Source organism: Kitasatospora sp. NPDC017646, assembly GCF_044329365.1.
GTDB lineage: Bacteria > Actinomycetota > Actinomycetes > Streptomycetales > Streptomycetaceae > Kitasatospora.
The window spans coordinates 285,697-399,708 of the sequence record NZ_JBIRJC010000005.1; the positions used below are offsets into that span (position 1 = coordinate 285,697).

102 protein-coding genes and 1 pseudogene (1 of these 103 only partly in view) are annotated in these 114,012 nt (G+C 72.8%); 53 read left to right on the plus strand and 50 right to left on the minus strand.

The window, feature by feature from the left end:
- Window positions 1-615 (minus strand): M23 family metallopeptidase (locus ACH4J0_RS11410; RefSeq protein ID WP_396238659.1); only part of this gene is annotated, 615 nt, incomplete at its 3' end.
- A gap of 11 nt (window positions 616-626) precedes the next feature.
- Entirely contained in the window at window positions 627-1,616 is a 990-nt protein-coding gene (locus tag ACH4J0_RS11415; RefSeq protein ID WP_396238661.1) for an alpha/beta hydrolase, read from the minus strand.
- A gap of 419 nt (window positions 1,617-2,035) precedes the next feature.
- Between ACH4J0_RS11415 and ACH4J0_RS11420 the strand changes: the two genes are divergently transcribed.
- Complete coding sequence (locus ACH4J0_RS11420) at window positions 2,036-3,913, plus strand: endonuclease/exonuclease/phosphatase family protein (RefSeq protein WP_396238663.1); 1,878 nt, start codon at window positions 2,036-2,038, stop codon at window positions 3,911-3,913.
- Window positions 3,914-4,019: 106 nt separating this feature from the next.
- Window positions 4,020-4,526, plus strand: a complete 507-nt coding sequence (locus ACH4J0_RS11425) for a GNAT family N-acetyltransferase (protein ID WP_396238665.1) — start codon at window positions 4,020-4,022, stop codon at window positions 4,524-4,526.
- Here ACH4J0_RS11425 and ACH4J0_RS11430 read toward each other — a convergent pair.
- The 5 genes from ACH4J0_RS11430 to ACH4J0_RS11450 form a co-directional block, all read right to left on the minus strand.
- Window positions 4,523-6,886 (minus strand): ATP-binding cassette domain-containing protein, encoded by a 2,364-nt coding sequence (locus ACH4J0_RS11430; RefSeq protein ID WP_396238667.1) that lies wholly within the window; start codon window positions 6,884-6,886, stop codon window positions 4,523-4,525. The two genes, ACH4J0_RS11425 and ACH4J0_RS11430, sit on opposite strands and share 4 nt — an antisense overlap.
- A 112-nt stretch (window positions 6,887-6,998) precedes the next feature.
- Window positions 6,999-7,412, minus strand: coding sequence for a VOC family protein (locus ACH4J0_RS11435; protein ID WP_396238669.1), 414 nt, complete (start codon window positions 7,410-7,412; stop codon window positions 6,999-7,001).
- Between the two features lie 120 nt (window positions 7,413-7,532).
- Window positions 7,533-7,871 carry a class I SAM-dependent methyltransferase gene (locus ACH4J0_RS11440; RefSeq protein ID WP_396238671.1) on the minus strand — a complete coding sequence of 113 codons (339 nt, stop codon included), beginning with the start codon at window positions 7,869-7,871 and terminating at the stop codon, window positions 7,533-7,535.
- Window positions 7,872-8,000: 129 nt separating this feature from the next.
- Window positions 8,001-8,759 (minus strand): class I SAM-dependent methyltransferase, encoded by a 759-nt coding sequence (locus tag ACH4J0_RS11445; RefSeq protein ID WP_396238673.1) that lies wholly within the window; start codon window positions 8,757-8,759, stop codon window positions 8,001-8,003.
- Window positions 8,752-9,255: an N-acetyltransferase gene (locus tag ACH4J0_RS11450; protein ID WP_396238675.1), complete on the minus strand. Its 504-nt coding sequence runs from the start codon at window positions 9,253-9,255 to the stop codon at window positions 8,752-8,754. The genes ACH4J0_RS11445 and ACH4J0_RS11450 overlap by 8 nt, the downstream gene beginning before the upstream one ends.
- Window positions 9,256-9,414: 159 nt before the next feature.
- On the opposite strand from ACH4J0_RS11450, the gene ACH4J0_RS11455 reads away from it, so the two are divergent.
- From ACH4J0_RS11455 to ACH4J0_RS11505, 11 genes are all read left to right on the plus strand, one after another.
- A complete protein-coding gene (locus tag ACH4J0_RS11455; protein ID WP_396238677.1) occupies window positions 9,415-9,585 on the plus strand; it encodes a hypothetical protein in 171 nt (56 codons plus the stop codon).
- 509 nt (window positions 9,586-10,094) lie between these two features.
- Window positions 10,095-10,694, plus strand: a complete 600-nt coding sequence (locus tag ACH4J0_RS11460; RefSeq protein WP_396238679.1) for a hypothetical protein — start codon at window positions 10,095-10,097, stop codon at window positions 10,692-10,694.
- A 152-nt stretch (window positions 10,695-10,846) separates the two neighbouring features.
- Window positions 10,847-12,082 carry a hypothetical protein gene (locus ACH4J0_RS11465; protein ID WP_396238681.1) on the plus strand — a complete coding sequence of 412 codons (1,236 nt, stop codon included), beginning with the start codon at window positions 10,847-10,849 and terminating at the stop codon, window positions 12,080-12,082.
- A 73-nt stretch (window positions 12,083-12,155) separates the two neighbouring features.
- Window positions 12,156-13,007, plus strand: coding sequence for a TnsA-like heteromeric transposase endonuclease subunit (locus ACH4J0_RS11470; protein WP_396238683.1), 852 nt, complete (start codon window positions 12,156-12,158; stop codon window positions 13,005-13,007).
- Window positions 13,004-15,268 (plus strand): transposase, encoded by a 2,265-nt coding sequence (locus ACH4J0_RS11475; RefSeq protein WP_396238685.1) that lies wholly within the window; start codon window positions 13,004-13,006, stop codon window positions 15,266-15,268. The genes ACH4J0_RS11470 and ACH4J0_RS11475 overlap by 4 nt, the downstream gene beginning before the upstream one ends.
- Window positions 15,265-16,530, plus strand: a complete 1,266-nt coding sequence (locus ACH4J0_RS11480) for an AAA family ATPase (RefSeq protein ID WP_396238687.1) — start codon at window positions 15,265-15,267, stop codon at window positions 16,528-16,530. The genes ACH4J0_RS11475 and ACH4J0_RS11480 overlap by 4 nt, the downstream gene beginning before the upstream one ends.
- A gap of 30 nt (window positions 16,531-16,560) precedes the next feature.
- Entirely contained in the window at window positions 16,561-18,411 is a 1,851-nt protein-coding gene (locus ACH4J0_RS11485) for a TniQ family protein (RefSeq protein ID WP_396238689.1), read from the plus strand.
- Window positions 18,412-18,699: 288 nt separating this feature from the next.
- Complete coding sequence (locus tag ACH4J0_RS11490) at window positions 18,700-20,406, plus strand: acyclic terpene utilization AtuA family protein (protein ID WP_396238691.1); 1,707 nt, start codon at window positions 18,700-18,702, stop codon at window positions 20,404-20,406.
- Window positions 20,403-22,001 (plus strand): acyl-CoA carboxylase subunit beta, encoded by a 1,599-nt coding sequence (locus ACH4J0_RS11495; RefSeq protein ID WP_396238693.1) that lies wholly within the window; start codon window positions 20,403-20,405, stop codon window positions 21,999-22,001. Before ACH4J0_RS11490 ends, ACH4J0_RS11495 begins: the two co-directional genes overlap by 4 nt.
- Window positions 22,002-22,015: 14 nt before the next feature.
- Entirely contained in the window at window positions 22,016-23,959 is a 1,944-nt protein-coding gene (locus ACH4J0_RS11500) for a biotin carboxylase N-terminal domain-containing protein (protein ID WP_396238695.1), read from the plus strand.
- 32 nt (window positions 23,960-23,991) lie between these two features.
- Window positions 23,992-25,164, plus strand: coding sequence for an acyl-CoA dehydrogenase family protein (locus ACH4J0_RS11505; RefSeq protein ID WP_396238697.1), 1,173 nt, complete (start codon window positions 23,992-23,994; stop codon window positions 25,162-25,164).
- Window positions 25,165-25,182: 18 nt separating this feature from the next.
- On the opposite strand, the gene ACH4J0_RS11510 is transcribed toward ACH4J0_RS11505, so the two are convergent.
- Window positions 25,183-25,581, minus strand: a complete 399-nt coding sequence (locus tag ACH4J0_RS11510) for a class F sortase (RefSeq protein WP_396238699.1) — start codon at window positions 25,579-25,581, stop codon at window positions 25,183-25,185.
- A 258-nt stretch (window positions 25,582-25,839) separates the two neighbouring features.
- Between ACH4J0_RS11510 and ACH4J0_RS11515 the strand changes: the two genes are divergently transcribed.
- The 3 genes from ACH4J0_RS11515 (at window position 25,840) to ACH4J0_RS11525 (ending at window position 30,772) form a co-directional block, all read left to right on the plus strand.
- Window positions 25,840-27,441, plus strand: a complete 1,602-nt coding sequence (locus ACH4J0_RS11515; RefSeq protein ID WP_396238701.1) for a 4-coumarate--CoA ligase family protein — start codon at window positions 25,840-25,842, stop codon at window positions 27,439-27,441.
- Window positions 27,442-27,545: 104 nt separating this feature from the next.
- Complete coding sequence (locus ACH4J0_RS11520; protein ID WP_396238703.1) at window positions 27,546-28,166, plus strand: TetR/AcrR family transcriptional regulator; 621 nt, start codon at window positions 27,546-27,548, stop codon at window positions 28,164-28,166.
- 143 nt (window positions 28,167-28,309) lie between these two features.
- The gene (locus ACH4J0_RS11525) at window positions 28,310-30,772 is read left to right on the plus strand and encodes a SpoIIE family protein phosphatase (protein WP_396238705.1); all 2,463 of its coding nucleotides are present in this window, start codon (window positions 28,310-28,312) and stop codon (window positions 30,770-30,772) included.
- A gap of 50 nt (window positions 30,773-30,822) precedes the next feature.
- On the opposite strand, the gene ACH4J0_RS11530 is transcribed toward ACH4J0_RS11525, so the two are convergent.
- The 5 genes from ACH4J0_RS11530 to ACH4J0_RS11550 all read right to left on the minus strand — a co-directional run bounded on the left by ACH4J0_RS11530 (window position 30,823) and on the right by ACH4J0_RS11550 (window position 35,118).
- Window positions 30,823-32,391 carry an MFS transporter gene (locus tag ACH4J0_RS11530; RefSeq protein ID WP_396238707.1) on the minus strand — a complete coding sequence of 523 codons (1,569 nt, stop codon included), beginning with the start codon at window positions 32,389-32,391 and terminating at the stop codon, window positions 30,823-30,825.
- Window positions 32,388-32,987: a TetR/AcrR family transcriptional regulator gene (locus ACH4J0_RS11535; RefSeq protein ID WP_396238709.1), complete on the minus strand. Its 600-nt coding sequence runs from the start codon at window positions 32,985-32,987 to the stop codon at window positions 32,388-32,390. The genes ACH4J0_RS11530 and ACH4J0_RS11535 overlap by 4 nt, the downstream gene beginning before the upstream one ends.
- 158 nt (window positions 32,988-33,145) lie before the next feature.
- Complete coding sequence (locus ACH4J0_RS11540; RefSeq protein ID WP_050366974.1) at window positions 33,146-33,538, minus strand: cell division protein SepF; 393 nt, start codon at window positions 33,536-33,538, stop codon at window positions 33,146-33,148.
- Between the two features lie 272 nt (window positions 33,539-33,810).
- The gene (locus ACH4J0_RS11545) at window positions 33,811-34,326 is read right to left on the minus strand and encodes a DinB family protein (protein WP_396238711.1); all 516 of its coding nucleotides are present in this window, start codon (window positions 34,324-34,326) and stop codon (window positions 33,811-33,813) included.
- A 54-nt stretch (window positions 34,327-34,380) separates the two neighbouring features.
- Window positions 34,381-35,118, minus strand: coding sequence for a TVP38/TMEM64 family protein (locus ACH4J0_RS11550; RefSeq protein ID WP_396238713.1), 738 nt, complete (start codon window positions 35,116-35,118; stop codon window positions 34,381-34,383).
- A gap of 197 nt (window positions 35,119-35,315) precedes the next feature.
- Between ACH4J0_RS11550 and ACH4J0_RS11555 the strand changes: the two genes are divergently transcribed.
- Complete coding sequence (locus tag ACH4J0_RS11555; RefSeq protein WP_396238715.1) at window positions 35,316-36,575, plus strand: sensor histidine kinase; 1,260 nt, start codon at window positions 35,316-35,318, stop codon at window positions 36,573-36,575.
- On the plus strand, window positions 36,560-37,207 hold the full coding sequence (locus tag ACH4J0_RS11560) for a response regulator (protein ID WP_396238717.1): 648 nt from the start codon (window positions 36,560-36,562) through the stop codon (window positions 37,205-37,207). Before ACH4J0_RS11555 ends, ACH4J0_RS11560 begins: the two co-directional genes overlap by 16 nt.
- Window positions 37,208-37,839: 632 nt before the next feature.
- On the opposite strand, the gene ACH4J0_RS11565 is transcribed toward ACH4J0_RS11560, so the two are convergent.
- Complete coding sequence (locus ACH4J0_RS11565) at window positions 37,840-39,072, minus strand: MFS transporter (RefSeq protein WP_396238719.1); 1,233 nt, start codon at window positions 39,070-39,072, stop codon at window positions 37,840-37,842.
- Between the two features lie 189 nt (window positions 39,073-39,261).
- Between ACH4J0_RS11565 and ACH4J0_RS11570 the strand changes: the two genes are divergently transcribed.
- The 7 genes from ACH4J0_RS11570 (at window position 39,262) to ACH4J0_RS11600 (ending at window position 46,652) form a co-directional block, all read left to right on the plus strand.
- Entirely contained in the window at window positions 39,262-40,458 is a 1,197-nt protein-coding gene (locus ACH4J0_RS11570) for an ROK family transcriptional regulator (RefSeq protein WP_396238721.1), read from the plus strand.
- A gap of 113 nt (window positions 40,459-40,571) precedes the next feature.
- Window positions 40,572-40,988 (plus strand): molybdopterin-binding protein, encoded by a 417-nt coding sequence (locus ACH4J0_RS11575; RefSeq protein WP_396238723.1) that lies wholly within the window; start codon window positions 40,572-40,574, stop codon window positions 40,986-40,988.
- Window positions 40,989-41,058: 70 nt separating this feature from the next.
- Window positions 41,059-41,778 carry a glycerophosphodiester phosphodiesterase gene (locus ACH4J0_RS11580; RefSeq protein ID WP_396238725.1) on the plus strand — a complete coding sequence of 240 codons (720 nt, stop codon included), beginning with the start codon at window positions 41,059-41,061 and terminating at the stop codon, window positions 41,776-41,778.
- A 180-nt stretch (window positions 41,779-41,958) separates the two neighbouring features.
- Window positions 41,959-43,041, plus strand: a complete 1,083-nt coding sequence (locus tag ACH4J0_RS11585) for an AI-2E family transporter (protein ID WP_396238727.1) — start codon at window positions 41,959-41,961, stop codon at window positions 43,039-43,041.
- 70 nt (window positions 43,042-43,111) lie between these two features.
- A complete protein-coding gene (locus ACH4J0_RS11590) occupies window positions 43,112-44,011 on the plus strand; it encodes a virginiamycin B lyase (RefSeq protein WP_396238959.1) in 900 nt (299 codons plus the stop codon).
- Window positions 44,012-44,345: 334 nt separating this feature from the next.
- Window positions 44,346-46,013 carry a cytochrome c oxidase subunit I gene (gene ctaD, locus ACH4J0_RS11595; RefSeq protein ID WP_396238961.1) on the plus strand — a complete coding sequence of 556 codons (1,668 nt, stop codon included), beginning with the start codon at window positions 44,346-44,348 and terminating at the stop codon, window positions 46,011-46,013.
- 105 nt (window positions 46,014-46,118) lie between these two features.
- Window positions 46,119-46,652, plus strand: a complete 534-nt coding sequence (locus tag ACH4J0_RS11600; protein ID WP_396238729.1) for a hypothetical protein — start codon at window positions 46,119-46,121, stop codon at window positions 46,650-46,652.
- A 107-nt stretch (window positions 46,653-46,759) separates the two neighbouring features.
- On the opposite strand, the gene ACH4J0_RS11605 is transcribed toward ACH4J0_RS11600, so the two are convergent.
- Window positions 46,760-47,143, minus strand: coding sequence for a peptidoglycan-binding protein (locus tag ACH4J0_RS11605; protein WP_396238731.1), 384 nt, complete (start codon window positions 47,141-47,143; stop codon window positions 46,760-46,762).
- Between the two features lie 219 nt (window positions 47,144-47,362).
- On the opposite strand from ACH4J0_RS11605, the gene ACH4J0_RS11610 reads away from it, so the two are divergent.
- A complete protein-coding gene (locus ACH4J0_RS11610) occupies window positions 47,363-47,611 on the plus strand; it encodes a hypothetical protein (RefSeq protein WP_396238733.1) in 249 nt (82 codons plus the stop codon).
- Window positions 47,596-48,006, plus strand: coding sequence for a hydroxyphenylacetyl-CoA thioesterase PaaI (gene paaI, locus ACH4J0_RS11615; protein ID WP_396238735.1), 411 nt, complete (start codon window positions 47,596-47,598; stop codon window positions 48,004-48,006). The genes ACH4J0_RS11610 and paaI overlap by 16 nt, the downstream gene beginning before the upstream one ends.
- Window positions 48,007-48,022: 16 nt before the next feature.
- Here the strand turns inward: paaI and ACH4J0_RS11620 are convergent, their stop codons facing one another.
- The 10 genes from ACH4J0_RS11620 to ACH4J0_RS11665 form a co-directional block, all read right to left on the minus strand.
- Window positions 48,023-49,282, minus strand: coding sequence for a phenylacetate--CoA ligase family protein (locus ACH4J0_RS11620; protein ID WP_396238737.1), 1,260 nt, complete (start codon window positions 49,280-49,282; stop codon window positions 48,023-48,025).
- Between the two features lie 28 nt (window positions 49,283-49,310).
- A complete protein-coding gene (locus ACH4J0_RS11625; RefSeq protein ID WP_396238739.1) occupies window positions 49,311-50,201 on the minus strand; it encodes an SDR family NAD(P)-dependent oxidoreductase in 891 nt (296 codons plus the stop codon).
- Window positions 50,198-51,493 carry an MFS transporter gene (locus ACH4J0_RS11630; protein ID WP_396238741.1) on the minus strand — a complete coding sequence of 432 codons (1,296 nt, stop codon included), beginning with the start codon at window positions 51,491-51,493 and terminating at the stop codon, window positions 50,198-50,200. The genes ACH4J0_RS11625 and ACH4J0_RS11630 overlap by 4 nt, the downstream gene beginning before the upstream one ends.
- Window positions 51,490-52,722 carry an AMP-binding protein gene (locus tag ACH4J0_RS11635; protein WP_396238743.1) on the minus strand — a complete coding sequence of 411 codons (1,233 nt, stop codon included), beginning with the start codon at window positions 52,720-52,722 and terminating at the stop codon, window positions 51,490-51,492. Before ACH4J0_RS11635 ends, ACH4J0_RS11630 begins: the two co-directional genes overlap by 4 nt.
- Window positions 52,719-53,783: a RimK family alpha-L-glutamate ligase gene (locus tag ACH4J0_RS11640; protein WP_396238745.1), complete on the minus strand. Its 1,065-nt coding sequence runs from the start codon at window positions 53,781-53,783 to the stop codon at window positions 52,719-52,721. Before ACH4J0_RS11640 ends, ACH4J0_RS11635 begins: the two co-directional genes overlap by 4 nt.
- Window positions 53,780-55,162, minus strand: a complete 1,383-nt coding sequence (locus tag ACH4J0_RS11645; RefSeq protein ID WP_396238747.1) for a KamA family radical SAM protein — start codon at window positions 55,160-55,162, stop codon at window positions 53,780-53,782. The genes ACH4J0_RS11640 and ACH4J0_RS11645 overlap by 4 nt, the downstream gene beginning before the upstream one ends.
- A 17-nt stretch (window positions 55,163-55,179) precedes the next feature.
- Entirely contained in the window at window positions 55,180-56,886 is a 1,707-nt protein-coding gene (locus ACH4J0_RS11650; RefSeq protein ID WP_396238749.1) for a class I adenylate-forming enzyme family protein, read from the minus strand.
- A 125-nt stretch (window positions 56,887-57,011) separates the two neighbouring features.
- The gene (locus ACH4J0_RS11655) at window positions 57,012-58,355 is read right to left on the minus strand and encodes a flavin monoamine oxidase family protein (RefSeq protein WP_396238751.1); all 1,344 of its coding nucleotides are present in this window, start codon (window positions 58,353-58,355) and stop codon (window positions 57,012-57,014) included.
- Complete coding sequence (locus ACH4J0_RS11660; RefSeq protein ID WP_396238753.1) at window positions 58,352-58,594, minus strand: phosphopantetheine-binding protein; 243 nt, start codon at window positions 58,592-58,594, stop codon at window positions 58,352-58,354. The genes ACH4J0_RS11655 and ACH4J0_RS11660 overlap by 4 nt, the downstream gene beginning before the upstream one ends.
- Window positions 58,584-60,128, minus strand: coding sequence for an AMP-binding protein (locus tag ACH4J0_RS11665; protein WP_396238755.1), 1,545 nt, complete (start codon window positions 60,126-60,128; stop codon window positions 58,584-58,586). The genes ACH4J0_RS11660 and ACH4J0_RS11665 overlap by 11 nt, the downstream gene beginning before the upstream one ends.
- Window positions 60,129-60,432: 304 nt before the next feature.
- Here ACH4J0_RS11665 and ACH4J0_RS11670 point away from each other — a divergent pair, with 304 nt between their 5' ends.
- Window positions 60,433-61,164: a class I SAM-dependent methyltransferase gene (locus ACH4J0_RS11670; protein ID WP_396238757.1), complete on the plus strand. Its 732-nt coding sequence runs from the start codon at window positions 60,433-60,435 to the stop codon at window positions 61,162-61,164.
- 62 nt (window positions 61,165-61,226) lie between these two features.
- Here ACH4J0_RS11670 and ACH4J0_RS11675 read toward each other — a convergent pair.
- Window positions 61,227-61,946, minus strand: a pseudogene (locus tag ACH4J0_RS11675) (GAF domain-containing protein); the annotation flags it as partial.
- A gap of 374 nt (window positions 61,947-62,320) precedes the next feature.
- Here ACH4J0_RS11675 and ACH4J0_RS11680 point away from each other — a divergent pair.
- Window positions 62,321-63,178 (plus strand): universal stress protein, encoded by an 858-nt coding sequence (locus ACH4J0_RS11680; RefSeq protein ID WP_396238759.1) that lies wholly within the window; start codon window positions 62,321-62,323, stop codon window positions 63,176-63,178.
- Window positions 63,179-63,237: 59 nt separating this feature from the next.
- Here ACH4J0_RS11680 and ACH4J0_RS11685 read toward each other — a convergent pair whose 3' ends face one another.
- From ACH4J0_RS11685 to ACH4J0_RS11705, 5 genes are all read right to left on the minus strand, one after another.
- Window positions 63,238-63,783 (minus strand): copper chaperone PCu(A)C, encoded by a 546-nt coding sequence (locus ACH4J0_RS11685; protein WP_396238761.1) that lies wholly within the window; start codon window positions 63,781-63,783, stop codon window positions 63,238-63,240.
- Window positions 63,780-66,035 carry a heavy metal translocating P-type ATPase gene (locus ACH4J0_RS11690; protein WP_396238763.1) on the minus strand — a complete coding sequence of 752 codons (2,256 nt, stop codon included), beginning with the start codon at window positions 66,033-66,035 and terminating at the stop codon, window positions 63,780-63,782. Before ACH4J0_RS11690 ends, ACH4J0_RS11685 begins: the two co-directional genes overlap by 4 nt.
- 29 nt (window positions 66,036-66,064) lie before the next feature.
- Window positions 66,065-66,226: a hypothetical protein gene (locus ACH4J0_RS11695; RefSeq protein ID WP_396238765.1), complete on the minus strand. Its 162-nt coding sequence runs from the start codon at window positions 66,224-66,226 to the stop codon at window positions 66,065-66,067.
- Window positions 66,227-66,371: 145 nt separating this feature from the next.
- Complete coding sequence (locus ACH4J0_RS11700; protein WP_396238767.1) at window positions 66,372-66,776, minus strand: NTP pyrophosphohydrolase; 405 nt, start codon at window positions 66,774-66,776, stop codon at window positions 66,372-66,374.
- A gap of 213 nt (window positions 66,777-66,989) precedes the next feature.
- Window positions 66,990-67,403, minus strand: coding sequence for a PPOX class F420-dependent oxidoreductase (locus tag ACH4J0_RS11705; RefSeq protein ID WP_396238769.1), 414 nt, complete (start codon window positions 67,401-67,403; stop codon window positions 66,990-66,992).
- Window positions 67,404-67,511: 108 nt separating this feature from the next.
- Between ACH4J0_RS11705 and ctaD (ACH4J0_RS11710) the strand changes: the two genes are divergently transcribed.
- Both ctaD (ACH4J0_RS11710) and ACH4J0_RS11715 read left to right on the plus strand, forming a co-directional pair.
- Window positions 67,512-69,239, plus strand: coding sequence for a cytochrome c oxidase subunit I (gene ctaD, locus ACH4J0_RS11710; RefSeq protein WP_396238771.1), 1,728 nt, complete (start codon window positions 67,512-67,514; stop codon window positions 69,237-69,239).
- An 89-nt stretch (window positions 69,240-69,328) separates the two neighbouring features.
- Window positions 69,329-69,640, plus strand: coding sequence for a hypothetical protein (locus tag ACH4J0_RS11715; RefSeq protein WP_396238773.1), 312 nt, complete (start codon window positions 69,329-69,331; stop codon window positions 69,638-69,640).
- A 30-nt stretch (window positions 69,641-69,670) separates the two neighbouring features.
- On the opposite strand, the gene ACH4J0_RS11720 is transcribed toward ACH4J0_RS11715, so the two are convergent.
- Complete coding sequence (locus ACH4J0_RS11720; protein ID WP_396238775.1) at window positions 69,671-70,984, minus strand: D-alanyl-D-alanine carboxypeptidase family protein; 1,314 nt, start codon at window positions 70,982-70,984, stop codon at window positions 69,671-69,673.
- Between the two features lie 186 nt (window positions 70,985-71,170).
- On the opposite strand from ACH4J0_RS11720, the gene ACH4J0_RS11725 reads away from it, so the two are divergent.
- On the plus strand, window positions 71,171-71,368 hold the full coding sequence (locus tag ACH4J0_RS11725; protein ID WP_396238777.1) for a hypothetical protein: 198 nt from the start codon (window positions 71,171-71,173) through the stop codon (window positions 71,366-71,368).
- 18 nt (window positions 71,369-71,386) lie between these two features.
- Here ACH4J0_RS11725 and ACH4J0_RS11730 read toward each other — a convergent pair whose 3' ends face one another.
- A complete protein-coding gene (locus tag ACH4J0_RS11730) occupies window positions 71,387-72,148 on the minus strand; it encodes a TetR/AcrR family transcriptional regulator (protein ID WP_396238779.1) in 762 nt (253 codons plus the stop codon).
- A 91-nt stretch (window positions 72,149-72,239) separates the two neighbouring features.
- Between ACH4J0_RS11730 and ACH4J0_RS11735 the strand changes: the two genes are divergently transcribed.
- From ACH4J0_RS11735 to ACH4J0_RS11745, 3 genes are all read left to right on the plus strand, one after another.
- Window positions 72,240-73,094 (plus strand): siderophore-interacting protein, encoded by an 855-nt coding sequence (locus ACH4J0_RS11735; RefSeq protein WP_396238781.1) that lies wholly within the window; start codon window positions 72,240-72,242, stop codon window positions 73,092-73,094.
- Window positions 73,095-73,545: 451 nt separating this feature from the next.
- Window positions 73,546-77,037 carry a S8 family serine peptidase gene (locus ACH4J0_RS11740; protein ID WP_396238783.1) on the plus strand — a complete coding sequence of 1,164 codons (3,492 nt, stop codon included), beginning with the start codon at window positions 73,546-73,548 and terminating at the stop codon, window positions 77,035-77,037.
- A gap of 154 nt (window positions 77,038-77,191) precedes the next feature.
- Window positions 77,192-78,160: an alpha/beta fold hydrolase gene (locus tag ACH4J0_RS11745; RefSeq protein ID WP_396238785.1), complete on the plus strand. Its 969-nt coding sequence runs from the start codon at window positions 77,192-77,194 to the stop codon at window positions 78,158-78,160.
- Here the strand turns inward: ACH4J0_RS11745 and ACH4J0_RS11750 are convergent.
- From ACH4J0_RS11750 to ACH4J0_RS11770, 5 genes are all read right to left on the minus strand, one after another.
- Entirely contained in the window at window positions 78,157-78,372 is a 216-nt protein-coding gene (locus tag ACH4J0_RS11750) for a hypothetical protein (RefSeq protein WP_396238787.1), read from the minus strand. The two genes, ACH4J0_RS11745 and ACH4J0_RS11750, sit on opposite strands and share 4 nt — an antisense overlap.
- Complete coding sequence (locus tag ACH4J0_RS11755; protein ID WP_396238789.1) at window positions 78,369-79,577, minus strand: sensor histidine kinase; 1,209 nt, start codon at window positions 79,575-79,577, stop codon at window positions 78,369-78,371. Before ACH4J0_RS11755 ends, ACH4J0_RS11750 begins: the two co-directional genes overlap by 4 nt.
- Before the next feature lie 440 nt (window positions 79,578-80,017).
- A complete protein-coding gene (locus ACH4J0_RS11760; RefSeq protein WP_396238791.1) occupies window positions 80,018-81,460 on the minus strand; it encodes a VWA domain-containing protein in 1,443 nt (480 codons plus the stop codon).
- The gene (locus tag ACH4J0_RS11765) at window positions 81,457-82,347 is read right to left on the minus strand and encodes an AAA family ATPase (RefSeq protein ID WP_396238793.1); all 891 of its coding nucleotides are present in this window, start codon (window positions 82,345-82,347) and stop codon (window positions 81,457-81,459) included. The genes ACH4J0_RS11760 and ACH4J0_RS11765 overlap by 4 nt, the downstream gene beginning before the upstream one ends.
- A gap of 164 nt (window positions 82,348-82,511) precedes the next feature.
- Entirely contained in the window at window positions 82,512-83,183 is a 672-nt protein-coding gene (locus tag ACH4J0_RS11770; RefSeq protein WP_396238795.1) for a Tat pathway signal sequence domain protein, read from the minus strand.
- Between the two features lie 283 nt (window positions 83,184-83,466).
- Between ACH4J0_RS11770 and ACH4J0_RS11775 the strand changes: the two genes are divergently transcribed.
- The 4 genes from ACH4J0_RS11775 (at window position 83,467) to ACH4J0_RS11790 (ending at window position 86,286) form a co-directional block, all read left to right on the plus strand.
- Entirely contained in the window at window positions 83,467-84,219 is a 753-nt protein-coding gene (locus ACH4J0_RS11775; protein ID WP_396238797.1) for a TetR/AcrR family transcriptional regulator, read from the plus strand.
- A gap of 138 nt (window positions 84,220-84,357) precedes the next feature.
- Window positions 84,358-85,011 (plus strand): DUF6230 family protein, encoded by a 654-nt coding sequence (locus ACH4J0_RS11780; protein WP_030278729.1) that lies wholly within the window; start codon window positions 84,358-84,360, stop codon window positions 85,009-85,011.
- Window positions 85,012-85,076: 65 nt separating this feature from the next.
- Window positions 85,077-85,604: a DUF6114 domain-containing protein gene (locus tag ACH4J0_RS11785; RefSeq protein ID WP_396238963.1), complete on the plus strand. Its 528-nt coding sequence runs from the start codon at window positions 85,077-85,079 to the stop codon at window positions 85,602-85,604.
- Between the two features lie 193 nt (window positions 85,605-85,797).
- Entirely contained in the window at window positions 85,798-86,286 is a 489-nt protein-coding gene (locus tag ACH4J0_RS11790) for a hypothetical protein (protein ID WP_396238799.1), read from the plus strand.
- A gap of 55 nt (window positions 86,287-86,341) precedes the next feature.
- Here ACH4J0_RS11790 and ACH4J0_RS11795 read toward each other — a convergent pair whose 3' ends face one another.
- Window positions 86,342-87,730 carry a selenium-binding protein SBP56-related protein gene (locus tag ACH4J0_RS11795; RefSeq protein ID WP_396238801.1) on the minus strand — a complete coding sequence of 463 codons (1,389 nt, stop codon included), beginning with the start codon at window positions 87,728-87,730 and terminating at the stop codon, window positions 86,342-86,344.
- Window positions 87,731-88,044: 314 nt separating this feature from the next.
- Between ACH4J0_RS11795 and ACH4J0_RS11800 the strand changes: the two genes are divergently transcribed.
- Both ACH4J0_RS11800 and ACH4J0_RS11805 read left to right on the plus strand, forming a co-directional pair.
- The gene (locus ACH4J0_RS11800; protein WP_396238803.1) at window positions 88,045-89,016 is read left to right on the plus strand and encodes an alpha/beta hydrolase; all 972 of its coding nucleotides are present in this window, start codon (window positions 88,045-88,047) and stop codon (window positions 89,014-89,016) included.
- A 68-nt stretch (window positions 89,017-89,084) separates the two neighbouring features.
- On the plus strand, window positions 89,085-89,879 hold the full coding sequence (locus tag ACH4J0_RS11805) for a spermidine synthase (RefSeq protein WP_396238965.1): 795 nt from the start codon (window positions 89,085-89,087) through the stop codon (window positions 89,877-89,879).
- Window positions 89,880-90,178: 299 nt separating this feature from the next.
- Here ACH4J0_RS11805 and ACH4J0_RS11810 read toward each other — a convergent pair whose 3' ends face one another.
- The gene (locus ACH4J0_RS11810) at window positions 90,179-91,072 is read right to left on the minus strand and encodes an NADP-dependent oxidoreductase (protein WP_396238805.1); all 894 of its coding nucleotides are present in this window, start codon (window positions 91,070-91,072) and stop codon (window positions 90,179-90,181) included.
- A 70-nt stretch (window positions 91,073-91,142) separates the two neighbouring features.
- Between ACH4J0_RS11810 and ACH4J0_RS11815 the strand changes: the two genes are divergently transcribed.
- The 3 genes from ACH4J0_RS11815 (at window position 91,143) to ACH4J0_RS11825 (ending at window position 93,618) form a co-directional block, all read left to right on the plus strand.
- Window positions 91,143-91,733 (plus strand): TetR/AcrR family transcriptional regulator, encoded by a 591-nt coding sequence (locus tag ACH4J0_RS11815; protein WP_396238807.1) that lies wholly within the window; start codon window positions 91,143-91,145, stop codon window positions 91,731-91,733.
- Window positions 91,734-91,885: 152 nt separating this feature from the next.
- A complete protein-coding gene (locus tag ACH4J0_RS11820) occupies window positions 91,886-92,725 on the plus strand; it encodes a class I SAM-dependent methyltransferase (RefSeq protein WP_396238809.1) in 840 nt (279 codons plus the stop codon).
- A gap of 266 nt (window positions 92,726-92,991) precedes the next feature.
- Entirely contained in the window at window positions 92,992-93,618 is a 627-nt protein-coding gene (locus tag ACH4J0_RS11825; RefSeq protein WP_396238811.1) for a TetR family transcriptional regulator, read from the plus strand.
- Between the two features lie 31 nt (window positions 93,619-93,649).
- Here the strand turns inward: ACH4J0_RS11825 and ACH4J0_RS11830 are convergent, their stop codons facing one another.
- From ACH4J0_RS11830 to ACH4J0_RS11870, 9 genes are all read right to left on the minus strand, one after another.
- A complete protein-coding gene (locus ACH4J0_RS11830; RefSeq protein WP_396238813.1) occupies window positions 93,650-94,837 on the minus strand; it encodes an NAD(P)/FAD-dependent oxidoreductase in 1,188 nt (395 codons plus the stop codon).
- Between the two features lie 34 nt (window positions 94,838-94,871).
- Window positions 94,872-95,066: a ferredoxin gene (locus tag ACH4J0_RS11835; RefSeq protein ID WP_396238815.1), complete on the minus strand. Its 195-nt coding sequence runs from the start codon at window positions 95,064-95,066 to the stop codon at window positions 94,872-94,874.
- A 32-nt stretch (window positions 95,067-95,098) separates the two neighbouring features.
- Complete coding sequence (locus tag ACH4J0_RS11840; protein ID WP_396238817.1) at window positions 95,099-96,334, minus strand: cytochrome P450; 1,236 nt, start codon at window positions 96,332-96,334, stop codon at window positions 95,099-95,101.
- Entirely contained in the window at window positions 96,297-96,773 is a 477-nt protein-coding gene (locus tag ACH4J0_RS11845) for a hypothetical protein (protein ID WP_396238819.1), read from the minus strand. The genes ACH4J0_RS11840 and ACH4J0_RS11845 overlap by 38 nt, the downstream gene beginning before the upstream one ends.
- A gap of 450 nt (window positions 96,774-97,223) precedes the next feature.
- Entirely contained in the window at window positions 97,224-98,129 is a 906-nt protein-coding gene (locus tag ACH4J0_RS11850; protein WP_396238821.1) for an RICIN domain-containing protein, read from the minus strand.
- Window positions 98,130-98,552: 423 nt separating this feature from the next.
- Complete coding sequence (locus ACH4J0_RS11855) at window positions 98,553-99,968, minus strand: sensor histidine kinase (protein ID WP_396238823.1); 1,416 nt, start codon at window positions 99,966-99,968, stop codon at window positions 98,553-98,555.
- Window positions 99,965-100,681 carry a response regulator transcription factor gene (locus tag ACH4J0_RS11860; RefSeq protein WP_396238825.1) on the minus strand — a complete coding sequence of 239 codons (717 nt, stop codon included), beginning with the start codon at window positions 100,679-100,681 and terminating at the stop codon, window positions 99,965-99,967. Before ACH4J0_RS11860 ends, ACH4J0_RS11855 begins: the two co-directional genes overlap by 4 nt.
- A gap of 295 nt (window positions 100,682-100,976) precedes the next feature.
- On the minus strand, window positions 100,977-102,767 hold the full coding sequence (locus ACH4J0_RS11865) for a hypothetical protein (RefSeq protein ID WP_396238827.1): 1,791 nt from the start codon (window positions 102,765-102,767) through the stop codon (window positions 100,977-100,979).
- 583 nt (window positions 102,768-103,350) lie between these two features.
- Window positions 103,351-103,752, minus strand: coding sequence for a hypothetical protein (locus tag ACH4J0_RS11870; protein WP_396238829.1), 402 nt, complete (start codon window positions 103,750-103,752; stop codon window positions 103,351-103,353).
- Between ACH4J0_RS11870 and ACH4J0_RS11875 the strand changes: the two genes are divergently transcribed.
- From ACH4J0_RS11875 to ACH4J0_RS11905, 7 genes are all read left to right on the plus strand, one after another.
- The gene (locus ACH4J0_RS11875) at window positions 103,751-103,876 is read left to right on the plus strand and encodes a hypothetical protein (RefSeq protein ID WP_396238831.1); all 126 of its coding nucleotides are present in this window, start codon (window positions 103,751-103,753) and stop codon (window positions 103,874-103,876) included. The two genes, ACH4J0_RS11870 and ACH4J0_RS11875, sit on opposite strands and share 2 nt — an antisense overlap.
- Before the next feature lie 251 nt (window positions 103,877-104,127).
- Complete coding sequence (locus ACH4J0_RS11880; RefSeq protein ID WP_396238833.1) at window positions 104,128-105,468, plus strand: hypothetical protein; 1,341 nt, start codon at window positions 104,128-104,130, stop codon at window positions 105,466-105,468.
- Entirely contained in the window at window positions 105,465-106,976 is a 1,512-nt protein-coding gene (locus ACH4J0_RS11885; RefSeq protein WP_396238835.1) for an NADH-ubiquinone oxidoreductase-F iron-sulfur binding region domain-containing protein, read from the plus strand. The genes ACH4J0_RS11880 and ACH4J0_RS11885 overlap by 4 nt, the downstream gene beginning before the upstream one ends.
- A gap of 319 nt (window positions 106,977-107,295) precedes the next feature.
- The gene (locus ACH4J0_RS11890; RefSeq protein WP_396238837.1) at window positions 107,296-107,961 is read left to right on the plus strand and encodes a DedA family protein; all 666 of its coding nucleotides are present in this window, start codon (window positions 107,296-107,298) and stop codon (window positions 107,959-107,961) included.
- 89 nt (window positions 107,962-108,050) lie between these two features.
- Entirely contained in the window at window positions 108,051-108,731 is a 681-nt protein-coding gene (locus ACH4J0_RS11895) for an O-methyltransferase (protein WP_396238839.1), read from the plus strand.
- A 41-nt stretch (window positions 108,732-108,772) separates the two neighbouring features.
- Window positions 108,773-109,672, plus strand: a complete 900-nt coding sequence (locus ACH4J0_RS11900; protein WP_396238841.1) for a Gfo/Idh/MocA family protein — start codon at window positions 108,773-108,775, stop codon at window positions 109,670-109,672.
- Entirely contained in the window at window positions 109,669-110,301 is a 633-nt protein-coding gene (locus tag ACH4J0_RS11905; protein WP_396238843.1) for a DUF402 domain-containing protein, read from the plus strand. The genes ACH4J0_RS11900 and ACH4J0_RS11905 overlap by 4 nt, the downstream gene beginning before the upstream one ends.
- 5 nt (window positions 110,302-110,306) lie before the next feature.
- Here the strand turns inward: ACH4J0_RS11905 and ACH4J0_RS11910 are convergent, their stop codons facing one another.
- Window positions 110,307-111,416, minus strand: a complete 1,110-nt coding sequence (locus ACH4J0_RS11910; RefSeq protein WP_396238845.1) for a hypothetical protein — start codon at window positions 111,414-111,416, stop codon at window positions 110,307-110,309.
- 237 nt (window positions 111,417-111,653) lie between these two features.
- On the opposite strand from ACH4J0_RS11910, the gene ACH4J0_RS11915 reads away from it, so the two are divergent.
- Both ACH4J0_RS11915 and ACH4J0_RS11920 read left to right on the plus strand, forming a co-directional pair.
- Window positions 111,654-113,660, plus strand: a complete 2,007-nt coding sequence (locus tag ACH4J0_RS11915) for a transglycosylase domain-containing protein (RefSeq protein ID WP_396238847.1) — start codon at window positions 111,654-111,656, stop codon at window positions 113,658-113,660.
- Window positions 113,661-113,669: 9 nt separating this feature from the next.
- On the plus strand, window positions 113,670-114,012 hold the beginning of the coding sequence (locus ACH4J0_RS11920; protein WP_396238849.1) for a hypothetical protein. The gene runs 662 nt beyond the window's last position; only the first 343 of its 1,005 coding nucleotides appear in the window; its start codon is at window positions 113,670-113,672; the stop codon falls past the right edge of the window.

Consider the following 114,012-nt stretch of genomic DNA (forward strand, 5'->3'; position numbering starts at 1 on the left):
GTTGGCGCCGGCCGCGAACACCTCCAGGCGGCCGTCCGCCGACCGCGTGGACACCACCCGCCCCGACTTCGCCGGATACACCAACGGCGCCGGGCGGGGGCCGGATCCCGGCGTGCAGGGCATGGTGACGCCGCGGTCCGCGAGGTAGGGGATCGGGTCGGTGCGCACGCTCGCGTCGGGGTCGGCCCAGACCCGCAGGTGCAGGTGCGGGCCGCTGGACTCGCCCTCACTGCCCATCAGGGCGATCTGCTGACCGGCCGTCACGTGGTCGCCGACGGCCACGTCCCGCTCGCGCATGTGGCCGTACTCGGTGATGGTCCCGTCGGGGTGCAGGACGCGGATCCACTGGCCGTAGCCCTGTGCCGGTCCGGAGGCCATCACCTGGCCTTCGCCGACAGCGTAGATCGGGGTGCCGTAGTCGTTGGCGATGTCGATGCCGTTGTGCTCCGGGGTGTAGCCCTGGGAGATGTACCCGGCGGCGGGGCAGGAGGCCGCGAACCCGGCGACCGCGGCAGGGGCGGCTTCGGCGGGGACGGTCGGTACGGTGATCGGCAGCAGCAGGGAAGCGGTGGCCAGGACCAGGCGCGAGGCGCGGCGGGAGAGGGAGGGGAACACCGGGGAGCCCCTCACGCCTTGCGCAGGCGGTCGATGATGCCGTCGATGTCCTGCCGCATCAGGTCGGGCCGGATGACGTGGCCGCCGGGCACCTCGTGCGAGTCGTGCGGGATGCCGGCCCGGTCCAGCAGGGAGCGGAACTCCCGCTGCCCGGCCAGGACCTGGGGCTCGTTGACGCTGCTGAACCAGTCGACCGGGTCGGGGCTGGTGCCGGCCACCAGGAAGACCCGCTTGTTGCGGTAGCTCTCGATCCGCTCCACCGGGTTGTCGGCGCTCACCCGCGCCTGGTCCCAGAGCGGCACGCCGTAGATCGTGCCGCCCGCCAGGTCCAGCGCGGCGGAGGAGGCGTTGGCCCAGTGCGCGACCAGGCCGCCGTCCCGGCGCAGGCTGGCCGGGCCGGAGTGGGCGCTGACCGAGGCGAAGTGGCCGTAGTACTTGGCGGCGTACTTCAGCGCGCCGAAACCGCCCATCGAGAAGCCGGACACCGCGCGGCCGTCGTAGTCGGCGAAGGTGCGGAAGTTCGCCTCGACCCACGGCAGCAGCTGGTTGATGTGGAACTCCTCCCAGTTGCGCGGGCCCACGTTGGAGCTGACCGGGTTGGAGTACCAGCCGGCGTGGCCGCCGTCCGGCATCACCACGATGATCGGCTTGCCGGCGGTCCAGTCGCGCACGCCCATCCGGTCGAAGGTGATGAAGTCCTGGTCGGTGCCGCCGCCGTGGAACAGGTACAGCACCGGATAGGTGCGCCCGCTCGTCCGGTAGTCGTCCGGCAGCAGCACGTTCACGCCGGGGTTCCAGCCGATCGCGGAGGTCTGGAAGCGGTAGTACCACATCCGCGGGTCGCTCTCGTTGCGGTCCACGATGGTCAGACCGAAGTCGTTGTCGGCGGCCGCGGCGGGCCTCGCCGACGCCAACTGGCCCGCGGTGCCGAGCGCCAGCGCGGCGCCGAGCCCGCCGACGGACTTGAGGATGCCCCTACGGGTGGGGTGGTGCGCGGTCAACCTGACCTCCTGGGAACGCGTGACGGCGGTCCGTCCCGGACCGCCCGGTGCCGAGCGGTTGGGACAGTAGCCACGCGCCGCGCCGCGCAGAACCCGGAACCATACGGACTGACAGGAACGGAGCGGGCGTACTCGCGCCGCACCCCCGAGCTGTGCGGGTCGTCCGTGGGGCGGATCGGGTGAAGCCGGGCAAAGGCGGGGTCAAGCCGGTGAAAGCTGGAAGCCGACTGGGAATCAGCTGGATCGAGGCCTCATCAAGTCACTTGGCTGGAACCGACAGTTCACTGTCGGGGTCTTGTCGGTGCATTTTCTACGCGCGTATCTTGAGGGCGTCGCGGGGGCGCGATCCGGTCCTCGCTTTCTCTCCTCTTCCTTCCACGCGAGTAGCGTCCGCTGCCCGAGCCAGGAGCCATGCCCCGGTGACCACCGCCCCCGCACCCCGCCCCCGCAGAACCACCCTGCTGCGCGCCGCCGTCATCCCGGCCGCGCTGGCCGTCTCGCTGGTGCTCGTCCCGCTGCCGCTCGCCGGTGCCGCCGGCGCGGCCGCCGCCCCGCCCGCGCCGACCGAGACGGGACCGCTGCGGATCCACGACGTCCAGGGCACCACCCGGATGTCCCCGCAGGCCGGAAAGCCCGTCACCGGCGTGCCCGGCACCGTCACCGGAGTGCGCGCGTACGGCAGCGTCAAGGGCTTCTGGCTGCAGGACCCGAACCCGGACGCAGATCCCGCCACCAGCGAGGGCATCTTCGTCTACACCGGAGGAAACCCGACCGTGAAGGTCGGCGACTCGGTCCTGGTGAGCGGCAAGGTCAGCGAGTACTACCCGAACTACTCCGGTGGCTCGCAGTCCATCACCGAACTCACCGGCCCCGCCGTCACGGTGCTCTCCGCGGGCAACCCGCTGCCCGCGCCCGTGGTCGTGGACACCCGCAACATCCCCGGCGCCTACGCCCCGCCGGCCGGGCCCGACGGCAGCATCGACGCCGGGCGGCTGAACCCGGAGAGGTACGCCCTGGACTTCTACGAGTCGCTGGAGGGCATGCTCGTCCAGGTCAAGGACGTCCGGGTGATCCAGGCGACCGACAAGTACAACGAGCTGTGGGTCGCCGCCGACCGGCAGGACCAGCGCAGCAAGCGCGGCGGCGTGTTGTACGAGTCCTACCGGGAGCCCAACGTCGGCCGCCTGATGGTGCAGCAGCAGGCGCCCGTCTCCCAGCAGCCCTTCCCGGTGGCCAACGTCGGCGACGAGCTGACCGGCACCACCACCGGCCCGCTGGACTACAACCAGTTCGGCGGCTACACCCTGGTCGCCGGGACGATGGGCACCCTCAAGGACAACCACCTCCAGCGCGAGGTCACCGCCAAGGCCACCGACGGCGAACTCACCATCGCCACCTACAACGTGGAGAACCTGGCCGCCACCAACCCGGACGCCAAGTTCGCCGAGCTGGCCCAGGGGATCGTCACCAACCTGCGCTCGCCCGACATCGTCGCCCTGGAGGAGATCCAGGACGACAACGGCGCCAAGAACGACGGCACCGTCGACGCGAGCCGGACCGTGGCGAAGTTCCTCGCCGCGATCGAGGCGGCCGGCGGTCCCGCGTACGACTGGCGCTCGGTCGACCCCCAGGACGGCAAGGACGGCGGCGAGCCCGGCGGCAACATCCGCCAGGTCTTCCTGTTCAACCCCCAGCGGGTCTCCTTCACCGACATCCCCGGCGGCGCCGCCACCACCGCCGTCGGCGTCACCGGCACCGGCGCCGCCGCCGCGCTGACCGCCTCGCCCGGCCGGATCGAGCCGGCCGACGAGGCCTGGACCAACAGCCGCAAGCCGCTGGTCGGACAGTTCTCCTTCCGCGGCCAGAAGGTCTTCGTGATCGCCAACCACTTCAACAGCAAGGGCGGCGACCAGGGCATCGACAGCCGCTTCCAGGCCCCGACCCGCAGCTCCGAGGTGCAGCGGCTCAAGCAGGCCACCGTCGAGCAGGCCTTCGTCGCCCGACTGCTGGCCGCCGACGAGCAGGCCCGGATCGTTTCGCTCGGCGACTACAACGACTACCAGTTCTCGCCCGCGCTGGCCGCGCTCACCAAGGACGGCGTGCTGCGCGACCTGGTGAACGAACTGCCGGAGACCGAGCAGTACTCGTACGTGTACCAGGGCAACTCGCAGGTGCTGGACCACATCCTGGTCAGCCCCGAGGTCGGCCGTGCCAAGTACGACGTGGTGCACATCAACGCCGAGTTCGCCCAGCAGGCCAGCGACCACGACCCGCAGGTGGTCCGGATCAAGCCGTGAGCCCGCGGCCGCGGTGCCCCGGGACCGAGCCCTGGGCCCGCGGCTATAGTGCCTCCGCTGCCGGTGATCACCGGCAGCGGAGGCCTTTTCGCACACGGGGGACGGCATGGAGTACCGGATCGAGCGGATCGGCCGGGAGGACTGGCAGCGGCTGCGCGCCATCCGGCTGGCCCAACTCCTGGACACGCCAATGGCGTTCGGCGAACCCTACGAGTACGCCCGGATCCAGGGCGAGGGCAACTGGCGGGCCCGGACGGACTGGCTGAACGAGCCGGGCCGGATCGGCCTGGTCGCCGTGGACGGGACCGACCAGTGGGTCGCCACCATGCTCTCGACCCCCAGCATCAAGGCCGAGACCGTCGACCTGATCGGCGTCTGGGTCGACCCGGCGCACCGCGGCCGCGGACGCGGCGTCGCCGACGCCCTGCTGGACGCCGTCATCGCCTGGGCCCGGGACGGCGGGGCCAAGTGGATGCTGCTCGGCGTCCACGAGGCCAACCACCGCGCCGCCGCCTTCTACCGGCGGCGCGGCTTCACCTACACCGGCGGCGAGACGCCGTACGTGCTGGACGAGGCCGCCCGGATCCTGGAGATGCGTCTGCCGCTGGACTAGGGCACCACGTAGTCCGCCAGGTGCTCGCCGGTCAGCGTCGAGCGGGCCGCGACCAGCTCGGCCGGGGTGCCCTCGAAGACCACCCGCCCGCCGTCGTGCCCGGCGCCCGGGCCGAGGTCGATGATCCAGTCCGCGTGCGCCATGACCGCCAGGTGGTGCTCGATCACGATCACCGACTTGCCGGAGTCCACCAGCCGGTCCAGCAGGCCGAGCAGCTGCTCGACGTCCGCCAGGTGCAGACCGGTGGTCGGCTCGTCCAGGACGTAGACCCCGCCCTTGTCGCCCATGTGGGTGGCCAGCTTCAGCCGCTGCCGCTCACCGCCGGACAGCGTCGTCAGCGGCTGGCCGAGGCTCAGGTAGCCGAGGCCGACGTCCGCGAGCCGCTCCAGGATCCGGTGCGCGGCCGGCAGCTTCGCCTCCCCGGCGCCGAAGAACTCCTCCGCCTCGGTCACCGACATCGCCAGCACCTCGCTGATGTCCCGGCCGCCCAGCCGGTACTCCAGCACCGAGGCCTGGTAGCGCCTGCCCTCGCAGTCCTCACAGGTGGACGCCACCCCGGCCATCATCGCCAGGTCGGTGTAGACCACGCCCGCGCCGTTGCAGGTGGGGCAGGCGCCCTCCGAATTGGCGCTGAACAGGGCCGGCTTCACGTCGTTCGCCTTGGCGAAGGCCTTGCGGATCGGGTCGAGCAGCCCGGTGTAGGTGGCCGGGTTGCTGCGCCGGGAGCCCTTGATCGAGCCCTGGTCGACGTACACCACGGCCTCGTCGGCGGGGATCGAGCCGTGGATCAGCGAACTCTTCCCCGAGCCCGCGACCCCGGTGACCACGGTGAGCACCCCGAGCGGGACGTCCACGTCCACGTCCCGCAGGTTGTGGGTGTCCGCGCCGCGGATCGCCAGCTTGCCGGTGGGCGTACGGACCGCCGCCCGCAGCGCCGTCCGGTCGGACAGGTGCCGGCCGGTCACGGTGCCGCTCTCGCGCAGCCCGGCCACGCTGCCCTCGAAGCAGACCGAACCGCCCGCCGCACCGGCCCCGGGGCCCAGGTCCACCACGTGGTCGGCGATCGCGATGGTCTGCGGCTTGTGCTCCACCACCAGCACCGTGTTGCCCTTGTCCCGCAGCCGCAGCAGCAGGTCGTTCATCCGGCTGATGTCGTGCGGGTGCAGGCCGGTGGTGGGCTCGTCGAAGACGTACGTGGTGTCGGTGAGCGAGGAGCCCAGGTGGCGGATCATCTTGACCCGCTGCGCCTCGCCGCCGGAGAGGGTGCCGGAGGGGCGGTCCAGGGAGAGGTAGCCGAGGCCGATCTCCACGAAGGAGTCCAGCACCTGCTGGAGCGCGGTGAGCAGCGGCGCCACCGACGGTTCGTCCAGCGCGCGGACCCAGTCGGCGAGGTCGCTGATCTGCATCGCGCAGGCGTCGGCGATGCTGATCTTCCCGATCTTCGAGGAGCGGGCGGCCGCGCTCAGCCGGGTGCCCTCGCACTCCGGGCAGGCGGTGAAGGTGACCGCACGCTCCACGAAGGCCCGGATGTGCGGCTGGAGGGCGTCCTTGTCCTTGGACAGCATGGACTTCTGGAGTTTGGGGACCAGGCCCTCGTAGGTGACGTTGACCCCGTTGACCTTGACCTTGGTCGGCTCGCGGTGCAGGAAGTCCTGGAGCTCCTTCTCGGTGTACTCGCGGATCGGCTTGTCCGGGTCGAGGATGCCCGAGTTGGCGTAGACGCCGACCGTCCACCAGCTGTCCGGCTTCCAGCCCGGGATCAGGATCGCGCCCTCGGCGAGCGACTTGGTGTCGTCGTAGAGCTGGGTGAGGTCGATGTCGGAGACGCTGCCCCGGCCCTCGCAGCGCGGGCACATGCCGCCGGTGATGCTGAAGCTGCGCCGCTCCTTGACCGTCCGGCCGCCGCGTTCGTAGCTGATCGCGCCGGCCCCGCTGACCGAGGGGACGTTGAAGGAGAAGGCCTTGGGGGAGCCGATGTGCGGGGTGCCGAGCCGGCTGAACAGGATGCGCAGCATCGCGTTGGCGTCGGTGGCGGTGCCGACGGTGGAGCGCGGGTCGGCGCCCATCCGCTGCTGGTCGACGATGATCGCGGTGGTCAGCCCCTCCAGGACGTCCACCTCGGGGCGGGCCAGGGTGGGCATGAAGCCCTGGACGAAGGCGCTGTAGGTCTCGTTGATCAGCCGCTGCGACTCGGCGGCGACGGTGTCGAAGACCAGTGAGCTCTTGCCGGAGCCGGACACCCCGGTGAACACCGTCAGCCGGCGCTTGGGGATGTCGACGCTGACGTCCTTGAGGTTGTTCTCGCGGGCGCCGTGCACCCGGATCAGGTCGTGGCTGTCGGCGACGTGCGGCTCGGGCATCGTTTCTCTTCGCTCCCTGGCGGACGGGCGGGTTCTCCGGACGGGCGGGTTCTCCGGGCGGACGGGTCGGGGGCCGCCCCGGCCCGTGGCGGTCGGGGCGGACCCGGGCGACTCAGCGCACTTCGTTGAAGCGGACCATGTTGCCCGCCGGGTCGCGGAAGGCGCAGTCGCGGATTCCGTACGGCTGCAGGGTCGGCTCCTGGACGAGCTCCGCGCCGCCGGACTTCAGCCGGTCGAACACCCCGTCCAGGTCGGCAGTGGCGAGCACCAGCCGGGCGTACGTCCCCTTGGCCATCATCTCGGTGATGGTACGCCGCTCGTCCTCGGTGATGCCCGGGTCCGCGAACGGCGGCTCCAGCACCAGCGAGACGCCGGGCTGGTTCTCGGGGCCGACGGTGATCCACCGCATCGGGCCGCCGCCGACGTCCTGGCGGACCTCGAAGCCGAGCAGGTCGCGGTAGAAGGCCAGGGAGGCCTCGGGGTCGGTGTGGGGGAGGAAGGTCCAGTGAATGGTGATGTCGTTCATGACCGCAACGCTAGGCGCGGCGCCCGGGCGGGCGCTTCTCGAATCCTGATCGGTCTGCGCCCGGGGCGCCGCCCGCCACGCCCCGGCTCGGCGTCCGGAGCGGGCGCCCCGGCCCGCCGTTCAGGCGCGGCAGCGGAGCAGCTCCAGCGGCGGGTGGGCGAGCGCGTCCGCCCAGAAGTCCTCGCCGTACTCACGCAGGCCCTCCTCGGAGATCCGCAGCGGCACCCACTCCCCGGCGATCATTTCGCTGGAGATGTCGATCCCGAGCACCTCCGCGGCCCCGCGCCGCCGGAGCTTCCGGCTGTAGAAACCGGTGCCGCACGCCAGGTCGAGGACGGTCTTGCCGCGCCCGTCCCCGACCAGCGCCAGGACGCTCGGCACCTCCCCGTAGCGCACCAACGGCAGGGCCTTGAAACCCTCGAACGCCTCGCCGATCCGGTCGTACTGCTGCACACTCATCGCGCCGTCCTCCCCTGTGGTCGGCCCTGTTCGGCCGTCTGCCGCGGCCACGGCCCAGGACGCGCCGTGGCCTCCGCCGGGAAGTCTTCCGCAGCCCGGCGGGGCCGGCGCACTGGCAGAAGCCACGAATCAGCGGCGGCGGGCGAGGTGCGCCGTGATGTCGGCGTCCAGTTCGGCGCGCTCCGGCAGCACCGCCAGGATCCGGCGGAACACCTCCTCCCGCGCGGCCTCCGGCAGCACGAGGTAGGCCGAGACGGTCGACAGCAGGCCGACGTACTCCTGCGCGCTCTTCGTCAGACGCTGCTCGAACACGGTCTGTCGGACGTCGGCGAAGAACGCTCGGAGCCGCAGTTCGGTGCCGGGCCACCGGAGTTCCCGCTCCGGCGGCGTCCCGTCCGGGGCGGGGAGTTCGTCGCTCTCCAGGAACGGCGCCCGCGCCGTCCGGACGGCCTCCTCGACGGCCGGGTCGGCGGGCCGGACCGGCCCGCCGAAGCAGGCGAACACCCCGCCCGGCTCCAGCAGCCCGGCGATCCGCTCCCAGCGGCCCTCCGGCCGCGTCCAGTGAAGCGAGGCCGCCGCGTAGACCAGGTCGTACCGCTCGCCCGGCGCCAGCTCCTCGAACGCCGAGCGCACCGTCCGGACGCCCGCCGGCGCGTTCCGGCGCAGTTCGGCGAGCATGGCGGCGTCGGGCTCGGTCGCGGTGACGGCGACGCCGCGCCCGGCGAACAGCCGGGTGGCCTTGCCCGTCCCCGCGCCGATCTCCAGGGCCGTCCGCACCGGCCGGCCCGCGTACTCCGCGACCAGCGAGAAGAGCTCCGCGGGATACCCGGGCCGGTACCGCTCGTAGGCTTCCGCCACCGTTCCGAAACTCAGCGCACGCTCAGGCATCCCGGTCTCCCGGCAACGCCAGCCACTCCTGCCAGGTGATGTCGCGCCCCGGGAAGCGCGGCCGCCGGAAAGGCCAGTCGGCGGCGATCCACTGCGGCACCAGGGCGTCCAGCGCCCGCTCGACCTCGCTGCCGACCAGCTCGTCCACCACCCACCAGGAGATCTCGCCGTCGGCACCGGCCCGCCCCGGGGGATCGATGTACACGCAGCCGCGCACCGCCGTCTCGGCCCGGTCCAACAGCACGTAGTTGAACGACTCGTGCGCGGCGATCTCCCTCTCGTGCCGCGCCAGGTCCACCCGGTTCGCCTCCGGCGTCATCGTCTCCGACGGCCATCCCCAGGCCGGCCCGAAGATCTCGAACAGCCGCTCGCGCGACCCCATCACGGCCGGGTAGTCCATCGGCGCGTCCGCCTCCCGGATCGGCCGCAGGTGGTGGGCGCCGCCGGGCAGCGGGACGTGGACGGGGTGGACGAAGTCAGCAGGCAGCCAGGTCATGGCGCCGAGGCTATCCAGCGGCGAGCCGTGGGCGCGCGGAATATCGCTCCCTGTCCTTGCGCCGGACGGAACGGCCTGCTGCGACCGAAGACACGAACTCCCGCCGGCGCTATGTTGAGTCGGTCTCACGGCGACCGGCGCAGGAGAGGGGCGGGACACGTGGCAGAGCATCGACCGGACGGCAACAAGCCACCGAGGGGCGACCGGATCGTGCTCGTGATCCTGACGCTCCTGCTGGTGCCCTTCATCCTGTTCTTCCTGTGGGTCTGGATATCCGGCACGGGACCCTGGGGAAGCGCCGACACCCCTCCCGGCCCCGGCCACATCTGAGGCCACGGCCTCGCCACCCACCGTTGGTCGCCGTTCACCGCTGTGACTGCCGCCGATAGTTGGCCACTGTCGGCGACAGTTGGCCACTCCGCTGGTCGATCGCTCTGAGTGACCGTGTGACTCAGCAAGCTAACTGTCGTGTCAGCAGGGAATCTGTCGTCCAGGGTCAGTGTCGATCTCGCCGATTGTGACTGAGCGTTTCAGGTGGCCGACGAGCATTTGATCTGGCCGCCTGAGCGTTCGGCTCGCGGGCAGTGCCTTCTTCGGTCAGATCGCAGCTTGGAACGACGGGTGGAGCTGTGGGTGAGATCGGGGTCTTCATCCGCTGCCAGGTCCCCGGTGACCACTGGGCGGCAGCCCTTCCGTTCGAAGCTGATCTCCTCGGCGACGAGCCGATGTTCATACCCGTTGCCCACTGCGACCGGACGAAGCCGGCCACCCAGAAATCAACTGGGCGACCGATTCCAATCATGCAAGGATGCCTGTTCAGGACAGGGAGGCGGGGTGCTATGGGGCTGGACTACAGCTACGAGATCTTCATGCCCCCTCGGAACGTTGCGAGGGCGCTGACCCGGCTGGCCGAGCTCGCCCCCCAAGGCCGCGACACGCCGCCGCTTCCGGTGACCCTGCCGAGCGGAGAGCGGTTGATCGTGCCGTTCACCTCGAAGTTCAAAAGCGAACCGGTCGACTGTTCAGCAGGCGGCTCGCTCGAACTGGACACCTCGATCGTCATCGGCGTTGACGACGCGGTGCGCGAGTTTTTCCTCCGCGATTCCGACAGGATCGACGAGCAGGGACGAGTGTCGGTCGGGTACGTCTACTTGACGGTCAGGTTCTCGCCCGCATGGCACCCGAACTTTGCGTCACTGCAGTTCACAGCCGCTACCTCAAGCATGAGTCGGATGTTCGTGCAGTCCGCGAGCGTCAGGAAGGTGTTCACCGACCTCACCGCCACCAGCGGTGGTGTGTGCTGCCTCCTTGACACCGAGACCGAGATCTTCGACATCTGCTGGCTCAACGGTGAGACGTTCAGCGGCGAGACTGTTCCTGGCGCCCGTTTCTCGCACTTCCACGATCTCGTCGCCGCCTGGCGCGAGCCGATGGAGTAGAACGGGGAACTGCCCCCGCACGGCACACCCTGCCCGGTCAACGCTCAACTGACCAACTGACCAACTGACCAACTGAAGCACTCAGTCACAGACCGCAGCGGGCTCGGCGATTGACCTGACCGCGCCCTTGCCGTACGGCAGGATGCAGAGTCGTGATCAGCACTTCGCGCATACCTATGCCGGGCCAAGTCTGGAGCCTGGCAGCACACGACTCCTCGGGCCCTCTTTATGTAACGAGCTACGGGTCGGAGATCCTCGAAACAGCTCTGTCTGCGATCGACCAGGCCGGCGCGACGTTGTGGCAACGGACCTTTCCCGGAACCGGACATCCACGGTCCCGCATGTCACCGCAAGGCGTGCTCTGGCTGGCGCGTCCCGGAGAAGAAGGCCCTTCACTGGAGCTGGTCGATCCCGATGGTGCCACGATCAATGTGCTCGTCCCTGAGTGCCTGCCGGGCGAGGAGATCGGCGAGTTTGTGGTGCTGGACGACGGCTTCTGCATCTCATGGGTTGCCGCACATCCTGTGCTCCGAGGCGGGGCTCCGTATCGCGAGCCGCGCGTGGCTCGGTACAGCAGTGATGCCAACTGCCTTTGGTCAACGCCGATCAGCCTTGGATCAGTCTCCTATGCAGGCGTGCTGGAGATGGGCGTCGAGACCAACTGGGAGACTCGCCCCAAGCGGTCGTGGGTGCCGGAGGTAGTCGACGTCGCCCATTGGGAACCGCTGTTGGTGTCCGGCGATCGAGTGGCTGCCAGCTTTGAGGATCCCCGCGGAGGAATCGGCGCGACCTCCATCCTGGACCTGGCGACCGGCACCGTAGTCAGCTCGACGATGCCCCTGCCAACGGGCCGGAAGGCGATCGCTGGACCTGGGGAGTTCCTCATTGGCGCCCAGGGATACGGCGAGTTCAGTACCGCTCGCTATGACCGCGACGGCGATCAGGTCGCCCGCTGGAGCAGTCACGGTGCCATGGTCGTAGGCCCATCCGGGGAGATCCGTGGTCCCGAACTTGAGAACCGTCTGCCGTCGCGTTCGAGGTTCCGCGAACTGACTGGAACAGGCGACCTGGCCGACGGCCCCACTTTGACGGGCTACTACACCTCCTACCCCGCCATCGACTCTGCGGGGACCGCTGTGTTCTGGCGGGACGGCAAGCTGCTGGCCATCAACTCACGTATGGAAGAAAAGGAGTACTTCGCAGGCTCGGACTCCCGGAATGTCCTGAGCCGTACGCTGCTTCTCGACGCCGGAACCGTCGCCGTCGCACTGCACAGCGAGTTGTGGTTGTTCCGCACTCCACTCGGCCCCCTCGCGTCCAGCGCCTGGCCCTGCGGCGATGGGAATCTCCACGGAAACCCAGTCTTCCGCCTTCACTCGATTGGGTGATAATCCCCAGGTCGGCGGGGGAAGTTCGTAGTTCCTGCTCCTGCATGCCCCGCGAAGATGGTGTCGTATTCGCGTGAGTACGCAAACCGGGTCCTGGGCTCGTTCAGATGTCTGTGGCCTGGAAGCGCTGATCCGAGTCCATGCTGGCGATGCAGAACTCCGTGATCAGCTTGCTCTCGGGGCGGGCTGGCTGCGTCAGTGGACGACCACGTGGCTGTTCGACGGCGACCAGGTGGTCTGTCCGGTCCGGGACCTGGATTCGGTGCCGGCTCTGTCGTCGCAGCCAGTGCGGCGCTTCACGTGGCGGGCTCGGCAACGGCACCGCCCCGGGCTTGAGTTCATGGTCTCGACCGGGCGTCATCATGGCTTCGAGTCTCTGGAGGAACGGGATCTGCTTCGCGCGCTGGACTTCGTGCGGGTGGTGGAGGTGCTGCCGCAGCCGTTCCGACTGGCCTTCACCCACACTGGCGGCCACGCGGCACACATTCCGGACTTCCTTGCGGTGATGCCGGATGGCGGGCGGTGGCTGTTCGATGTCCGGCCCGCCGGACTGATCAAGGACGACGACGCGTTGAGGTTCGCCGCTACTCGGGAGGTGGCAGCTGCGGCCGGATGGCACTACAGCGTGGTGGCGGGCTGGCAGCCGCACGTTGTCAGCGTGCTGGACACATTGGTGTCCCGACGCCGGCCGCGCAAGGACCCTCTGGGCTTGCAGAGGGCGCTGTTGGACGTCGCGGCCGAGGGTCCCTTGCCCTTCGCGGACTTGGTGGAGTCCACCCCGTGGCCGGCGCTGGCGCGAACGGAAGCAATCCATTTGCTTTGGCATCGTCGACTCGGCCTGAACCTGGGCGAGCCGTTGAGAGACCGCTCTGTGATCTGGCTGGCCGCTCAGCGAACGATTCCCCGTCAGGGGAAACAGCCGTGAACCGCGGGCTACTGATCCTGACCCCCGGAGTCCAACTGGAGCTGAACAGTGGCACCTGGACCGTCGAGGAAATCGAGCCTCACCTCGGCCGGGTCGTCCTGGTAGCTGGAGACGGCGAGCGCCAGCGGCGACCGTTGCGCTGGTTGATGAACCACCCGGGCCTCCGCGCCCTCCCGTCAGCCGATGCCCCAAGCCGCTCCAGCAGCAGCCGGCGGAGCGCGGTGCTGTCCGACCTCACTGATGATCAGTTGAAGAGAGCCCGGATCCGGGCCGAGCATGTGCTGGAGGCGGAGACCGGATACCGGGGCGGTCACTTCTCCAGGACTCTGCCTCACGAGCCGCGGCCAGCCTACGATCCGGCGACCACCACGCTGAGCGAGCGGCGGCGGGCCAAGTCTGAGGAACTGCAGGGCCTGGTCGCCAGCGAGGCGGAGGCACTCGGGCTTCGCTTCATGAGCGAGCGCACGCTGCGGCGCCTGTCCCGATACTCAGGTGAGGATCTGGTGCTGGCCTGCGCGGACGGCCGCTGGCTGCGGGCGGGCGGCGGCCACCCGAGCATTACCGAGGAAATCCGCGAGGCGATCTTCGCAGTCCGGGAGGAGTTTCTTCGGCGTTCGCGAATGAGCATGCTGGCACGGCATCGCCTGATGCATCAGTACGTCCACGAGGTGTTTCCAGAATTTCCGCTGGAAGACGTGCCCGGCCGAACGGCGTTCACGGCCGTCTGGCGGGAGTGGTTCGGCCCTGACGGGTCACGGCAGAGATACGTTCGCACTGCTCAAGTCGCAGAAGCCGGTCGCCGGATGGTGGTTCACCGTCCGGGACAGGTAGTCGCACTGGACAGCACGCCGCTACCGGTGAAGGTACGTGAATCGGTGTTCGGCGAGCCGGTATCGGTGGTGCTCTCGCTGGCGCTGGATCTCTACACGCACTCGATCGTCGCTTTCCGATTGACGCTGGTGTCGGACACGTCGGTCGACATCGCGATGCTGCTACGAGATGTGATGATGCCGCTGCCGATGCGCGAAGGCTGGGACCAGGACATGGAGTGGCCCTATCCGGGCGTCCCGGCGACGCTGGTGGCGGAGTTCGCGGGGCATCGGGTTGCCGCACTGCCGTTCTTCGCGCCGGAGACGGTCACCACAGATCACGGCGGCCCCTACCGGAACCATCACATCGTCGCTGCCGAGCGGGCTCTGGGCTGCAGCATCCTGCCGGCTCGGACGCTTCGGGCCCACGACAAGTTCGCTGTGGAGCGGGCGTTCTCCTCGATCAAGACGCTCCTGTTGGAACACCTGCTCGGCTTCACCGGCACGGATGTCGCCGATCGCGGCGCCGACCCGGAAGCGGATGCGGTGTTGACGATGATCCAGATGGAGCACGTGATCGCGACCTGGATCGTCAAGATCTGGCAGAACCGGGTGCTGGGCGAGTACGCACCGTCCTGGGGACCGGGCGAGAAACACAGCCCGAACTCGCTGTTCGCGGCAGCCATTCAGCAGAGTGGCCTCGACCTTGAGATTCCCGATCCCAAGCTCTACTACAAGATTCTCCCGGCCCACCACGTGAAGATCCATCAAGGCCGGGGAGTGAAGATCCTCGGGCTTTGGTATTACGACGCGGTCTTGGGCGAGGACCGGTTCAAAGGCCCGTCGATGCGCGGTGGCCGGCACAAGGGGAAGTGGGTTGTCCGCTCGGACCGACGGGACCGCCGCACAGTATTCTTCCAAGACCCTGACGATCCCGAGCGGTGGCATCCCCTGCGCTGGACCGGGCTGCCTCCCGAAGGCGAGGTTCCGGCATTCTCGGACGCCAACGTTCAAACCCTGCTCGGCGAGGTCCGGCGTCGTCGGCTTGCGCCGCGATCGGACGCTGAGCTTCTGCCGGTTCTGCTCGACATCCTCGGCTCAGCGATCCCGGTCAGCCAGTGGCCGTCACAGATGAGCAAGCGAGAGAAGACCTCCCGTTCTCGCCGGGCAGCTCAGGCTGCACAAGCTGCTGTCGACCGGCCCAAGCAGCCAAGAGCGGAACCGGCCACGGACACCCGGCCTGACACCGAGGCGACGATCGTCGCCTGGCCCCTCCAGGCGAGCAGTGTCGAGGAGGCAGTCGACGCCGACCGGCGTCGTCGTCGTGAGGCCGTTGTCCAAGACCGGCAGGCGCCGCCGCCGCGACTTGGTGAGGCCCTTCGACAGCGGAATCTGTTCCTGCTGCCGGACGACGACCAACCCGAGATTGAGCTGACCGGGGAGAACGTGTGACCGATCCCAACTCGCCAGGAGCTCTCGCCGAGCTGCTAACGCGAAAACCGCCCCGGCGAGACACTTTCGAAGGCTGGCAGCACTACCGCACGACGCGCGGGACATTCGTGCCGGCACCGGAGCTGACGATCGACCAGTGGAGAGCGATGAGCCCACGTCGGCGGGCGGTCCACGATCTGCACCGCACTGCGACCCACGTGAACCTGCCACTGCAGGAGACGCCGATGTCGCTGAAGGTCTCCCGGCTCTTGAACCGGCGAATCAGCAACAACGCGCTGAAGTGGAACTCCTCCACGCATTCGGGCGTGATGATCAATGGCTTCGGCTATCAGGGCAAAACCGAGACGACCTGCGAAGTCGCCGCTGGGTTCGAGGATCGCTGGCTGGCGCTGAACGACTTCCTCAACCCGGGCGCGAAGCCCGGCACCCGGGCCCTGCATTCGCCCGTCGCATACGTCCAGACTCCGGTCACCGCGAAGCCCAAGAGCACCTGCGAAGCGATCCTGAGCTTCTTCGGCGCCGCCACCAAGGGGCTGACGCTTCCGCAGCTGGTTCAGCAGGTTGCAGCGTCGCTGGACGATCACGGCGTTCGCGCGCTCATCCTTGACGACATCACTCGGCTCCGCATGCACCGGGCCGATGACCAGGACGTCCTGGACCTCATCCGGGCATTCATGAGCATGAACGTCACCCTTGTCCTGGTCGGCGTCGACATTCCGGGCTCCGGCCTGCTGCGGGAGGCCATTTGGGACCCGAGGCAGCGGCAGTGGGTGATGCCGCCGTCCAAGCATGCCCGAGTCCATGGCCTGGAAGCCACCCAGACCGAACGCCGCTTCGACCTCGTCGAGCTGGACCCCTTCCGCTACACCACCCCAGTCGGCATCCAGGCCTTCCACCGCCACCTCGTCGGCCTGGAACAGAGCCTTCGCCTGTTCAACGCCGGTCCTGGCATGCTCACCGAGGCTGGGATGCCCGAGTACCTGATGCGCCGGACCGGCGGAGTGGTCGGGCTTTTGACGCGGTTGATCGAGGATGGCGCCCAGGAAGCCATCGACAGCGGGCGGGAACTTCTGGACGAGGCTCTCCTCGACGAGATCATCATTAGCCTCGACGACCCAGGCCGGGATCCCGATGCCGGAGAGATCCCCGTCATCGACGGCCTCAGCAACGGCCCTGGCACTGGGCCGGTGCCAGCGGGCGGCAAGCGCTCTCGCAACACCGTGTTCGACGATGGCGGTCCGCTGAGCGCCGCCGGGAGCTGACCTGTGGCATCTACGACTACCAACCCCAGGGTGCTGCCCCGAAGCCTTGACCCCTTGCCCGGCGAGAGCCTGTCTGGCTTCATTTTGCGGCTTGCATACCATCTCGACTTGTCTCCACGGGTTCTCATGCAGCGAACTGGCCTGGCCGTGCCAGGGGAAATGAACCCGTCCTCCCAGGCGCGACACCTGCTGATGCTGGAGCCGACTATCCTGGAGTCTTTCGCACGCTGCACACGTCTGACCGATTCGGAGGCAGAAGCTCTCACTCTTCGGCGCTTTGTAGGCCGATATCCGGACGTCACCGAGGCAGTAGTCCGGCCAGGCGGCGCCCTGCATCCGAGCGGCAAAGCACGAAAATGGCTATTCCTTACTTCTACCCGCTACTGTCCGCATTGCCTGGCCGGTGACGGGAGCGATATCCAGCGCCGATACGGTGGCGCCTGGAAACTTGAATGGCATCTGGGCATGGTCTTTGCCTGCCTCGAACATAACACGCTACTCGAAGAGCTCTGCCCATCGTGTCAGCAACCCGCCCACAGCCGGGGCGACTGGAACGCTACTCGAACATTGCTGCCAGCCCAATGGCTCCCAAACCTTCATCCTGCACAATGTCGCACGGGAAATCGAAATCCCAAAGAATATGTGCCCTGCGGACAGCGGCTCGATCTCCCAGGAAGACGTAAGAAGCGCCCGCTTGAGCCTCAATTTGCCGCAGTCCAGCGCAATATCCTCGATTTTCTGGCACCTGGCCACGATCCGATGACGGCCTCAGCCGCGTTGTTTGATTTGAAGGTCATGGCTGCAGTCGTCTGCGCAACCTGGCCACAGGCCGCCACTCTCGCGGCTTTCAAGCTCCCGCGCTATTTGAACGCTTACCTTGCTCAACCCAACTCGACATCGAAAAGTCCGACACGATGGGAAACGGTACCCCTCAATAGCGCGTTCACCGCAGCCGTACTTTCCCTTGCCGATACGATCCTCAGTCAGCCACGGTCGGTGCTTCAACAGACCCTCAGCGTCTTACTTGAGGGCACCGAATCCGCGAAGATCGCAAAGTTGAATAGGACCCGGGGCACTCTCGCCTCGGGATGCTCACCTCAAACCCGCCTCGCTATCGAACACGCCATGGCCCTGCGCTCCCCGAGGCCTTCAATGAAGCCTGGCCCGGATGCAGAACCCATCATCCCAGTCCTTCAGCGGCCGTTCCTGGGTGAGCATATCCCTCAGCGAATCCCGACCGACTGGTACAGGGTTCTCACCAGCAGTGGCGTCAGGGTTCACGCGCGAGGCGATGACCGATTTCGCCGGACGGCTTCCATTCATCTCGTCCAGGCAACAACGGGCATGTCATTTTTCGCCGCTGCCCAATTTCTCGGGATCCCGACTTCCTGGCTTAGCGGTCAAGGGAAGAAGGTCTCTGACCTCACCGCCAATGAGAAACGCTTCGCCACCAATCAAGGCCTCGCAGCAGCGTTCGAGAGGCTTGCTGAGCGCATCGCCAAGCTACCTCTCATTGACTACAGTCATCGTCGGCAGCAGCTTAGCTTCTGGCATCTCAGCCACGACGAATGGCACGCTATCGCCGACCGGCTCCCGCTACTTGTAAGCGGCGAGCGAAAGATTCATGAGGCCAGCCATACTCGTGAATGCGCTTCCGCCTATATCTGGTCCAAAGCGACTGGCAGCGAATGGGCTCTGGCGCCATGCTTTCATCCTCCGTTCACCACCCGCGCCCGCCACATCTTCCCAAACGTTGTCGAATTCCGATTCCTCGACCGTATCCACTACGCAGAGCAAGCGCCGGAATTCTTTCAAGCCCTGCGACGAGCTCTCGACGCTTACGTCAGCCAGCTGACGCTGCGGATCTCAGCATCTGCATAGCGGGCCGCCCTCCCACTATTGCTACTCTCCGTGATCGAGCGGCGAGACGACGGCCAACTATCTCCGACCGGAGTGGCCAACCATCGCCGACAACTTGGCTCACCACCTGCGCAAGCCTCCAGCTCGCTGGCCAACTATCGGCGGCAGTCACACCCGCCGAGCGGCACACGGGGAGTGACGCGGCCGAAAAACAAGCAGGCATGATTGCTTTTTTCTCCGACCGGTGCCACGCTGCTGCCCGGCGGCACGCGTGCGGCGTGCCGCCAACCCGCCGGCAGGGGAGGCGTTTTGGCGCGCACGAGCTCGGTACTGCGGATCGGCAACGCCTCGGGGTTCTACGGGGACCGTTTCGCGGCGGTGCGGGAAATGCTCACGGGCGGGCCGCTGGACGTGCTCACCGGGGACTACCTCGCCGAGCTGACCATGCTGATCCTGGCGCGGGACCGGCTGAGGGATCCGTCGCTCGGGTACGCGCGGACGTTCCTGCGGCAGATGGAGGAGTGCCTCGGGCCGGCCCGGGAGCGGGGCGTGCGGATCGTGGTGAACGCGGGCGGCCTCAACCCGGCCCGACTCGCCGAGCGGTTGGGGGAGTTGGCGCGGCACCTGGGGATTCCGACCGCCGTCGCCCACGTGGAGGGGGACGACCTGCTGCCGCGCCAGGAGGAACTGGGGCTGCCGGAGGGGGCGTTGGCCGCCAACGCCTACCTCGGCGGGTTCGGGATCGCCGCCTGCCTGAGTGCGGGAGCGGATGTGGTGGTCACCGGACGGGTGACCGACGCCGCGCTGGTCGCCGGGCCGGCGATCGCCCACTTCGGCTGGTCCGCCACCGACCTCGACGCCCTCGCCGGGGCGGTGGTGGCCGGGCACGTCCTGGAGTGCGGCGCCCAGGCCACCGGCGGCAACTACGCCTTCTTCCGCGAGCACGACGTGGACCGCCCCGGCTTCCCGCTGGCCGAGCTGCACCCGGACGGCTCCAGCGTGATCACCAAGCACCCCGGCACCGGCGGAGCCGTCACCCTCGGCACCGTCACCGCCCAACTCCTCTACGAGACCGGCGGACCGCACTACCTCGGCCCCGACGTCACCGCCCGGCTGGACACCGTGAGACTCACCGAGGAGGGCCCGGACCGGGTGCGGATCGACGGCGTGCGCGGCGAGGCCCCGCCGCCCACCCTGAAGGTCGGCTGCAACCGGCTGGGCGGCCACCGCAACGAGGTGGTGTTCGTCCTCACCGGCCTGGACATCGAGGCCAAGGCCGCCGTGGTGCAACGCCAGTTCACCGCCGCCCTGCCGCCGGAGGCCCGCCCGGCCGAGCTGCGCTGGACCCTCGCCCGCACCGACCACCCGGACGCCGACACCGAGGAGGCCGCCTCGGCCCTGCTCCGGTTGACCGCCCGCGACCGGGACCCGGCCCGGGTGGGCCGCGAACTCGGCAAGGCGGCCGTTGAGTTGGGCCTCGCCGGATACCCCGGCTTCCACCTCACCGCGCCGCCCGGCCCGGGCGCGCCGTACGGGGTGTTCAGCGCGGCGTACGTCGACGCCAAGCTGGTCGAGCACACCGCCGTCCTGCCGGACGGCCGCCGGATCGTCGTCCCGCCCGCCCCGGTCACGGGCCAACCCGTCGACGTGGCGCAGGAGTTGCCTGATCCGCTGCCGCCGGGCCCGACCCGCCGCGCCCCGCTCGGCCTGGTGCTCGGCGCCCGCAGCGGCGACAAGGGCGGCGACGCCAACCTGGGCGTCTGGGCCCGGTCCGAGGACGGCTGGCGCTGGCTCGCGCATACCCTCACCGTCGACCGGCTGCGCCAACTTCTGCCCGAGACCGCCGACTTGGCCGTCACCCGGCACCTGCTGCCGAACCTCAGGGCGGTCAACTTCACCCTCACCGGCCTGCTCGGCGAGGGCGTCGCCGCCCAGCACCGCTTCGACCCCCAGGCCAAGGCCCTGGGGGAGTGGCTGCGCTCGCGCCACGTGGACATCCCGGAGGCTCTCCTTTGACCGCCCTGCCCACCCGTGTCGACCCGGCCGGGCCCGAGTACGCCGAGCACCGGGCCGCGATGATCGCCAAGCTGGCCGCGCTGGACGGCGAGCACGCCAAGGCGCTGGCCGGTGGCGGCCCCACGTACGTGGAGCGCCACCGCGAGCGCGGCAAGCTCCTGGCCCGCGAGCGGATCGAGCTGCTGGTCGACCAGGACTCGCCGTTCCTGGAGCTGTCCCCGCTGGCGGCCTGGGGCAGCGACTACCCGGTGGGCGCGGCGCTGGTCACCGGCATCGGCGTGATCGAGGGCGTCGAATGCGTGATCACCGCCAACGATCCGACGGTGCGCGGCGGCGCCAGCAATCCGTGGACCCTGCGAAAGGCCCTGCGGGCCAACGAGATCGCGCTGGACAACCGCCTCCCGCTGGTCAACCTGGTCGAGTCCGGCGGCGCCGACCTGCCCAGCCAGAAGGAGATCTTCATCCCCGGCGGCGCCCTGTTCCGCGACCTCACCCGGCTGTCCGCCGCCGGAATCCCCACGGTGGCCGTGGTGTTCGGCAACTCGACGGCCGGTGGCGCCTACGTGCCGGGGATGTCCGACCACACCGTGCTGGTCAAGGAGCGCGCCAAGGTCTTCCTCGGCGGCCCGCCGCTGGTCAGGATGGCCACCGGCGAGGAGGCCGACGACGAGTCGCTGGGCGGCGCCGAGATGCACGCCCGCACCTCCGGCCTGGCCGACCACTTCGCGGTGGACGAGGCGGACGCGCTGCGGATCGCCCGCCGGATCGTCGCCCGGCTCGACCACCGCAAGCCGGGCCCCGACCCGGACCGGTTCGCCGAGCCGCCGAAGTACGACGAGGAGGAACTGCTCGGCATCGTCCCCGGCGACCTCAAGGTGCCCTTCGACCCGCGGGAGGTGATCGCCCGGATCGTCGACGGCTCCGACTTCGACGAGTTCAAGCCGCTCTACGGCACCAGCCTGGCCACCGGCTGGGCCCGGTTGCACGGCTACCCGGTCGGCATCCTGGCCAACGCCCAGGGCGTGCTGTTCAGCGCGGAGTCCCAGAAGGCCGCCCAGTTCATCCAGTTGGCGAACCAGCGCAAGACCCCGCTGCTGTTCCTGCACAACACCACCGGCTACATGGTCGGCAAGGACTACGAGCAGGGCGGCATCATCAAGCACGGTGCGATGATGATCAACGCCGTCGCCAACTCCACCGTCCCGCACCTGTCCGTGCTGATGGGCGCCTCCTACGGGGCCGGCCACTACGGCATGTGCGGCCGGGCGTACGAGCCGCGCTTCCTGTTCTCCTGGCCGAGTGCCAAGTCCGCGGTGATGGGCCCGCAGCAGCTCGCGGGGGTGCTGTCGATCGTCGCCCGCCAGTCGGCCGCGGCCAAGGGCCGGCCGTACGACGAGGACGCCGACGCCGCGATCCGGGCGATGGTCGAGCAGCAGATCGAGGCGGAGTCGCTGCCGGTCTTCCTGTCCGGCCGGCTCTACGACGACGGCGTGATCGACCCGCGCGACACCCGTACGGTGCTCGGGCTGTGCCTGTCCGCGATCCACAACGCGCCGGTCGAGGGCGCGCGCGGCTACGGCGTCTTCCGTCTCTGAGAGGGCTACCGACGATGACCACCAAGACGCTGATCACCAACCTGCTGGTCGCCAACCGGGGCGAGATCGCCCGCCGGGTGTTCCGCACCTGCCGGGAGCTCGGCATCGCGACCACCGCCGTGCACTCCGACCCGGACGCCGGCGCCCCGCACGTGCGGGAGGCCGACGCCGCGGTCCGGTTGCCCGGTGCCGCGCCCGCCGACACCTACCTGCGCGGCGAGCTGATCGTGCGGGCCGCGCTGGCGGCCGGGGCCGACGCCGTCCACCCGGGGTACGGATTCCTGTCCGAGAGCGCCGAGTTCGCCCGGGCCGTGCTGGACGCGGGCCTGGTGTGGGTCGGCCCGCCACCGGCCGCGATCGCCGCGATGGGCTCCAAGGCCGCCGCCAAGCGGCTGATGGCCGCGGCCGGGGTGCCCGTCCTGGGCGCGCTCACCGAGCCCGCCGAGGCGGACCTGCCGGTGCTGGTCAAAGCCGCGGCCGGCGGCGGCGGGCGCGGCATGCGCGTCGTCCGGAGCCTCGCGGACCTGCCCGCCGAGATCGAGGCCGCCCGGGCCGAGGCGGCCAAGGCCTTCGGCTCCGACGAGGTGTTCTGCGAGCGCTACCTGCCCACCGGCCGGCACGTCGAGGTCCAGCTGCTGGCCGACGCCCACGGCACGGTCTGGGCGGTCGGCGACCGCGACTGCTCGCTCCAGCGGCGGCACCAGAAGGTGATCGAGGAGGCCCCCGCACCCGGCCTGCCGGAGGCCGTACGGGCCGAGCTGCACGCGGCGGCGGTGAACGCCGCCCGGGCGATCGGCTACGTCGGCGCCGGTACCGCGGAGTTCCTGCTCGCCGAGGACGGCCGGTTCTTCTTCCTGGAGATGAACACCCGCCTCCAGGTCGAGCACCCGGTCACCGAGGCGGTCACCGGCCTGGACCTGGTGGCCCTCCAACTGGCCGTCGCCGAAGGGGAGGAACTGCCCTCGGCCACCCCGCCGCCGACCGCCGGCCACGCGATCGAGGCCCGGCTGTACACGGAGGACCCGTCCAGGGACTGGCAGCCCGCCACCGGCACCCTGTACCGGCTCGAACTCGCATCTGGTCACAGCGAGTTCACCGACGGCGCGGTGCGGCTGGACTCCGGTGTCGAGTCCGGCAGCGAGATCACCCCGCACTACGACGCGATGCTCGCCAAGGTCATCGTCCGGGCGCCGAACCGCGCCGCCGCCGCCCGCCGCCTGGCCGACGTGCTCGCCCGCGCCCGGATCCACGGCCCGGCCACCAACCGGGACTTGCTGGTCCGCGCGCTGCGGCACCCGGCCTTCCTCGCCGAACGCCTGCACACCGGCTTCCTCGCCGAGCACGCGGCCGAGCTCACCGCCCCCGACGCCGAGGGCGCCGGGCGCGCCGCCCTGGCCGCCGCACTCGCCGACGCCGCCGCCCGTCGCACCGCCCTGCCGTCCGGCTGGCGCAACCTGCCCTCCCAGCCCCAGTCCAAGCGCTACCGGGCCGCGGACGGAGCGGAGTCGGAGGTCCGCTACCGCCGGACCAGGGCGGGACTGGAGGCCGATGACCACCCGGACGTCGAACTCGTCAGCGCCACGGCGGACTCGGTCGTCCTGCGCGAGGGTGCGGTCCAACGCCCGTACGCCGTCGCCCGCTACGGCGACCGGGTGTACGTCGACACCCCGACCGGCAGCACTGCGTTCACCGTGCTGCCGCGCTACCCCGACCCCACCGCCGGGACGGACCCGGGCGCCCTGCTCGCCCCGATGCCCGGCACCGTCGTGCGCACCACCGCCGCCGTGGGCGACACCGTCTGCGCCGGGCAGCCGCTGCTCGTGCTGGAGGCGATGAAGATGGAACACCGCGTCACCGCCCCCGCCGACGGCATCCTGGCCGAACTCCGCGTCACCCCCGGGGAGCAGGTCGACCTCGGCACTCTGCTCGCCGTCGTCAAGTCCCCCGAAGCGGCCTGAAACTCCCCCCTACGGTCTGAGGAAGGACCCGCATGTCCGGCATCGGCAGTCAGCTCCTCGAAACCCCCGAACGCACCGCCCTGCGCCAGGCCGTCGGCGACCTCGGCCGCCGCTACGGCTCCGCCTACTACCTGGCCAAGGCCCGGGCCGGTGAGCCAGCCGACGAACTGTGGGCGGAGGCCGGCAAGGCCGGCTACCTGGGCGTCAACCTGCCCTCCGAGTACGGCGGCGGAGGCGGCGGCATCAGCGACCTCGCCATCGTCCTGGAGGAACTCGGCACCGCCGGGTGCCCGTTGCTGCTGCTGATCGTCTCCCCGGCGATCTGCGGCACGGTGATCGCCCGCTACGGCACCGAGGAGCAGAAGCGGCGCTGGCTGCCGGGACTGGCCGACGGCAGCCGCCGGATGGCCTTCGGCATCACCGAGCCGGACGCCGGCAGCAACTCGCACCGGATCTCGACCGTCGCCCGCCGGGACGGCGACGACTGGCTGCTGACCGGCCGCAAGGTGTTCGTCTCCGGCATCGACCACTCGGACGCCGTGCTGTTCGTCGCCCGCACCGAGGACGAACGCACCGGCAGGCTCAAGCCCTGCCTGTTCGTCGTCCCGCGTGACACCCCCGGCTTCGAGTACCGGGCGATCCCGATGGAACTCGTCGCCCCCGAGAAGCAGTTCCAGGTCTTCCTGGACGACGTCCGGCTGCCCGCCGACGCCCTGGTCGGCGACGAGAACGCCGGCCTGCTCCAGCTGTTCGCCGGCCTCAACCCGGAGCGCATCCTCACCGCCGCCTTCTCGCTCGGCCTGGCCCGCCAGGCGCTCGGCAAGGCGGTGGAGTACGCGAGGACCCGCACCGTCTGGTCCACCCCGATCGGCGCCCACCAGGGCCTGGCGCACCCGCTGGCCCAGTGCGCGGTGGAGATCGAGCTGGCCCGGTTGATGACCCAGAAGGCCGGGCTGCTCTACGACGGGGGCGAGGACGTCGCCGCCGGGGAGGCCGCCAACATGGCCAAGTACGCGGCGGGGGAGGCCGCCGCCCGTACGGTCGACCAGGCGGTGCAGACCCTGGGCGGCAACGGCCTCACCCAGGAGTACGGCCTGGGCGCCCTGCTGGCCGCCACCCGGGTCGGCAGGGTCGCCCCGGTCAGCCGGGAGATGGTGCTCAACTACGTCGCCCAGCACACCCTCGGCCTGCCCAAGTCGTACTGACGCCCTGCCGGGCGGAGGTCACCGCGCGCCCGACAGGTGGGCGAAAACCACGGTGTTGGACCCGTACCCGGTCTTCCGGTCGAACTTCCCGCCGCAGGTGATCAGCCGCAGCTCGGCCCGCTCGGTGGCGCCGTACACCAGGGCGTCGGGGAAGTCCCGCTTCGGGAAGACCCGGACCGGGTCCACGGTGAACACCGCGGCGCGCCGGTCCTTGCGGGTCACCTCGACGGTGTCGCCCACGCGCAGCAGTCCGAGCCGGTAGAACACGGCCGGTCCGCTGCGGGTGTCCGCGTGGCCGATCACGACGGCGTTCCCGGCGGCGCCGGGCGCGGTGCCGTCCCGGTACCAGCCGGTCAGGTTGCGCTGGTCCACCGGCGGGGTGTCCAGCCGGCGCGGCCAGCGCGACGGGTGCCGCACCGAGGGCGAGTGCGGCCGCGGCGGTGGCGGCGGCGAGCAGACGGCGGGAGGAGGGCAGAGGGGCGCGGGGGGCTCTCACGGGCGGGCGGCCGTGCTGCCTCACCGTCCGGGCGGGCGCCCTCCGGAGCAACCGCGCCACGCGTGCTCCGCCCCGGGTTCCCCACAATGGCCGAGCCTGCCCCCTGGCTGTCCGTATGCTCCTGAACGCACCCTCGACCCACTTAGTTGCCGCGTCAACTTCCTTACTGGAGGCATGCCTTGGTCTTCCGCAGCGAGTTCCCGGACGTCCCCGACGTCGACCTGCCGATCCATGAGGCGGTGCTCTCGTCAGCCGCCCGGTACGGCGCCCGGACGGCCCTGATCGACGGCCTCACCGGAGAGCGGGTGAGTTACGCCCGACTCGCCGCCTCGGTCGAGAGGTTCGCCGCCGGGCTGGCCGCGGCGGGGGTGCGCAAGGGCGACGTGGTGGCGCTGTTCAGCCCCAACTCGATCGTCTACCCCACGGCCTACTACGGCGCCACCCGGGCCGGCGCCACCGTGACCACGGCGTCCTCGCTCAGCACCCCCGGCGAACTGGCCGGCCAACTGGGCGACAGCGACGCCCGCTGGCTGATCACCGTCTCCCCGTTCCTGCCGACCGCCCGGGCGGCCGCCGACCTGCTCGCGGCCGCCGGCCGCCCGCTGACCGGGACGATCGTCCTGGACGGCGCCGAGGGCCACCCCTCGCTCGCCGACCTGCTGGCAGCCACGGGCCCCGCCCCCGAGCCGGCCATCGACCCGGGCGAGGACATCGCCGTCCTGCCCTACTCCAGCGGCACCACCGGCCTGCCCAAGGGCGTGATGCTCACCCACCGCTCGATCGCCACCAACCTCGCCCAGACCGACGCCCTCTACCGCCCCGCCGTGGGCGAGCGGGTGCTCGCCGTGCTGCCCTTCTTCCACATCTACGGCCTGACGGCGCTGCTCAACCAGCCGCTGCGGTGCGGAGCGACCGTGGTCGTGCTGCCCCGCTTCGACCTGGAGCAGTTCTGCCGCGCGATCGAGCGGCACCGGGTGCAGGGCCTGGTGGTCGCGCCGCCGATCGTCCTCGCACTGGCCAAGCACCCGCTCGTGGACAGCTTCGACCTCTCCTCCGTCGAGTACCTGCTGTGCGCGGCCGCCCCGCTGGACCAGGAGCTCGCCGAGGCCTGCGCCCGCCGGCTGGGCCTGCCGCACCTGCTCCAGGGCTACGGGATGACCGAGCTGTCACCCGTCACCCACGTGGTCTCCCCGACCGAGCCCGACCCCGCGCCCGGCTCGGTCGGCCGGATGGTCCCCTCCACCGAACTGCGGGTCACCGCCCTGGACGGCTCCGGCGACGACCTCGGCCCGGGAGAGCAGGGCGAGCTGCTGATCCGCGGCCCCCAGGTGATGAAGGGCTACTTCGGCCGGCCCTCCGACACCGCCGCCGTGGTCGACGCCGAGGGCTGGCTGCACACCGGCGACATCGGCCACGTGGACGAGCGCGGCTACCTCTTCGTCGTCGACCGGGTCAAGGAACTGATCAAGTACAAGGGCTACCAGGTCGCCCCCGCCGAACTGGAGGCCGTGCTGCTCGGCCACCCCCAGATCACCGACGCCGCCGTGATCGGCGTCACCGACGCGGACGGCACCGAATGCCCCAAGGCCTTCGTGGTCCGCGCGCCGGGCAGCGGCCTGACCGCGGAAGAGGTCGCCGGCTACGTCGCCGGGCAGGTCGCCCCGTACAAGAAGGTGCGCGCGGTGGAGTTCGTGGACGCCGTCCCCAAGTCCGCAGCAGGCAAGATCCTGCGCCGCGAACTGCGCGCCCGCGAGGCCGCCCGGGCCGGGGCCGCCTCCTGAGGACCGGGGGCCCCGGCGGACGAGGGCCGCGGCCCGTCTGTGAGGATCGATCCGCCGCGACCCCGCCGGAACAGACCCCATCGATACAGGAACTGCCACCCGCCATGACCAGCCACCCCGCCGTCCGCACCCCCCAGCAGGAACGCAGCCGCGCGACCCGGGCCCGGCTGCTCGCGGCCGCCGTGGACTGCCTGGCCGAGCTCGGCTGGCAGGGCTCCACCGTCACCGTGGTCGCCGAACGGGCCGGCGTCTCCCGGGGCGCCGCCCAGCACCACTTCCCGACCCGCGAGGACCTCTTCACCGCGGCGGTCGAGCACGTCACCGCCGAGCGGCTGGCAGCCGTCCGCGCCCACGCGGACGAACTGCCGGCCGCCGGCCCCGACCGCACCCGGGCCGTGGTCGACATGATCGTCCGCCTCTACACCGGCCCGCTGTTCCGCGCGGCCCTGCACCTGTGGACCGCCGCCGCCACCGAGGAGGGCCTGCGCGAGCGGATCATCGCCCTGGAGGGCCACGTCGGGCGGGAGGCCCACCGGGCCGCCGTGGAGTTCCTGGACGCGGACGAGAGCCGTCCCGGCGTGCGCGAATCGGTGCAGGCGACCCTCGACCTCGCCCGCGGACTCGGCCTGGCCAACCTGCTCACCGACGACGGCGTTCGACGTTCCGGGGTGATCCGGCAGTGGGCGGGCGTTCTGGAGAGTACGCTGCGGCCGGTACGCCCATGACGCCCGTACAACCGAGCGACCGGACGCCCCTGACCAAGGGGTCGCCGGGCGGCCGATGTCCGTGCAGTCTGGAGAAGAAACCCGGCCGGCACGGACCGCGAGTCCCATCCGGCCGGGCACGAGCGAACCGGGGTGCTGCCTGAATGCACGGACACGAGTGGGACGCGACCGCCGCCGGCCCCGCGCCGGACGGCGATCCCGTACGCCCGGAAGGTCACCGCCTCGTCCCGCTCGCCACGGCCCTGCTCCAGGCCGACGGACTGATCCTGCACTGGAGCGAGGACGCCGAGGCCCTGCTCGGCTACTCCGCCGAGGAGGCCGTCGGCAGCTACGCCGCCCAGCTGCTCACCGACAAGACCGACCGCCCCGCCGTGCTCGACCTTTTCCAGCGGATCATGGCCGGCAGCGGCTCCTCCTTCGTCTTCCCGGTCCGCCACCGCGACGGCCACCGGGTCGAGCTGGAGTTCCGTACCTACCCGATCGCCGGACCGGCGGGCACCCTGCTGCTGCTCGCCACCGCCTCCGACACCCGGGCCATCCACGCGATCGAGGCCGACCTCGCCGTGCTGGACGGCGTCTTCGGCCGCTCCCCGATCGGCATGGCCGTCTACGACACCGAGCTGCGCTTCGTCCGGATCAACGAGGCACTGGCCCGGATGAACGGCGTCCCGGTCGCCGCCCACCTCGGCCGACGGATATCCGCCGTCCTGCCCGGCATCAACACCGCCGAGATCGAACAGATCATGAGACAGGTGCTCAGGAGCGGCAAGCCCGTGGTCGACGCCCGCTCGCACGGCCGCGTCCCCGGCGACCCCCGACGGGACCACGCCTGGTCCGCCTCCTACTTCCGGCTGGAGGACTCCACCGGAAAGGTCTTCGGCGTCTGTTCCTCGATCATCGACGTCACCGAGCGCTTCCAGGCCGAGGCCCGCGCCGCCCGCGCCCAGGAGCGGCTCGCCACCATCGCCGAGGCCACCGCCCGGATCGGCACCACCCTCGACCTCCAGCGCACCGCCGAGGAGCTGATCGAGGCGGTCGTCCCCCGGTTCGCCGACTTCGCCACCGTCGACCTGCTGGAACCGGTGCTGCGCGGCGCCGAGCCCACCCCGATCCCCTCCGACCGGACCGTCACCCTGCGCGCCGTCGCCGTCGGGGAGAACTACGAGACCGGCCTCGCGCACGCCGTGGACGTCGTCGGCGAGACCTCCGAGTACGCCCCCGACCGCAGCTACACCCAGTGCCTGCGCAGCGGGCGACCGCTGCTGCGCGCCCACGTGGACGAGGAGGTGCTGCGCGGCCTGGTGTCCAGCGAGGACCGGGTCGCCCCCGGCATGGCCGCCGGCATCCACTCGTACCTGATGGTCCCGATCACCGCCCGGGGCATGGTCCTCGGCGGATCCGAGTTCATCCGGATGCGCAATCCCGAGCCCTTCAACGAGGCCGACGTCGCACTCGCCGAGGAACTCGTCGCCCGCACAGCCCTGGCCCTCGACAACGCCCGGCTCTACCGCCGTGAGCGGGAGACCGCCCTCACCCTCCAGCGCAGCCTGCTGCCACAGGAGATCCACCGCACCCTCGGCCTGGAGATCGCCTACCGCTACCTGCCCAGCAGCGTGGTCAGCGAGGTCGGAGGCGACTGGTTCGACGTGGTGCCGCTGTCCTGCGGCCGGGTCGCCCTGGTGGTCGGCGACGTGATGGGCCACGGCATCCGGGCCGCCGCCACCATGGGACAGCTGCGCACCGTCGCCCGGACCCTCGCCACCCTGGACATGCCGCCCGAGCAGGTCCTCACCCGACTGGACGAGACCGCCTCGGGGATCGGCGAGGGCCAGTTCGCCACCTGCATCTGCGCGGTCTACGACCCGCTGGAGCGCACCGTCCAGGTCGCCTCGGCCGGGCACCTGCCGCCGGTCTGGGTCGGCACCGACGGCGTCGCCCGAAGGGTCGAGGTGCCGCCGGGCGTACCGTTGGGCGTCGGCGGGGTCGCCTTCGAGTCGATCGGGTTCACCCTCCCCGAGGGCGGCGTGCTCGCCCTCTACACCGACGGCCTGGTCGAGCGGCGCGGCCAGGACCTGGACCACGGCATCGACCTGCTCGCGGGCACGCTGGCCGGGCCCGGCCGGACCCTGGAGGAGACCTGCGACGCCGTGATCAGTGCGCTGGTCACCGACGGCACCGAGGACGACATCGCGATGATCATGGCCCGGGCGCTGCCGGTGCCCGCCGACCGGATCGCCACCCTCCCGCTCACCGGCGGCGGCAAGGTCCCCGGCAAGGCCCGCCGCTTCACCCGCGCCACCCTGGAGGCCTGGGGCCTGAACGCGCTCTCCGACTACGCCGAACTGTTGGTCAGCGAGCTGGTCACGAACGCCCTGCTGCACGCCGAGGCGCCGCGCCGGCTGCGGCTGTTCCGCGACCGGGTGCTCACCGTCGAGGTCTCCGACGCCGGCGGCGCGACCCCGCAGCTGCGCCCCTTCGCCGAGCAGGACGAGGGCGGGCGCGGGATGTTCCTGGTCAGCGAGCTGGCCCAGCGCTGGGGCAGCCGGCTGACCAGGGACGGCAAGGTGGTCTGGGCCGAGCTGGAACTGCCCTTCGGGGCCTCGTAGCCGACGCCCTCGACGCCCCGGAGCCGGGAAGGGACGTTCCCACCTCCTGGCTACGCGTGCACCTGCTGCGGCCGCTCCGTCCGGGCGGTCTCGACCGGCTCGGCCGGCGTCGGCGCGGACCACCGCCCGCGCAGCAGCCACCAGGCCAGGACGGCCGCGCCCACCAGCAGCACCCCGGCCAGCAGCCCGGCGCTGTTCATGCCGTGCACGAAGGAGTCCTTCGCGCTCGCCAGCAGCGGCTGCGCCACCTCCGGCGGCAGCTCCTGCGCCGTCTCCACGGCCGCGCCCAGCGACTCGCCGGCCCGGGCGGCGACCTCCGGGGAGGCCCCGGCCGGGACGGACAGCCCGTTCGCGTAGATCGAGCCGACCACCGAGCCGACCAGCGCGATGCCGAGCGCGGTGCCCAGCTCGTACGCCGTCTCCGAGACCGCCGAGGCGGCCCCGGCCTTGTCGGCGGGCGCGGCGGTCAGCACCAGGTCGGCGCCGAGCGTGTAGACCACGCCCTCGGCCGTGCCGGTCACCAGGAAGGAGACGGCCAGCAGCAGGTAGCTGGTGTCCTGCTCCAGCCAGCCCAGCGCGCCCGCGGCCAGACCCATCGCCAGCAGGCTGACGGCCAGCGCCCGGCGCGCGCCGAAGCGCCGGGCGATCCGGGCGGTCAGCAGCCCGCCGGCCACCGAGCCGGCGAAGGCCGGCAGCTCCGCCAGGCCCGCCTGGAGCGGCTCGTAGCCGCGCACCAGCTGGAGGTACTGGGAGACCACGAAGATCACGCCGGACAGGCCGACCAGCGAGATCAGCGAGGCCGTGACGGCGGCGGTGAACCGCCGGTCCCGGAACAGCCGGACGTCCAGCAGCGGGGTCGCCAGCCGCAGCTGGCGGCGGACGAAGAGGGTCAGCGCGGCGGCGCCCGGCAGGAAGGTGACCGGGACGTCCCAGCGGGCGGGTCCGTGAGCGGCGCCCTCCTTGACCGCGTACACCACGCCGATCACCCCGGCCATCGACAGCGCGACGCTCAGCACGTCCCAGTGCCCCGGCTCAGGGTCCCGGGACTCCGGCAGCAGCCAGGCGCCGGACACCAGCAGCAGGACGAGCACCGGGATGTTCAGCAGGAACACCGAACCCCACCAGAAGTGCTCCAGCAGCAGTCCGCCGACCACCGGCCCGAGCGCGGCACCGGCGGTGGCGGCCGCGCCCCAGATGCCGATCGCGGTGGCCCGCTCCCGGTCGTCCGGGAAGAGGGCGCGGATCAGCGAGAGGGTGGAGGGCATGATCGTCGCCCCGGCGACGCCGAGCAGCGCCCGGGCCAGGATCAGCCAGCCCGGGCCCGGCGCGTACGCGGCCAGCAGCGAGGCTGCGCCGAAGGCGGTGGCGCCGGTCAGCAGCAGCTTCTTGCGGCCGATCCGGTCGCTCAGGGCGCCCATGCTGACCAGCAGGCCGGCCAGCACGAAGGAGTAGGAGTCGCCGATCCAGAGCAGCTGGGTGCCGCTGGGGCGCAGCGTCTCGCTGATGGAGGGCAGGGCGAGGGAGAGCACGGTCGCGTCCAGGGCGACCACGGTGACGGCCAGCACCAGGACGGCGAGGCCGGTCCAGCGCTGGCGGGCGGTCAGGGCGGGGGTACTCATGGGGTATCGGTTTCCGGTTTCCGGTCCGAGGTGCTGTGGGTCGGGGGAACGGGGTCCCGGCGCAGTGCGCCGCCGAGGAACAGCTCGGCGAGCGAGAAGGCGGCGTCCCGGGGGGCGAGCCGGCCGTCCTGGATGGCCCAGCCGAGGCCGGCCACCAGGTCGAAGAAGGCCTCGCTCAGCCAGGCGGCGCTCAGCTCGATGCGGAAGACGCCCTCGCGCTGCCCGCGCAGGAAGAGCGCGTGCAGCCGGTCGATCTGGACCTCCCAGAGGTCGTTGATCTCGCCGTCGTCGTAGAGCTGGTTCTCGCCCGCCAGGAAGGCGCAGAGCATGGCGTCCGGCACGGCGGCGTCCACCAGCCGGCGCAGCGCCGCCTCGGCGTCGCCCTCCTCGACTGCGGCGGCGTCCAGGGCGGCGGCGAAGCGCTGGAGACCGAGCCGGCCGACGTCGCGGATCAGGGCGTCGCGGCCCGGGAACAGCCGGTGCAGGGTGGCCCGGCTGATGCCCGCGGCGCGGGCGATCTCGTCCAGGTGGGCGGTGGGGCGGCGGGACAGCACGCCGACGGCGGCTTCCAGGACGGTGTCGCGATCGGTGGCCATGAGTCGAGTGTAGGACAAGTGAGACATGGATGTCTCATAATTGTTTCTCGAGTCTCGCCTGCGTCACCGGCGAATCGGGCTCGGGTAGCAAAAACCGGGGACGGCTGGTGCGCCGTCCCCGGTGGGGTGCTGCGGGCCGTGCGGCCCCGCCGCTCCGGTCAGCTCTGGTTGTAGAACCCGGTCTCGTCGAGCGGGCGGTCGATCACCATCACCTCGACGTCCGCCGGGGTGAGCAGGAAGACCCGGCGGGCGATCCGCTCGATGCCGCCCCGGGTCCCGAAGATCAGCCCGGAGGCGAAGTCGACCATGCGCTTGGCCTCCGCCTCGTCCATCTCGGTGAGGTCCATGACCACCGGGGTGCTTGCCCGGATGTGCTCACCGACCGTGCGGGCCGCTTCGAAGCCCGTCGGCCGCAGGGAGACGATCTTCGCGGGCGCGGGGACGGCCGGCACCGTCTCCTGATCCACCCACTCGTCGTCGTACACCGCGGCCGGGTAGTTCCCGGAGGGCATCAGCCACCCGTTGTGGTGCTCGTCGCGAAGTGCTCCCATGCCGCGCCTCCCTGCCTCGTCCCGTCTGGTCCCCCCGGGGGGTGCGTGCCCTTCTTGACACGTCATCCACTCGTCGGAACTGTCCGAGTATCGCACTGTTCACCGGTCCGGTGCCCGCTCGCGGCCTCCGTACGAGTCGCGCCGCACCGGAAACCCGGGCGGACCCGGGCACAGAGAAGCGACGCGGCGCAGCTCGGTACGGTTGCGCGCGTAGACCATATCGGTCGTTGCCGCAGCACAATTGACCTTTTGTCAATAATGCGCAAAAGATTTCATTCGCCGGTCGAACCGTCCACCAGTTCGCGCAACAAATCGGCGTGCCCGTTGTGCCGCGCGTACTCCTCGATCATGTGGACGAGGATCCAGCGGAGCGTCACCTCCTGGTCCTGGCGCAGCCGCTTGCCGACCGTCTCCAGCGGCAGACCGGCCGACGCCCGGCGGGCGGCGTCGATCTCCGCGCGCCAGGTCGCGAAGTCGGCGGCGACGTCCGCGGTGTCCACGTGGTCGAAGTCGCCGTCCGGGTCGGCCTCGGTCCAGTAGTGGCCGGTGGCGACCTCCTCGCCGAGCAGGATGCCCTGGAACCAGTGCCGTTCGACCTCGGCCATGTGCCGGACCAGGCCGAGCAGGGAGAGCGTGGACGGCGGGACGGAGCGCAGCCGCAACTGGTCGTCGGTCAGGCCCTCGCACTTCAGCGCGAGGGTGCTGCGGTGGTAGTCGAGCCAGGAGGTGAGCATGGCGGCCTCGTCGGCGGCCATCGGCGGGTCCACCCGCGGGGTGAGTTCGGTCATGCCGGCCATCGTGACCCCGCCGGCGCGGCGACGCCAGCGAATTGCGAGGGCCTGTCAGCCGGCCCGCTCCCGGCGGCGGGACGCGGCCGCCCGCCAGAGCCCGACCAGGCTGCCCAGCACCAGCAGGGCGATCACCCCCGCCGAGACCAGGAACGCGGCCGAACCCGGCTGGTCCGCGCTGGCCGCCGCGACGACGTACACGGCGGTGGTCGGCACCACGCCGATCGCGGTCGCGAACAGGAAGGGCAGGAAGCGGACCCCGGAGAACGCCGCGCCGTAGTTGCCCGCCTGGAACGGCAGGCCGGGCAGCAGCCGCAGCACCAGGACGCTGCGGAAGCCCTGGTCGGTGAAGCGCCGGTCGAGGGCGCCGAGCACCTTGCCGCGCAGGTACGGCCGCAGCGCCTCCCGGCCCAGTCCGCGGCCGAGCGCGAAGGCCATGGCCGCGCCCAGGGTGGTGCCGAGCACCGCGAGCAGGACCCCCTGCTGGATGCCCAGCAGCAGCCCGGCGACGGCGTTCAGCGCCGGGCGCGGCACGAAGGCGAGCGTGCCGACCGCGTAGACGAGGGCGAACAGCGGGGCGAACCAGTAGCCGGGCATCCGGTCCGCCAGTCCGCCCGAGAGCAGGTCCGTCGGGCTCCACAGCAGCAGCGAGCCGGCACAGGCTCCCAGCAGCACCACCAGCAGGCCGAACCGCCACCAGGCCGACCGGGCCGGGGCCTGCCGGTCGTGGGCGGCGGGCTCGGCGGGCTCTTCGGTGGTCGGCGCGGCGGAGGTCGTCGGGGCTGCGGGCACGGCCAGAGCCTAACCGGTCCCCGGCGCGGTCCGACCAGGGGTGGAGGTCGACGCCGGTGACCGTGATCGGCATGATGGCAGGGTGTCCGGCTGGACCCACAATCGGGTGGGGCCGGCCACACTCCCGGCCCGGACCGGGGCGGACGGGGGTTCCGCGCGGTGCACAGTGGTGCACCGACGGAAGGCGAGGAAGGTTCATGGGGACGCTGGGCGGGTGGGCGGCGGGGGCCGCGACGGGGTTCCTGCGGGCGTGCACGGTCGCGGCCGTGACCCTGCTGGTCCCGGCCGTGTGGGTGGGCGCGGCTGCGCTGGGGTGGTCCTGGGGGCCGGCCAACCCGTGGTCGTGGCTGTTGCCGCTGGTGCTGGTGTGCGTGGGCACCCTCGGACTGAGTCGCCCGGTGTGCCGGGCCGTGCGCGCCCTGGTCGCGCGCTGGGGCGGCACCGTCCTGCCCGCCGGGTACCGCCAGGCCCCGCCGGTGACCCGGATGTCCACCGGGTTCTGGTGGAACGGCTTCACGTACGAGAAGACCCGCCGCGACGCCCTGATGGACCAGCACTGGCGGGTCCGCTGGCGCGACCCGGCCAACCTGCGGGACCTGCGGTTCGTCGCCGTCGCGGCGTTCACCGCGGGTCCGGTCGCCGCGCTGCCGCCGGCCGCTGTGGCCGCGGCCGTGCTGGGGCTGGCGTCCCCGGAGGCAGCCGCCCGGCTGCTCGGGGCGCTCGCGGTGCTCGCGGCCGTCGGCGGCGCGCCGTACGCCTGGCGGGTGGCGTCACCGGTGGCCGAGCGCTTCCTGCGGCCCTCGCGGGCGATGGCGCTGGCCGAGCGGGTGGCCGAGCTGACCGCCCAGCGGGCGGACGCCACCGTCGCCCAGGCCGCCGAGATCCGCCGGATCGAGCGGGACCTGCACGACGGGGCGCAGGCCCGGCTGGTCGCCCTCGGGCTCTCGCTGGCCACCGCCCAGCTGCTGGTGGAGCGCGACCCGGAACGGGCCAGGGCGCTCATGCGGGAGGCCCAGGACGGGGCGAAGGCCTCGCTGGCCGAACTGCGCGACCTGGTCCACGGCATCAGCCCGCCGGTGCTGACCGAACGCGGACTGGTGGACGCGGTCCGCGCGCTCGCCCTGGACCTGCGGCTGAAGGTGGCCGTCGAGGCTACGGGCCCGGTCCGGGTGGACGCGCCGATCGAGTCCGCCGTGTACTTCGGCGTCGCCGAACTGCTCACCAACGCCGTCAGGCACGGCGGCGCGACCCGGGCCGGCGTCACCTTCCGCCAGGACGAACACGGGCTCGTCGTCGAGGCCGAGGACGACGGCTCGGGCGGCGTCCGGGAACGGCCCGGCGGGGGGCTCGCCGGTCTGCGCCGCCGCCTCGACGCCTTCGACGGCTCCCTCGAGATCACCAGTCCGCCCGGCGGACCGACCCACGTCAGGATGACGGTGCCATGCGAATCCTCGTAGCCGAAGACCTCTACCTGTTGCGCGACGGGATGGTCCACCTGATCGAGGCCTGCGGGCACGAGGTCGTGGCCACCGCCTCCACCGGGCCCCAGACGCTCGACGCGCTGCTGGCACACCGCCCGGACGTCTCCGTGATCGACGTCCGGATGCCGCCGACCCAGTCGGACGAGGGACTGCGGGCGGCGCTCGCGGCCCGGCGCGAGCTGCCCGGGCTGCCGGTCCTGATCCTCTCCCAGCACGTCGAGCAGCTGTACGCCCGGGAGCTGCTGGCGGACGGCTCCGGCGGGGTCGGCTACCTGCTGAAGGAGAGCGTGTTCGACGCCGACCAGTTCATCGGCTCGCTGGAGCGGGTCGCGGCGGGCGGGACGGCGATGGACCCGGCGGTGATCGCCAAGCTGCTCTCCGCCAGCCCGCCGGAGCGGGGGCTCAGCCAGCTCACCGGGCGCGAGTACGAGGTGCTCGGGCTGATGGCCGAGGGGCTGTCCAACCAGGCCATCGGCCGGCGGCTGTTCCTCAGCGACAGCGCGATCGGCAAGTACACCACCTCGATGTTCGGCAAGCTCGGCATCGACGATGACGAGGACACCAACCGCCGGGTCCGGGCCGTCCTCACCTACCTCAACCAGCTCTGACGCTCCGTTCGGCCTGCGGGGCGGCGCGGCCTTCGGACCGCACCGCCCTGCCGGGCGAAGGGTCCTCGGGGCTCAGCCGGCCTCGTCGAGGAAGGCCGGCAGCCGGTCCCGGGTGTCCCGGGCGGCGTCCGCGTGGTCGACGGCGGCGGGGCGGCGGCGCGCAGTCGTTCCAGGGCGGCGGTGAGGTCGGCGTCCGGCGTCTCGGGGGTGAGTGCGAGGAGGTGGAGGAGCAGGTTCGGGAGTTCGCCGAATTCCGGCGGGCGGTTTTCCGGGGCGGCCCCGGCGGTGCGGCCGCTGGGCCGAGGACGAGCGCCGGGTGCCCCAGTTCGGCGAGTCGGGCGGCGGTGTGCCGGTAGGACGCGCAGAGGCCCTTGTTGTCCGGCAGGACGAGCACGCCGACGCCCGTGGCCGGTTCGGGGCGGGCCGGGAAGACGGCGAATTCGGCGCTGTCCGCCGAGGTGGGGATCAAGTCGGCGGCCTCGGCCGACGTGCGGGGCCGAAGGCGGGCGGTGTGGCATCCGGCTCGTAGCACATTCGGCGGGAATTCCCCTCACCAGTGGTGGAAACCGCCGGGCACTGGAGTGCGCCCGGCGGTCGGCGATGTCAGCGGGAATTCCCGGGCGAATTGTCGATCATATCGAGGAGAGATCTTTTCCGGAAGCGTTTTTCGGTGGCATTGCGGTCACATCGTCGTCGGTGGCATTCGATTCGGCCCGGCGCAGTGCCCCGGCGCTCAGCAGCAGGGCGAAGGCGAGCAGGGTGACCAGTCCGAAGGAGACGGTGAGCGAGGTGGCCTGGGCGAGGGCGCCGATCACGGCGGGGGCGATCAGACCGGAGGTGTAGGTGACGGTGGCGACGCCCGCGATGGCCTGGCTGGGGTTGCTGCCGATCCGTCCCGCGGCGGCGAAGGCGAGCGGCACGATCACCGCGATGCCGACGCCGATCAGGGCGAAGCCGGGGATGGCCAGCGCCGGGTGGTCGGCGGCGACCACCAGGACGCCGCCGAGGGTGGCGACCGCCCCGCCCAGCCGGGTGGCGCGGACGGCGCCGAGGCGGCGGATCACCGCGTCTCCGGCCAGGCGGCTGACCGCCATGGTGAGCGAGAAGGCGGTGTACGAGGCGGCCGCGAGGGTGGCGGAGGCGCCGGTGATGTCCTTGAGGTAGACGCCGCTCCAGTCCATCGAGGCGCCCTCGGCGAACACCGCGCAGAAGCCGACCAGCCCGATCACCAGCGAGCTGCGCGGCGGCAGGGCGAAGCGCGGCGGCTCCTCCGCCGCCTCGGGCGCCCGCAGGTCCGGCAGGGCCCGGCAGACCGGCTGGGCGAGGGCGGACAACGCCAGTGCCGTGACGGCCAGCTGGAGGCGGGCGTCGAGGTCCAGGTGGGCGGCCAGGATGCCGAAGCCGGAGGCCAGCAGGCCGCCCGCGCTCCACATCCCGTGCAGCCCGGACATGATGGAGCGGCCGAGGCGCTGCTCGATCTCCACGCCCTGGGCGTTCATCGCGACGTCCGCCATGCCCGCCGTGGCGCCGTACACCAGCAGGGCCGCGCACAGCACCGGCAGTGAGGGGGCGAGCGCGGGTAGGGCGAGGGCCAGGCACCAGAGCGAGATCAGCCCGCGCACCGCGGCCCGGCCGCCGTAGCGGTGGACGAAGCGCCCGGCGAGCGGCATCGCGAGGGAGGAGCCGATGGCGGGCATCACGAGGGCCAGGCCGAGCTGGCCGGGGGAGAGGTCCAGCCGGTCCTGGATCCACGGGATGCGGGTGACGAAGGTGCCGCTGACGGCGCCGTGCACGCAGAAGACCAGCGCGACGCCCAGTCGGGAGCGGCGTGGGTCGGTGAGTGGGTCGGGGGTCGTGACTGTCATGCGGCGTTCCCTCCCGGTCGCGCGTGGCGGGGCGCGACGGTGCCCTGGGGGTGGTCTACGTGCAGGCGGACGGCTCCGCACGGCGGAGTCGTCCGTCCGGTGGTTCGTGCGATCGCCGGTTCGTGCGATCGGTTCGATAAATTATCAGGAAGGGACCCTGATAGAAACACTCTGGAAGGATGATCGGCCATGACCACCGCGCGTACGGCCACGCCGAGCACCGCCCGGGCGATCAACGACCGGCTGGCGCTCAACCTCCTGCTCGAACAGGGCCCGCTCACCGCGACCGAGCTGCGCGACCTCACCGGCCTGTCCCGGCCGACCGTCGCCGACCTGCTCGACCGCCTCCAACGCACCGGCCTGGTAGCCGTCGTCGGCGAACGCGGCGAACAGCGGCGCGGTCCCAACGCCCGGCTCTACGCGCTGGTCGCCTCCCGCGCCCACATCGCCGCCTTCGACGTCCGCGAGGGCGGCGTCAGCCTGGTCGTCGCGGACCTCGCCGGGCGCAGCCTCGCCACCGCCGAGGTGCCGGTCGAGGCGTCGGGCGGGAGCGCGGCCGACGAGGGCACCGCCGCGATGATCGTCCGCACCCTGCTGGAGACCGCGCGCGGCGCCGGCGTCGAGCAGCTGCACACGATCGCGGTCGGCGCCCCCGGCCTGGTCGACCCCGCCACCGGCCGACTCCACAGCACCGGCAAGCTCCCCGGCTGGCACGCCGAACTCCTGGCCGCGCTGCGGGAGCTGCCCGGAACCGACGTCATCCTGGAGAACGAGGTCAACCTGGCCGGCCGGGCCGAGTACCGGGTCGGCGCCGCGCGCGACCGCGACACCTTCGTGCTGATGTGGCTCGGCCACAGCGTCGGCGCCGCCGTCATCCTGGACGGGCGGCTGCGCCGCGGCTTCTCCGGCGGCACCGGTGAGATCTGCTTCCTGCCTGTCCCCGGCACGGTCGGGCTGCCCAGTGCCGACAGCTGCGAGGGCGGCTTCCACGGCCTGGTCGGCAGCGCCGCCATCTGCGCCCTCGCCCGCACCCACGGGCTGCCCGCCGACCCGGCCGGGGACGCGACCGCCGCGGAGGCCGCCGTGCGCGCGGCGCTGACCGAGGGGGCGGCGGGCGAAGCGTTCCTGGCCGAGCTGGCCGAGCGGATCGCGCTCGGCGCGGCCGCGCTCTGCGTGGTGCTCGACCCGGGCTGCGTGGTGCTCGGCGGCGAGGTCGGCCGGGCCGGCGGGGCCGAGCTGGCCGGCCGGGTCGAACGGCGGCTGGCCGGGTTCACCCCGCTGCGCACCGAGGTGCGGGCCGGTACGGCGGGCGGCGGGGCGGTGCTCGCCGGGGCGGTGCTCACCGCCGGGGACGCGGTACGGCGGGACCTGTTCGGCGAGCCGTAGGACGCCCGTCCGCGGACTGGTCCCGGGCCGTTTCCCGTCGGCGTGCCCGGTACGGCAGGATGGCGGACGGGGGGCGCGTACCCCGTACCTCGAACCACCGTCAGGAGTCGCACATGGGCCAGCCCGAGGTGCCGGTCAACCCGTACCGCATCGGTGAGGCGGCGGCGCTGCTCGGCGTCAGCGCGGACACCATGCGGCGCTGGGTGGACGCCGGGCGGCTCGCCGCCGTGCGGGACGAGCACGGGCACCGGATCATCCCCGGCGCCGAGCTCGCCGCCTTCGCCCGCGAGCTGGCCCGGCCGGAGAACGCCGAGGCCGAGGGCCGGCCGTCCTCGGCGCGCAACCGCTTCCCCGGGATCATCACCCACGTGGTGCTCGGCGACGTGGCCGCGCAGGTGGAGGTGCAGGCCGGACCGTTCCGGGTGGTGTCGCTGATCAGCCGGGAGTCGGCGGAGGAGCTGAACCTGGTGCCGGGCGCGCCCGCCACGGCGGTCATCAAGTCGACCAACGTGATGATCGAACGGCGCTAGCGTCTCCCGCCGACCGTTCCACCGACGACGAGTCACGACCTCACCCCCCCCGGCTGTCCGGAAGGATCCGATGAGCCCCGCCACCCCCGCCGACCGCCGCCCGGTGCTCGCCGTCGCCCACCGCGGTGACCCGTACCGCCACCGGGAGAACACCCTCCCCTCCGTCGAGTCCGCGCTCGCCGCCGGGGCCGACGCCGTCGAGGTGGACGTCCAGCTCACCCGCGACCGGGTGCCGGTGCTGCTGCACGACCCCACCCTGGAGCGGCTCTGGGGCGACCCGCGCTCGATCGGCCGGGTCACCACCGAGCAGTTGGACGAGCTGCGCCAGGGCGCACTGGCCGTCCCCACCCTGGCCGAGGCGATCAAGGCCGTGGCGGACGCGAACGGTCCGCGCCTGCTCATCGACCTGGACGACCCCGGCCCGGCCGCCGCCACCTGGTCCGTCGTCACCGGCCTCGGCGCCGAGGAGCTGGTCGCCTTCTGCGGCCACACCACCGCCATGCTCGCCGTGCGCGAACTCAGCCCGGACGCCGAGATCGCGCTCACCTGGAAGCAGCCCCGGATGCCCGCGCCCGCCCTGCTGCGCGACCTGCGCCCGCGCTTCCTCAATCCGCCGTTCGGCCTGGTCACCCCCCGGTTCGTCGAGGAAGCGGCGGACCAGGGCCTCGCCGTCTCCACCTGGACGGCCGACCTGCGCCGCACCATGCGCCGACTGTGCGACACCGGGGCCGCGTCCATCACGACCAACCGGATCTCCGTGCTGCGCTCCGTCGTGGACGGCCGCCGGTGACGGTGGCCGGCACCCCTCGCGGCTGGAGGGCTCCGTCCCGGAACGGCTCACCGCCTTCGCGGGCGGGGGCGTGACGGTGCGGCTCGGGGCGGTCACCCGGTCCTAGAACGGGCGGACCGTCGGATTCTCTGCTGAGATGGGTCGGTTCGGACTCAACGACGACCCCCGTCGGAGGCTGCCGTGTCCGTGGAGCGCCCGCCCGGTGGGCAGCCCGATCACCGCAAGCCGTACCTGATGCTGCCGCCCGCCGTGCGGTGGGCGGCGGCCTGGTCGGTGGCGGTGATCCTGCTGATCACCGTCGGCTCCCTGGTGGTCTTCGCGCTGGTCGAGCTGCGGGCCGCCACCGTGCCGTTCATCCTGGCGCTGCTCGGGGCCTCGCTGCTCCATCCGGTGGTGCCCTGGCTGGTCCGGCGGGGCGTGAGCCGGAGCCTGGCGGCCGGGCTGACCTGCCTGGTGCTGGTGGTCGCGGTGGTCGGGGTGATCGCGCTGCTGGTCAACTCCCTGGTGCACAGCGCCCCGCAGATCGCCGCCTCGCTCCCGGCCGCCGGTCGACGGCTGGCCCAGTGGCTCGGTCCCTTCGGGGTGAAGATCCAGCACGCGCTGGAGAACGCCAAGGGCGAGACCAACTCGCTGGTCTCGGCCCTGACCAATGGCGTGCTCTCGGGGCTCGGCCTGCTCACCCAGCTGGTCACCGGCGCGGTGCTGGCGCTGGCCCTGGTCTTCTTCTTCCTGCGCGACGGCCACCGCACCGGCGACGCCATCCGCGCCACCCTGCCGGGGCGCGGTGCCGACACCGTGGTCGCCTGCGCCGACCGTGCCTTCGAGGCCATGGCCGGCTTCATGCGGGGCACCACCCTGATCGCCCTGATCGACGCGGTCTTCATCACCGTCGGTCTGCTCGCACTCGGCGTCCCCGGCGCCCCCGGCCTGGGCGCGCTGGTCTTCATGGGCGCGTACATCCCGTTCGTCGGCGCGTTCCTGTCCGGCACGGTGGCGGTGCTGGTCGCCCTGGCCGACGGCGGGCTCGGAACGGCGCTGTGGGCGCTGGGCGTGGTGCTGACGGTCCAGATGATCGAGGGCAACGTCCTCCAGCCCGTCATCCAGAGCCGCACGGTGGAGCTGCACCCGGCGACCGTGATGGTCGCCGTCGTGGCCGGCTCCGGCATCGCGGGCATCATCGGAGCCCTCCTGGCGGTGCCGGTGTGCGCGGCGGGCCTGGGGGTGATCGCCGTCCTCCGGGGGCGGTCGGGCGATCGGCAGTAAGTCGGTTGCCCCGGGCGGGTGGGTGTGCGAGCATCCATAATGCGACTTGAGTCGCGATAGAGGCGAAGGGGTGCGGGTGGAGCTGATCGAGGTTGCCGGGGCGGGGGACGGGCCGTACGGATTGGCGGTGGGGCCGGACGGGGGCGTCTGGTTCACCCTGGTGCACGCCGGGGAGGTCGGGCGGCTGGGCGCCGACGGGGCGGTGGAGCGGTTCGGGCTGGGCGCGCCGGGGTGCGGGCCGTCGGTGATCACCGTGGGGCCGGACGGGGCGCTGTGGTTCAGCCGGATGCGGGACCACCGGATCGGGCGGATCACAGTGGACGGGGAGGTCTCCTCCTTCGGGCTGCCGACCGCGAGTGCCGGACCGTACGGGATCGCCGCCGGACCGGACGGGGCGCTGTGGTTCACCGAGATGAACGCCGACCGGGTCGGGCGGATCACCGTCGACGGGGAGGTGACCGAGTACCCCCTGCCGTCGGCCGGGGCCTTCCCCTCGCTGATCACCGCCGGTCCGGACGGCGCGCTGTGGTGCACCCTCAACCAGGCCGACGCGATCGCCCGGGTGAGCGTCCGGGGCGAGGTGACCGTCCACCGGCTGCCCACCCGGGGCACCGCGCCGGTCGGGATCACCGCCGGGGCGGACGGGGCGCTCTGGTACGTCGGGATCGGCGGCGGGCTGGTCGGTCGGATCACCGTGGACGGGCAGGTGACCGAGTACCCGCTCGCCGACCGCGCCTCCAAGCCGCACGCGATCGCCGCCGACCCCGCCGGCTGGCTGTGGTTCACCGAGTGGGGCGCCGGCCGGATCGGCGTGCTCACCCCGGACGGGCGGGTGGACGGCCACCCGGTCCCGGGCCCCGGCGCCGAACCGCACGGGATCGCCGTCGGCCCGGACGGAGCGGTGTACGCGGCGCTGGAGCGCGGGCAGATCGCCCGAACCGGCGGGCTGAAGGGCGGCGCGGTGGACTGACGGGACGTCAAGGTGCTCGTCGGCGGCGGGCGGCAGGGCTCGCCGTCGCCGGTCCCGGTCGGGAGGTCCCGGGCGCGGGCCGGTAACTCGGGCCCAGCGGCCCCGGGCGGGCGGGCCCAAGGGCCCTGGGGTGGGCGGGGCGTGCGTTCGGATCATGGATTCGTCATCCATTCGCACGACGTTCCGAAGGAGTGCGTCCTTGAGCGCCACCCAGGCACAGGGCGACCCCACCTCACCGCCAACGGCCCTGCCACCGCGCCCGGTTCGGGCCGGGCGGCCGGGGGCGGCCCTGGTCAGACTGCTGACCACCACAGACCACAAGACGATCGGCACCATGTACCTGGTGTCCTCGTTCGCGTTCTTCCTGATCGGCGGCATCCTCGCGCTGGTCATGCGCGCCGAACTCGCCCGGCCCGGAACGCAGATCCTCTCCAACGAGCAGTTCAACCAGGCCTTCACCATGCACGGCTCGGTGATGCTGCTGCTCTTCGCGATGCCGCTGTTCACCGGTTTCGCGAACTGGATCATGCCGCTGCAGATCGGCGCGCCCGACGTGGCGTTCCCGCGCCTGAACATGCTGTCCTACTGGCTGTTCATGTTCGGCTCGCTGATCGCCGCCGCCGGCTTCGCGACCCCGCAGGGCGCCGCCGACTTCGGCTGGTTCCTCTACGCGCCGCTGTCCGACGCCGTCCACTCGCCGGGCGTCGGCTCCGACATGTGGATCATGGGCGTCACGCTGTCCGGCTTCGGCAGCATCTTCGGCGCGGTCAACTTCATCACCACCGTCATCTGCATGCGCGCCCCCGGGCTGACCATGTTCCGGATGTCCATCTTCTGCTGGAACGTGCTGCTCACCTCGGTGCTGGTGCTGCTGGTCTTCCCGGTGCTGGCCGCCGCGCTGCTCGCGCTCGAGTGCGACCGCAAGTTCGGCTCGCACGTCTTCGACCCGGCCAACGGCGGGGCGATGCTCTGGCAGCACCTGTTCTGGTTCTTCGGGCATCCGGAGGTGTACATCCTGGCGCTGCCGTTCTTCGGCATCGTCTCGGAGGTCATCCCGGTGTTCAGCCGCAAGCCGATGTTCGGCTACGCGGGCCTGATCGCCGCCACGGTGGCCATCGCCGGGCTCTCGGTGACGGTGTGGGCGCACCACATGTACGTCACCGGACAGGTGCTGCTGCCGTTCTTCTCCTTCATGACCTTCCTGATCGCAGTGCCCACCGGCGTCAAGTTCTTCAACTGGGTCGGCACCATGTGGAAGGGCTCGCTGAGCTTCGAGACGCCGATGCTCTGGACGGTCGGCTTCCTGGTCACCTTCCTTTTCGGCGGTCTGACGGGCGTGCTGCTCGCCGCCCCGCCGATCGACTTCCACGTCTCCGACTCGTACTTCGTCGTCGCCCACTTCCACTACACGCTGTTCGGCACGGTGGTGTACGCGATGTTCGCCGGTTTCCACTTCTGGTGGCCCAAGATGACCGGCAAGAAGCTCGACGAGCGGCTCGGCCGGATCACCTTCTGGACGCTCACCGTCGGCTTCCACACGACGTTCCTGGTGCAGCACTGGCTGGGCGCCGAGGGCATGCCCCGCCGGTACGCCGACTACCTCGCCTCGGACGGCTTCACCACGCTCAACACCGTGTCCACCATCGGGTCCTTCCTGCTCGGCCTGTCGATCCTGCCGTTCCTCTACAACGTCTGGAAGACCGCCAAGTACGGCGAACGCGTGACCGGGGACGACCCCTGGGGCTGGGGCCGCTCCCTGGAATGGGCCACCTCCTGCCCGCCGCCCCGGCACAACTTCGTCAAGCTGCCCCGGATCCGCTCCGAATCCCCGGCCTTCGACCTCCACCACCCGGACATCGCGGCCCGGGACGTGCTGGAGAACACCGGGAAGCCGGCCGCGCACCTGGGCGGGGTGGAACCGGTGAAGTACGACCGGCCGCTGACCCGGGCGCAGCGGGCCCGGGCGTCGTCCTCGTCCGTGTCCCCGTCCGCTGACGGCTGAGGCCGGCGCCCCGAACGGTCGTCCCCGCCGGTGCAGTTGCCCCCGGGCGGGCGGGGACGGCCCCCGCCACTCCCCGTGATCCGTGCGCCCCAGGAAGGCCGGCCCATGACCCACACCGTGCTCGCCATCGGCACCGCCGCGCTCACCGCGAGCGGCTGCGTCTGGTACCTGCCCGCCATCGCCGACCTCCAGGCCGGTGCCGACCGGCCCCGCTCCACCCGTACGGCCGCGGCGGCCTGCGTGCTCTGGTGGGCGGCGCTCGCACTGGCCGGCGGACTGCTGCTCGCCGTGCCCGACTGGCACCCGGCCGCCCAGGTGGCCCTCACCGGGCTGGTCGGCGGCACGGCCCTGCGGCTGCGGGCGGCGTGGGAGCGGCGCGGCGAGCAGCGCGAGAGCGCGGCGCGCTGGGCCGCGCTGGAGGCCGGCCCGGTGCCGCGGAACGGCCGCCCGGCGGCCGTCGCGCTGGCCGGCTGGCTGGTGGTGGGCGCCGCCGTGGCCTTGCTGGGGGCGGTGGCGATCCTGCTGTCCGACGGGGGCGGCCCGGCGGCGAAGCTGGTGCTCGCGGCGGTGAGCGGGACGGGGGTCACGCTCGCGTTCCTGCTGGTGGGGCTGGGCAACCTCCGGCGGCAGGGGCGCTGAGGGGTGTTCACCGGGTGTCCGGGCCGCCGGTAACGGCGTCCGGCCCGCGCCGGCGGGGGGACGGCGCGGGCCGGACGCCGTTGGGCGGGGGCCGAGGGGCGGAGGGATCAGAAGTAGGTCGGGATGTAGGCGTAGCAGGGCTGGGAGTGGCTGTAGACCATGACGTTGCCGGTGTTCTTCCCGACGATGCCGTCCGGGACGATGCTGGGGTTGGTCTGGCTCTGGACCTGCTGGAAGTACGTCACCAGGCCCTTGGTCTGGGGGCCCCAGAGGCCGTCCTCCGCCACCCGGGCGCCGGAGTTGCCCGCGACGTTGGTGACCCAGTCGTTGAGGAGGGTCTGCACGCAGTGGACGGAGTTGTAGCTGTTCGGGTAGCCGTCGCCGATGTACGAGGCGGTGGTCGACGCCTGGGCGGGGGCGGCCAGGGCGAGGGTGGCAGCCGCGGTGGCGAGGGCGAGGGTGGTCTTCAGGGCGAGCTTGGTGCGCTTCACGGAGGTCCTTCGGTCGGTCCGGTGGGTCGGGCCACCAGCCAAACAGTGCGCGGGCCGTCCCACGAGGCCCGCACGTCCCGGGACGGGGGAAGGGACGGTCGAGCCGTGCCGGAGCGTCCCGCGATGGGGCCGTTGGGCCCTGGGCCGGTACCGCCTCGCGGGGATGATGCGGTGGGCCCCGCTGTTCGTGTGCGGGGGTGACGAGGGCGGAGCCGCGTGATGGCGACCATGGCGGAGGGTGCCGGGGCTTCGGCGCCGGTCCGGGTGTTCCTGCTGGACGACCACGAGGTGGTGCGCCGCGGTGTGCACGACCTGCTGGACGGCGAGTCGGACCTGGTGGTGGTGGTCGGGGAGGCCGCGACGGCGGAACAGGCACCGCATCGGCCGGTGACCGGAACGGCGGCGTCCCCTACGCTGGGCCCGGGCACCGCCGACGGAGGGACCGTGACACCGTGTTCGACCCCGTGATCGCCGCGCTGTACGAGCGGGACGAGACCAGCCGGACGCTGGGGATCGCCCTGGAGGAGGTGTCCGCCGGGCGCGCGGTGATGCGGATGACGGTGGCCGCGACGATGGTGAACGGGCACGGCACGGCGCACGGCGGGTTCCTGTTCCTGCTGGCCGACGCCGCGTTCGCGTACGCCTGCAACAGCCACGGCCCGGTGACCGTCGCCCAGGCGGCGCAGGTGGCCTTCCTGGCCCCGGCGGCCGTCGGGGACGAGCTGGTCGCCGAGGCGGTGGAGCGCTCGCGGGCCGGGCGCAGCGGGATCTACGACGTGACGGTGCGTCGGACGGGCGGCAGGGTGATCGCCGAGTTCCGCGGGCAGAGCGTGGTCATCGGGGGCCGGCCGCAGCACGACTGAGCCGGCCCCCGTGCGGTCAATCCCGGGGGCGCTCGTCCAGGACCTGTTGGAGTTTGCCGGTCCGGGGGTTGGTGACCAGTTCCGAGCGCGGCACCCACTCCACCGTGAGGTGGTGGATGCTGCCGACGGCGACCTCCGACGGGTAGAGCGGCAGGGCCGCGTAGACGGCGTCGACGAGCCGGCCGGCGAGGTCGGCGGGCGGCGGCTGGCCGATGTGGCCGAGCCGCAGGACGACCCCGTCCCGGCCGTTCCAGCGCCGTTGCACCAGCTGCATCCCGGCGATGTGCTGCTTCGGGTCGGCGGCGAGCAGGACGGTCCGGATCTCCTCGGTGGGCAGGGTGACGGTGCCGACCCGGGCGCCCTCGGCGGAGCGGCCGAGCAGGCGGAAGCGGCGGCACTCGCCGTCGACCCATTCGGCGCGGTCGCCGGTGGGGTAGCGCAGGATCGGCATCAGGGTGCGGAACAGGTTGGTGACCACCACCCGGCCGGGTGTGCCGGCGGTGGTGACGGGCTCGCCGGTGACCTCGTCGAGCAGTTCCACCACCGTGCGGTCGGCGAAGGCCTCGTGGACCCGGACGTCCTCGCCGGGGACGGGCGCGCCGACCAGCCCGGCGTCGTTGGAGGCGTAGCCGACCGAGGCGACGGCCGCCCGGGGGAAGGCGCGGGAGAGCAGCGGGCGCAGGTCGGCGAAGAGCAGGTCGCCGCCGAACAGCAGCAGTTCGACGCCGTCGGCGCGTTGCCCGCGGGCGACCAGGCACTCGGCGACGGCGCTGAGCTTCATCGGCTCGCCGGCCAGGACGTGCACGCCGAAGCCGGTGATCAGGTCGGCGACGTAGTCGTCCGGGGCGGCTCCGCCGACGCCGAGGCGGACGTTGTCCACCGGGGCGTGGTGCAGGGCGTTCTCGATGTAGAGGAAGCCGCCGTAGAGTTCGCCGGCGACGAACAGGTTGGCCACCCGGTGGCCGGGCCGCAGGCCGGCCCGGACGAGGCCGGCGCCGAAGGCCGTGACCGAGTCCGCGTGTTCGGCGCGGGTCCACGGGGAGAACTTCGGGACGCCGGTGGTGCCGCCGGTCCTGTAGACGCCGGCGTCGGTGAGCGGGCCGGTGAGCACCCGGTTGTCGGGCCAGGTGTTGGCGGCCCAGAACGCGGTCTGGTCGATCACCGGGAGCCGGTCGAGCCGGTCGACGTCCGGCGGGAGGTCGCGGTAGAGCTCGGCGTAGAACGGCGAGTTGGCGCGGGCGAAGCGGACCAGCTCGGCGAGGGGCTTGGCGGGCATGGCGGGACTCCGTGGGTCAGGTCGTGGATCAGGACGCGGGCGGGGGATGCCCGAGCCAGGTGCGGGCGAGGGCCTGGACGGCGGAGCCGTCGGGGTCGGCGAGTTTGGCGGCCAGGTAGTCGGCGGCCCAGGCGTTGGTGGGCACCCGGAACGGCGGGTGCCGTTCGCCGAGGGTCCGGACGACGACCTCGGCGACCTCCCGGGCCGGCTGGCCGGCCGACTCCCAGCCCTGGCCGCCGATCCAGGCGAGGTAGCCGGCGAAGGTGGGTGCGTACGGTCCGGAGGCGGCCTGGAGGGTGGCCCGGTTGACGTCGGGGAAGACGCCGAAGCCGGTGTCCGGGACGAAGCCCGGCACCACCAGCGAGACCCGGACGCCGTGCGCCGCCGCGACCGGGGCGAGCGCCTCCATGAAGCCCTCGACGGCGAACTTGGCGGCGCAGTAGGCCTCGTTGAACGGCTGGCCGACCACACCGTGCACGCTGCCGACGGTGACCAGCCGGCCGCCGGTGGCGCGCAGCAGCGGCATCGCGGCCCGGCTGACCGTGGCGACGCCGAAGAAGTTGACGTCCAGGTTGGCGCGCAGCGCCGCGTCGGTGGACATCTCCAGGGTGGGGTCGGAGTTGGAGACGCCCGCGTTGTTGACGACGGCGTCGAGCCGTCCGTACGTCCGCCGCACGGAGTCCAGGCAGTCGGTGACCGACCCGGGGTCGGTGACGTCCAGCCGGCGGACGTCCACGGTGGCCCCGGCGGCCCCGGCGGCGCGGTGCAGGGCCGTCGCCCGGGCGGGCTCGCGCACGGTGGCGACGGTGGTGTACCCGGCCCGGGCCGCGGCGAGGGCGGTGGCCAGGCCGATGCCGGAGGAGGTGCCGGTGATCAGCAGGACCCTTCCCGCCGGGTCCGCCGGGTGCGGATCGCTCATGCGCCCGCCCCCGCCGGCGGCTGGTCGGCCCCCTCGCGGCCGGCGGCGTCCAGGAGCGGCTGGAGACCGAGGGCGGGGACGAAGGAGCAGGCGGCGAGCAGGGTGCCACCGGCCATCACCGCCCGGGTGGCGTCCAGGATGCCGAGCGGTCCGGTGAGCAGGGTGACGGCGAGCCCGCCGACCAGGGCGGCGAGCGGGATCACCCCCCAGGTCACGGTCCGGAAGGCGGCGTGCATGACGCCCTGGTTGCGTGCGGACATCCGGGACTGGCGGGCGGGGGCGCTGCACACGTTGATGCAGGACATGAAGAAGCCGTAGCAGCCCATGGTCACGGCGATCACCGGGCCGGGCGGCAGCGCGGGCGCGGCGAGCACGCCGAGGCCGACCAGGCAGTGCAGCAGCAGCGACCACGCCATGGTCCGCCCCAGGCCGAACCGCCGGGAGAGCCGGGGCGCGACCACGGCCCCGAGCAGCGCGCCGAGCGCCGCGACGGACATGGCCGCGCCGAAGACGCCGACCCGCACGCCCAGGCCGCGGTAGGCGAGGACGGGCAGCACGGTGACGAACACGGGGCCGCCGGAGTTGAGGGTGACGGCCGCCAGCACCACCCGGCGCAGCACCGGGTCGGCCCAGTTGAGCCGGAAGCCGAGGGTCAGCCGCTCTCGGATCGAGCCCTCCTCGACCGTCCGCTCGCCCCAGGGCCGCATGTACCGGAAGCAGACCGCCGAGACCAGGTAGCTGGCCGCGTCGACCAGCAGGGCGGCCACCCCGAGCGCGCCGTAGAGGGCGGCGGCGACGGACGGCCCGGCGACCTCGGCGACCGAACCGCTGCCCTCCAGCCGGGAGTAGGCGCGGACCATCCCGTCCTCGGGCACCACGGCGGGGACGGCGACCAGGTAGCCGACGTTGAAGAAGATGGTCGCGCCGCTGATGACGGCCACGCAGCCGAAGAGCAGCGGGGTGGAGAGCGCGTCGAGCGCGTACGCGAGCGGGATCGCCGCGACGGCGCCCAGCCGGACCAGGTCGCAGGCGAGCATCGTGCGGCGCTTGTCCCAGCGGTCCACCAGCACACCCGCGACCGGCCCGAGCAGCGGGATGCCGAGGTACTGGGCCATCGCGACCACGCCGACCTGGAGGGCGGAGGCGTGCAGCACGAAGATCATCAGGGTCGGGACGACGAAGACGGTGACCTTGTCGCCGACCAGGCTGACGGTCTGCCCGGCCCAGAACAGCGAGAAGCCGCGGCCGAGGGGTGACTCCTCGGGCCGGGCCCGGGCTGCTTCCGCGGTCACGACTGCTCCCGGACGACCAGGGCGGCGGTCTTGCCGGTGCGGCCGTTGCTGACCAGCTCGTCCACCGGACGCACCCGGAAGGACCCGGGGTCGTGCTGGAAGGCGGTGCTCAGGGTGGAGGTGTCGCCGAACAGCTCCTTGCGCAGCCGCTCGACGTCCGGGGCCGCGCCCTGGCCGGCGGCCAGCACCAGCACCTCCACGCCGGTGGCCCGGCCACCCTGTTCGGTGAGCACCACCTGGGCCCGGGCGACCGCCGGTTCTCGCTCGGCCCGGGCGATCAGCTCGTCCACGTCCAGCCCGAGTCCACGCACCTGGACGACGCTGTCGCGCCGGCCCAGGACGCGCATCGCCGGCTCCGGGCGGCCGCACGGGCAGGTGGTCAACTCGCCCGCGTCGCCGGTGCGGTAGCGCAGCACCGGGTTGAGCACCTCCGGGTCGAGGGCGGTGAAGTCCAGCAGCCCGCCGGCGTCGGCGTCGACGTGCACCAGCTGCTCCGGCAGCGGATGGAAGACGTCCGCCGGGCAGTGCGGGGTGTTGGTGCCCACCACCCAGGTCTCGGTGCTGCCGAACATGCCCCAGCGCCGGGCCAGCGGGGCCACCGCGGCCAGGTCCGCGTCCAGCTGCGGCTGCCAGGCCTCGCCGAGCCACAACACCTTGCGCAGCGAGGGGAGTTCGAGCCCGGTGGCGCGGGCGTGCGCGAACCAGAGCCGTAGCACGCTGGGAGTGCCGCCGATGGCCGTCACCCGGCGGGCGGCCAGGAACTCCAGCCAGGCGCCGTACTCCTCCCGGGCGACCGAGCCGAGCGCGATGATCCTGCAGCCGGAGAGGTCGGCCAGCGCGGCGGCGAGGAAGTGGGCGCCCCACATCCGGCCGGCGCCCCAGGCGTTGACGAAGACGTCGGTGCGGTCGAGCGGCTGCCAGTGGGCGTGCACACCGGCCATGTAGAAGCCGGTGGGGGCATAGCCGACCTTCGGGGCGCCGGTGCTGCCGCCGCTCTGGAACAGCCAGGTGGCGGACCGTTCGGCGGCCGGCTCCAGGTGGGCGAGGGCGGTGTTGAGGTCGTCCTTGGCCAGCGGCGGGAGTTCGGCCAGCCGCTCCAGCGAGCCGGCGTCGAGGTGCCCGGGGTAGCGCCCGGCCAGGGCGGGGACGCTCCGCAGCCGCTCCAGGGTGCGCCGGGCCACCCGGAGTCGGGGCGCGGCGGCCTCCGGGGTGAGGGAGAAGGCGGTCATCGGGCATCCGTCCGGTGTCGGGAGGAGAGGCGGTCGAGGGTGCTGCCGGGGGAGAGGGTGAGCGGGCGGGCGCCGTCGGCGAGCCACTCGGCGTGGCCGTCCCGGTAGGCGGCGAACCGGGCCCGGGTGACGTCCCGTTGCAGGGCGCGGTCCGGGTCGGTGAAGTCCGGGGCGATCACGCCGTCGGGCTCCAGCTCGGAGAACCAGTACCGCTCGCCGTCGTGCAGGAAGTCCACGCAGAAGAACGGGATCGGCAGCCGTTCGGCGAACCAGGCGGTGGCGGCGGCGAGTTCGGGCGGCACCGGGGGGAACTCCATGGCGCCGCCGCGGCTGGCGTTGGCGACCGGGGAGCCGGGTTCGGGGGTGCGCTTCATCACCGCGTACGGCCGTCCGTCGACCACGTAGACCCGGTAGTCGATCGTCCCGTCGCCCAGGTACGGCTGGATCACCAGGGTGGTGTCGCCGCCCTGGGCGAGGCTGGCCAGGCCCCGGACGTCCTCGGGGCCGCGGGCCAGGTTGATCCCTCCGCCGCCGCACCAGCCGGAGGGTTTGACGATGGCCGGGTAGGTCATGTTCCCGAGTGCGACCTCGTAGCCGTACTTGGCGGTGTCCCGGCCGGTCCCGATCCGCACGGTGGGGATGGTCGGCACCGGGGAGCCCGCCAGGAACAGCAGGGTGGCCAGTTTGTCGTTGCCGATCAGCGACACCTGCGGCGGGAACGGCAGGTAGAAGCCGGCCTGTTCGAGCACCGCGTACAGGGCGTACTGGTTGAAGACGTCCATCGACTGGTACGGCAGTGAGTAGAGCGCCGTGATGAACAGCGTGTCCTCGGGGGCCACGGGCTCGTCGTCCACGTACACCCGGGGCCGGCCGGGGGCGGTGGCGTCGACGGTGACGGCGTCCGGGGCGTGCCGGCTCCAGCGCAGCCCGAGGTCGGCGGCGCTCTCGGCGTAGAGGTCCCAGAAGAAGTCGTGCCACAGCGCGGTCATCCGGGAGGACTCCCGGTCGGGGAAGATCCAGCACATCCGGCGCAGTCCGCCGGCCGGGTCGGGGGTGCTCATCGGTCTCCTCGGGCTGCGGGCGCGGCGGAGGACTCGGCCCACCAGCGGCGGCCGGCCTCGGGCAGGGTGTCCACCGGGTCGTAGTAGGGGTGGCGCCGGTCGAGCGCGGGTTCGTCGGCCGGGTCGCTGTCCAGGCTGGTGCGGTAGTTCTTGGTCCAGTACGAGACGCCGCGCTCGCGGTCGTACGCCACGGCCTGGTGCACCCAGCGCTTGCCGACCCGGGGGACGTCGCAGACCAGGCGCGGCGTGGCGTAGCCGGGCAGGTAACCCATGATCGCCTCCTGGAGGTGCTGCGCCCGGTGCAGCGGGGTGCGCCAGTGCTCGGCGCCCGGGACGAGGTCGCAGAGGTAGAAGTAGTACGGCAGGACGCCGGCCTCGCCCTGGAGGGCGAAGCAGAGGTCCAGCAGGGCCTGCGGGGTGTCGTTGATCCCGCGCATCAGCACGCCCTGGTTGCGCACGTCCCGTACGCCCGCGTCCAGCAGGGCCCGGGCCGCCTCGGCGACCAGCGGGGTGACGGACCGGACGTGGTTGGCGTGGGTGTGCACGGCCAGGTTGACGGCCCGGCGGGCGGCGACGGCGGCGACCCTCGCCACGCCCGCCAGGACCGGCGGTTGCAGCCAGTGCTGCGGCAGGCCCACCACGGCCTTGCTGGCCAGCCGGATGTCCCGCACCGTGCCGAGGTCCAGCAGCCGCAGCAGGAAGGACTCCAGGCGCGGCCAGGGCACGTTGGCGAGGTCGCCGCCGGACACCACCACGTCGCGCACCGAGGGGGTGCGCTTGAGGTAGTCGAGCATCTGCTCCTGCCGGTCGGCGGGGCGCAGCAGCAGCCGGGTCTTGGCCACCTGCGGGGTGGAGGTGCCGACCAGGTCCATCCGAGTGCACTGGCCGCAGTACTGGGGGCAGGTGGCGGTCAGCTCGGCGAGCACCTTGGTGGGGTAGCGGTGGGTCAGGCCCTCCACCGCCCACATGTCGGCCTCGTGCAGCGAGTCGCGTTCGGCCAGCGGGTGGCTGGGCCAGTGCGGGTGGCGGTCCGAGCGCACCGGCAGCATGTAGCGGCGCACCGGGTCGGCCAGGAAGGCCTCGGTGAAGGCCCGTGGGTCGGTCGGGGCGTCGGTCGCCATGGTGTTCAGCACCTGCGGCGGCAGCAGCATCGGCATGGTGGCGAACTCCGCCTGGTCGGCGGCGAGTTCACGGTAGAAGTGGTCGGTGAGCAGCTCTCCGACGACGGCCCGCAGCTGGCGGGCGTTCCGGACGGAGTGGGCGCGCTGCCACTGGGCGTCGCGCCACTGCGCCTCGGTGACGCGGCGCCAGCCCGGCAGCCGGCGCCAGTCCGGTTCGACCAGCGCCGTCCGCGCGTACTGGTACGGCTGGCGGATCACGGGGCGGTCCACGGCGCCTACTGGCCGGTGAGGAGGTCGGCGTGGCGGGTGCGCAGTTCGCGCTTGAGGACCTTGCCGGTGGGCCCGAGCGGGAAGTCCTCCGGCGTACGGGCGATCCGGACGGCGGCGAGGGCGGCCAGTCCCGCGTCGGCCAGCGCCCGGTTGGCCGCGGCCCGTACGTCCTCGGCTCCTTCGCCCTGCGCCTCGGTCTGCAACTGCACGACTGCGATCGGCAGTTGACCTGCTCCATGGTCCGCCGGGACGCCGACCACGGCGCAGTCCCGGACCAGGTCGGCGCAGTCGGCGAGCAGCACCTCCTCGATCGGCAGGCTGTAGACCGGGCCGTCGGTGGTGTCGATGACGTCGACCGTGCGGTCGAGGTGGTGGAAGCGGCCGTCGGCGTCGCGGCGGGCGACGTCGCCGGTGAGCCAGTAGCCGGCCAGCTCGAAGCTGGCGGTCAGCCGCTCGTCGTTCCAGTAGCCCGGGGTCAGCGAGGGGGCGTCCACGGCGAGCAACCCGACGGTCCCGTCCGGGAGTTCGGTGCCGTCGTGGTCCAGCACGGCGGCCCGGCGGACGACCTCCAGCGGCTTGCCGACGCAGCGGTCGTCGCGCGCGCTCTCCGGCGTTGTGACCTGCCCGAACAGCGCCATGCCCATCTCCGAGGAGCCCAGGCCGTCGATGAACTGCGAACCGGGCAGGGCGGGTTCCTCGGCCCGCTGCCGCGGCAGCAGCCAGGGGCGGATCAGCCCGGCCGGCCGCTCGCCGAGGGTCACCAGCCGGCGGACGTGCCCGTGGTGGGCGCTGTCGCCGGTGTTGAACCAGGAGTGCACCCGGGCCGCGCCGCGCACCGGCAGCTCGCCGGTGGCCAGTTCGACGAAGGTGCGCGGGAAGGAGGCCACCATGGTCGGCTGGAAGGCCTCCATCACCGGCTCCACCACGGCGCGGCGCCAGTCCGACATCACCACGGTCGGCAGCCCGAGCAGGACGGCTGTGAGGAAGTAGCTCAGACCGCCGGCGTGGGTGTGCGGCATCAGCGACATCAGCCGGTCGTACGGCTCGGCTGGGAAGCGCACCATGCGGGGCTGCTTGCCGTCCCAGAACCCGCGGTGCGCCAGCATGGTCGACTTGGGGATGCCGGTGGTGCCGGAGGAGTGGATCAGCGCCACCACGTCGTCGTCGGAGTGCCGGTACGGGTGGCCGGCGGGCAGGGCGACGGCGGCGGCGTCGAAGGCCCGTACCTCGGCGGCGAGGGCGAGGAAGCGCGGGCGCCGCTGCGGGTCCGTCCGGTAGGCGGCGGCCAGCCTGGTGGTGTCGTCGGCGACCACGCCGACCACGCCGACGTGGTCCAGGTAGCGGACCAGCACGTCGTGCCGCATCGCGTCGTTGACCAGCGCGGGGACGGCGCCGAGCGCGGTGAGCGCGAGGAAGTGCAGCAGCGGCTCCAGGCCCTCGCCGACCACGACGGCGACCGGCTCGCCGGGGCGCACCCCGTTGGCGTGGTACCAGGCGGCGTAGCGGTCGCGCAGGGCGACCAGGTCGAGCAGGCTGTGGCCGCGCAGCACCACCTCGCCGCGGTGGTCGGTGCGGTGGGTGAAGACGAACGGGACGGACCGGCGGGGGTTCGCCGCGAGCGCGTGGTCGAGGAAGTTGCCGGCTCCGAGGGTGGGTTCGGTCATCAGCCGCTCTCTGGCGGCGAGGGGTGCGATGGGACTCTGATCGCTCATGGCGCTTCTCCGGACGTGGGGTGCCGGGCGCGGATCCTCGTGGGACCGGCGCTCGGGGTGTGGTGAGGGGCCCCGCGGTTGCCGACGCGGGCGGGTCGGAGGGGAGGTGGGGCGGGCCGGCGGGATCAGCCGCGGGCGAGGATCTCGGCGACCACCCGGTGGCCGGAGCGGACCGCGCCCTCCATCAGGCCGAAGTACGCGGTGCTGGTCTCGGTGCCGGCCCAGTGCACCCGCCCGTGCGGCTCGGTGAGCGTCGGCCCGATCCGCGTCCAGTCGCCGGGCCCCAGCAGGGCGGCGTAACATCCCTCGCTGAAGGGGTCGTTGAGCCAGTCGGTGACGTGGAAGCCGATCGGCTCGGGGAGCATCGGGAACAGCCGGTCGGCCTGGTCGAGGGCTTCGGCGCGCTGCCGCCCGGGGGTGAGCGCGCCGAAGCGGTGGGCCTCGCGGCCGGTGACGAAGCCGGTCAGCACGCCGATCCCGCCCTCTGGGGAGTCGTCCACGGTGGAGAGCAGCGGCCCCCGGGCGTTGACCGACCAGCCGGAGAGGCCGTGGTCGCGCCAGAGCGGGGCCGGGTAGACCAGGTGGACCTTGACCGCGCAGCCGCGTGCGGTGCGCTCTTCGGCGCGCGGTGTCGGCAGGGCGGGCCGGTAGGCGATCGCGTCGGCGAGCAGCGGGGGCAGCGCCAGTACCGCGACGTCCGCCCGGTAGGCGCCCCGGCCGGTGTGCACGGTCACCGCCCGGTCGTCCTGGTGGACGGCTCGGACCGGCTCGCCCAGCCGCACCCGGGTGCCCAGCCGTTCGGCCATCCGCTCGCACAGCTGGTGGGCGCCGCCGTCGATCCGGTCCTGCTGGGCGCCGCCGGCGAAGGCGTTGAGGTAGCGCAGGCCGCCGCCGGAGCGCAGGTAGAAGGCGAGGTGGAGGACGGAGATGTCGGCCGGGTCGGCGGCGCACATCTCGCCGAGGAAGAGCGGGAAGAAGAGCGCGGCGTCCGGGTGGGTGAGGTGCTGCTCGGCCCACTCGGCGGCGGTGAGGTTGTCCAGCTCCTCGGCGTCCGGGGTGAGCCAGGGCGCCTCCGGCCGTACCGCGTCGGTGAGTTCGGCCAGTCGCTCGAACAGGTCGCCGAGGGCGACGGCGTTGAGCGGGGGGAACCGGCCGTCCCGGGTGACCGGCCCTTCGGATCCGGGGTGGAGGGCGAAGCGGCTGGCGCCGAGCATCGTGGTGGGGGCGGTCTTGAGACCCGAATCCGCGAGCAGTGCGGCGAGTTCGGTGTGCCTTTCGCCGAGGTAGGCGGCGCCGGCGTCGACCCGGACGCCGGGGGCGGCCTCGATGCCGTGGGTGCGTCCGCCGACCCGGTCCCGGGCCTCCAGCACGGTGACGGCGAAGCCGTGGGCCGCCAGTCCGGTCGCGGCGGTGAGCCCGGCCAGTCCGGCGCCGACCACGACCGCGGTGCGTCTGTGGTCCTCGTTCATGCGGCGGCCGCGATGCGTCGTGCCAGGCCGGCCGGGGTGGGGGCGAGCAGGAAGTCGTCGAAGGTCAGCTCGACGCCGTGGGTGCGGGAGACGGCGCTCAGCACCCGGGTGGCGAGCAGCGAGTCGCCGCCCAGGTCGAAGAAGTCGGAGTCGGCGGTGACGTCCTCGTGCTCCAGGACGCGCCGGAAGACTGCCACCAGGGCCGCCGCGGTGACGGGGGTGGTGAGGTCAGTGCTCAAGGGAGGTCTCCTTGGATCTGTCGGGGGAGCCCGCGTAGCGCAGGTGGCAGCCGGCCCGGTCGACCTTGCCGCTCGGGGTGTGCACCAGCCGGGGCACGAGGGTGATCCGGCCCGGCACCAGGTGGCCGGGGAGCCGGGCGCGCAGGTAGGACAGCAGCTCGCGGTCCAGCTGCCCGGCCGGGGCGTGCCGGCGCGCCACCACGTACGCGACCAGGATGGTGCGGCCGGCCGCGGTGGTGCCGGTGACGGCGGCCGCGCTGACGGCCGGGTGGCCGGTGAGGTGCGCCTCGACCTCGGCCGGGTCGACCCGGATGCCGCGGATCTTCAACTCGCCGTCCAGGCGACCCTGGTGGGTGAGCAGACCGTCCGGGTCGCGGCTCATCCGGTCGCCGGTGCGGAAGAACCGCTCGCCGTCCAGGGTGATGAACCGCGCCGCGGTCGCCTCGGGCAGTCCGAGGTAGCCGAGCGCGAGGGCCGGTCCGCCGATCAGCAACTCGCCCAGATCGTCGATGAGTTCGACGACGTGCGGCAGGGCGCGGCCGATCGGCGCGCGTGTGGTGCCGCTCCGGGCCGGACCCGCTGCCAGTGGGCCGGCCAGGTCCACGGCGTGGGTGATCTGGGTGGTCTCGGTGCAGCCGTAGGTGTTCAACAGCCGGACCGCGCCGGTGGGCAGCCGGGCCCAGTCGGCCAGCCGGGCGGGCCCGGCCGCCTCCCCGCCGATCACCAACAGGCGCAGGCAGGAGGGGAGTCGGTCGCCGGAGTCGACCAGGTGGTGGACCAGCTCGTGCCAGAAGGCGGTGGGCAGGTCCAGTACGGTGATCCGCTCGCGTTCGACCAGCCGCAGGAACCGGGGGAAGGAGCCGCTGTGCGCGTCCCGGTCCATGACGAGGGTCGCGCCCGTGGTGAGGGTCGGGAGGATCTCCTCGAAGCAGGTGTCCCAGTTGAGCGAGGCGAACTGGAGCACCCGGTCCTCGGGGGTGAGCCGGAACAGCCCGCCCAGCGCCCGGGCGGTGGCCGCGACGGCTCGGCGGGGTGTCACGACGGGTTTCGGCTGCCCGGTCGAACCCGACGTGAAGAGAATGTAGGCCGGTTGTTCCGGGCCCGTCCGGGGCGGGTGCCCCGGGGGGTCTCCCGGGATTTCCCCGGGTTTCGGTAACTCCACTAATCGGGTGTCGAGTCGGAGGAGGTCTCCGGAGCTTCCGGACACCGCGGTACGGCACTGCGCGGCCGCCGCCATCGCCTGTCGGCGGAGCGCCGGGAATACCGGATCGACGGGGCAATAGGTGCCCCCGGCAGTCAGCACGCCGAGAAGTGCGACCACCGTTTCCGGTGCGTGGACGGCCGGCACGGCGACCGTGCCGGGATCCGGACCCAGGCGTCTGGCCAGGGCGTTCGCCGACTCCAGGAGTCGGTGGTAACTCAGGGCGCGTCCGTTGTGGACGATCGCCGGACGACGGGGATTTCGACGTGCGATATCACTGAACACGTCAAGTAGGTCGGGGGCGACCTGGAGGGAACCGCGAATAATTGACATGCCCGCCCCAAATGCGCTGAGAACTGCTCATCCGTGCTCGGCGAACGGCGACTCTACCTTCGAACATGCGTGGCGACAATGGATGTTGAGGGTGTTCTTCCGAGGATCGGTGGTGGAAGTGTGAACCACCCGCCGTCGATCCGTTCGTTCGGGTAAGCACGGTGAGCCCGGGCTCTTCTGACGTGACGTCAACCCGTGCCCGGACGGATGTGCGCGGACCACTTGCCCGCCCTCCGTCGAACCGCTTGACTACCCGTCCGAGCGCGTCCGAACGCGTTCGAACGCGTCTGAACGGGGAGACCGGATGCTCGACTACGACGCCGAGGCGCTGCACTACGACACCACCCGCGGTGGCGAACCCCGCGCGGAAGCCGCCGCCCGGGCCGTCGACCGGCTGCTGCCCCCCGACGGGAGGACGGTGCTGGACGTCGCCTGCGGCACCGGCATCGTCACCGCGCGCCTGCTCCGCCCGGGCCGGACCGTCCTCGGGGTCGACCGCTCGCCCGCGATGCTGCGCCTCGCGGCACGGCGCCTGCCCGGTGCCGTCCTCCGTGCGGACGCCACCGGGCTCCCGCTCCGTACCGGAGCCGTGGACGCCGTGGCGATGGTCTGGCTGCTCCACCTGCTGCCGGACGCCGCGCCGGTCCTCGCGGAGGCCCGCCGGGTGCTGCGCCCGGGAGGGGTGCTGATCACCACCGTGGACAAGGACGACGCGTACTTCACCGCCCCGAGCGACCTCGCCGACGCCACGGCCGTCCTGCGCCGCCGGCACGCCCCGCGGGCGACGGACGGCACCGACCGGCTGAGGGCCCAGGCCGCCGCCCTCGGCCTGGACCCGGTGGCCGGGGCGGAGTTCCCCGGCCTCGGCCAGGGCCGCAGCCCGCGCGCCTGGCGGGAGGCCGTCACCAAGGGCCGCATCCCCTGGTGCCGGGCCGCCGCCGACGCGGCCACCGTCGAACGGGCGCTCGCCGCGCTGCCCGACCAGGACGCCCCGCGCCCCGACCCGCGCTACCGGCTGCTGGCCTTCCGGGCCTGAGGGGCGGCGGCCGTCCGGGACGGGGGTCCCGCCCACGGCGGCGCCTGCCGGGTCAGGGCCCGAGGGGTGCCTCCCGCAGCGGCCGGGTCCAGCTCGGCGCCGGCGATCTCCCGGGACCGGCGGGCGATCAGCTGGACCACCTCCAGGCGCGGCGCGCCGGACAGCAGGCTGCGGGTGATCTCGGTGCTCGCCCGCAGCCAGCGCTGGCGCAGCTGCGCCTCCTCGTACAGTCGGGCGTTGTCGATCGCGACCCCGGCCGCGACGGCCAGGGTCGCGATCACCGCCTCGTCGTCCTCGTCGAAGTCCAGGCCGCCGCGCTTGTCGGTCAGGTAGAGGTTGCCGAACACCTCGCCGTGCACCCGCACCGGCACCCCCAGGAAGGTGTGCATCGGCGGGTGGTCGGGCGGGAAGCCGACCGAGGCGGGGTGGTCGGACAACACCGGGCAGCGCAGCGGCTGCGGGTGGCGGATCAGCTCGCCGAGGATGCCCCGGCCGGCGGGCGGCGCGCCGATCCCGGCCGTCTCCTCGTCGGACAGACCGACCGTCAGGAACTGCGACAGGGTGTGCCCGTCCGGGCCGATCACGCCCAGCGCGCCGTAGCGGGCGTCGACCAGGTCGACGGCGGCCTCCACGATCCGGTGCAGCGCCTGCGCGAGGTCCAGCTCGCGGCCGACCGCGAGCACCGCCTCCAGCAGGTTGTGCACCCGGTTCTGCGTGCCGCGCGCCGCGTCGATCCGCCACTGGAGCTCCTCCAGCAGCTCGTCCAGGCGCAGCCGGGGCATCCGCGCGCCGCCACCCGCCGCGCTGCCGTCCGCTCCGCCCACCGCCGTCCTCCTCGTCCTCGGCCCGACCCGTCGTGGCTCGGGCTCGTTGGTCGCCCGGGCTCGTTCCCGCCCCGACCGTGCACGCCGACCGGCCGGCCCGGCCCGGGCGCCGTCCGACCAGCCGGAATGTCGTGTCCACACGGTAGTGCCCGGGTGTCGTCGGGGAGGAGGCCGGGGTCGCCCGTAGTGTTCCGGCCGTCGGGTCCTTCGTCCCGCTGGCAAGGGGCTTGCGGCCTCTGGTGGCGGGCCGTCGGCGGGGGACAGGGTGGGACCAGAGCGGACGGGGCGTCAGTGCGCGCCGTTCCCGGCACCGAGACAGTGGAGGAACTCTGATGACGTCAACCGTGGTGGCCGGGGTCGACGGCTCGTCGGCGAGCACCGCCGCCGCCCAGTGGGCCGCCGAGGAGGCGCGGCGCCGAGGGGCGGCGCTGCGGCTGGTGCACGCCTGGCCGTGGCTGACCGACGGGGTGTCCTCCTTCGCCGAGCCCGACGACCTGCCGGCCGCCGCCCAGCGCATCCTGGCGGAGGCCGCCGACGCGGTCCGCGCACCGCACCCGGAGCTGACCGTCCACGTCGACGCCGTGCTGGACGCCCCGGTGGACGGGCTGGTGGCCGCCGCCGCCGAGGCGGACCTGCTGGTGCTCGGATCGCGCGGGCGCGGCGGCTTCACAGGGCTGCTGCTCGGCTCGGTCAGCATGGCGGTGGCCGGGCGCAGTGACACGCCCGTGGTCGTGGTCCGGGACGCCGGGCAGGGGCACGAGGCCTCCGGCGAGGTGGTGGTCGGCGTCGACGCCCACGCCCCCGAGGAGGCGGTGCTCGCCTTCGCCTTCCGCGAGGCCGCCCTGCGCGGTGCCCGGGTACGGGCGGTGCACGGCTGGGACCTGCCGCCGCTGTTCGGCTACGCGGGCGGGGCCGTACCGGCGGGGGAGGTCGAGCAGCTGAAGACGCTGGAGGAGAAGCTGCTGACGCTCGCCCTGGCCGGGCAGCGCGAGCGGCACCCGGCGGTCGAGGTGGTCGAGGACGTCCGGCTGGACGCCGCGCGCGGGCTGGTGGAGGCCTCCGCCGGGGCCGCCCTGGTGGTGGTCGGCAGGCGTCAGCGCCCGATCGAGCTGGGCTCCCGGCTCGGCCGGGTCGCGCACGCGGCGCTGCACCACGCCGAGGCACCGGTCGCGGTCGTCCCGCACGAGTAGACGTGGACGGCCCGGTGGGGAGGGAGGCGTTCACGTCCCTCACCCACCGGGTCGTCGGCTCAGCGCGGGCGCCCGCCCGGCGGCAGGACCGTGGCGGTCAGCCGCAGCGGCGGGCTGTGCCGGAAGGCGAGGGTGAAGGTCACCCGCCGGCCGGGCTTCAGCGGGGGCGGGGCGGCGATCATCAGGTCGGCGTCCTCGGGGGACATCGCCAGTTCGCCCCGGCCGGGGACGGGCAGGGCGGAGACCGGCTCCCAGCGGCCCGCCGCGCCTTGGTGCAGATGCCGCTTCAGGGTGATCGGTCCACCGAACTCCCATTCGGCGCTGGTCAGTTCGTCGGGGACGTCGCCCGGATTGCGGATCGTGAAGAAGGCCGCGGTGGCCGAGGCCGCGCCCGCCGTCGGCAGCAGCATCCAGCCGTCGCCGGCCTGCACCGGGCGGGGACCGCCGGCCCCGCCGACGGCCGTCCAGCCGGTGAGCAGGGCCAGCGCGAGTACCGCGGCGCCGACCGGCGGGCCGGCCACCCCGAACCGTTCCGACGCCGGAACACCGAACCGCTTGGCGACCTCGAACCGCTTCGCGACCTCGGACCGCTCCCGTGCCCTCACCGCCGGGCCCCCTTCCGCTGCTGACCGCGCCCCGGCTCCCAGGTGCGCAGTCGCAGGCTGTTGCCCACCACCAGCAGGGAGCTGAGCGACATCGCGACCGCCGCCAGCACCGGGTTCAGCAGCCCGACGGCGGCCAGCGGGATCAGCACCAGGTTGTAGCCGAAGGCCCAGAGCAGGTTGGCCCGGATGGTGGCGAGGGTCTGCCGGGCGAGGCGCACGGCGTCCACCACCGCCTCGATCTCGCCGCGCACCAGGGTCAGTCCGGCCGCGCCGATCGCGGCGTCGCTGCCGGAGGCCAGCGCCACCCCGAGGTCGGCCGAGGCCAGGGCGACCGCGTCGTTGACGCCGTCGCCGACCACTGCCACCGTCCGTCCGGCAGCCCGCAGTTCGGCCACCACCTCGGCCTTGCGCTCGGGCGAGGCCGAGGCGTGCACCCGCTCGATGCCCAGTTCGGCGGCGACGGCCCGCGCGGCGCCCGGACCGTCGCCGGTCAGCAGAACGGTCTCCAGGCCCATCCCGCGCAGCCGGTGGAGGGCTCGCCAGCTGCCCGAGCGCAGCGTGTCGCCGACCTCCAGCACGGCCGCGGCCCGGCCGTCCAGCTCCACGAGTACGGCGGTGCGGCCCGCCTCCCCCGCCTCCGTGACGGCCCGGGCGAGCTCCGGCGGCAGGGCGCCACCGTCCGGCCGGACGGCCCGGACCGACCGGCCCCCGACCGTGCCGGACACCCCGAGGCCGGTCGTGGCCGCGAAGCCGTCCACCGGCGGCAGGGGCCCGCAGCGCTCCCGGGCGGCCGCGGCGACGGCCCGTCCGATCGGGTGCTCCGAGTGGTGTTCGACCGCCCCCGCCAGCCGCAGCACCTCCTGCTCGGTGAGCTCGGTGAGCTCGGTGAGCTCGGTGAGCTGGGTAAGGCCGCCGGCGACCGTCACGGCCGCCAGCTCCATCCGGCCGGTGGTCAGCGTGCCGGTCTTGTCCACCACCACGGTGTCCACCCGGCGCAGGCTCTCCAGCACCTCCGGGCCGCGCACCAGCACACCCAGTTCGGCGCCGCGGCCGGTCGCGGCGAGCAGCGCCGTCGGGGTGGCCAGGCCCAGCGCGCACGGGCAGGCCACCACCAGCACGGCGACCGCCGCCGTCACCGCCGCCTGCGGGGCCGCGCCGGCCCCCAGCCAGAAGCCCAGCACGGACACCGCGACAGTCAGCACGCAGGGCACGAACACCCCGGCGACCGCGTCCGCCAGCCGCTGCGCCCGGGCCTTGCCGGCCTGGGCGTCGGCCACCAGCGCGGTGATCCGGGCCAGTTGGGTGTCCGCGCCGACGGCCGTGGCCCGCACCACCAGCGCCCCGCCGACGTTCACCGTCGCCCCGGCCACCCGGTCCCCGGGGCCGACCTCGACCGGCACGCTCTCCCCGGTCAGCAGGCTGAGGTCGAGCGCCGAACCGCCTTCGACCACCACCCCGTCGGTGGCCACCCGTTCGCCCGGCCGTACAACGAACTCCCGTCCGGGCAGGAGGAGTTCGATGGGTATCAGGTGCTCCTCGCCGTCCTCCGCCCGGACGCACACCTGCTTGGCGCCCAGTTCGGCGAGCGCCCGCAGCGCGGAGCCGCTGCGGCGCCGCACCCGGCCCTCCAGCAGCCGGCCGGCCAGTACGAACAGCGGTACGCCGACCGCCGCCTCCAGGTACACGTGCGCCGCGCCGCCGCCGTCGGCGGTCAGCGAGAACGGCATCCGCATGCCCAACTGACCGGCCCCGCCGAGGAACAGCGCGTACGCCGACCAGCCGAAGGAGGCGACGACGCCCAGGCTGACCAGGGTGTCCATGGTCGCGGCGGCGTGCCGCAGCCCCTGCGCGGCCCGTCGGTGGAAACCCGCCGAGCCCCAGGTCACCACCGGGACGGCCAGCGCGAAGCAGACCCACTGCCAGGCGGTGAACTGCAGCGCGGGCACCATCGACAGGACCAGCACCGGGACGGCCAGCAGGGCGGTGACCAGCAGTCGCCAGCGCTCGTCCGGCTCCTCCTCCGCCAATCCGCCGGGCACCCCGGCCGAGGCCAACTCCGCGGTGTAACCGGCCCGTTCGACCGCCGCGACCAGCTCCTCGACGGACACCCCGGCCGGGTGCAGCACCCGGGCCCGCCCGGTCGCCAGGTTCACCCCGGCCGTCACCCCGTCGATCCGGCCCAGCCGCTTCTCGACCCGGCCCACGCACGCGGCGCAGGTCATCCCGCCGACCGCCAGATCGGTGGACAGCATCGCCCCGGGGTCCGCCCCCGCGAGCGGGCTCACCGCATCCCGCCCATGTCGTGCCCACCCGTCCCCGGCGACGCCCCGCCACCCCGGCCCGGCGTCAGCCCCGGAGCCACCGGGCCGGCCTGCCGCCCCACGCCGTACGCCACCACGAACACCACCACCAGCAGCAGGGCGAACCCCGCCAGCACACTCAACGGCCGGACACCCGGCGATTTCGCACTCACCCCCCACCAGTCGGACGACCGGAGCGGCTGGTTCCCGCACCTTCCGGATTCCCGGGAACCCTGTTCCGGGCGTTACCCGGCAGCCGGGCGGGACGGGTTCCACAACCGGTCGGCATCACTGACTCCGCACGCTCCGGGGGCCGGTGACGTTCGCGCCCAGGTCGGTGACCCGGGCGCGCAGTTCGCGGTCGGCGGTGACCACCAGGCAGGCCCGCGCCGGACGTCCGGCGCGGGCCTCGCGGACCAGTTCCACGATCCGGTCGTCCCCGCTGCCGTCCGCCGGCACCACCCGGACCTCGGGCAGGCCGGCGATGCCCCGGGCCGCGCCCTCGACCACCAGCACCACCTCCAGCGGGCCGGGCCGCTCCGACAGGCCCCGCTCGGCGACGGCGACCAGGGAGTCCCGCAGGCGTTCCGCGGCGCCGCGCCGGTCGCGCCACCAGCCGTCCGGAACCGAACCGACCACGTTGGCGCCGTCCACCACCAGCAGGAGCGGCGGCGCGACCTCGTACTGTTCCATGGCCGCCAAGCCTGCCACGACGGTCGGCGGGCGGCCGTCACTCCGGCCGGTCGGAGCCGGGTTCCGGGTCCTGGCGGTGGCCTCGTCAGGTGGGATCGGGGAAGCGGACGTGTCCGAGGGCGTCCTTGAGCGGTCGGGGTGTTCCGGCGGCCCGGGCGTGGCCGGCCGAGGAGCCGGCGCCCGGCGTGCTGGTGCACCCGCACCGGGGGGCGGTCAGTCCGCCAGGGTGATCCGGATGCCGACGGTGCCGCGCTCGCCGCGGCGCAGTCGGCTGCCGAGCAGGGTGAGCACGCCGAGCAGGCCGTACTTCTGCCGCAGCAGGGTGCGGTAGGCGGCGGTGCGCTCGGGGCCGAGGATCTCGGCGGTGGCGGGGTACTGCCCGCCGGTCGGCCTGCCCTTGACGTCGCAGGGGCCGACCAGGACGTCGGCGCGGTTGCGGATCCGCTTGACCTTCCAGGAGTCCGCCACGGTCCAGATCCCGAGGGCCTCCCCGTCGCGGACCACCCACACCGGGGTCGGCACCTGAGTGCCGTCCTTCTTGTAGGTGGTGACGAGGAGATAGCTGCCGGCGGAGAGGCTGACGATCCGGGCGAGCCGGTCCGGGGCGGCGGGGTCGGGCGTGGTCATGCCGAGAGTCTAAGGGCCGCTCCGTCCGGCCCGCCTTTCGATTACGAAACGTGAAGGCTCGACTACGCTGGGAAGCGCTCGTGTCCGAACCAGGAACGGAGTACCCCCATGACCACCCTGACCGAGCCCGGCAGCCCTCCTGCGTCCGAACCCGCAACCCGGCCCGGGCGGCTGAACCGCGGGAAGATGATCGTGGTCTGGCTGACGACGACGGATCACAAGAAGATCGGCACCCTGTACCTGGTGACCTCCTTCGCGTTCTTCCTGCTCGGTGGCATCCTCGCCCTGGTCATGCGGGCCGAGCTGGCTCGGCCCGGGATCCAGATCCTGACGAACGAGCAGTTCAACCAGGCGTTCACGATGCACGGCACGATCATGCTGCTGATGTTCGCGACGCCGCTGTTCGCCGGGTTCACGAACTGGATCATGCCGCTGCAGATCGGCTCCCCGGACGTGGCCTTCCCGCGGCTGAACATGTTCGCGTACTGGCTGTACCTCTTCGGCTCCCTCATCGCGGTCTGCGGCTTCCTGACCCCGAACGGCGCCGCCGACTTCGGCTGGTTCGCCTACTCCCCGCTGTCGGACGCGGTGCACTCACCCGGCGTCGGCGGCGACATGTGGATCATGGGTCTGGCCTTCTCCGGCTTCGGCACGATCCTCGGTGCGGTCAACTTCATCACCACGATCATCTGCATGCGCGCCCCGGGCATGACGATGTTCCGGATGTCGATCTTCGTCTGGAACGTCCTGCTGACCTCGGTGCTGGTCCTGCTGGCCTTCCCGGTGCTGGCCGCCGCGCTGTTCGCCCTGGAGGCGGACCGCAAGTTCGGGGCACACGTCTTCGATCCCGCCAACGGCGGCCCGCTCCTGTGGCAGCACCTGTTCTGGTTCTTCGGCCACCCCGAGGTCTACATCATCGCGCTGCCGTTCTTCGGCATCATCTCCGAGGTCCTTCCGGTCTTCGCCCGCAAACCGATGTTCGGCTACTCCGGCCTCATCGCCGCCACCATCGCCATCGCCGGCCTGTCGATCACCGTGTGGGCCCATCACATGTTCGTCACCGGACAGGTGCTGCTGCCGTTCTTCTCCTTCATGACCTTCCTGATCGCGGTCCCGACCGGTGTGAAGTTCTTCAACTGGATCGGCACCATGTGGAAGGGCTCGCTGAGCTTCGAGACCCCGATGCTCTGGGCGATCGGCTTCCTGGTCACCTTCCTCTTCGGCGGTCTGACCGGTGTCCTGCTGGCCTCGCCGCCGATCGACTTCCACGTCTCGGACTCGTACTTCGTCGTCGCCCACTTCCACTACGTGGTCTTCGGCACCGTCGTGTTCGCGATGTTCGCCGGTTTCCACTTCTGGTGGCCCAAGTGGACCGGCAAGATGCTGGACGAGCGCCTCGGCCGCATGTGTTTCTGGACCTTGTTCCTCGGCTTCCACGCGACCTTCCTGGTGCAGCACTGGCTCGGCGCGGAGGGCATGCCCCGCCGTTACGCCGACTACCTGGCCTCGGACGGCTTCACCACCCTGAACACCGTCTCGAGCATCGGCTCCTTCGTGCTCGGCCTGTCGATGCTGCCGTTCCTCTACAACGTCTGGAAGACCGCCAAGTACGGCGAGCGCGTCGTCGAGGACGACCCGTGGGGCTACGGCCGCTCGCTGGAGTGGGCCACCTCCTGCCCGCCGCCCCGGCACAACTTCGTGACCATGCCCCGCATCCGCTCCGAATCCCCCGCCTTCAACCTCCACCACCCGGAGATCCCCGACGAACTCCAGGACGCCGGCCGCCAGTCCGGCACCCGTACCGCGATCACCACCCGGGACCGGGACGGCGCGTGAACGCGCCCCGTCCCGGTCGGCCCCACCCGACCCGCTGCCTGCCTCCCGTACGGACCGTTCTCGCGGCCGGAGACGAAGCCGGTCGCGCCGTGCAGGAGCTCGAGGGCTACCTGTACTGGCAGGCCGAAACCGAACACGCCCGGCGAGCGGCGCGCGACCTCGCCGACCGGCTGCCCTGGCTCACCAGCGCACAGCGCCAGGACCTCGAACACCACTACACCCGTACGCACCTGCGCGTGTCCCGTGACCAGCTGGTCCGGCTGCGCCGGCGCCGCGACGAACTGCGCGCCGAATACGAGACCCGCTACCGGCACCTTCGCGCCCGGTGCGCACTCACCGCACTCCTCGTCGCCACCACGGCCGCGTTCTGTGCCGTCCTGTTCACCACCCCGCACCGCTGAGCCACGGTGAGGGCCGCGCCGTCGACGAGGTCAGCCGTGCCGGCGGCGGGGGCGGAGCAGGGCGCGGATGCGGCGGGCCGGCCGCCAACGGCCGCGCCCGCTGACGCCGCTGGAGCCGATGGCCACGGCTCCGGCGCCGGTGGGACCGCCGACCAGCGTGTGGCCGGCGGCCGCCGCGCCCGAGGCGCGGCGGCGGACGGCCGTGCGGGCGGCGACCCAGACGGCGAGCGCGGTGGCGAGCGCGGCGCCGGACCACAGGGCGGGTGCCCAGCCGGAGCCGCCGTGGAAGACGGGCGGGCGCGACCACGGCGGCAGCGAGGCGTCACCGCCGGCCGCGGTGCCGCCCGCCCCGCCCGAGGCGTTCGGGGTGAGGTCCTCGACCAGTTGCCCGACCGGCCGGACCTTGCCCGCGGCCGCGAAGCCCCAGTCGAGCAGGCTGGCGGCCTCGTCGTACACCCTGCCCTGGGCCTCGGGGTGCATCACCGTCACCAGAAGGGTGCGGCCGCCCCGTTCGGCGGCGCCGGTGAAGGTGGCGCCCGCGTTGGTGGTGTAGCCGTTCTTGACGCCGATCAGGCCCGGGTACTTGCCGAGCAGCCGGTCGGTGTTGGATATGTCGAAGGCGGTGCGCTGGCCGGTGTTCTTGTCCAGGCCGCCGGGGAAGCGCGCGGTGCGGGTGGAGCAGTAGGAGCGGAAGTCGGCGTTGCGCAGCCCGGCGCGGGCGAACAGCGTGAGGTCGTAGGCGGAGGAGACCTGGCCGTCCATGTCGTAGCCGTCGGGCGAGACCACCTTGGTGTCGCGGGCCTGGAGCGACTGGGCGCGGGCCTGCATCTCGCTGACGGTCTGCTGGATGCCGCCGTTCATGTTCGCCAGGACGTGCACGGCGTCGTTGCCGGAGCTGAGGAAGACGCCCCGCCAGAGGTCCTCGACCCGGTACGGGAGGTTCTCCTTCACGCCGACCAGACTGCTGCCGACACCGAGGTTGCTGAGTTCTGCCGGGGTGACCTGGTGCTCCAGCGTGCGGTCGAACTTGGGCAGCACGGTGTCCGCGAACAGCATCTTGAGGGTGCTGGCCGGGGGCATCGGCTGGTGGACGTTGCGGGCGGCGAGCACCTCGCCGGTGCCGGCGTCGGCGACCAGCCAGGACCGGCCGGTCAGTTCGGCGGGCAGGGCGGGGGCTCCGGCCAGCGGAGCGACCTGGACGTCCGGACGGCCCAGCCGCTCCCCGCCGACGGGGGAGGTGGCGGCGTCCTGGGCGAGGGTCGTCGCGGCACCGGCGGCGAGCACCAGGGCGGAGGTGGCGGAGGCGGCCACGATCCTGGCGACGGACGGTGGCTTCTGCTGCACTCGCTTTGGCTGCACAGGGCGAACGTACCGGCGCCGCCGCCGGACCGCCGGGCCTGCTGCTCCGTCCGGAGCCACCGGTCGCTTCAGGGGCCCGCGCACCCGTTGCCGCGCGGCCGCGACTTCGGTGGTCGGCGGCCGCGCCGAAAGTCGGTTGGGCGGGCGGTCGCGGGTTCCTACGCTCGGGGTATGAAGAACCTGCTCGGCTACCTCGGTTTCGTGCTGATCCTGGGCGGCGGTTCCGGCCTGCCGTCCGACCGGCTCGGGGGTTTCCGGCTGTTCGGATTCGTCCGCTTCCCGGTGCCGGGCGGCCACGAGACCGCCGGGTACGCGGTGCTGCTGGTGCTCGGCGTCCCGCTGGCGATCCCGGCCGCCCGCAACGGCTGACCCGGCCCGCCCGAGGGCTCAGTGCCCGGGCCCCGAGGCCACCCCGTCGAGCAGCACCGCGAGTCCGGCGCGGAAGGCCTCCCGGCCGCCGTCCTCGGGTGCTCCGCCGCCGGCGCTCTGCAGAGCGGTGAGCAGCGGGAAGCGCTGCGGGAAGTCCGGTGCCAGTTCGGCGAGTCGGGCCGATCGGGCGTTCCACCAGTCCTCGTCGGCGACGCCGGTGGCGGCCGCCGCGCCGCGCGCGTCCGCGGTGGTGGCGGCCGTGCCGCGGACGAACTGCCAGAGCGCGGCGACCGCCCCGCGCAGTCGGTCCGGGGCCAGTGCGGCCGGTCGGAGGGCAGCCAGCAGGCTCTCCATGGCGGCGAGTTCGGCCGGTCCCAGGACGGGGCGGGCCTGCGAGACCTGGAGCACCCAGGGGTGGCGCAGGTAGCACGCGTGGAGTTCCTCGGCCCAGGCGGTGACGGCGGCCCGCCAGCCCTCCGACAGCGGGAGTTCGCCGGGGACTTCGGCGAGCACGCGGTCGTGCATCAGGTCGAGCAGTTCGGCCTTGCCGGGCACGTAGGTGTAGAGCGCCATCGCGGTGCAGCCGAGCCGTTCGCCCACGGCGCGCATCGACAGGGCGGCCATCCCCTCGGCGTCGGCCACCGCGATTCCGGCGGACACGATCGCGTCCGTACTCAGGCCCGGTTTCGGGCCGCTGCGCCCGGTGCGCGGTTCCTCGGCCCGGCCCCAGAGCAGGGCGAGCGAGCGATCGGCGTCTCCCTGCCCGGCGTAGACGGTCATCCAGGCGTCTCCTTATGGCGTAAAGTAACCACGCGGCGGTAACTCTTTATGCCGTAAGGTTATCAGGATTCCGAACCGAAGGGGTTTCGCGATGACACTGCCCGTCACCTTGGTCGAGGTCGTGACGGTCGACCGGATCACGCCGCGCACCGCCCGGGTCACCTTCGAGGCCGAGGCCCTGGCCGACACCGTGGGCACGACACCCGACCAGCAGCTCAAGCTCTGCTTCCCGCGCGCCGGGCAGCGCCGGCCGGTGCTGCCCGCCCAGCAGGACGACCCGATGGGCTGGTACCAGGCCTACCTGGCGATCCCCGAGGACGAGCGCCCGCTGCTGCGCAGCTTCACCCTGCGCCGCCGGCACCCCGGCACCCGCCGGATCGAGGTCGACTTCGTGCTCCACGGCGACACCGGACCGGCCGCAGCCTGGGCGCTGCGGGCCGCGCCGGGGGACCGGCTCGGACTGGTCGGCCCGTCCGCGCTGTACGCCCCGCCGGTCCCGTTCGCCGAGGCCGCGGCGGAGGCCGACTGGGTGCTGCTGGCCGGGGACGAGACGGCGCTGCCGGCCATGGCGACGCTGCTGGAGGCGCTACCCGAGGGGGCGCGGGCGTACGCCTGGATCGAGGTCGCGGACCGGGCGGAACGTCAGGAGTTGGGCAGCCGCGCCGAGCTGGAGGTGCAGTGGCTGTACCGCGACGGTGCGGCCCCGGGCAGCGTGCTGACCGAGGCGTTCCGGGACTGCGTGCTGCCCGGCGGTCAGCCCTTCGTCTGGCTGGCGGGGGAGGCGGGCGCGGTACGGGCGGTGCGCCGGTGCCTGGTCGAGGAGCAGGGGGTGCCGAAGGAGGACATCGACTTCACCGGGTACTGGCGCCACCGGCTGACCCAGGACGACGCACCGACGGCCGAGGACCTGGCGGACGCCCAGGAGCGGCTGGCCGCCTCCGCCTGACGGGCAGGGCCGGAAACGCCGGGCGGCCGGGGTGTGTGGACGAACTCCCCGGCCGCCCGCCCGGCGCTGCCGAAGCCCGTTGTTTCGACCGCGGTCGACGGGGAAGGAAGGGTCGAAGTGTCGACAAGTAGGCAGCCGGTGGCGATGTTCCGCCTGTGGCCAGAGTTCGCCATCGACACTTTTTGCTGGTGGATCGGTCAGTTCTCACCGTTCTCTGACCGGCCCTGATCGGTGAAAAAGGGGCGGAGACGGCCGGATTCATACTGTGTATTTTACTTTCTGATGGTCATTTTTACTTTCTGATGGGGATTTACCCCCTTGTCGTGGTCGTGCCGGATGCGCTGGAATGCGTCCGCTGTCGGGACGCGCGGTCCGGAGCACACGCGTCCGACCAGGATCCGGGTACGCTCAGCCGTGCAACCTGACGTCTCATCAGACGAAAGGATGTCCATTGATCGGCTGGCGCAAGACCCAGCTAGCAGCCGCCGTCACCGTCACCGCCGCGTCCATGGTCCTGAGCCTCGGGACCATCGCGAGCGCAGCTCCGGCCCAGGATCCGCAGAACGCCCAGGCGGCGTCCTCGGACGGGGCGCCGGCGCCGGTGATCGTGATCCTGAAGGACCAGATAGCGGACGCCCCGGCCGACCACGGCCACCTGGGCGCCCGCCAGCAGAAGACCGCCAGCTCGCAGGCGCCGCTGCTGGACAAGGTCAAGGCCAACGGCGGCACCAACGTCAAGAGCTTCGTGGTCGGCAACGCCTTCTCGGCGACGGTCAGCCCGGCCCTGCGCGCCTCGCTGCAGGCCGACCCCGCGGTCGCCGCCGTCGTCGCGGACACCCAGGTCCAGGTCGCCCCGGTCGCCGGGGCCAAGGCGAAGAAGGACGCGGACACCGCGGCCGCGCCGTCGGGCAAGTCCGGCGACGCTTCGCAGGCCGTTACGGGCAGCAACGGCCAGGCCTCCCAGGAGAACGCCACCAACACGGTGTGTCCCTCGGACCCGTCCAAGCCGCTGCTGGAGCCCGAGGGCCTCTACTCGGTGCACGCCTACACCGGCAACGGCAACCCCGGCGTGGAGAACCTGGCCACCGGCAAGGGCGTCAAGGTCGCCTACATCGCCGACGCGCTCGACCCGAACAACCCGGACTTCGTCCGGGCCGACGGTTCGCACGCCGTGGTCGACTACCAGGACTTCTCGGGTGAGGGCTGGAACGCGCCGAGCGGTGGCGCCGAGGCCTTCGGTGACGCCTCGGCGGTCATCGCCCAGGGCCGTCAGACCTACGACGTCTCGCAGTGGGTCAACGCCTCGCACCCGCTGCCGGCCGGCTGCAACATCCACATCCGCGGCCTCGCCCCGGACGCCGACCTGGTCGCCCTGAAGGCCGGCGGCGAGATGATGTCCAACTCGTCGATCCTGCAGTCCATCGACTACGCGGTGCGGGTCGCCCACGTGGACGTGCTGAACGAGTCCTTCGGCGGCAACGTCACCCCGGACAGCGGCGCCCACGACACCATCGCGCTCTTCAACGAGCAGGCCGTCAAGGCCGGTGTCACCGTCGCCGTCTCCACCGGTGACGCGGGCCTCAGCGGCACCATCGGCACCCCGGCCACCGACCCGTACGTGATCTCGGTCGGCGCCTCGACGGACAACCAGAACTACCAGCAGACCGGTTACGCGGCCTCCAAGTTCTCCAACGGGACCTGGAGCAACAGCCGGATCTCCGCGCTGTCCTCGGGCGGCTTCACCCAGGCCGGCCGGACCCTCGACCTGGTCGCTCCGGGCGAGTCGGACTGGGCGCTGTGCACCGCCGACACCTCGAAGTTCGCGGACTGCACCAACTTCAACGGCAAGGCCACGAACATCCAGTCGTTCGGTGGCACCAGCCAGGCGGCCCCGTTCGTCACCGGTGCCGCGGCCCTGGTCATCCAGGCCTACCGCGACACCCACGGCGGCGACTCGCCGTCCCCGGCGCTGGTGAAGAAGTTCATCACCGGCACCGCCTCCGACCTCGGCGTCCCGGCCGAGGAGCAGGGCGCAGGTCTGCTGAACGTCCGGGCCGCGGTCGAGGCCGCCCGCGGCTACGACGACGGCGACGGCACCGACGGCGCCCGCACCGTCGTGGTGAACACCGGCCAGGTGAACATCTCCGGCACCCCGGGCTCGACCCACACCGCCGACGTCTCCGTCACCAACACCAGTGACGAGACCCAGTCGGTGAGCGCCACCACCCGCAGCTTCGCGCCGCAGGCCGCCAACCAGCAGACCGTCAAGCTGGACTCGGCCGCGACCGACACCTTCAAGTACGCCACCAACGGCGTCGACTGGGTGCAGAAGCAGGTCAAGTTCACCGTTCCGGCCGGTGCCGACCGCCTCGCGGCGTCGATCGCCTGGCACGGCGGCCCGAACCCGGTCACCAACGGCCCCGTGGTCCGCATGACGCTGCTCGACCCGTCGGGCCGCTTCGAGACCAACACCCGTCCGCAGGGCGGCGCCACCCCGGCCAACTACGGCCTGGTCGACGTCCCGCGCCCGGTCGCCGGCGAGTGGACCGCGGTCCTCTACACCCCCGCGGGCAAGGCCGGTTACACCGGCGACGTCCAGTTCGGCACCTCCACCCAGCGCGCGGTCCCGGCCGGCGCGGTGAGCCCGAACACCACCGACCTGAAGCCGGGTGAGACCAAGACCCTCAAGGTCCAGCTCACCACCCCGGCGACCAGCGGCGACAGCAGCGAGGCCGTCGTGGTCTCCAGCTCGAACGGCAACACCACCAGCGTTCCGGTCGTGCTGCGCAGCCTCGTCCCGGTCAAGGACGGCAAGGGCACCTTCACCGGCACCATCACCGGTGGCAACGGCCGCGGCTCCTCGCCGACGCAGATGTTCGCCTACGGCTTCGACGTCCCGAAGGGCCAGAAGGACCTGCGGGTCGGCGTCACCGTCGCCAAGGACGCGAACCTGCTCATGCAGGGCGCGCTGATCAGCCCGAACGGCACCCCGATCGACATCGAGGGCAACGCGCTGTTCGACGCCCAGGGCAACGTGACCGGCACCACCAACGGCGTCTCGGCCACCACGGTCAACCCGGCCGAGGGCCACTGGCGCTTCGTCCTGAACGTGCTCGGCCCGGTCAGCGGCCAGGAGCTCTCGCAGGACTTCGCCGGCACCGTCGCGTTCAACCAGAACCAGGCCACCGCGGCCGGTCTGCCGAACGACGCCAAGACCAAGCTGGCGGCCGGCAAGCCGGTCACCGTCAACGTGAACTACACCAACAACACGGTCGCCACCCAGTCGATCGCGGCCGACGGCCGCCTCGACAAGCGCGTCGACCTGCCGCTGGTGCCGCAGGGTGCCTCGGCCAGCCTCAACCTGCCGCTGAGCCTCAGCTCCTCGGTGCCGAGCTTCCTGGTGCCGCCGGGCACCGACCAGCTCAAGGCCGTGGCGGCGTCCTCGACGCCGGCGCAGATCGAGCTGAGCGCCACCACCGCCTCGCCGGACCTCTTCGGTGACCTGAAGAAGGCCCAGGACGGCTCGACCATCTCGGTCGTCACCTCCAAGGGCACCGCCGAGCAGCCGGTCGTCCCGGGTGCCTGGGGCACCTTCGTCCAGCAGATCGGCCCGTTCGGCCCCGCCGGCGCGCCGAAGGGCACCTCCACCATCAGCGCCACCGCGCACACCCTGGCGTTCGACCCGGCGCTGAGCTCCAGCACCGGTGACCCGTACGCCTCCGGTGTCAACGCCTCGGCCCCGGCCGCCGCCCCGGTGACCGTCGCCCCCGGCGCCACCGGCTCGCTGCAGGTGACCCTCACCCCGACCGGCCCGAAGGGCAGCACGGTCAAGGGTGTGCTCTACCTGGTGTCCGGCCCGACCTTCGTGCCGACCGCCAACAACAGCCTCGGCACCACCGGTTCGGTGCTCGCGGCGATCCCCTACAGCTACACGGTGAACTGACGCTCAATCAGTTCAGCACTGACAGGCTGAGGCCGAGGCCGTCCCGGAACTCCGGGGCGGCCTCGGCCGCTTCGGCGTCCCGGGGGTTCCGGACCCGCGGCACTGGGCAGGTTCGGAACGAAGTGACCTTGTCGGGCCGAACCGGGAGCGGGAGTTGAACGAGGCGATCGAGCACAGCCACGTCGAGGTGAACGGCGTACGGCTGCACCTCGCGGAACAGGGTGAGGGGCCGCTGGTCCTGCTGCTGCACGGCTTCCCGGAGAGCTGGTACTCCTGGCGGCACCAGTTCGCGCCGCTCGCCGCGGCCGGGTACCGGGTGGTCGCCCCCGACCAGCGCGGCTACGCCCGCAGCTCGCAGCCGGAGGACGCGGACAAGTACACCCTGCTGCACCTGGTCGGCGACGTGACCTCGCTGATCGGCGCGCTCGGCGCGGAGCGGGCCGTGGTCGTCGGGCACGACTGGGGCGCGCCGGTCGCCTGGGCCACCGCGGCGCTGCGGCCGGACCTGGTGCGCGGCGTCGCCGGGCTGAGCGTGCCGCCGCTGCCGGCCGGGCCGGGCACGCTGGAGGCCGCGCGGGAGAACTTCGGCGAGGGTTTCTACCAGATCTACTTCCAGGAACCGGGCCGCGCCGACGCCGAGTTGGCCGCCGACGTGAAGTCCAGCCTGCGCCGCATCCTGTGCGGCACCCAGCCCGGCCGCGAGCCGCGGCCCTGGGTCGTCCCGGAGGGCGCCAAGCTGCTGGACACCGTCCCGGAGCCGGAGCGGCTGCCGGACTGGCTCACCGACGCGGACCTCGACGCGTTCGCGGCCGACTACGCCCTGCACGGTGCGCGGGCCTTCACCGGGGGGCTCAACTGGTACCGCAACATCGACCGGAACAACGAGCTGATGACGGCGTTCACCGGTCAGCGGATCGACGTCCCAGCGCTGTACGTGACCGGTGAGCAGGACCTGGTGAACGCGATGATCGCGCCCGAGGTGGTGGCACACCTGTTGAAGGAGCTGACCCCCAGGCTGCACCGGCACGTCCGGCTGCCGGAGACCGGGCACTGGACCCAGCAGGAGCGCCCGGCCGAGGTGACCGAGGCGCTGCTGGACTTCCTCGGGAGCCTGGATCGCTAGCCGTTCGGTCCGGCCTGGCCACCGGTCCCCGCGCGGGCGGTGACCAGGCCGGATTCGTAGGCCGCGACGACCGCCTGGGCGCGGTCCCGGACGTCGGGCTCGCCGAGGACGCCGGTGATGTGGTCCATCACCGTGGACTGGCCGAGCACCTCGATGGCGGGGCCGGCGCCGGCCCCGCCGGTGCGGACGGCAGGCTGGGTGGTGTCGCTCACCGGACCGCCTGCCCGTGCTGGACGGCCGCCTCGGCCGACTCGTCGTAGCCCAGTGGGAGTTCGGCCCGCACGGCGAAGCCGCCGTCCGGCCGGGGGCCGGTCGTCAGGGTGCCGCCGTGCAGGGCGACGCGCTCGCGCATGCCGATCAGGCCGTAACCGGCCGGGCCCGCGCCCGGTGCGGCCTCCGGTGAGGGAGCGCCGCCGCCGTCGTCCCGGACCTCGACGGTGACCCGGTCCGGGTGGTACTCCAGGCGGACGGAGGCCCGGGCGGGGCCGGCGTACTTGCGGGCGTTGGTCAGGCCCTCCTGGACGATCCGGAACACGGTCAGGCCGACGGTCGGCGGCAGCGGGCGCCGGGGCCCGTCGACGACGAGCTCGGTCGGCAGCCCGGCCACGCAGGACTCGTCCACCAGCCGCACCACTTCCTCCGCCCCGGGCTGGGGCAGGGGCGGGGCGGAGTCCGGTTCGTCTCCGGCCCGCAGGACGTTCAGCAGCTGGCGCATCTCGCGCAGCGCCAGCCGTCCGGAGGACTCCAGGGTGACCAGGGCGTCCCGGACCACCTCGGGTTGGCCGAGGTTGGCGCGGGCGCCGCCCGCCATCAGCTGCATCGTGGTGATGTGGTGGGCCACGATGTCGTGCAGCTCCCGTGCGATCCGGCGGCGTTCCTCGGCCACCGCGCGGTCGGCCAGCAGCCGGCGGTTGGCGTCCACCTCGCGCTGCCAGCGCGCGACCGCGAGGCCGGCGCAGCCCACCAGGACGGCGGAGACCGGGGCGGCGACGAGCTCCTGCCAGAGCGGGGCGTGGAACCGGCCCTGGCTCAGCGTGGTGGACACGGCCGTCACCGCGACGGCGGCCACAGTGACCGGGACGCCGCGACTGCGGCCGACCGAGAACAGGGCGACGATCAGGACGGCGCCGAAGTGCGGGCCGATCGGGGCGACCAGGTCGTCCGCCGCCTGGAGCACCAGGACGGCGGCGAGCACCGCCACCGGACGGCGGCGCCGGGCGAGCAGCGGCAGACCCGACAGGACGACGAGGGCGAAGCCCGGCACGGTCATGCCGCGGGCGCCGGACACCTGGCCGATGAACAGGTAGCCGAGCAGGTCGAGCGCACCTGCACCGATGGTCACCAGGGCGTCGGTGCGGCTCCACGGCAGGCCGGCGACGGAGCCCTCCGTTCGGCTGTCGGGCTGGTGCCCGTTCATCTGGTCCTCCTGGCTGATCAGCGCTGACCCGCCCATTCTGGCACCGGCCCACGGGCCAGGACGTGGTCCCCGAGGCCGAGCCCGGAGGGGCGGGGCCAGGACCACGGTCCCGGTTCCGCCGCAGGCGGGAGGAGTGGCGGCCCGGGTGCGGATCGTCCGCTGCTCGGACGCCCCGGCGCCCCTCCGCCTGGTGGTCTTGAGCCGGGCCGGGAACTCCCGGTACCGGGGCCGACGTTCGCGGCGGCCCTCCTCGGCCGCTCCCTCTGGTGGCCGCTGCTCCCCGTCCCGAGCGCCGCCCCCACCCCGGCTCCCCACTCCGTCCCCGCGCCGGGCCCGGCCCCGGCCCGGGACCACATCGGCGTCCGCTGACCGCCTCGGCCCCTATCCGGCCCGGTCCCGCAACGGGGCCGGGCTCCGGACGTGCCCCCGACACGCCGTAGCTAGACGGGCAGCAGGCGGGCGATCAGTTCGCCGAGGCGGCGGGCGTTGCGGCAGGAGTGCATCTCCACGACGCCCGCGTACGCCGGGGCGGCGGAGTCGCCGGTCGACCAGAGCGCGGGTTGTTCGGGGTTGAGCCAGAGGACCCGCCGGGCCCGGCCGGCGATCCGGCGCAGGGCGTCCGGGTTGGGGTCGCGGTGGTTGTTGCGGGCGTCGCCGAGGACGAGCACGCAGGTGCGCGGGCCGACGGCGTCGAGGTGGTGGTCGGCGAACTCCCCGAGGGCGGAGCCGTAGTCGCTGTTGCCGTGGTGGCCCATCACCTTGGCCTCGGCGAGGATGCGCGCGGCCAGGCCGGCCGGGTCGCCCTGGCCGCGCCGCAGCAGGTCGGTGACCTCGGCGGTGCGGTTGACGAAGGCGAACACCCGGACTTTGCTGAACTGTTCGCCCATCGCCTGGACCAGCAACATGGTGAAGTCGGCGAAGCCCGCCACCGAGCCGGACACGTCACAGAGCAGCACCAGCTCCGGCCGGGCCGGGCGGCGCAGCCGGTACGCCGGGCGCAGCGGGACCCCGCCGGTGGTGAGCGAGCGGCGCAGGGTGCGGCGCAGGTCGATCTGCCCGCGGGCGGCGCGGCGGCGCCGGGCGGCCAGCCGGGTGGCGAGTTTGCGGGCCAGCGGGTGGACGGTGCGGCGCAGTTCGGCGAGCTGCTCGCGGCCGGCGTACAGGAAGTCGATCCGGTCGGCGGTGGGGGCGACGGCGCGCTCGGCGATCCGTTCGGCGCCGCGCAGTTCGGCGACCCGGCGGCGGGCCTCGCCGGTGACCTGGGTGCGGAAGTCCCGGATGCGGCGGCGGATCTCGTCGGCGAGGACGCGGTCGGAGAGGTCCCGGTCCGAGAGGTCTTCCCGTCCGGGGCTCTCCCGCAGGGCGGAGAGGATCCGGGCGAGCAGGGTCTCCGGGGAGAGGCGGCCGAGCGCCTGGTGGGCGGACCAGCCGTCCGAGCCGGGGGTGCTGCCGGTGCCGTACCGGCCGAAGGCCTCGACCACCTCGCCGGCCAGCCGGGCCTGGGCGGCCCGGTCGTCGGCGGCGAGGGCGGCGGCGAGGCGTTCGCGCAGCTGCTCGCGCAGCGGGTCGGGGCGGCCGAAGCGGGGCGGCTCGGGGTCGTCCGGTACGGGCGGCGGGTCGGCGCGCAGGGCTTCGGGGGTGCCGACGCCGAGCGGGAAGAACAGGTCGAAGGTGGCGTCGAAGACCGTGCGCCGGCCGTCCGAGCGCAGCAGGGCGGCGGCCAGGCCGGCCCGCATCTGCTCGCGGTCGGCGAAGCCGAGCACGTCGAGCACGGCGGCGGCGTCCACCGTCTCGGCCGGGCCGATCCGCAGGCCGTGCCCGCGCAGGGCGCGGACCAGGCCGGTCAGCCGGGCGGCGGTGTCGGCGGGGCCTGCCGCGGTCACGCGAGGGTGAGCTTCTGGGCGGCCTTGCGGACGTCGTCCCGGTGCTTGAGGATCACGCCGAGGGTGTCCCGGACGACGGCCTCGTCCAGGGTGGCGGCGCCGAGCGCGAGCAGGGTGCGGGCCCAGTCGATGGTCTCGGCGACGGACGGCGCCTTGCGCAGTTCCATGGCGCGCAGCGCGCCGACCACCCGGACCAGCGAGGCGGCCAGGGTGTCGTCCAGGCCGGGCACCTTGAGCCGGACGATCCGTCGCTCCAATTCGGCGTCCGGGTAGTCGAGGTGGAGGAAGAGGCAGCGGCGGCGCAGCGCCTCGGACAGCTCGCGGGTCGCGTTGGAGGTGAGCAGCACGAAGGGGCGCTGGCTGGCGGTGATGGTGCCGAGCTCGGGGACGGTCACCTGGAAGTCGCTGAGCACCTCCAGCAGCAGCGCCTCGACCTCGACGTCGGCCTTGTCCATCTCGTCGATCAGCAGCACCGTGGGCTCCTCGCCGCGGATGGCGGTGAGCAGCGGGCGGGTGAGCAGGAACTCCTCGCCGAAGATGTCGCCGCGGGCCTGGTCCCAGCCCTCGTCGCGGCCGGCGGTGATCCGCAGCAGCTGCTTGGCGTGGTTCCACTCGTAGAGGGCGCGGGCCTCGTCGATGCCCTCGTAGCACTGGAGCCGGACGAGCCGGGCCCGGCCCAGTTCGGCGACGGCCTTGGCGAGTTCGGTCTTGCCGACCCCGGCGGGGCCCTCGACCAGCAGGGGCTTGCCGAGCCGGTCGGCGAGGAAGACGGTGGTGGCCACGGCGGTGGAGGCGAGGTAGCCGGTCCCGGCGAGCCGCTCGGCGGTGTCCGCCACCGAGGCGAAGAAGCCGGTGCCGTCGCCGTTCCCGCTGCTGCCGCTGGTCATCTGACGCGCCCCGTTCCGGTTCGCCGGGCCCGTCCGTCGGGCCCGCGCGGCGCCACCCTACCGGCCGGTCACTTGCTTGTCGCGGGCCCTCGCGCGGTGGAGCGGCGTACGACGGGACTGCTGCCCGCCGTACGCCGCTCCGGTGGATCCGCCGGTCCGGGGCGTCAGTTGACGTACAGGACCGGGTTGCCGGAGGCCGAGCTGTCGGTGACCGGGCCGTAGGTCGCGCTGAAGTAGCCGGTCGAGAAGCACAGGCCGGGGCCGGAGACCAGGGTGGCGGCCTGGTCGGCGAAGCCGATGGAGTTGCCGCTGTTCGAGGTGGAGCCGGTGATGCCGCTGGGGCTCTGGTAGACGCAGCTGACGGTGCCCAGCAGGGTGTTGAGCACCACGGTGATGCCCACCGGGCCGGCGCTGGTGCCGCTGAGGGACACGTTGTTGCCGGAGCCGGAGGTGACCGTGTTGGTGTACGGCAGGCTGGTGGCGGTGACGCTCTGCACGCTCATGACGCCGAAGACGCTGGAGGTGCAGGAGTCGAAGGACTGGCTGTTGAGCTGCTCGGTGGCGCTGCCGGGAGCGGACGGGTTGGACGTCACGGTGGCGGAGAACGACGAGGTGGCACAGCTGACGCCGTTGGTGCTGCCGGGGCCGTCGGTGAAGGTGGCGGCGGTGCCGGAGGCCAGGTTGGCGACCAGGGTGTCGCCGACGGCGATGGCCGGGCCGCTTGCGCTGCCCTGGGTCAGGACGGCGGCGGCGTTGGCCTGGGCGGGCGCCACGGCGGCGCCGGTGAGGGCGATGGCGGCGAGGGATGCGGCTGCGAGCGTGCGACGGATGCGCATGAGGGTGCCTCTCTCCGTCCCGGGGGACGGGTGGGGGAAACCCCGCGTGCGGGTGTGGTGGCATGCACGGCGGGGGAGGTGCATGGCGTACCGGAGCTCCGGCGGACCGCGAGTACGGGCGGGCCCGGCGCCACGGGCCCGCTCGTGCGGTACGGCGGTGTTGGGTGCAGTGCAGCGGTGTGGGAGTCGGCCGGTGGTGGCCTGCGCACCGACCGGTTGGAAACCTGGCAGTGTTGTAAACCGGGCGTTGCGTCAATGTCAATACAGGACACAGGAGTTGGTGATGGATCCCAAGTACCTCCGGAGTTCCGACGTGCTCCTCCTGCCGGGTGCCCGGACCGGCCGCGATCCGGCCAGGTCGATCAAGCCGGGCCCGCGCCGGCAGCCCGCCGGAGTGGTCGCCGCGACCCAGCGCGAACGGCTGCTGGACGGGCTGGTCCGGACGGTGGCCGAACGCGGCTACCAGCACGCGACGGTGAGTGACATCTGCCGGGCGGCGGGGGTGACCAGGCCGGTCTTCTACGAGCTGTTCAGCGGAAAGGAGGATGCCTTCCTGGCCGCGCACCGGTTCGGCACCGGGGTGGTGATCCGGCGGATGGCGGCGGCCTTCGCGGCCGAGTCCGACTGGTGCACCGGGATCCGCGAGGCGCTCGGGGTGATGCTCCAACTCCTCGCCGGGACACCGTCCTTCGCGACCATGGCGGTGATCGAGATCGAAGCGGTCGGGCCCGCCGGTCGGCGCGAGCGCGATCAACTCCTCACCCGCTTCCGGGCTTTCTTCGCCGAGGTGCCCCAACTGCCGGGCGGCGTCGGGATGCAGGAGATGGTGGACGCGGTGGTCGGCGGTGTGTACAGCGCGGTCTACCGGCGGATCGCCTCCGGCCGTACCGATCAACTGCCTGAAATCCTACCGGTGTTGAGCATGTTCTGCCTCGCGCCCTTCCTCGGCCCGGTCGAGGCGGACCGGCGGCTCGGGTCGAGGATTGGTGAAGATCCTTCGTGCACCCGTATTGACCCGGCCACTACCGGGCAGTAGCTTCCCAGTTACTCATCGCGCCCCGACCGGACCCACCTCGCCGCCGAGCGGCGCCGGCCCGGCCGGGACGCGCAACGCTGTCCGCGCCAGGGCAACGTGCCAGTGCCTGCACACCCATTCCATCCACAGGGAGCACACATGGCCATGTCCGAGGACGCCGCCGTCGCGGCGGAGACCCCGACACCGACCGGGACCAGAAGAGGCCGGGTACGGATCAAGCGCACCGCCCTGATGGCCGTACCGGCGGTCGCGGTCGGGGGCATCCTGATGACCCTCACCGCCCAGGGCGTGCTCGCCGCGCAGTTCTCCATCTCCGGCATGCCGTTCACCATCACCGCCGACAAGCTCGACGGCGACGGCTTCGCCCAGTTCGGCTCGCTGGACCACATGATCCCCGGCAGCCCCAACCAGGGGCACACCGGTGGTCAGGTGCTGGTCGCGGTGTCGGCGATCAAGACCGCCGAGATCACCAACCTGTGCCAGAGCGTCGACCTCGGTGGCGTCAACCTGGTGATCCACGCGGGCGACCAGGGCACCCCCGTGTCCGCCTCCGACCTCACCACCGACTCCGATCTCCTGTCCGGCGACGCGGAGTTCAAGAACATCGAGATCGGCGGCGACGCCAGCACCTACACCAAGGCCGGCGACGTCGGCAAGGGCGGCAAGGGCGTCTTCGGTCAGCAGGCCGATCACGTCCAGCTGACCCACCTCAACCAGCACAACTACGCGAGCACCGCCGTCGGGTTCAAGCTGCCCAACCTGCGGCTGAGCTTCAGCTCCAAGGGCTGCTGAGCATGACGGAGTCCGTACCGGAGCCGGCCGCGACCGGCGAGGGCGACGTGGCGCGGACCGAGGCGGTGACGGCCCAGGGGACGGCCGCCACCCCCGCCGCGGCCACCGCCTCCGCCGCGGGCCCCGCCGCAGCTCCCGCTGCGTCCGAAGCGTCCGCTCCGACCGCTGCGCCCGCGAGCCCCGCGGGCCCGGTCAAGCGTGACTGGCGGGGCGGACGACCGTTCTGGGGCGGGCTGCTGGTGACGCTCGGCGGGGCCGAGGTCCTGTTCACGCTGTGGGCCCCGCTGCCCCTCCTGCTGCACATCTCGCTGGTGGGCCTGGCGGGGTACCTGGTGCCCTCGGTGATGCTGCTGTGCGGCCTGCTGATCCTGTTCAACCCGACGCAGCGGCTGTTCTACTCCATCCTCGCGGTGCTCGCCTCGCTGGCCAGCTGGGTGACCTCCAACCTGGGCGGCTTCCTGATCGGGATGCTGCTCGGGGTGGTCGGCGCCTGCCTGACCTTCGGGTGGCTGCCCGACCAGCCGCTGCGCCGTGGGCGGCAGCGGCGGGAGGACCGGCGTGCCGCGCGCCGGGCGGCGGGGGCAGGGGTCTGACGGCCGCCGGGTCCGGCAGCCGTCGGGCGTCATCGGCGGCGCCCCGCTCGACCGGTGGTGGGAGAGCACCGGTCGGGCGGGGCGTCGCCTTCGGCTGCCCGCCTCGCGGGCCGGGAACCGGCCGGGATCCGCTCCGCCGGTTCCCGGAGGGTCGATGGTCCCGGGTCCGTCGGGGGCCATCGGCCCTTCCCGTGTGCGGCGGACGGCAGTTGACTGGGCCGGCCATGGACAACAGCAGCAAGGCCGCGCCGCCACCGCCGAGTACGACGGCCTGATCGCCCGCCACCACGCGATGCGACTGCGGAGCCAACTCCTCACTCCCGCAGCACCCTTGGATGACGGGCCCGGCGCCTACACCGGTTCCGGCGGCCGAGAGGGCTACGACGGCGCCGGGGACCAGCACCTGATCCGGCGCGACCTCGACCTGGTCGCCCCGATCGCGGAGCCCGACCTCTACGACTGGCAGGCGCTCTCCGAACTCGGCCTGCACAAGCCCTGGTTGTCGCTCACACCGGTGACGGCCGGCCGCCTCGCCGACATCGTCGCCGCCGCCGGGGACTGGCGCGAGCACTTGGCCTGCGTCAGCGGCCCGGCCGGGATGGTCGCCTCGGCGCGGTCCGAACTTCTGGCGGTGGGGCTGCCGTTGGCGCGGGTGCGGTTCGACCAGGTGCTCACGCGGTAGCCCCCGTTCGGCGACGACCCCGCTCGGCGATGACCCCGTTCGGCGATGACCCCGCCTACCGGAAGCAGTAGGAGTCCGAGGAGGCGTCCCCGCCCGCCAGGTGCGTCTGGTGGACTCGCAGCCCCCGGAAGTCGGCGCCGTGCGGGAAGAAGCGCTCGTCGATGCTCAGCCCGCCGGCGACCGGGTCGGCGTCCAGCTTGACCAGCCAGGGTTCGATGCCGTCCGGGTAGAACTGGTCGTCCCAGGCGCCGTAGAGGGAGTTGGTGAGGTAGAGCCGCTTCCCGTCCCGGCTGATCTCCACCATCTGCGGTGCCCCGCTCAGCGGCCGCGCCGGCTCGGCCGGGTGCGGCGTCCGGGCGGCGACCCCGCCCAGTCGCACCGAGGAGGCCAGCCGGGGGTTGAACGGGTCCGAGACGTCGTACTGGAACAACTCGCCGGTGCCCCAGGCCGAGACGTACAGCCAGCGGTCGTCCACTGACAGGTTGATGTCGGTCACCAGCGGCGGCACCGCCCCGAACGGCCGCAGCGCGGGCGGCAGTTCATCGGCCGAAGCGGGCTCAGCGGGGATCTCGATCACCTTGCGCGCGGTGAACGCCGGGCCCTCCCGGTACCAGAGCCACACCGAGGAGGAGAGGTCCTCGACGTTCACCACCACACCGGCGAACCCCCACTCCGCCTGCGGGTCGTGCGCCGGACGCAGCTCCAGCACCATCTGGTACTGGTCCCCGAGGTCGACCCGCTGGAGGTGCCGCCCGGTGCCCAGCTCCCAGAAGTGCAGCGCGTGGCCGTACTTGCGGGCGAGCAGCTGCTCGGGCAGCACCCCGTCCTCGACCATCCACGGGGTACCCCACTCGCTGGTCACCCCGACGTCGGTCCCGAGGTGCCACCAGACGTCGTAGGCGAAGTGCTGCGGGCCGCGCTCCGTCTCCCAGGGGCGCAGCACGTCGAAGGTGGTGTGGTCCAGCAGCGCCACCCCGCCGGGTCCGTCGCCGCCGTCCCCGGCCCCGAGGCAGGACAGGAAGACGCCGTCCGGACCGCAGTGCAGGGTGTGCGGCCGCGAGTAACCCGCCTTCGCCGCAAGCTCCTCGGCCTCCACCGTCCTGACCAGTCGGGGCCGGACCGGGTCGGGACGGGTGTCCATCACGTGCAGCCGGGAGGACCGCAGCCCCGGCAGCAGCAGGAACCGCCGCTCCGGGTTCTCGTGGCAGGCGTGCGCCAGGGCGCTCGAGCAGGCGTTCCAGCCGAAGTGGTGCAACTCGTCGCCGAGCGTCGGCAGTTCGGCGAAGTTGAGCACCTTCCCGTAGCTCGCCGACGCGGGATCGGTGTCGACGGTGAGCAAGGCGTCCGGCCGCGCCCCGGACCGGTCGAACCCGGCCACGTACGCCAAGGTCTCCGGCGGCGCCGCGATCGCCTCGGTGGCCGACCGGTAGAGCGACGAATCCATCTCTTCTCCCAACTCGCCGTGTCCGTCCGGGCAGCGTTCCACACGGCCACCGGCGCACAGCAGGCGCACGAGAAGCGGCCGGGAGGCGCGCACGACTACCCTGGTCAGGGGCACGACAGACGGTCGGACCGTCGACCACCGAGCCGTCGACCACCGAGCCGGCGACCACCGGGCCGTGGCCACCCGGGCCGTCGGGGGCGGCTCCGCGCGGACGCTGCCGCGCGCCCCGGACCTACCGGCCGGTATGGTCGGGGGCGGAACGGGTGGTCACCGCCGTGGCGGCGGGCGGAGCGGAGGAACGGGTGCGGCGGCAGATGGAGTTTCGGGAAGACATCCTGGGTGCCCCCTACGAGGCGGCGGAGCTCGAGCTGCGTCCGGACGGCGAGGGCGCGGTGTGCGCGACCCTGGTGCGACGGCTGGTGCCGGGGGCCGAGCGGGCCGTGCTGTACATCCACGGGTACAACGACTACTTCTTCCAGACCAACCTGGCCGACCACTACGCCGCGCTGGGGTTCTCCTTCTACGCCCTGGACCTGCGCAAGTACGGGCGCTCGCTGCGGCCGCACCAGTCGCCGAACTTCGTCCGGGACCTCGCCGAGTACGACGAGGAGATCGACGAGGCGGTCCGGATCATCCGGGAGGTCGACGGCCACCGGCGGCTGCTGCTGAACGGGCACTCCACCGGCGGCCTGGTCGGCGCCCTGTGGGCGGGGCGCCGGGCCGGGCGGGGCGTGGTGGACGGGCTGTTCCTGAACAGTCCGTTCCTGTCGATGCCCGCCGGGGCGGTCGTGCGGACCGCCGGCGGCCCGGTGGTGACGGCGATCGGGCGGCTGAAGCCGACCCGGATCCTGCCCTCCTCGCTCAACCCGCACTACACCCACAGCCTGCACCGGGACCACAAGGGCGAGTGGGACTTCGACCTGAGGCTCAAGCCCGCCGAGGGCTTCCCGCTGTACGCGGGCTGGCTGTCCGCGATCCACCAGGGCCACCGGCAGCTGCGGCGCGGACTGGGCATCGACGTACCGGTGCTGCTGATGGCCTCGACGAAGTCCATCTCCACCACCACCTGGCACCACGGCCTGCACCAGGCCGACGCCGTGCTGCGGGCCGACGACATCTCCGCCCAGGGGCCGAAGCTGGGGCGGCACGTCACTGTCGTCCGGATCGAGGGCGGCATGCACGACCTGGTGCTCTCCGGGGAGGCGGCCCGTACCGAGGTGTTCGCCGAACTGGACCACTGGCTCGCCGCGTACCTGGACGTCCGGCCGGTCGGGGAGAACGCGTGACGGACGAGCCGGCGACGGACGACCCGTTGCCGGTCGGCCGGAACACCGACCTCGGCTTCGCCAAGCTGATGCCGGACATCGACCGGGACGGCGGCTGGCTGCTCACCCTGGACGGCACCCCGCAGTCGTACGTCGACCTGGCCGATCCGACCCACCTCGAGTTCGAGTACACCCGGCGGATCGGCCACCTCGCCGACGCCCTCGCCCCCGCCGGCCGTCCGCTGGACGTGCTGCACCTGGGCGGCGGCGCCCTCACCATGCCGCGCTACCTGGCCGCCACCCGTCCCGGCTCTCGCCAGCGGGTGGTGGACGTGGACGGGCCGCTGCTCGACCTGGTCGCCGAGCACCTGCCCTGGCAGGGCCCCGGCACGGACATCACCGCGACGGTCGGCGACGCCCGGGAGGCGCTGGCCGCCACCCCGGCCGGTTCGCAGGACCTGGTCGTCGCGGACGTCTTCCACGGCTCCCGCACCCCGGCCCACCTCACCTCGGTGGAGTTCCTGCGGCTGGCCGCGACCGCCCTGCGCCCCGGCGGCTGCTACGCCGCCAACCTGGCTGACGGTCCGCCGCTGGCCTTCGCCAAGGCCCAGGCGGCGACGGTCCGGGCGGTGTTCCCGTACGTCTTCCTGGTCGCGGAGGCGCCGGTGCTGCGCGGGCGCCGGTACGGCAACATCCTGCTGGCCGGTTCGACGGCGCCGCTGCCGACGGCGGAACTGACCCGCCTGCTCGCGGGCGACATCTTCCCGGCCCGGCTCACCGAGGGCGAGGAGCTGTCCGCCCTGGTCGGCCGGGCCGCCCCGGTCACGGACGCGGAAGCCACCGACTCCCCGCCCCCGCCGGACGGCGCCTTCAGCGTCGGCTGAGGGGGTCGCGCTCCGCCGTCCCAATCCGGCCCGGCGTTCCGAAGCGGGGTCACCGCCGGCTGGCAGGTCGTCCCGTCTCGCGGGCCGGGCCCACGGTGCCGGTGGGTACGGGTCGGGTTCGGCACGGGAGGCCGGTGTGGCCGACTTCTCGTGCGGTCAGTCCGGTGGCCCGGTGGGCCGTCCAGGCATGCGGTCACCGGGACGGGTGTCTCCCGGCCAAGGGCCTCGGTCATCGCCGAGGCCCTTGGCCTCCCCGAACCGGTCGCGACCCGAGTTCGGGGGTTCGGGGTCATTCGGGATCAGGGGACGATGACCCGGCGGCCACGGCTGTGGCCGGCTTGGCTGTCGATGTGCGCCGCCGCGGCCTCGGCGAGCGGGTAGGACTTCTCGACCGGGATGTGCAGCTTGCCGCGCGAGATGAGGTCGGTGGTCACGGCGAGCGCGGCCGGTACGCTCCCGGCCACGCCGGAGAAGCGGACGCCGAGCTCCGGTGCGCCGAGGTCGGCGATGGTGATCACCTTCTGCGGGTCCCCGGTCAGGTCGACGAGCGCGCGGATCACGCCCGAGCCGGCCAGGTCGAGGGCCGCGTCGACCTGGCCGAGCCGCCGCACCCGCTCGACCCAGCCCTCGCCGTACGTCGTGGCGAGGGCGCCCAGGCTGCGCAGGTAGTCCTGGTTCGCGGCCCCGGCCGTGCCGATCACCGTGATGCCGCGGTCGCGGGCGATCTGGAGGACCGCTGAGCCGACGCCGCCGGACGCGCCGCTGACCAGCAGCGTCTGCCCGGGCCGCACACCGACCTCGCGGATGATGCGCAGCGCGGTCTCCATCACGGAGGGGTATCCGGCCGCCTCTTCGAAGGTCAGGCCTTCGGGCATCCGGGCCCAGGCCGACAGCACGGCGAACTCGGCGTAGGTGCTGGAGCCTTCGCCGAACACGTGGTCACCGACCTCGACTCCTTCGACACCCTCGCCGACCCGGTCCACCACCCCGGCGGCGTCCAGACCGACTCCCGAGGGCAACTCGGTCGGATGGGCCCCCAGCTTCTGGCCCTCACGGATCCTCCAGTCGACGGGGTTCACGCCCGCCGCCCGTACGGCGATGCGTATCAGGCCGGGCCCCGGGTGGGGCTCCTCGGCGTCCACGAGGCGCAGAACGTCCGGACCGCCGAACTCGGCGAAGTTCACTTTCTTCATGCGGTGGACCGTAGCACTAACGGTTAGTGTTTTGAAACTGTTCCTGTTTCCTACCTGCTAGTGTCAGCTCATGACCGAACCGCCCGGACGTCGGGAGCGCAAGAAGGCCGCGACCCGCCAGAAGATCGCCGACACCGCCCTCCGGCTCTTTCTGGAACGGGGGTACGAGGCGGTGGGAATCCGTGACGTGGCCGCCGAGGCCGACGTGGCCGTCACCACGCTCTTCTCCCACTTCGCCTCGAAAGAGGCCCTGGTGTTCGAGCAGGACGGCGACTTCGAGCAGCGCCTCACCCGGGCCGTCACCGGCCGGGAGCCGAACGAGCCGCTCATCCCCGCGCTTCGCCGCGAGGTCCGGGCCCTGGTCCGGCACTGCACGGCGGACGGCGCCGCCCCGATCTGGCGCATGATCGAGGAGTCGCCCGCCCTGCGGGAGTACGAGGAGTCGATGAGGCTGCGCCACGCCGAGTCGCTGGCAGCGGCCATCGCCGCCGATCCCGGCCTGTCCCGGACCACGACGGCGAGCCGGACGATCGCGAGGTTCGTGATCGACGCCTACTCGCTGGCCCGCGAGGCGCCCGATCCGGACGCCGCCCTTGACGAGGTCTTCCGGATGATCGAGGCGGCCTGGGCCGTCACCTCCTCCTCCGGGAACCTCACCTGAAACCTCACCGGGAATCCCACCGGGACCCCTGCCGGGAACTTCACCGGCACGACCGGCCCGTAGTCGGGTCCGGCGCGTCGGGGGGAAGGGCGGCGGGAGGCGGGTGTCAGAATCGGCGGGTTCGGGCCGGGGTTGTCCACGGAGGAGTCGATATGAGCGGCGGCGGGGAACGGCCGGAGTTGGGGCAGGTGCCGGAGACGGCGCTGTGGACGCTGTGGCACCGGGCGCTGGAGGCGCGCCGGCCGGACGCCGTGCTCCACGACCCCAAGGCCGTCGAGCTGGTCGACCGGCTCGACTACCCCTTCTCGGAGCGGTTCGGTACCAGTGGCGTCCAGGCCCAGCTCCAGGCGCTGCGCGTGGCCTGCTTCGACCGCGAGGTGGCGGACTTCCTGGCACGGGAGCCGTGCGGCACCGTGGTCTGCCTGGGGGACGGCCTGGAGACCCAGTACTGGCGGATCGACAACGGGCGCGCCCGCTGGCTGAGCGTGGACCTGCCCGACTCGGTGGCGCTGCGCGAGGAGTTGCTGCCGCCCGGCCCGCGTCAGCGTTACCTGGCCGCCGACGCCACCGACCTGGGGTGGGCCGACGAGGTGGACCGCGGCCGTGAGGTGCTGGTCAGCGCGCAGGGTCTGCTGATGTACCTTCCGCCGTCCCGGGTGAGGTCCCTGATCGCGGGTTGCGCGGAGCGCTTCCCGGGGGGCTCGCTCGTGCTGGACTCCGTGCCGCGCTGGTTCAGCCGACTCACCCTGGCGGGGAAGACGCGTGGCCACGGGTACCGGGTGCCGCCGATGCCGTGGGCGATGGACGCGGATGAGCGGGGCAAGCTCCGCACCGCCGGTCCGGCGGTGGTGGCGGCGCGGGACGTCAGGCCGACCGGCGGACGCGGGCTCCTCGGCGCCCTGCTGCCACTGGCGATGACCATCCCGCCCCTGGCCACTCGCCGTCTCTCCGTCACAGTCCTGGACTTCGCCGGGCAGTTCGAGCGGTCGTAGACGGAGGACGGCGGCCGACGCGCGGGAGGTCCACCGGGAGCAGCGGCACTCGCTGACGCTCTTGCCGAGAAGGTTGGCCTCCGCCTCGACCCCGAGCGTCGCAACCGCCGGTGCCGCGGCTGTCAGCCGTTCCGCGCCCCCGTCGTGACCGGAGAACGCAGCGGGGCGCCCGAAGCAGCCACACACTGATCAGCCGTTGCGACGTGCGGCTTCGGACGTACGTGCCCGCTGACCGGCGTAGCGGTCGTCTCGCGTACTGTTCTGGCATGGCTCGATCCGATGGCACCCCTTCCGCTGGGCTGCGGGAACGCAAGAAGGCCGAGACCCGGGAGGCGCTGCGTGCCGCGGCCGCGCGGCTGTTCGCCGAGCGCGGGTTCGCCGAGACGACGGTCGCGGAGATCGTCGAGGCGGCCGGGGTGTCGCCGCGGACGTTCTTCCGCTACTTCGACAGCAAGGAGGACCTGCTGCTGCCGGATCTCGCGGAGTCGTTCGACCGGATGGTGCGCGAGCTGGCCAGCCGCCCGCACGGGGAACCCGCGTTGGTCGCGTTGCGCGAGGCGGTGCTGGCGGCGGTGGCCAGTGCCCCGCAGACCACGCTGGTCGCGCTGGCCCATCCGATCGAGGGCGCGGAGGCATTGGTGACGGACCGGCTGGTGTACGCCTTCGTGCAGTTGGAGAGCCGGCTCACCAAGCTGCTCATGGAGCGGTTGCCGCCAGGCCCTGACGTGGATCTGCGAGCTGCCGTGGTGGCGATGACGGCGATGTCGGCGGTGCGTGCGGTGGTTCGTACGGTGCGGGAGCGACGCAAGACCGAGGAGGTGCCGGTCGGCGCCTTCGCCCGGTTGCTACCGACCGCGTTCGCGGTGCTGGCCGAGGCGAGCGCGGACCTGTGACGGTTGCGCGCCCGCCCCGGGCCACCACCGGTCAGCCGGCCAGGTCCGCTTCGTCGGGACGGGTGAGGGCCGGGAGGTGGGAGCGCAGCGCCCGGGGGCTGTTCCAGCCGAGCGCGCCGGTGACACGGCCCTGCGTGTGGTAGAGGGCGACGAAGGAACGTTCCTCCGGATCGCCCTGAACCACCTCGACCTTCGCGTCGGCGGTGCACGTCCCGTACGCCTGGATCCTGGCGTCGTACTGGTCGCTCCAGAAGTAGGGGAGCGGTGCGTACGGTTCGTGGGCGCCGAGCAGATTGCGTGCTGCGGCGATGGCCTGCTCGGCGGCGTTGGTACGGTGCTCCAGCCGCAGGGTGCCGCCGAGGCGTGGGTGGTACCAGCGGGCGGCGTCTCCGGCGGCGTAGACGCCCGGCGCGGCCCGGCAGTAGGCGTCGCAGAGGACGCCGTCGCCGATGCGCAGGCCGCTGCCGCGCAGCCAGTCGGTGGCGGGTGTCGAGCCGATGGCCACCACCACGGCGTCGGCTTCCACCAGGGAGCCGTCGGTCAGCCGCAGCGCCGCCACCTGCCCGTGTGATCCGATCAGGGAGGTGACCCGCGCGCCGGCGCGCAGCCGTACGCCGTGGTCGGTGTGGAGCTGGGCCACCATGCGGCCCAGGTCTGGGCCAAGGCGTTCGGCGAGCGGGGAGGGGCCCTGGCAGATCAGGGTGGTCTCCAAGCCGAGGGTACGGGCGGTGGCGGCGACCTCGGAGCCGGTGAACCCGCCGCCGACGACGGCGAGCGTGGGCCGGCGCAGCAGGTGTTGGCGCAGACGAAGGGCTTCGTCCAGGGTGCGCAGGACGTGGACGCCGTGGAGGTCGTGCCCGCTGGGGAGTCGGCGGGGCGTGACACCGGTGGCGATGATCAGCCCGTCGTAGTCGAGGCTCGTGCCGTCGTCGAGTCGGACACCGCGCCGGTCGGGGTCGAGTGCTACGGCCCGGCGGCCGGGCCGTAGGTCGAGATCGAGCCGGGTGTAGTCGTCCGGGCCGCGCAGGGCCGAGGCGGTCGGCTGCCAGTCGCCGGCCAGGATCTGCTTGGACAACGGCGGTCTGTCGTACGGGAGGTGGGGTTCCTCGCCGATCAGGGTCAGTCGGCCGTGGTAGCCCTCGCGGCGGAGTGTTTCCGCCGCCGTGAGCCCGGCGGCGGAGGCGCCGACCACGACCACGCGACGCAGCGCGGTGCTCATGCGCCGGCCTTGCGGGGTACCGGGGTGTGCTCGCTCACCGGGCGTCCACCCGGATGGCGGCGGCGGGGCAGCGAGCGGCCGCGTCTCGGACCGGAGTGTCCAGGTGCGTGGGCGGGTCGGGGTCGAGGAGGACGGCGATGCCGTCGTCGCGCTGGTCGAAGACCTCGGGAGCGGTCATGACGCAGGTGCCCGCGCCGCAGCAGCGGTCCTGGTCGAGGGTGATACGCATGCGGTGTCCTTGCTGGGGTGTCGGGGCGTGGTTCACCAGGTGACGGGCAGCTGGTGCAGGCCGTAGATGATCATGTCGTCGCGGAACGGCAGCTGGTCGGCCGGGACGGCCAGTCGCAGGCCCGGGAAACGGGCGAACAGCGAGGTGAGCGTGATCTGGAGTTCGGCGCGGGCGAGTTGCTGGCCCAGACACTGGTGGGGGCCGTAGCCGAAGGCGACGTGGGCGGCGGGGTCGCGGGTGATGTCCAGCCGGTCCGGGTCCGTGATGCCGAGGCCGGGGTCGCGGTTGGCCGAGGGAAGTGAGGCCACGACGTACTCGCCGGCCTTGATCGACAAGCCGCGGACGGTGAGGTCCTGGGCCGCCACCCGGACCAGGCCGAACTGGATGATCGTCAGATGGCGCAGCAGTTCCTCGACCGCTCGGTCGGCCAGGGCCGGGTCCCTGCGGAGGGCGGCGAGCTGGTCGGGGGACTCCAGCAGCGCCAGGCTACCGAGCGCGATCATGTTGGCGGTGGTCTCGTGGCCGGCGATCAGCAGAAGCGAGCCCAGGACGGTGACCGCGATGTCGGTCAGCGGGCTGTCCGGATCGGCGTCGGCCTCGGCGATCAGGCCGCTGAGCAGGTCGTCCCCCGGCTGCTCGCGCTTGGCGGCGACCAGGGTGGAGATGAAGGAGGCGAGGTCCGCCCTGGCCTGCTGTGCCTGCTCGGGCGAGGATTCGATGGCCAGCAGTCGGCCGGCCAGGCCGTGGAAGGTCTCGCGGTCGTCGTAGTCGACGCCGAGTAGTTCGCAGATGACCAACGAGGTGACCGGTAGAGCGAGTTCGGCGACCAGGTCGACCGGCCCGCCACGCCGTTCCATCGCGTCCAGGCGCTCGTCGACGATCTGCTGGATCCGCGGCCGGAGCTGCTGGACGCGCTTGACGGTGAACGCCCGCATGACCGGGCGCCGGTACCGGGCGTGTTCCGGTTCGTCCAGGCGCAGCAGTGCCCCCGGGAGTGGCTGCTCGGGCAGGGCCGTCGGCGCGGGGCGGACGTGTGGCGCGGCGGTGCTCAGTCGTGAGCTGAACCTGGGGTCGGCCAGTATCGCGCGGACGTCCTCGTACCGGGTGGCCAGCCAGCCGGAGCCGCCGCTGGGGAAGGAGATCCGGCTGATCGGAGCCTGCTCGCGCAGCCGGGCGTACTCGGGCGCTGGGTCGAAGGGGCAGCCACGCTGCCTGGGCAGGCCGGGCAGGTCACTCGGGACTGCAGGGTTGACGATGGCGTCGGTCATGGATTCCTCCAGTGGTTTCTGCGGGGGACGGGAGGCCTGCGGGCATGGCGGCATGCCGTCGGTGCAGGGCCGGCCCGACGAGCGCGATCGCAAGGAACAGGCCCGATCCCACGATCAGTTGGGCGTCCGGCGTCCACCGGTCGAGGACGAGCCCGGCGCCGAGCGCCAGGACGACCAGCAGCACCTTGCCCAGAATCAGGTTTCGCAGCGGCAGTCGGAGCGGTCCGACCTGGCCCCTGCGGCGGCGGCGCTGCCATCTGAGCGCCTGCGCCAGGGTGGCGAGCACAGCCATCAGGGCCAGCGAGTGCAGGGCACGCTGCCATGCGGGGCCGTGCTCCACGAACGCCCAGCGCCAGCCGAAATAGGCCCCGGCCGCCGCATAGCCGATGTGGATCAGGCGACGGCCCGGGACACCGCCCCGGAATCTGAAAAGTGGCACAACTGCCACAATAGAGAAAGTGGCACAAGTGTCAAGATGTGCTGCCCGTGGAGCCGCTGCGACACCCGGACCGACAGGCGTGTCCGATTCGGCCTTCGACGAGCGTCAGCGAAGAGGGCAGGGCGCTGGGTGTTGTGCGCGGGGCGCGCCGAGTTCGTTGCGGAGCTGCCGCAGAAAGCGTCGTTCTCGCACGTCAGAGCTTCATCGGGCAGGTGTTCGCGTCGCGCGGGGTCTGCTGGTGTACCTTCCGCCGTCCCGGGTGAGGTCACTGGTCGCGGGTTGCGCGGAGCGCCTCCCGGGCGGCTCGCTCGTGCTGGACTCCATGCCGCGCTGGTTCAGCCGACTCACCCTGGCGGGGAAGACGCGTGGCCACGGGTACCGGGTGCCGCCGATGCCGTGGGGCGGATTGGCGGGTCGCCGCGCCAGGGCCGCTCCGCGAACGGGTCCTGGTCAGCCCATGGTGAAGACGAAGCTGTCGGAGTCGTAGTAGTCCGGCAGGTGGACCAGGAGCGATCCCGGGTGCGGGGGGTCCGCCTTCGACCACTCCTGCGGGCCCAGCAGGTGCGCGGAGTAGTCGCTGGAGGGGACTCGTGGGACGAACACGAGGCGGAAGGTGTCCTCCTGGGCGTCGGGTGCGAACCGCCAGAGCTGCTCGGCACGCCCGGTGTCGGACCGACACGTCTGAAGGGTGACGGTGACGCTGTTTCCGCCCGCGGTGGTGCCGTCGAGACAGGTTCCGGTGGCGGTGTTGCGCAGCTGGTAAGTGTCCTCTCCGGCCGGTAGCCGTTGCCAGTGCTGGGTGGCCTGGCCGTTGCACTGCTGGAGCTGGAGCTGGAAGGGGCCGGCGGCCCGGGTACTGGTCGTGAGGCCGATGCAGAGCCCCGAGCCGTGGTTGACGAGCGGAAGCCCGCCGACGACCGGTGGCGCGGGGGCGGCCGGTGGCGCGGTGGACGGGGTGGTGTCGACGGACGTGGCGGCTGCCGGCTGCACGGAAGGTGCGGAGGTCCCGGTGGGCGCCGCGGTCGAGGGGGATGCGGTGGGAGAAACGGTGGCCATCGCGGCCGAGCCGATTTCCGGTGACGCGTCGTCGAAGCCCTGGGCCGGCAGCGTCCTGCCGGTGGCGGACAGGGTCGGGGCGTCGACCGGCAGGGGGTGTTCACCGGCCCCCTCCACCGTGCTGAGGAGGAGGCCGGCGATGGCGAGTGCGGCGAGGGCGCCGGCGGTGGCCGAGGCAAGGGGTATGAGCAGGCGTCGGCCGGTGCGACCATCGGTGCGCGCCGGTCGGCGCAGGCGCCGGCTGCGACCGGGGGCGACGGGCGCGGGCTCGTCGGACTCCGGACCGTTGGGCGCGGCCACGGCTTCCTGGTGGCGGCGCGCCGACCTGGTGGCGGTGGGCTCGTCCCGCTGCCGGCGGCCTGGAACCCGATCGGCCGAATCGGCTGCCGGGATCGTCGCGGTCCCCGAATGTGGCATCTTCACTCCTGAGCATGCCGGTGGGAAGGCATGTGGTCGAACAGTCACTGCTCGGCCCCGGGTGCGAGGACGGGGCCGGGTTGCCGCGGGCCGGAGAATGCCGCGGGTGGGGCATCTCGTCCGGCCCTTGACCAGGGGGATCCATGGGTCACAGTTCCCTGTGGGGCTCCGGACCAGGCGCCGCCGGGGCCCGGGCGGCGAACCTCGGCGGGAGGCGGAACCTATCACGGTGGTGGACGGAAGCTGATCGACGGTCAGTTCACGAAGCGAGAGGGGCGGTGGATCGACGTCTGCCGTGTTCGGTCCTCACCCGTGCCGGCTGCGCGGTCTCTGCGCTCCGCGGTGGCGGTTGCGCCAAGGGCGGCGCAGGGGGCGCCGGTTCCGGTCCGCCAGTGCGAGGTCCACCTCCACCCGTGCTCCGCCCAGCGGGCCGCACCCGATGCGGAGGCGGCCCCGGGTCGATTCCGCCGCGCTGCGCGCGATGTCCAGCCCGAGGCCGGTCGATCCGGCGCCGCTGGCGCCCCGGGAGAGCGCGGCGACCGGGTCCGTGATGCCGGGGCCGTCGTCCTCGACCACCAGGACGACGCTCTGCGCGGTCCGCCGTACGCTCACGGCGAAGCGGGTGCCGTCCGGGGTGTGCCGGAAGACGTTGCCGACCAGCGCGTCGACCACCGCGGCGACGTGGTCGCCCGGAAGCTGGACGGGCGTCGGTTCGTCCGTCGCCTCGAACGTGCAGACCCGGCCCTGTTGCTCGGCGAGGACGGCCCAGAAGCCGACGCGGTGGGCGGCGACCTCGGACACCTGGCAGGACTCACCCGGGGCCGGGCCGGTCGGCCGGGTACCGGGGTCGCCGGGCGCGATACCGGGGTGCGCCCCGGCGGGCCTGGTGGACAGGGGCGTGCGGGCGGCGACGATGATCGCATCGAGTTCGTCCTCGAGTTGTTCGACCGCCTTCGCCAGCTGGGGTGCGACCGGGGCCGGGCCGATCCGTTCGGCGGCGAGGCGCAGCGCCGTCATCGGGGTGCGGAGCCGGTGCGACAGGTCGGCGACCAGCTCCCGTTCCGTCGCCAGTAGCTGCCTGACCCGGTCGGCCATGGTGTTGAAGGCGTCGCCCACCGCCCGGAGTTCGGGCGGACCGGCGGGTTCGACGCGGACGGCGAGGTCGCCCGCGCCGAGGGCCGCTGCCGCGTGGGAGAGCTTGCGCGAGGCGCGTACCACGCGGGCGCCGAGCCGATCGGCGACCAGCACCGACCCGATCACCAGACCGGTGGCGAGCAGGGCCATGACGGTCCAGGCCCGGCTCAGTCCGCGGTTCAGCTCGCTGTCGGGCACGAACTCCTCGATGACGGCGACCTGGTCGTGGCCGAGCATGACGGGCTGGAGGTAGTCCCGGCCTCCGGGAGCGTCGGCGGTCAGGGCGGTCCTGCCCTGCACCGCCCGGCTCAGCAGCTGCGCGCCGGCGCGGGTGGTGCCCGCTCGACTGCCGTCGGGCAGATGGATGCAGAGCTGGCCCGCGGGGTCGGTGCGGGCCACCGCCGCGGCGAGATCGGCCGGGTCGGGGGCCAGTGCCAGCAGCGGAATCGCGGTGTCGACACGCTGTTCGGCGGCGAGCATCGCCTCGGTCTGGACGTGAGTGCGCAGCAGCAGGGCGAGCGGGACGAGGAACGACACGGTGACCAGGACCGTCACCGCGAGTGCCACCGTGGCGAGGGCGGATCTCACCGGGGCGACACCAGCTTCACTCCGACGCCCCGGACCGTGTGCAGGAAGCGCGGGCGGGCGGCGCGCTCGCCCAACTTCCGGCGCAGGCACGACAAGTGCACGTCCACGGTCTGCTCGTCCACGTACGGCTGCCGCCACACTTCGGCGAGCAGCTGCCGTTTGGAGACCACCCGGTCGGCGTTCAGCGCCAGGAACGACAGGAGGTCGAACTCGCGCCGGGTCAGACCGATTTCGCGGCCGGCCAGGTGGACCGTCCGGGCGAGCGGGTCGATCCGCAGCTCGCCCAGCACCTGCGGCCCCCGGTCCGCGACGGGGGCCCCGCCGCTCCGGGAGCCGAAGGCGTGGGCCGGGCCCGCGCATCGGCGCAGGACGGCGGTCAGCCGGGCGAGCAACTGCCCGCCGGAGAACGGCTTGACCAGGTAGTCGTCCGCACCCGCGTTGAGCAGCTTGATGATCTCGGCGTCGTCGTCCCGTGCGGTCGCGACCAGCACCGGGACCTGGGACAGTCCGCGGATCATCTTCAGGGCGTCGGCGCCGTCGAGGTCCGGCAGGCCGAGGTCCAGCACCACCGCGTCCGGCTTCCACTGGGCGACCTCGCGCAGCGCGCCGAATCCGTCGGGTGAACTGCGCACCACCAGCTGATGGCCGGCCAGCAGCTCGATCAGGGAGGCGCGGATGGCGGGGTCGTCTTCCACGACGAGGACGGTCGTCATGGCGCACACCGTAGCCGACGGGCGGATCCGGTCGAGCCGACTTCGAACCGGTGGGCGGGCAGCGGCGGGCACGCCGGGGCCGGCCGGTCGGCCAGGGCTCCGGTTCCGAGGCGTTTCCGCTGGTCAAAGGGGTAATGAGGAGGGAATTCGGAGAAGTTTAGCCGAGTCTTAGCTGTTCCTTAAGCCGTGGTCCGGTAGGCGGTTCCGGCCCACCTCGTGTAGGGCCCCGGTGGGCGCAGCACCCGCTGCGTCCACCGGGGGCCGGTGCCCGGCCGGAGAAGCGCCGGCGGTGTGGTCAGGAGACGTCGAGGGCGATGTCGTCGATCACGAAGCTGGTCAGCTCGGCGCCCGTGGCCTGGACGCCGGTGAAGGTGATCGTCACCTTCTTGCCGGCGAAGGCGGAGAGGTCGAGGGTCCTGCGGACGTAGCCGTCGGCGGCGTCCCGGTTGGTGTAGGTGGCCAGGGTGGTCGAGTCGGCCGTGACGGTCAGGGTGTCCGCGCCGGTGGACGGGTTGGCGCTCTCGACGTGCAGCCAGAAGCTGAGGCCGGCCTTGCAGCCGGCCGGGACGGTCACCTGCTGGGAGAGGGTGTCGGTCGCGGGGGAGTCGTAGCCGTCGAGCCAGGCGTCCCAGTTGCCCGAGTGGGGCAGCCTCCCGTCGGCGTTCTCGATCACGGCGGGGGTCGCCGTCCAGGGCGAGGCGTCGCCGGTCTCGAAGCCGGGGTTGCCGAGCAGTTGCGCCGGGGTGCAGGTGGGGGACGGCCGCGTGGGGCTCGGCCTGACGGTTCGGCTCGCAGTGGGCTTGACGGTCGCGGTGGCGCTGGCGGTGGGCCTGACAGTCGGGGTCGCGGTGGCGGTGGGGCTGGCCGTGGGCCGGGTGGTCGGGGCGGGGCCGGTGGTGGTCGGGGTCGGCTGCCGGCAGCCGAGGTTGGTGAGGGAGGTGGCGAGGCGCTGGGTGAGGAAGTCGAAGAGGTTCTGGCCGTCCTGGGGTGAGGGCACGGCTGTGGTGAACACCTTGTCGAGGTTGATGCGCCCGGCGCCCAGGGTGGTGAGGTTGCCGCAGTACGCCGTCGGGTCGCCGTCGGCGGCGGTGCCCAGGGCGGGCTGGTCGACGCCCGCCCGGTAGAGGTTGGTCTTGTTCCGGTTCCGCTGGTTGTTCTCGTTGGCCATGGGATCGCTGAGCGGAACGAGCGCGACGGGCGCCGCCTGGTACTTGGCGGCCTGGAGTTCGTTGAGCGCGAGCGAGGTGACCCTGCTGCCGGGGTCGGCGAGGTCGGGGGCCGTCCACGGGGTGCAACCCAGGGCGGGGTCGAGGAAGTTGTCGAGCAGCAGGTTGTCGCTGCCGTTGAGCAGGGCAGCAGGTCGCGCGGCCCCTCCGCCGCTCATGGCGGCGAGGTTCTTCGCGCTCTTCTGGGCGGTCGCGCCCTGGGGGGTGGCCAGGTACTCCGTGGTGACGTTGTCGCTCTGGTCCTGGTCGACCACGCCGAAATCACGCGTGGTCGGGCAGGGCCTGCCGTCGCGGGCGGTGCCCAGCGGCGGGACCGTGAGCCTGCCGGCCGCCTCGGCGGCGTTGGCGGCGGTGAAGAAGGCCGGGGCGTTGCAGTAGGCGAACTGGCCGAAGGGCTGGCCCCCCGGCGTGCCGCCGACGCACTTCCCGGCGGCGGCACGGCCGGCCAGGGTCAGGACGTTGCCGTTGTAGCCGAACCAGATGCCCACCACGGCGTTCGCCGGCAGTACGGGGACGACCGGGGCCACGGCGGGGACGGTCCCCTTGTCGGTGACCAGCGGGCTGTAGACGGAGATCGCGCCGCTGGCCGGGTCGAGGACGGTGGCCTGGACGAACGCCGACTGGTTGCCGTTGGACTCGTGGCAGGCTCCCTGGGCCGGATCGGTGGCCTCCAGCGTGTAGGGCGTCGCCAGGCCACGGGCGGTGAGGGGGTCGGCCGGGACCTTGATGGTGCAGTTCGGGTTGGGCTGGACCGGCGCCCCGGCGTGCGGGGCGGCCGGCGTCGTGGCGGCGAAGGAGACGCTCAGGAGGGCGACGCCGGTGCTGAGTACGGCGGCGAGGCCCAGTCCGAGCCTGGTCACCCGGCGGCCTCGGCCGCGAGAACGGTGATGAGCGGATCGTGGAGTCATGTGAGACCTCCGGCAGGATGCCGTGACGGCGCGATGAGGGGGGGCGGGGAGCAGCCGCACGCGGACCGGTGCTGGGTCCACGGGGAAGTCCGCTTCGGGGCGGCAGGCGCAGAGCGGTGCTCAACCTGCCTGGACCCCAGATGAGTTCGATCGTACGAGGCGGGAAGTGCCGAGGCCTCCGGCCACGAGATCCCCTAAAAGTCGCCTAAGGAACAGCTCATCCGACGGGCCGCTGCCCTCGTGCGCGCACCCCCCCGGCGGTACCGACGTGAACCCGGCGTGAGCGCTCCCTTAGGGAAACCGAAAGTTCCGCGCTGACGGTGTTTCCGGCGGGCCGACGGGCCGTACGGTCTTCCTCACCGGGCCCGCCCCGGCACACCGCCACGGACCCGCCTCACCCGCCCCCTGCCGACTTGCCGCCCGCCGGGCACCGGCATTCGGGCCCGCAAGCCCCGCCCCGCTGGTCGGGCCCGTTGGCTCCGGTTCCGGTTCCGGTTCCGGTTCGTACCGCACTCACAGCACTCGTCGGAATCGCTCATCCCGAAGGGATCGCAGCCATGGAACTCTCATCCCGGACCACTTCTCTCCTCCTGCGCGGTGGAGGCGGCCGAGTGCCCAGCCGCCGACGGATGTCGTACCTCCTCCTCGCCGTCGGGGCCTCCCTGCTGGCCGTGGCGTGCACTCCCACCGTCCCGACGGCCGCGCCGTCCGCCGCTCCGACACCGTCGGACGCCGGGACGCACGGCGTGCCGAGTGCGACGCCGGCCGGTGAGGCGTCCGGGAGGCCGACATCCGGATCCGTGGGCACGCCGACCGGAACGCCCCCCACCACACCGGTCGGAATGCCGACGCTGAAGTCGGGTGGTAAGCCCAGCAGGCCGACCGGGACGCCCACCGGTCGGCCGGCCACCGGGCCGAGTGAGATGCCGACCGCCATGCCAACGCCCGGCCGGACCGACCCGCCCACCGGCAAGCCGGCCCCGGGCGAGACCCGTCCGCCCACCGGCATGCCGACCGCGACGGGCGCCGTCCCCACGCCGGTCTACGGCAACCACTGGTAGGACGCCACGCGCCACCCACCGGACGCCGGAGGCGCCGGCACCCAGGCAGCGGGCTTCCCGCCTTCCCCGGGCGACGCGGGGCCCACGTCGTGTTCCGCCGGGCTCCACTCTCCGCTGCACCGGGTGCCGCGCCGACCGCCGTGTCAACCACCGCCACCACCGCCACCACCGCCACCGACACCACCCCTGGACAAGGACAGAGCTTGAGGAATTCGACGAGGCCACGCCGCCGGTCCCCGCGGTACGCCGCGGTGAGACTCCGCGCGGCCGCCGCCGGCACCGCACCGGAGCTGCCCAGGCCCCCGGCGCCGATCCTGATCACCGCACTCGTGGTGGTGCTCGCCGTGGTCGCCACGGTGCTGCAGGCGCTCCAGCTCCCCGCGACCGCGCACAACCGCAGCGGCACGGAGGCGGTGCACCGGTTCGTCGACTTCTTCCTCGGCGTGCTGACGCTGATGGCGCTCAGCGGGAGCGTCACGCTCGGACTCCTGGCCGCCGAACGGCGGTTGCTGACGCCGCGCCACCGGGTCGCCGTGCAGGCACTGCACCGCGCCGTCTCCGTGACCGCGGTGGTGACACTGGTGATCCACATCGCCGACAAGGTCGCCGAGGGCCACGCCGCTCCGGCGGCGGCGGTGGTGCCGTTCGCCTCCGGCACCGGCTTCGTGGTCGGCGTCGGCACCATCGCCGGAGAGCTCCTGGTCCTGGCCGCGTTGACCGGCGCCCTGCGCGGCCGCTTCGCCAACGACCCCCGTCTCACCCGGTTGTGGCGACCGCTGCACTGGGTCGCCTACGCCTCGTGGCCGCTCGCCCTCGCGCACGGGCTGGAGGCCGGTCGGCCGGCCAGCGCCTGGGTCGTGTGGTCGTACGGCGTCAACATGGCCGTCGTGGCACTGGTGCTGCTCGTCAAGTTCCTGCACGGAGCGGGACGCAACACCACCGGCATCGGCGTCAACCGTCGTCTGATGGCCGTGGACCTGATCGGTGCGGGGGAAGGGGCGGACCGCCCGCCGATCGGCGACCAACTGCCCGTCTTCGGCGAGTCCTCCGCGCTGCTGGCCCTGGACGTGGAGGTGCCGGACGCCCGACCGGCGGCGGCGCCGGAATCCGCGACGGCCGCCACCGCGTCCGTCCCGCCGCTCGTGGACGCGGCCGCCACGGCGTGGGACACCGGCGAGCTGAACGCCCTCCTCGACGCCGGCCGTCAGCAGTACCTGGCCGAGCAGGCGGCGTTCCAGCAGCAACAGCCTTACCAGCGGGCCAACTTCACAGCGGATGCCTGGAACGCCGGTGAACGCGCCGCGATGCTGGGCGTCTGGGGCCAGCAGTACCCCGTCGAGTCGACGTGGTACCCACAGCAGGCCGAGTACCTCCAGCCGCAGCCGCAGCCGCAGCCGGATGCCTGGCCGTACCCGCCCCAGGCTTTCGCCGGCTACCCCGGTTACCCCGGCTACCCCGGACACCCGCAGGGACCCGACACCGGTCCGTCGTTCCCGCCCGCGGAAGCGGCCTGGCCCAGCCCCGGCTACTGGTACCAACCCGTCCACACCCAGCCCTTCGAGTACGGCGCCGGCTCCTGGCAGGACCGATGACGGCCGCCGGCACGGAAGGCCCCGAGGTGATCCGGATGGGCCCGCCCCGGCTCACCGCCGGGCTCGACCAGTACATCCGGATGGGCTACGAGGCCCACCTGGCCGTCCACGGCCCGCTGCCCCGGTACGGCGCGCCGGAGTTGGCCGAGCTCGCCCGACGGATCGCACTGACCGGGAAGGGCGGCGCGGCCTTCCCCTTCGCCCGCAAGCTCCAGGCGGTGATCGACTCCGCCCGGCGCCGGCGCCTGCCCCCGGCCGTCGTCGTCAACGCCACCGAGGGCGAGCCGGGCAGCGCCAAGGACCGGATGCTGCTCGCCCGGGCCCCGCACCTCGTCCTGGACGGCGCGCTGCTGGTCGGAGAGGCGCTGCGCGCCGAGAGCGTCGCCGTCGGTGTGGACGAGGGCAGCCCGGGTGTCACCTCGATGCCCTCGGCGGTCGCGGAGCGCCGTTCCCGGCTGCCGATCCGGGTCGTGCAGCAGCCGGCACGCTTCGTCTCCGGCGAGTCCGGTGCGCTGATCCGCGGGATCAACGGGCTGGTCGCCCTGCCGCCGAGCCGCAAGGTCCGCTCCTCCGACGGCGGGCCCGGTGGCGTCGACGGGCTGCCGACACTGTTGTCCAACGCCGAGACGTACGCCCAACTGGCCGTCGCCGCCCGACTCGGCGCGGAGGCGTACTGCGCCGTCGGCCCGGCGGATGAGCCCGGAACGGTGCTGCTCACGGTCAACCGCCCGGGCGCCCGACGGCCCGTGGTCGTGGAGGCCCCCGCCGGGACCCCGCTCCTCGCGGTGCTGGACGCCTGCGGGACCGGGCCGGGGCAAGGCGTGCTGGTCGGCGGTTACCACGGGATGTTCCTGGACGCGGCGTCGGCGGCGTCCGCTCCCTGCTCGCGGGCCGGTATGCGGCGGTCCGGCGGAACGTTCGGCGCCGGGATCGTCATCCCGCTGCCCGAGGACACCTGTCCGCTGGGCGAGGCGCACCGGATCGTCCAATGGCTGGCCGCGGAGTCCGCGGGGCAGTGCGGTCCCTGCCGACGCGGACTGCCGGAGCTGGCGCGGGCCTTCGGCGCGGTGGTCACCGGCGGCGGCAGCGGTGCGGTGGAGGAGGTCCGCCGGCTCGCCGTCGCAGTGGTGGGACAGGGCGCCTGCTCCCACCCCGACGGCTCCGCCGGGTTCGTCCGGTCCGCGCTCAGCGTCTTCGCGGAGGACGTCCGTGCGCACACCGAGCGCGCCGGTTGCGGGCGGCGCGTGCGCGCCGTGCTGCCGACCGCGCCCTGGGCCCCGGACCGGGACGCTGCCCGGGACGGCCGAGTGAACCTGAAGGTGGACTGGGCGCTGTGCGACGGGCACGGCCTGTGCGCCGACGTCGCCCCGGAGCTGATCACCCTCGACCGGTACGGCTTCCCCGTGGTCGGCGAGGGCCCCGTACCGGTCTGGTCGACGCTGTCCGCCAAGCGCGCGGTCAACCGGTGCCCGGCCCTGGCCCTGCGCCTCTCTGCCCCCGGGCCCTGAACCGGGCGGCCGGCCGACAGGATCGGTCCTCCAACCGGCCGACGGGCGCGCGGGAGGGCGGGCCGTGGTGGATCATGCAGTCTCCGGCGGTGGCCGCAAGACGTTTTGCCCAATCTTGAAGGAATGCTGGTCAGGCTGGAACCATTGGCGCGGGGGCGCACGTCGTAACCAGGGGTGATCGGCCGGGGGAAGGGCCGCTCGGCACGTTAGGCTGCGCCCCGGGGGAGCGGCCTGGTGCCGCCATCGGACAACCGCCGGGACGGGTGTTCGGCTCCACGGGGAGCCGGTGCCGTTCCGACCTGCCACGGAGGTGCTGGCCTTGCACATCGACGCCTGGATCGAGAGCGTCCCACCGACTGCGGTGTACGCCCTGATCGGTCTGATCATCGGGATCGAATCGCTGGGCATCCCGCTGCCCGGTGAGATCGCGCTGGTCACGGCGAGCCTGATGGCGGTCAAGGGCGTGGTGAGCCCGTGGGGGATCGCGGCCTGCGCGGTCGCGGGCGCGATCATCGGCGACTCGATCGGGTACTCGATCGGCCGCAAGGGGGGCAAGCCGCTCTTCGAGAAGCTGGGGCGGAAGTTCCCCAAGCACTTCGGGCCCTCGCACCTGGCCACCGCCGAGCGCTCCTTCCAGAAGTGGGGCATGTGGGCGGTCTTCTTCGGCCGCTTCATCGCGCTGCTGCGCATCTTCGCCGGTCCGCTGGCGGGCGCGCTGAAGATGCCGTACTGGAAGTTCCTGATCGCCAACGTGCTGGGTGGCGTGATCTGGGCCGGTGGCACGACGCTGCTGGTCTACAAGGTGGGCAAGGCCATCGAGCCGTGGCTGTCCCGGTTCTCCTGGGCGGGTCTGGCGGCGGCCGTGGTGGTGGGTGCCGTCTCGGCCTGGGTGATGAAGCGCCGGGCCGCGAAGACCCACGCGAAGATCGAGGCGGAGGAGGCGGCGAAGGCCGCCGATGCCGCGAAGGCCGCCGTCGCCGAGTAGTACGGAGAGTGACGAGTAGCGGTCCCGTCGTCGGGCCCCCGGAGTAGCATCGGCGGGAACCTGCCGATCTTGCACCACTGGAGGGCCCGATGACGCAGCCGACGCAGCAGACGACGTGGAACGCCGTGGACGCGTACCTCTCCGAGCAACTGGTCGGGCACGACCCGGCGCTGGAGGCCGCCACGGCCGCCGCCGACGCCGCCGGGCTTCCGAAGATCGCGGTGGCGCCCAACCAGGGCAAGCTGCTGCACCTGCTGGCGCTGACCCAGGGCGCGCGCCGGATCCTGGAGGTCGGCACGCTCGGCGGCTACAGCACGATCTGGCTGGCGCGGGCGCTGCCCGCCGACGGCACCCTGATCTCCCTGGAGCTCGACCCCGGGCACGCCGAGGTGGCGCGCGGCAACCTGGCCCGCGCCGGGCTGGCGGAGGTCGCCGAGGTGCGGGTCGGCCGGGCCGCCGACTCGCTGGCGGCGCTGGTGGACCACGGCGAGGAGCCCTTCGACCTGGTGTTCATCGACGCGGACAAGCCGAGCAACCCCGAGTACTTCTGCCGGGCGCTCCAGCTGACCGGGCCGGGCTCGCTGATCATCGTCGACAACGTGGTGCGCGGCGGCGCGATCGCCGACGCCGCCAGCACCGACCCGGCGGTCGTCGGCACCCGCGCCCTGCACGAACTGATCGCCGCCGAGCCGAGGGTCACCGGGACGTCCGTCCAGACGGTGGGCAGCAAGGGCTACGACGGGTTCACCCTGGTCCGCGTGCAGAGCTGACCGAACACGGCGCAAGGCGAGAGAGAAGGAGCGGAGACATCGTGCGGATCGGACTGCTGGGCACCGGCACCTGGGCCGAGCGGGTGCACGCGCCCGTACTGGCGGAGCACCCAGGGCTGGAGTTCGTCGGCGTCTGGGGCCGCCGGCCGGAGGCGGCCGAGGCGCTGGGAGCGGCACACGGTGTGCCCGGGTACGGCGACCTCGACCGGCTGCTGTCCGAGGTGGACGCGGTCTCCGTCGCGCTGCCGCCGTCCGTTCAGGCGGGGCTCGCCGTACGGGCCGCCGAGGCCGGCTGTCACCTGCTGCTGGACAAGCCGGTCGCGTTCACCGTGCCGGACGCCCGGGCGGTGGCCGAGGCGGTGCGCAAGCACGAGGTGGCCTCGGTGGTGTTCTTCACCGTCCGCTTCGGCGGCGAGCAGATCCCGTGGGTCGAGCGGCAGGCGGAGCTCGGCGGCTGGTTCTCCGGCCGCGCGGACTGGCTCGGTTCGGTGTTCGTGCCGGGCAGCACCAGTCCGTACGCGGCCTCGCCGTGGCGCCGGGAGAAGGGCGCGCTGTGGGACGTCGGCCCGCACGCGCTGTCCGTCCTGCTGCCGGTGCTGGGCGACGCGACGCAGGTCACGGCGGTGGCCGGGCCGCTGGACACGGTTCACCTGGTGCTGCGGCACGCCGGTGGCGCGTCCAGCACGCTGGCGCTCAGCCTGACCGCGCCGCGGGCGGGCGGCGGCGTCGCGATGGAGCTGCGCGGCGAGCACGGGGTGGCGCAGCTCCCCGAGCGCGGCGAGGCCCCGACCGCCGCCCTGCACCGGGCGGTGGACGCCCTGCTGGCCTCGGCGGCCTCGGGCGAGCCGCACGCCTGCGGGGCGCACTTCGGTCTGCGGGTGGTGGAGATCCTGGCGGGCGCCGAGCGGTCGTTGGCCGTCGGCGGCCCGGTGAACCCGTGACGCGCCCGGTGACGCCGCCGGACCACGCCCCTGGGCAGCTGCTGCGCTGGAACTTCCACTTCGGCGGGCAGCTGACCAGCTGCCTGCCGATGCGGGTGGTCGAGTGCGGACCGGAGGGCCTGCTGCTCTGGCTGGCGGCCGGGTCACCGCTGTGGAAGGCCGAGCTGCCCGGCGGGCGGCACATCCGGGACATCCCGCCGGAGAGCCACCCGGCCGCGGGCTACCCGCTGGTGACCGGGGAGTGGGACGCGGTCAGCGCGCTGATCCACCAGCCCGCCGGTGCGCCGTACGCGGTCTGGTGGATCTTCAAGCCCGGCACCGGGTTCTCGCACTGGTACGTCAACCTGGAGCGCCGCGAGTACCGGGGCGAGGAGGTCGACGTCCACGACCTGGAACTGGACCTGGAGGTGGACGCCGAACGCCGGTGGCGCTGGAAGGACGAGGAGTCCTTCGCCGCGAAGACCGGGCACCCGGCGTTCTGGAGCGCCGCCGAGGCCCGGGCGATCCGGGCGGGCGGCGAGGCGGTGGCGCGGCTGGCCGAGGCGGGGACGTTCCCCTTCGACGGCACCCACCGCGACTTCGCCCCACCCGCCGACTGGCCCCTCCCGCCGCTGCCCGCCCGGCCCTGAGAGCGTCAGCTCGGCGGCAGCGGGGGCCGGGAGTCCTCCGGCCGGCGGTCGGTGGGCCGGGCCGGCGGGATGACCGGGGCGTGGAAGTCGCGCGGACCGGTCCACAGCGCGGGGACGGCATCGCTGCGGCGGGCGAGTTCGTACGCCAACGCCTCGTAGTTGACGCGCCAGCCGTTGAAGTGCCGCCAGGCGTCCTCGACCGGGCGCTCGTGCGGGAAGCCGGCGGCCGTGATCATGGCGACGGCGCCCAGGTACTCGGCGTAGGTGAGGCGGATCGGGGTGTCCGGGTCCGGGTCGACGTCGAAGTCGACGCGCAGTGAGCGGCCGATGTCGCGCATCGCGGTGAAGCCGGCCCGGATCACCAGCCGGGCCTCGGGCGGGGCCGAGCGCGGGCAGAGGGCGAGGTGCAGGGCGGCTGCGTCCATCACCGCTATCAGGCCGACCACCCAGCTGCGGTTGGGCTGCGGGGAGCGGAACGACAGCAGCACCGGGTAGTTGGAGTGGCTCTCGCCGATGTCGGCGGCGAGGCGCTCCCAGTCGCGGTAGAGCTGGGGGAGCGCGGTCTCGGTGTCGACCAGGGACTGACGGGCGAGCAGTTCCGGCCCCCAGGCGGGCTCGCCGGCCCGGGACTGGAGCAGCGTCACCTCGGTCTCGCGCCGCTGGTAGGCGGAGTACAGGGTGGGCAGGTAGGCGATCTGCAGGGCGATCACCAGCGGGCCGCTGGCGGCGGCCATGAAGTCGATCGCGGACAGCTGGAGCCGCTCGCCGCTGGCGTAGCCGAGGGTGAAGAGGCTGGATCCGGCCTCCCGGATGGCCACCGACCAGCTCAGCCCGGAGATGCCGCGCAGCAGCAGGGTGTAGGCGAGCAGCATCCCGCTGAGCCACACCCCGAGCATGCCGAGCAGCACCAGCGGCGCCAGCCATGTCAGCGCGCGGTCCTGCGCCCGGTAGGTCCCGAACGGCGCGGCCGACAGCCGCAGCGCCGTGCGCAGCACCCGCCAGAGCCGGTGCACCAGGGCCGAGTAGAGGCCGCGCGGGACGACCAGGGTACGCAGGATGCTGCCCACGACGAGCAGGAGCAGCACCACGCCGAGCAGCGTGTGGATCAACCTCATGCCGCCATTGTCGCGGTAGGCCGCGAGGGTGCGGGGCCGGGCGCCGTCGTGTCCGGACCGCCGGACGGGCGGCGCGGGCGGCGCGGGCGGTCCCCGCCCGGGTTCCGGAGGGGTTCCGCAGAGTTCCGCATACCGCTATGAGCATGATCACACCGGTTTCACCCGTCCAACGGACCGGCTCATCGGCGTCTGAACCAGTGGAGTGGTCTGTCCCACGAGTGGAGCGGAGAGCGGCCTGTGAGTGAACGCCAGGATGGGGAAGCCGACGAGGCAACGGCCGGGCGCCGCCGGTGGCGTCCGTCGCGGTGGATCGACTACCCGCGCAGCGGGCGGCGCGGGGTCCGCCGCTGGCTCCCGTCCTGGCGGCAGCTGCTCCTGGTGGTCGGGGTCCCCGTGGTGGTGCTGACCGGGCTGGCGGCCTGGTTCTACGCGACCACCGACGTACCGGAGGACCTGAACGCCTTCGCCACCCAGCAGAACAACGTCTACTACTGGGCGGACGGCACCGAGATGGCGCGGATCGGCGACACCAACCGGCAGGAGGTGCCGCTCGACCAGGTGCCGGAGCCGGTCCAGTGGGCCGTGCTGTCCGCCGAGAACGAGACCTTCTACACGGACCCGGGGATCTCCCTCAAGGGCATCGGCCGCGCGGTCTACGAGATGGTGTCGGGCGGCGACACCCAGGGCGGCTCGACCATCACCCAGCAGTACGTGAAGAACATCTACCTGAACCAGCGCCAGGACGTCTCCCGCAAGCTCAGCGAGATGGTCATCGCGATCAAGCTGGACCAGCGGATGAGCAAGCGGGACATCCTGGCCGGCTACCTCAACAGCAGCTGGTTCGGGCGTGGCAGTTACGGCATCGAGCGCGCCGCGGCGGCGTACTACGGCAAGGACGTCTCGCAGCTGAACCCGAGTGAAGGAGCCTTCCTGGCCGCCCTGTTGAAGGGGGCCGGCCAGTACGATCCGGCGCTGAGCGCGGCCAACCACGAGCGGGCCGAGGAACGGTGGTCCTGGATCCTGGACCGGATGGTGGAGGTCGGCAAGCTGTCCGCCGCCGAGCGCGCCACGTACACCGTGTTCCCGGAGCCCCGGCCGCAGCCGAAGGCCGCCGGGCTGAGCGGGCAGGTCGGGTACCTGGTGGACATGGCCCGCAGCTACGTGGAGACCCACAGCGACATCACACCCGCCCAGTTCGACCTCGGCGGCCACCAGATCTTCACCACCTTCGAGAAGCCGAAGGTCAACGCACTGGTCTCCGCGGTGCAGGAGGCCACCAAGGGCCTCGACCCCGGCAGCCGGGAGGCCGACAAGTTGCTGAAGGTCGGCGCCGCGTCGGTGGCCCTCGACGGGCGGATCGTCGCGCTCTACGGCGGACCCGACTACCTGAAGCAGGGGTTCAACAACGCCAACACCTCGACGGTGCCGATCGGTTCGGCGTTCACCCCGCTGGTGTACGCCACCGGGCTCAGCCAGGGCGTGCAGCGCCAGCGCGGCGGCAACCGGACCCCGGTGACACCCGGCACCACCTACGACGGCGACAACGGGGTGAACGTGATGACCCCGGAGGGCCCGTACTGGGGGCGGGACGGCAAGATCGTGAAGACCGCCAACGACGGCAAGCGGAGCTGGGGCCAGGTGACCCTGCGCAGCGCCGTGGAGCAGTCCGTCAACGGGCCGATGATGCAGCTCGGAATGGACGTCGGCCTGGACAAGGTGCAGCAGACCGCGGCCGACCTGGGCCTGCTGCCGGACAGCATGGGCGAGTTGGTGCCCGCCTTCTCGGTCGGCAACTCCAAGCCGAGCGCGATCCGCGCCGCCGACGCCTACGCCGCCTTCGCGTCCGGCGGCCGCCACACCGACCCGTACTCGGTGCTCAGGATCACCCGCAACGGTGCGCAGCTCGAACTGCGGCTGCCGACCGCCGCCCAGGCGCTGCCCCCGTCGGTGGCGGCGGACGTGGACGCGGCGCTCAAGGGAGCGGTGCGCGGCGGCAGCGCCCAGGCGGTGGCGGAGGCGGGCCCGGGCCTGGCGGCCAAGCCCGGTACCACCCCGGACCGTACGGCGGGGTGGACCGTCGGCTACAACGGGCAGCTGTCGACGGCGGTCACGGTCTTCCGGGCGGACCTCAAGGACATGAAGCTGCTCTCCCTGGAGGGCCTCGGCGGGGCCGCTCCGGACACACCGGACTCCGAACTGCCCGGCCGGATCTGGGCCTCGTACATGAAGGCGGCGGTCCGGTAGAACAGAAGGGTGGAGATCAAGGGCATCACCTATGACATCGGCACCCCGACCGTCGACGGCTCCGTCACCCGACCGGACCTCACGACGGAGACGATGCGACGGGAACTCACCGCCATCGCGGGCGAACTGCACTGCACCGCGGTACGGATCACCGGCCACGACATGACCAGGATGCGGCAGGCCGCCGAGACGGCCGTCGGGCTCGGACTGGCGGTGTGGCTCTCCCCGATGCTGCCGAACGCGGACGAGGCGGCCACGCTCGGCGCCGTCGCCGCCGCGGCCGAGGTCGCCGGGGACCTTCAGCGGGCCGGCGGCGACGTCACCCTGGTCGTCGGCTGCGAGCTGAGCGCCT

Coding starts and splice junctions, on each gene's coding strand:
- ACH4J0_RS11770 (WP_396238795.1), bottom strand. CDS start 83,183: ATGCGCATCCGTCGCACGCTCGCAGCCGCATCCCTCGCCGCCATCGCC.
- ACH4J0_RS11910 (WP_396238845.1), bottom strand. CDS start 111,416: ATGAGGTTGATCCACACGCTGCTCGGCGTGGTGCTGCTCCTGCTCGTC.
- ACH4J0_RS11755 (WP_396238789.1), bottom strand. CDS start 79,577: ATGAACGGGCACCAGCCCGACAGCCGAACGGAGGGCTCCGTCGCCGGC.
- ACH4J0_RS11830 (WP_396238813.1), bottom strand. CDS start 94,837: ATGAGCACCGCGCTGCGTCGCGTGGTCGTGGTCGGCGCCTCCGCCGCC.
- ACH4J0_RS11885 (WP_396238835.1), top strand. CDS start 105,465: ATGACGGCCGCCGGCACGGAAGGCCCCGAGGTGATCCGGATGGGCCCG.
- ACH4J0_RS11425 (WP_396238665.1), top strand. CDS start 4,020: ATGGAGTACCGGATCGAGCGGATCGGCCGGGAGGACTGGCAGCGGCTG.
- ACH4J0_RS11435 (WP_396238669.1), bottom strand. CDS start 7,412: ATGAACGACATCACCATTCACTGGACCTTCCTCCCCCACACCGACCCC.
- ACH4J0_RS11530 (WP_396238707.1), bottom strand. CDS start 32,391: ATGAGTACCCCCGCCCTGACCGCCCGCCAGCGCTGGACCGGCCTCGCC.
- ACH4J0_RS11730 (WP_396238779.1), bottom strand. CDS start 72,148: ATGACCGTCTACGCCGGGCAGGGAGACGCCGATCGCTCGCTCGCCCTG.
- ACH4J0_RS11805 (WP_396238965.1), top strand. CDS start 89,085: ATGCCGGACATCGACCGGGACGGCGGCTGGCTGCTCACCCTGGACGGC.
- ACH4J0_RS11700 (WP_396238767.1), bottom strand. CDS start 66,776: ATGGAACAGTACGAGGTCGCGCCGCCGCTCCTGCTGGTGGTGGACGGC.
- ACH4J0_RS11575 (WP_396238723.1), top strand. CDS start 40,572: ATGGGCCAGCCCGAGGTGCCGGTCAACCCGTACCGCATCGGTGAGGCG.
- ACH4J0_RS11525 (WP_396238705.1), top strand. CDS start 28,310: ATGCACGGACACGAGTGGGACGCGACCGCCGCCGGCCCCGCGCCGGAC.
- ACH4J0_RS11555 (WP_396238715.1), top strand. CDS start 35,316: ATGGGGACGCTGGGCGGGTGGGCGGCGGGGGCCGCGACGGGGTTCCTG.
- ACH4J0_RS11655 (WP_396238751.1), bottom strand. CDS start 58,355: ATGAACGAGGACCACAGACGCACCGCGGTCGTGGTCGGCGCCGGACTG.
- ACH4J0_RS11690 (WP_396238763.1), bottom strand. CDS start 66,035: ATGCTGTCCACCGATCTGGCGGTCGGCGGGATGACCTGCGCCGCGTGC.
- ACH4J0_RS11640 (WP_396238745.1), bottom strand. CDS start 53,783: ATGAGCACCCCCGACCCGGCCGGCGGACTGCGCCGGATGTGCTGGATC.
- ctaD (WP_396238771.1), top strand. CDS start 67,512: ATGACCACCCTGACCGAGCCCGGCAGCCCTCCTGCGTCCGAACCCGCA.
- ACH4J0_RS11775 (WP_396238797.1), top strand. CDS start 83,467: ATGGATCCCAAGTACCTCCGGAGTTCCGACGTGCTCCTCCTGCCGGGT.
- ACH4J0_RS11625 (WP_396238739.1), bottom strand. CDS start 50,201: ATGAGCGATCCGCACCCGGCGGACCCGGCGGGAAGGGTCCTGCTGATC.
- ACH4J0_RS11560 (WP_396238717.1), top strand. CDS start 36,560: ATGCGAATCCTCGTAGCCGAAGACCTCTACCTGTTGCGCGACGGGATG.
- ACH4J0_RS11860 (WP_396238825.1), bottom strand. CDS start 100,681: ATGACGACCGTCCTCGTCGTGGAAGACGACCCCGCCATCCGCGCCTCC.
- ACH4J0_RS11450 (WP_396238675.1), bottom strand. CDS start 9,255: ATGACCTGGCTGCCTGCTGACTTCGTCCACCCCGTCCACGTCCCGCTG.
- ACH4J0_RS11610 (WP_396238733.1), top strand. CDS start 47,363: ATGGCGACCATGGCGGAGGGTGCCGGGGCTTCGGCGCCGGTCCGGGTG.
- ACH4J0_RS11840 (WP_396238817.1), bottom strand. CDS start 96,334: ATGACCGACGCCATCGTCAACCCTGCAGTCCCGAGTGACCTGCCCGGC.
- ACH4J0_RS11765 (WP_396238793.1), bottom strand. CDS start 82,347: ATGACCAGCGGCAGCAGCGGGAACGGCGACGGCACCGGCTTCTTCGCC.
- ACH4J0_RS11600 (WP_396238729.1), top strand. CDS start 46,119: ATGACCCACACCGTGCTCGCCATCGGCACCGCCGCGCTCACCGCGAGC.
- ACH4J0_RS11565 (WP_396238719.1), bottom strand. CDS start 39,072: ATGACAGTCACGACCCCCGACCCACTCACCGACCCACGCCGCTCCCGA.
- ACH4J0_RS11670 (WP_396238757.1), top strand. CDS start 60,433: ATGCTCGACTACGACGCCGAGGCGCTGCACTACGACACCACCCGCGGT.
- ACH4J0_RS11835 (WP_396238815.1), bottom strand. CDS start 95,066: ATGCGTATCACCCTCGACCAGGACCGCTGCTGCGGCGCGGGCACCTGC.
- ACH4J0_RS11445 (WP_396238673.1), bottom strand. CDS start 8,759: ATGCCTGAGCGTGCGCTGAGTTTCGGAACGGTGGCGGAAGCCTACGAG.
- ACH4J0_RS11545 (WP_396238711.1), bottom strand. CDS start 34,326: ATGACCGAACTCACCCCGCGGGTGGACCCGCCGATGGCCGCCGACGAG.
- ACH4J0_RS11825 (WP_396238811.1), top strand. CDS start 92,992: ATGGCTCGATCCGATGGCACCCCTTCCGCTGGGCTGCGGGAACGCAAG.
- ACH4J0_RS11800 (WP_396238803.1), top strand. CDS start 88,045: ATGGAGTTTCGGGAAGACATCCTGGGTGCCCCCTACGAGGCGGCGGAG.
- ACH4J0_RS11680 (WP_396238759.1), top strand. CDS start 62,321: ATGACGTCAACCGTGGTGGCCGGGGTCGACGGCTCGTCGGCGAGCACC.
- ACH4J0_RS11540 (WP_050366974.1), bottom strand. CDS start 33,538: ATGGGAGCACTTCGCGACGAGCACCACAACGGGTGGCTGATGCCCTCC.
- ACH4J0_RS11440 (WP_396238671.1), bottom strand. CDS start 7,871: ATGAGTGTGCAGCAGTACGACCGGATCGGCGAGGCGTTCGAGGGTTTC.
- ACH4J0_RS11705 (WP_396238769.1), bottom strand. CDS start 67,403: ATGACCACGCCCGACCCCGCCGCCCCGGACCGGCTCGCCCGGATCGTC.
- ACH4J0_RS11505 (WP_396238697.1), top strand. CDS start 23,992: ATGTCCGGCATCGGCAGTCAGCTCCTCGAAACCCCCGAACGCACCGCC.
- ACH4J0_RS11665 (WP_396238755.1), bottom strand. CDS start 60,128: ATGTCAATTATTCGCGGTTCCCTCCAGGTCGCCCCCGACCTACTTGAC.
- ACH4J0_RS11570 (WP_396238721.1), top strand. CDS start 39,262: ATGACCACCGCGCGTACGGCCACGCCGAGCACCGCCCGGGCGATCAAC.
- ACH4J0_RS11820 (WP_396238809.1), top strand. CDS start 91,886: ATGAGCGGCGGCGGGGAACGGCCGGAGTTGGGGCAGGTGCCGGAGACG.
- ACH4J0_RS11500 (WP_396238695.1), top strand. CDS start 22,016: ATGACCACCAAGACGCTGATCACCAACCTGCTGGTCGCCAACCGGGGC.
- ACH4J0_RS11780 (WP_030278729.1), top strand. CDS start 84,358: ATGGCCATGTCCGAGGACGCCGCCGTCGCGGCGGAGACCCCGACACCG.
- ACH4J0_RS11535 (WP_396238709.1), bottom strand. CDS start 32,987: ATGGCCACCGATCGCGACACCGTCCTGGAAGCCGCCGTCGGCGTGCTG.
- ACH4J0_RS11735 (WP_396238781.1), top strand. CDS start 72,240: ATGACACTGCCCGTCACCTTGGTCGAGGTCGTGACGGTCGACCGGATC.
- ACH4J0_RS11870 (WP_396238829.1), bottom strand. CDS start 103,752: ATGGCGGTCGGCATCTCACTCGGCCCGGTGGCCGGCCGACCGGTGGGC.
- ACH4J0_RS11620 (WP_396238737.1), bottom strand. CDS start 49,282: ATGCCCGCCAAGCCCCTCGCCGAGCTGGTCCGCTTCGCCCGCGCCAAC.
- ACH4J0_RS11430 (WP_396238667.1), bottom strand. CDS start 6,886: ATGCCCGAGCCGCACGTCGCCGACAGCCACGACCTGATCCGGGTGCAC.
- ACH4J0_RS11580 (WP_396238725.1), top strand. CDS start 41,059: ATGAGCCCCGCCACCCCCGCCGACCGCCGCCCGGTGCTCGCCGTCGCC.
- ACH4J0_RS11635 (WP_396238743.1), bottom strand. CDS start 52,722: ATGACCGCCTTCTCCCTCACCCCGGAGGCCGCCGCGCCCCGACTCCGG.
- ACH4J0_RS11650 (WP_396238749.1), bottom strand. CDS start 56,886: ATGAGCGATCAGAGTCCCATCGCACCCCTCGCCGCCAGAGAGCGGCTG.
- ACH4J0_RS11895 (WP_396238839.1), top strand. CDS start 108,051: ATGACGCAGCCGACGCAGCAGACGACGTGGAACGCCGTGGACGCGTAC.
- ACH4J0_RS11810 (WP_396238805.1), bottom strand. CDS start 91,072: ATGAAGAAAGTGAACTTCGCCGAGTTCGGCGGTCCGGACGTTCTGCGC.
- ctaD (WP_396238961.1), top strand. CDS start 44,346: ATGTACCTGGTGTCCTCGTTCGCGTTCTTCCTGATCGGCGGCATCCTC.
- ACH4J0_RS11725 (WP_396238777.1), top strand. CDS start 71,171: ATGAAGAACCTGCTCGGCTACCTCGGTTTCGTGCTGATCCTGGGCGGC.
- ACH4J0_RS11795 (WP_396238801.1), bottom strand. CDS start 87,730: ATGGATTCGTCGCTCTACCGGTCGGCCACCGAGGCGATCGCGGCGCCG.
- ACH4J0_RS11815 (WP_396238807.1), top strand. CDS start 91,143: ATGACCGAACCGCCCGGACGTCGGGAGCGCAAGAAGGCCGCGACCCGC.
- ACH4J0_RS11875 (WP_396238831.1), top strand. CDS start 103,751: ATGCCAACGCCCGGCCGGACCGACCCGCCCACCGGCAAGCCGGCCCCG.
- ACH4J0_RS11460 (WP_396238679.1), top strand. CDS start 10,095: ATGGGGCTGGACTACAGCTACGAGATCTTCATGCCCCCTCGGAACGTT.
- ACH4J0_RS11520 (WP_396238703.1), top strand. CDS start 27,546: ATGACCAGCCACCCCGCCGTCCGCACCCCCCAGCAGGAACGCAGCCGC.